This is a genomic window from Variovorax sp. Soil_C_26, assembly GCF_057657075.1.
In genome coordinates this window covers 1-111,003 of the sequence record NZ_JBDGJC010000011.1, presented here as the reverse complement: position 1 = coordinate 111,003, position 111,003 = coordinate 1, and the positions used below count along the sequence as shown (strand labels likewise).

Sequence of the window (111,003 nt, the reverse complement as noted above, 5' to 3'; positions counted from 1 at the left end):
CAAGGCGCCAAGCGCAAGCTGGACTGATGTCCAGCGAGCATTGGCAACGCCGCATGCGCCCTGTCTCGCGCAACCCTCCGGGCCGCTGCCTGGGACTGCCATGCTGCGTTGCGGGCTCGTTGTGTGGCTCGCCACACGGCCTCGCCCGCGCCTTGCCTGGCAGTCCCAGGCAGCGGCGCGGGGCCATGCCCAAGCCCGGCAGCCTCCTAGGTGAACCCCGCATTCTTGGTCGGGTGCGGGGCTTTGACAATTGCATAGTCCATTGACAGACTGTCAAAGAATTTTTGACAAAATCGGCGCCATGGACCTTCAATCGCTGTCCCTGCTGGTCGAAATCATCGACGCGGGCAACCTCAGCGCCGCGGCGCGGCGGCTCAAGATGAGCCGCGCCAACGTCAGCTACCACCTCAACCAGCTCGAGCGGTCGGTCGGCGCGCAGCTCGTGCGCCGCACCACGCGCCGGGCCGAGCCGACCGAGATCGGGCTGCGGCTCTACCAGCACGGCATCGTGATCCAGGGCGAGCTGCTGGCCGCGCGCGAATCGGTCACCACGCTCGGCCAGGGGCTGCAGGGTCGCGTGCGGCTCAGCGTGCCGAGCGGCTACGGCCAGCTCGTGATGGCCGGCTGGCTGATCGACTTCAAGCGGCAGTACCCGGGCATCGTGCTCGACGTGGTGTTCGAGAACCGCATCGAGGACCTGCTGCGCGACGAGGTCGACATCGCGATCCGCGTGGTGCCCGAGCCGCCGCAGAACCTGGTGGCGCGCGACCTGGGCGCGGTGCGCTACGTGGCCTGCGCCTCGCGCGGCTATGCGGCGGAACATGCGCTGCCGCAGCAGCTCGACGAATTGCAGAGCGCTCCCGTGGTGACGGCGGCCGTCGTCGGGCGGCAGCTGCGCGTGTCGGCCTACCAGAGCCAGGAGCTGGGCGAAGTGCGGCGCGAAGTGGTGCTCGAGCCGACGCTGATCTCGGAAAACTTCCTGTTCCTGCGCCAGGCCATCCTGGCGGGCCTCGGCATCGGGCTGGTTCCCGACTACGTGGTGGCCGACGACATGCGCCGGGGCGACGTGGTCACCACGCTCGACGACTGGCGCCTGTCGCTCTTCGGCACGCAGATGTTCATGCTCTACATGCCGAACCGGCAGCACACGCGCGCGATCCGGACCTTCATCGACTTCATCCTCGCGTGCGTGCGGGTGCCAGGCGAGGAGGCGCCGGCTCAGTCGCAGCGATAGGTCACCTCGGCGCCCGGCGCGCGGGCCGCCGCCTCGGGGTCGAGGTAGCGCATGGGCGCGCCGAAGTTGCGGCAATAGGCCTCGGCGTCCTGGGTGGAGGGCGACTTGAAAACGCCGTCGGCGAGGAAGACCACGCGCGGCGCGGTGCGCGGGGAGGCGCATCCCGCGGCAAGCAGCGCGGCAGCCAGTGCGAGCACGGAGAAGGAAGAGAGGCGGCGCATCGGACACGGCGCATCGCTGCGCATCGGGTGGAAAGAGCCCTGGACTGTAGCGGGCCGCGTGGCGAGCGACCCTGCGCGCAGCCGGTCTTTGTCAACGCCGGCGCCTCGATGCTGTATATTCATACAGTCTTTTGACGCCCCAAGCCGCCGTGGAACTTCAGCGCAAACTCGCCATCCTTGCCGATGCCGCCAAATACGACGCCTCCTGCGCGTCGAGCGGTTCGCAGCCGCGCGACTCGGTCGGCGGACGCGGCATCGGCTCGACAGAGGGCATGGGCATCTGCCACAGCTACGCGCCCGACGGCCGCTGCATCTCGCTGCTCAAGGTGCTGCTGACCAACCACTGCCAGTACGACTGCCTCTACTGCGTCAACCGCGCCTCGAGCAACGTGCCTCGCGCGCGCTTTCGCATCGACGAGGTGGTGCAGCTCACGCTCGACTTCTACCGGCGCAACTGCATCGAGGGCCTTTTTCTGTCGAGCGGCATCGTCAAGTCGCCCGACCACACGATGGAGCAGGTGGTCGAGGTGGCGCGGGCGCTGCGCGAGGACCACGACTTTCGCGGCTACATCCACCTGAAGACCATTCCCGACGCAAGCGACGAACTTATCGCGCGGGCCGGCCGCTATGCCGACCGGCTCAGCATCAACGTGGAAATGCCGACCACCGAGGGGCTTCAGGCGCTCGCACCCGAGAAGGACGAGAGCGCCATCCGCCGATCGATGGCGCGGCTGCGGCTTGCGATCGACCACACGCGCGAAGAAGCGCGCCGCGTGGTGCCGATCCGCGTGCTGCCCGGCGCCGCCCCCGTGGCCGCCAAGCCGCCCCCCTTCGCGCCCGCGGGGCAGAGCACCCAGATGATCGTGGGCGCCGATGCCACAGACGACCGCGGCATCCTCGCGACCAGCGCCACGCTGTACGGCGCCTACCGGCTGCGCCGCGTCTACTACTCGGCCTTCAGCCCCATTCCCGATGCGGCGCGCGCGCTGCCGCTCACCGCTCCACCGCTCTTGCGCGAGCACCGGCTCTACCAGGCCGACTGGCTGATGCGCTTCTACGGCTTCGGCCACGAGGAGATCGTGGCGGCGCCCGACGGCCTGCTGCGGCTCGACGTCGATCCCAAGATGGCCTGGGCGCTCGCGCATGCCGAGTGCTTCCCGGTCGACCTGAACCAGGCACCGCGCGAGATGCTGCTGCGCGTGCCCGGGCTCGGCGTCAAGGCCGTCGACCGATTGATGCAGGCACGTCGGGTGCGACGCGTGCGTGCCGAAGACCTGCGGCGGCTCCATGTGCCCGCGCGCAAGGTGCTGCCGTTCGTGGTGGCCGACGGGCATCGGCCGGCGCGCGGCGCTCTCGCGGCGCCGCCGCGCACCGCGGTGCAGGCATCGCTGTTCTAGGGGCCGTGCGATGCAGGCGCTGCTCGACGATCCGGTCGACCTCGACGCATTCCGCCGCAGCGCCCGGCAACTGCTGGCCGCTGGCGTGCCGCCGGGCGAAGTCGAATGGCGTGTGCGCGACGCGGCCGGCGGCGATGGCGGCGGCGGCGCAAGCCAAGGCCTGTTCGGCGAGGCAGACACCATGCTGCCCGCGCCGCCCGCCGTGCCTTCGCATCCCGTGCCGGCCGCCATCGTCGCACTCTGCGCCGACGTGGTCCTGCACCGCGACGACCAGCGCTTTGCCTTGCTCTACCGCCTGCTCTGGCGCCTCGCGCACGAACCCGCGCTGCGGCACGATCCACTCGACGCCGACATGATGCGAGCCCAGCGCATGGCCCGGTCGGTGCGGCGCGACATCCACAAGATGCGCGCCTTCGTGCGCTTCACGCGCGTGGCCGACGAGGCCGACGGGCTCGAGCGCCACGTGGCGTGGTTCGAGCCCGAGCACCGCATCGTCGAGGCCAATGCGCCGTTCTTCGCGCGCCGCTTCGCGCAGATGCGCTGGGCCATCCTCACGCCCGACCGCTGCGTGGCGTGGGACGGTGCCGCGCTGGCCTTCCGGCCCGGCGCCGACCGGCGCGAAAAGCCCGCGCCCGATGCCGGCGAGCAGCTCTGGCTCACCTACTACGCGCACATCTTCAACCCCGCGCGGCTCAAGCTCGCGGCCATGCGCAACGAGATGCCGCGCCGCTACTGGCACAACCTGCCCGAGGCCGCGCTGATCCAGCCGCTGGCCGACGCCGCCGCGGCGCGCAGCCAGGCCATGATCGATGCACCGGCCACGCCCGTGCGTCGCATCCGCGCGCCCATCGCGCTGCACCTGCGCCCCGCGGAAGGCGTGGCGCCCGCGAGCCTGGCCGAACTGCAGGCCGCCGCGCACGGCTGCCGCGCCTGTCCGATCGGCGCGCTCGCCACGCAGGCCGTGTGCGGTGAAGGCCCGCTCGCGCCGCACCACATGCTGGTCGGCGAGCAGCCCGGCGACCAGGAAGACTTGGCGGGCCGGCCGTTCGTCGGGCCGGCCGGGCAGCTGCTCGACCGCGCGATGGCGCAGATCGGCTGGCCGCGCGACAGCGTGTACCTGGCCAATGCGGTGAAGCACTTCAAGTACGAACTGCGCGGCAAGCGCCGCATCCACAAGACCGCCGGCCAGCGCGAGGCCGAAGCCTGCGCCCATTGGCTCGACCACGAGATCGCGCTGGTGAAGCCGCAGGCACTGGTCGCGCTCGGCGCCACCGCGGCGCGCGCGCTGCTCGGGCGCCCGGTGGCGGTGCAGGCCGAACGCGGCATGTGGCTGCACGAACGCGCCGACGGCCGACCGGTGTTCGTCACGCTGCATCCCTCGGCACTGCTGCGGCTCGCGGACGGCGAACGCGCCGCCGCCTATGCACGCTGGCGCGACGAATTGGCCGCCGCGCGCGGCACGGTTTCTGCTGCAATGGCGGCATGACGCCTGCCCATGCTTTGCTCGCCATCCGGCCGCTGACCGCCGACGCCTTCTCGCCCTTCGGCACGGTGATCGCCGCGCCGCCCGGCGAAGGCCGGCCCATCAACGGCGGCAGCGCGCAGCGCTTCGACCTCGTGGACGACCTGCAGCTCGACGCCGGCGGCGGCCGGCCGATGCTCGCGCTGTTCCGCGCGCAGGCACGGCGCTTTCCGCACGAGGTCGTTGAACTGGAGCGCCATGCGCTCGGCAGCCAGGCCTTCGTGCCGCTCGGCATGCGGCGCTTCGTGATCGTGGTCGCACGTGCAGGTGCGGCGCCCACGTCGGCGGCCGATCTTTCGGCCTTCGTGACCGATGGGCTGCAGGGCGTGCTGCTCGCACCCGGCACCTGGCACCACGCGCTGCTGGCGCTGGACGCGGGCGACTTCGTGGTGCTGGAGCGCGGCGCCGATGTGCCCGACTGCGACGTCTGCCGCCTGGCCGCGCCGGCGGTGGTTCAGCCGGACTGAGAAGCTGTGAACGAACCGGCCATGCCCGCTCAGCCCGCCCAGACACGCCCGCTCGTCGTTGCAAATGCTCGCCGTAGCCCGAGCTACGACTGCGCTTTGCGCCTCGATCGGACGCGCCTGGACGACCTGCTCGGGCACGTCCAGTTCATTCACAGCTTCTGAGACGCTGCCGCGAGGCGCTCGGCCAGCGCGACCAGCGAGCGGTCCGAGCCTGCGGGGCCGAGCAGCGAAAGGCCCAGCGGCGCGCCGTCGCGCTGCGCGAACGGCATCGACAGCTGCGGAAAGCCGCTGAGGCCCGCGATGCAGAGCATCCGGATCGAGCGGTCGCGGTAGTCCTCCAGGCCGGCCTCGGCCTCGCTGCGCAGTGGCGCGATGTCGGGCATCGTCGGCATCAGCAGCACGCCGTCATGGCCGAGCAGCTCGGCGAGGTGGCTGCGGAAGGCGCTGCGAAACGCACGGCCGGCGACGATCTGCGCATCGGTCACGCCGCGCGACCAGGCAAAGCGCTCCGCCACGCCGGGGCCGAGTGGCGGCGCATGGCGCTCGATCAGCGGCCCGTCGGTGAGCCAGGCCTCATGGCCCTGCACGTAGCGAAAGTTCCAGTACATCGCATCGAAGGAGTCGAGCGCCACGTCGACATGCCGCGCCTCGCCGAGCACGGCCTGCACGCGCGCGGCGGCATCGGCCAGCGCCGCGGCCGCGGCCGGCACCGCGAGCGACCAGACATCGTCGGGACGCAGCAGCCGCACGCGCGCCGGCAGGGCCACCGCATCGGCGCCCAGCAGCACGTCGGCCACGCGCGCGAAGGTGGCGGCGTCGCGCGCGAACCAGCCGCAGGTGTCCAGGCTCGGCGCGAGGTCCATCACCCCCTCGAGGCTCACGCGCCCGTGCGTCGGCCGCAGGCCGTAGAGGCCGCAGTGGTTGGCCGGCGCGCGCACCGAACCGCCGGTGTCGGTGCCCAGCGCGAAGTCGCACAGGCCCCACGACACCGCCGAGGCCGAGCCTGACGACGAGCCGCCCGTGATGCGGTCCTTCGCGGCGCCGTTGATCGGCGCACCGAAATGCGCGTTGTTGCCGTTCATCGAGAACGCGAGCTCGTCGGTCACGGTCTTGCCGACGAAGCGCGCGCCCGCGTCGAGCAGCTTTTGCACCGCGGGCGCGGTGCGTGTCTTGATGCCCGACATCGCGAGCACGATCGGGCTGCCGCCGCCGGTGGGATGGCCGGCCACGTCGAACAGGTCCTTGGCCGCGAAGCTCAGGTCGGCGAGCGCGCCGGTGGCCGCATGCGGCACCGGAACGTCGGGGTAGGGAACGAAGGCGTGGGCGGGGTCGTGCAATGGCATGGTGGTGCAGGTCGGCAGGGTCAGGCTACCAGGGTGGGGGCGATGGCGGCGGCAGCCTCGGTGCGGATGCAGCGCGCGCGGTGGTTCGGTGCCAGCTCGATGGCGGGCGGCTGTGCAATGCGGCAGGCCTCGGCGGCGAGGCTGCAGCGCGCGGCAAAGGCGCAGCCAGGCGGTAGCGCGGAAAGGTCGGGCGGGGCGCCGCCGATGGTCTCTAGCCGCGCGCCGCGCGCGAGCGCGCCATGGGCCCGGCTCTTGAGCAGCGCGATGGTGTACGGGTGGCGCGGCGTGCGGATCAACGCGCGCGCGCTGCCTTCCTCGACGATGCGGCCCGCATACATCACGGCGATGCGGTCGGCCACCTCGACCGCCGCGCCGATGTCGTGCGTGACGAAGATCACCGACAGGCCGAGGTCGCGCTGCAGCTCGCGCAGCAGCAGCAGGATCTGGATCTGCACCGTGGCGTCGAGCGCGGTGGTCGGCTCGTCGGCCAGCAGCAGCTGCGGGTTGCAGGCCAGGGCGAGCGCGATCATCGCGCGCTGGCGCATGCCGCCGGACATCTCGTGCGGATAGGCCGCGAGGCGGCGCTCGGGGCTCGGGATGCGCACGCGCTCGAACAGCGCGAGCGCGCGCCGCTGCGCTTCGGCCGCGGCGACGCCCTTCTCGTGGCGCCGGATCGATTCGACGATCTGCGCACCGACCGAGTACACCGGGTCGAGCGCGAGCAGCGGCTCCTGGAAGATCATCGACGCGACCTTGCCGCGGAAGCCGTCGAGCTCGCGCGTGGACATCGCGAGCACGTCGCGCCCGGCCACCTGCACCTGGCCGCCGATGCGCGTGCGGCGCTCGGGGTGCAGCCGCAGCAGCGTGCGCAGCGTCACGCTCTTGCCCGAGCCCGATTCGCCGATCAGCGCAACCACTTCGCCGCGGCCCACGTCCAGGCTCACGCCACTCGCGGCATGCACGGGCTTGCGCCCGCCGGTGAAGGTGACGCTCAGGTCGCGCAGGCGGACCATCGGTTCGGTGACGGGTGGCGCGGCGTGGTTCATGCGGCCTGCCTTTCTTCGTGTTGCTGCGCCGGCTGCGCCATGGGGTGCCCGCTGCCCGCTTCATGCACCAGGCAGCTCACCGCATGCCGCGCGCCGGTGGCGATGCGCTCGGGCACCACCTGGCTGCACACCGGCGCTGCGAGCGCGCAGCGCGGATGGAAGCGGCAGCCGCTCGGCGGATCGATAGGGTTCGGCGGGTCGCCCGCGAGCGCGGCGGCCTCGGTGCGGTGGTCGGGGTCCATCGACGGCATCGACGACAGCAGCGCGCGCGTGTAGGGGTGCGCCGGCGCATCGTAGAGCGTCTCGGACGGACCGATCTCGGCGACCTGGCCGAGGTACATCACCATCACGCGGTCGCTCACGTAGCGCACCACGTTCAGGTCGTGGCTGATGAAGACGTAAGTCAGGCCGAACTCGGCCTTCAGGTCGAGCAGCAGGTTGATGACCTGGGCTTCGACCGACTTGTCGAGCGCCGAGACCGCCTCGTCGAGGATCACCATGCGCGGCTGCAGCGCCAGCGCACGCGCGATGTTGACGCGCTGGCGCTGGCCGCCCGACAGCTCGTGCGGATAGCGCTCGGCAAAGCGCCGCGAATCGAGCCCGACGCGCGCGAGCAGGTCGCGTGCGCGCGCCACCGCTTCGCGCCGCGGCAGGCCGTGCACCTGCGGCCCGAAGGCGACGGAGTCCTCGATGGTGAGGCGCGGATTGAGCGAGGCGTAGCTGTCCTGGAACACCATCTGCACCTGGCGCCTGAATTCCTTCAGCGGCAGGTCGCGGCCGCCGACCTCGCGGCCGTCGAACACCACCTCGCCGCGCGTCGGCGCGATGAGCTGCATCAAGAGGCGCGCCGTGGTCGACTTGCCGCAGCCCGATTCGCCGACCACGCCCAGCGTCTCGCCCTTGTGCACCTCGAAGTCCACGCCGTCCACGGCGCGCACCACGCCGCCGCCGCGGCCGAGCGCGTCCTTCTTGAGCGGGAAGTGCTTGACCAGGCCCGAGATGCTGAGCAGCGGCTGCGCCGGGCCGCCGACGTCGTTCAATGGATTCATGCTCACCCCTTGTTGTCCATCGCCGAGCGCAATCCGTCGGACAGCAGGTTGAAGGAGATCGAGGTGACGAAGATCATCAGCCCGGGCAGGGCCGCCACCCACGGCTGCACGTAGATCGCGGTGCGCAGCGTGTTGAGCATCAGCCCCCACTCGGGCTCGGGCGGCTTCACGCCCAGGCCCAGGAACGACAGGCCCGAGGCCAGGATCATCGACACGGCGATCAGGCTCGTGGCGTAGACGAAGATCGGTCCGAGCACATTGCCGAGCACGTGCACCCGCACGATGGTGAAGGGGTTCGCGCCCGAGGCGCGCGCCGCCTCCACGTAGTCGCGCGTGCGCACCTGCGTCGTCACGCTCTCGGCCACGCGCGCGATCTGCGGAATGAACACCACCGTCAGCGAGATCAGCGAATTGACCACGCCCGCGCCCAGCGTGCCCGACAGCGCGATCGCGAGCAGCACCGACGGGAAGGCGTAGAACACGTCGATCGTGCGCATGATCAGCGTGTTGGTGAGACCGCCCGCGTAGCCCGCGACGATGCCGATCACCGTGCCGAGCACGAAGGCGCAGAACACCGGCGTGATGCCGATGAACAGCGACAGCCGGGCGCCCACGATCAGGCGCGAGAGCATGTCGCGCCCCTGTTCGTCGCTGCCGAGCAGCAGCCCCTCGGTGCCGATCGGCTTGAGCCGCTTGAGCATCGAGGAGGCATACGGGTCGGCCGGCGCGAGCCAGGGGCCGAACACCGCCAGCCCGATCAGCAGCAGCACCACCAGCGCGGCACCCATGGCGACCGGATCGCGCACGAAGCGCAGCACCACCGAAGTCCAATAGCCGCGCGAGCGCTGCGGCGGCAGGGGCTCGGCGGCGATGAGGGGAGCGAGAAGGGCGGACATGGCGATGGGTCTTCAGGCCCGCGCAATGCGCGGATCGAGCAGGGTCTGCAGCACGTCGACCAGCAGGTTGAGCACCACGAAGAACAGCGCGAGCACCAGGATGGTTCCCTGCAGCAGCGGCAGGTCGCGCTGGAAGATGGCGGAGTTCAGCAGAAAACCGGTGCCGGGCCAGGAGAACACCGTCTCGATGAGGATCGAGCCGCCGAGCAGGTAGCCGAGCTGCAGGCCCATCACCGCCAGCGCGGTAGGCGCGGCGTTCTTGACCATGTGGCGGAACACGCCGAAGTGCGTGAGGCCCTTGGCGCGCAGGCCGATGATGAACTCCTGGTCGAGGATCTCGGCCACCAGTGCGCGCACCGTGCGCGCGATGATGCCCATCGGGATCACCGACATCGTGAGCGCCGGCAGCACCAGAAACTGCAGGTGCGCCCAGTCCCAGGCCCAGTCGCTCGAGCCGCCCGGGCCGGCGCCCGTGGCGGGCAGCCACATGAGCTGCGACGAGAACACGATGACCATCACCATGCCGAGCCAGTAGTGCGGCACGCTCACGCCGAGCACCGAGAACATCGAGGCTGCGCGGTCGATCCACGAGCCGCGGAAGTAGCCCGCCACGAAGCCGAAGAGCGAACCCAGCACGAAGCCGATGAAGGTGGCCACCACCGCGAGGCGCAGCGTGTTGCCGACGGCGGTGAACACCTCGCCGGCCACCGCGCGGTTGCTTGCGATCGACATGCCCAGGTCGCCGTGCAGCGCGCGCCAGAGCCACATCGCGAACTGCTCGGGCAGCGAGCGGTTGAAGCCGTAGAGTTCGCGCAACTGCGCCTGCAGCTCGGCCGACGCGTCGGGCGGCAGGATCGACACCAGCGGGTCGCCCGGCGCGATGTGCACCAGCAGGAAGCACACCAGCGCCACGCCGACCATGATCGGCAGGGCGTAGACGATGCGGCGCAGCAGGTAGGCGAGCATCGCGCGCTCAGTCCATGGTCATCGTGGCGATGTCGATGAACCAGCTTTTCGGCTGCACCACGTTCCGGACCTTGGCCGACATGGCGCGCGGGCCCACGTCGTGCGCGATCCAGACGAAGGGCGCGTCGTCGACCACGTGCGCATGTAGCTTTGCCAGTGCCGCGTCGCGCGCCTTGTCGTCGAAGCTGGTGCGCGCATCGGCCACGAGCTTGTCGACTTCGGCATTGCCGTAGTAGCCCCAGTTGTTCGACACCGGCGGGAACGCCTTGGTGCTCACGAAGCGCACCATCGCGAAGAACGGGTCCATGGCGGCGAAGCTCACGTTGGTGGCATTGGCGCCGTTGGCCGACGGGTCCTTAGCGCCCTTGCGCCAGTTGGTGAAGAGCGTGTTCCATTCGATCACGTCGAATTCCACGTCGAAGAAGCATTGCTTGAGCGACTGCTGCGCGTACTCGTTCATCGGCAGCGGCTGCATCTGGCCCGAGCCCGAGGCCGAGATCTGCACCTTCACCTTGATCGGCTTGGCGGCCGAGTAGCCGGCCTGCGTCATCAGGGCCTGCGCGGCCTTCACGTCGTAGCGGATGTCGAACTTGGGGTTGCCCCACCACGGATGGCCGGGCGGCACGGTGCCCTTGGGCTCGGCCATCATGCCGCCGAGCAGTTGTTTCATGCCGCCGCGGTCGATGCACAGGTTGGCCGCCTGGCGCACGCGCTTGTCGAGCCAGGGCGAGCCTTCGGCGAACGACAGCTGCCAGGGCCACACGTGCGGCTGCGCATTCGAATAGATCTTGAAGCCGCGCTGCGTGATCTGCGGCATCGCGTCGGGCGCGGGCGCCTCGATCCAGTCGACCTGCCCGCCCAGCAGCGCGGCAGTGCGCGCGTTGGCCTCGGGCATCGGCAGCATGACGACCTTGTCGATCTTGGGCACGCGCTTCGCGTCCCAGTAGGACTTGTTGGCGGCCAGTTCGAGCCGCTCGCGCGCCACGAAGCGCGTGACCCGGAACGGGCCCGAGCCGGCGGGATCGGCGGCGAAGGCCGTCCACGCGGCCCTGGCCTTGTCGGCCGGCGCGGCGCCGCTGGCGGCGTCGAACTTCTTCTGCCAATGGGCCGGGGAGGCCATGAACAGGTTCGACAGGTTGATCGGCAGGAAGGCATCGGGTTCGCTGGTGGTCAGCTCGACAGTCATGTCGTCGATCTTGCGTGCGGTGCGCAGCGTCGGCATGCGAGAAGCGGTCACGCCGACCTGGCTCGCGTCGAACTGCGGCGCGTCCTTGTCGAGCACCTTCTGCACGTTCCAGACCACGGCATCGGCGTTGAAGGCCGAGCCGTCGTGGAACTTGACGCCGGGACGCAGCTTGAACACCCACCGCGTCTTGTCCTTCGCGTCGACGGCCCACGATGTGGCCAGGCCGGGGATCAGCACGCTCGGCGCATCGGCCTTCGACAGGTCCCAGTGCGTGAGCGCGTCGTAGATCGGGATGCCGGTGAAGCGGTTGCCCTCGAAGCCCTGGTCGGGCTGGCCCAGCGTGCGCGGAATGTCGGCCGCGGTCATCGCGATGCGCAAGGTCTTCTCCTGCGCCAGCGCCGGCGCGGCGGTGAGGGCCAAGACGGCGAGCGCCGCGCAGGCGACGAGGGACTTCGACGGGATGATCGGGGCGGGGGCGGCACGCTTCACATGGAACTCCGTGGGGTGGGGACGGACATCACAAGCACGACGTGTGCCAGCACGTGCCGCGGGCGGGCCGATGCGACAATCGCCCTCCCATGACCGACACCCTCACCATCACCCGTCCCGACGACTGGCATCTCCACGTGCGCGACGGCGCCGCCCTCGAAGCCGTGGTGCCGCACAGCGCGCGCCAAGTCGGCCGCGCGCTGATCATGCCGAACCTGCGCCCGCCCGTGACGACCGCCGCGCAGGCCGTGGCATACCGCGACCGCATCCGCGCGGCCGTGCCCGCGGGCGCCGCCTTCGAGCCCGTGATGTCGCTCTACCTGACCGACAAGCTGCCGCCCGAAGAGATCGCCCAGGCCGCCGCGGCCGGCGTGCGCGCGCTCAAGCTCTACCCGGCCGGCGCCACCACCAACAGCGATGCCGGCGTGACCGACATTCGCCACACCACCAAGACGCTCGAAGCGATGCAGAAGCACGGCCTGCTGCTGCTGGTGCACGGCGAAGTGACCGACCCGGCGGTCGACCTGTTCGACCGCGAAGCCGTCTTCATCGACCGCGTGATGATCCCGCTCAGGCGCGACTTTCCCGAGCTCAAGGTGGTGTTCGAGCACCTCACCACGAAGGAGGGCGCGCACTACGTGCGCGATGCGGGGCGCTTCACGGCGGCCACGATCACGGCGCACCACCTGCTCTACAACCGCAACGCGATCTTCACCGGCGGCATCCGCCCGCACTACTACTGCCTGCCGGTGCTCAAGCGCGAGACGCACCGCGTCGCGCTGGTCGAAGCCGCCACCAGCGGCAGCGACCGCTTCTTCCTCGGCACCGACAGCGCACCGCATCCGGCGCACCTGAAGGAGCATGCGCTCGGCTGCGCCGGCTGCTACACCGCGCTGACCGCCATCGAGCTCTATGCCGAGGCCTTCGACAACGCGGGCGCGCTCGACAAGCTCGAGGGGTTCGCGAGCTTCCACGGCGCCGACTTCTACGGCCTGCCGCGCAACAGCGACACCATCACGCTGAAGCGCGAAAGCTGGACCGTGCCCGAGACCGTGCCCTACGGCGAGGCCACGCTGAAGCCGCTGCGCGGCGGCGAGACCGTGGCTTGGAGGCTCGCATGACGCCCCCGCTGCGGGTGATGCTGCTGATCGATGCCGACAACGTCTCGGCAGACGTCATCGAGCAGGCCGTGCAGCGCACGCTGGCCGAGTACGGCGCGGTGCATGTGCGCCGCGCCTACTGCAATGCCGAGACGGCACTCAAGCAGCAGGCGCTCTTCAAGCGGCTGTCGGTGCGCCCGATGGTCAATCTCTCGGCCGGCAAGAACAGCACCGACATCGCACTCGCGGTCGACGCGATCGACCTTGCGATGGCCGAGCGGCCCGACGTGGCGGTGCTGGTGTCGTCCGATTCCGATTTCGCGCCGCTCGTGATCCGGCTGCGCGAGAAGGGCTGCCGCGTCTGCGGCCTCGGCCAGCAGGGCAAGACGGGCGACGAGACAGTGGCGGTCTACGACGACTTCACCGACCTGCGGCACCAGGGTGCACCGGTCGCGCCGCGCGCCGCACCGGCGCGCAAGGCGGCGGCGAAGCGTGCGCCCGCAGCCAAGTCCGCCGCCGCGCCGGCAGCAGCGAAGACCGCCGCGGCCAAGGCGCCGGCCAAGACAGCGGCGCGCAAGGTCGCCAAGGCCGCCGCCGCGAAGCCCGCTGCGAAGCAGTCCGCGCAGAAACAGTCCGCGCCGAGGCCGCCGGTGTCCGAAGCCGCCGAGTTCATCCTGCGGGCCGCGCCGGCGTTGCGCAGCGGCGCCGACGTGCCGCTCAACGACGTGGCCCAGGCGCTGCGCGCCGCCGGGTTGCTCGGCAAGCATGGCAGCTCGCTCAAGCTGTTCGACAAGCTGCCCGCGGAGTTTGCCGTTCTGCAGCACCCCGACCGCATCCGCTGGACCGGAGCCGCCGCGCCTTGATGAGCCTGGCGGCGATCGACTGGTCGCAGCCCTGGCTGGCGCCCTATCGCGCCATCGGCGAGGCAGCGGCGCAGACCGCCGCGGCCGGCGCACCGGTTGCTGACGCACTGCAGCAGTTCGCCAAGCCCGGCCGCACGCCCGCCTTCGTCGCGCAGTCGGCGCTGCCACCGGGCCAGGCCTACGAAGCCCACATCTTCGAGACCCGCACCGTTCCCACGCGCGACAACCTCCACGACTTCTTCAATGGGCTGGTCTGGCTGGCTTTTCCGGAGACCAAGCGCCGCCTCAACGAATTGCAGGCGACCGAGATCGCCCGCACCGGCATCGGCGCCACGCGCGGCCCGCTGCGCGATGCATTGACGCTGTTCGACGAGAACGGTGCGCTGCTCGACGCGCCCGCGCCCGCGCCGGTCTGGGATGCGCTGCTGTCGCGCGACTGGCAGGCGCTGTTCGTCGCGCGGCGCGCGCTGTGGTCCGAGGCGCGGCTCGTGGTGTTCGGCCATGCGCTGCTCGAGAAGCTCGTCGCGCCGCGCAAGGCGGCCACGGCGCATGTGCTGTGCGTGCCGCCGAGGCTGGCCGCGCGCGCCGGGCTGGTGCAGGACGCGGCGCTCGCGCACAGCCTCGATGCGCAGTGGCTGGCGCACAAGCCGTTCGCGCCGCTGCCGGTGCTGGGGGTGCCGGGCTGGTGTGCCGACAACGCGGCTGCCGATTTCTACGACGATCCGAAGGTCTTCCGGCAGGGTCCGTAGAACTTTTGCTCCTATCATCGCTCTACCCGCAGCCCGCGGTGCACGCCGTCCGCCAGAACAACCACAAGAATTCGACGGCCGATCCTGCATGGCTTGAAGAGGGCCGCGGGGCCCTCATCTAGGCGGTAGCGTTCCCCCACGGAGAATCCAACTTGAAACGTATTGTTCTGTTCGTCCTGACCAACGTGATGGTCGTTGCGGTGCTCGGCATCGTCGCGAGCCTGCTCGGCGTCAACCGCTATCTCACGGCCAACGGGCTCAATCTGACGGCGCTGCTCGGCTTCGCGCTGATCATGGGCTTTGGCGGCGCGATCATCTCGCTCCTGATCAGCAAGCCCATGGCCAAGTGGACGACCAAGCTGCACATGATCGACAACCCCCAGACCCCCGACGAGGCCTGGATCGTCGGCACGGTGCGCAAGTTCGCCGACAAGGCCGGCATCGGCATGCCCGAGGTCGGCATCTTCGAGGGCGAGCCCAACGCCTTCGCCACCGGCGCGTTCAAGAACTCGTCGCTGGTCGCGGTGTCCACCGGCCTGCTACAGGGCATGACGCGTGAAGAGGTCGAGGCCGTGATCGGCCACGAGGTGGCGCACATCGCCAACGGCGACATGGTCACGATGACGCTGATCCAGGGCGTGATGAACACCTTCGTGGTGTTCCTCTCGCGCGTGATCGGCTACGCGGTCGACAGCTTCCTGCGCCGCGGCGACGACCGTTCGTCGGGCCCCGGCATCGGCTACTACGTGAGCACCATCGTGCTCGACATCTTGCTGGGCTTCGCCGCCGCCATCGTGGTGGCCTGGTTCTCGCGCCAGCGCGAGTTCCGCGCCGACGCCGGCGCCGCCGCGCTCATGGGCAACCGCCAGCCGATGATGAATGCGCTCGCGCGCCTGGGCGGCCTGCCGGCCGGCGAACTGCCCAAGGCCGTCGAGGCCATGGGCATCACGGGCAGCATGGGCAAGCTGTTCGCCACGCACCCGCCAATCGAGGAGCGCATCGCGGCGCTGCAGAACGCGCGCTGAGCGTCCGAGCCTGCAGAAGCCAAAGAAAAGCCGCCACGGGCACACCGTGGCGGCTTTTTTTGCTTCTGCGCTGCCGCAGCAGCCTCGATCGAATGCGATCAGCTGGCGGCTGCAGGCGCCGCCGGCTGCCGCTCGGTGCGTGCGCGTGCGAGCGTGGCGGTCACTTCCTTGGCGTCCATGCCGTACATCTCGGCGAAGGCCTGCTCGCTGTCGCGTCCACTCGACTCGAAGGCGCGCAGCAGCGCCTCGCGCTTGGCGGCCTGGCGCGCCAGTTCGGCCAGCGCTTCGTCGAGCACGGCATTGGTGTCCTCGTCGCGCGAGCGCACCAGCACGGCATAGGCTTCGCGGTCGAGGCCCGAGGCTTCCACCGCGCGGGCGATGCGGGTCACCAGCTGCGGGCGCAGGTCTTCGCCGGGGTTGCGCTGCGCGCGGCGGCGGTGCAGCTCGAGGATGGCGTGGTGCACATGCTCGGGCGCGACCGGCTCCACCACGTTGCCGTCGAGGTCGTGGCGCGGATGGCCCGCGGCCACGGCCTCGAGGTAGCGCGTGGAGCGCGCATGCAGGCCGAGCCCGACCTTCAGCTCGTCCTTCTTGAACACGTCGGCATGCTTGTCGAGCAGGTCCTGGAACACGCCGAGCTTGAGCGGCAGGAAGCGCGCGCCGAACAGGTTCGGATAGAGCTCGAACAGCTTCTCGAGCGCCGGATGCACCTTGCGGCCGCGCGACGCTTGCTGCTGCTGCGGTGGCTGCTGCTTCTGCTGCTGGTTTTGCGGCTGCCCAGACTGCCCGGGGTTGCGTTTCTTTCTCTGCTGCTGGCGCGGCTGCTTCTGCGCCGCGCCGCCGTCGGCTTCCGCCGGCTGCTGGACTTCCTGGATCTGTTCTTCTTGGGGCGTGGCGGTGTCGGTCATCGGTCGGTGGTCAGGTTGTCGGCGGCACAAAAAATAGGGTTCCGCGCATTCAGCGCGGGCGGAACATCTTGAAGAGATTGTCGGCGCTGATCTCGAAATACTCGGCCGGCCCGCCGCCGCGCAGGATCGGCTGGGCCGCGGCGGTGTCGTAGATGCCGTTCTTCAGCAGGTGCCGTGCGATGTGCACGCCCACCACTTCGCCGAGGACGAGCCAGGTGGGCACCGGCACGCCGTCGGCGCCTTCGAGCTGCAGCAGCTGGGTGAGCCTGCATTCGAACGACACCGGGCTTTCGGCCACGCGCGGCACTGCGATGGTGCGCGATGCCGCGGGCGTGAGGCCGGCGAGTTCGAATTCGTCCACCTCGGGCGGCACGGCCGCGCAGGAGCGGTTCATCTGCTCGGCCAGCGGCCGCGTGGCCAGGTTCCAGCCGAACTCGCGCGTCTGGCGGATGTTGTGCAGGCTGTCCTTGGCGCCGATGCTCGCGAAGCCCACGATCGGCGGCGTGTAGTTGAAGGCGTTGAAGAAGCTGTAGGGCGCGAGGTTGAGCACGCCGTGCTCGTCCTGCGACGAGATCCATCCGATCGGCCGCGGACCGACCATGGCATTGAACGGGTCGTGCGGCAGGCCGTGGCCCTTGGCCGGCTCGTAGAAGTGGAAGTCGTCGCGCGTCATGGTGGCGGTGGTGCTCAGGTTCCGGTCGCGCTGCGCGCCACCGCTTCGGCCACCTTGATGCCGTCGACGCCGGCCGAGAGGATGCCGCCGGCGTAGCTCGCGCCTTCGCCGGCTGGGTAGAGGCCGCGCACGTTGAGGCTCTGGAAGTCGTCGCCGCGCGTGATGCGGATCGGAGACGAGGTGCGCGTCTCGACGCCCGTGAGCACCGCATCGTGCAGGTCGAAGCCCTTGATCTTGCGGCCGAAGGCGGGAAAGGCCTCGCGCATCGCCTCGATGGCATAGGGCGGCAGCGCCTGGTGCAGGTCGGTGGGCGTGACGCCGGGTTTGTACGACGGGGTCACGCTGCCGAGCGCGGTCGACGGCCGGCCGGCGATGAAGTCGCCCACCAGCTGGCCTGGTGCGCGGTAGTCGCCGCCGCCGAGCACGAAGGCATTCGATTCGAGTTCGCGCTGCAGTGCGATGCCGGCGAGCGCATCGCCGGGCGCCTCGGGCGTCCAGCCCGGGAAGTCGCGCGGCTCGATGCCGACCACGATGCCCGCGTTGGCATTGCGCTCGTTGCGCGAATACTGGCTCATGCCGTTGGTGACCACGCGGCCCGGCTCGCTCGTGGCGGCCACCACGGTGCCGCCGGGGCACATGCAGAAGCTATAGACCGAGCGGCCGTTGCTGGCGTGGTGCACCAGCTTGTAGTCGGCCGCGCCGAGCAGCGGATGTCCCGCATGGCGGCCCCAGCGCGCGCGGTCGATCAGGCCCTGCGGATGCTCGACGCGAAAGCCGATCGAGAACGGCTTGGCATCGATGTGCACGCCGCGCGCGTGCAGCATTTCGAAGGTGTCGCGCGAACTGTGGCCGAGCGCCATCACCACATGGTCGGCGCGCAGTTCGCTGCGCTGGCCGGTCGTCTGGTCGAGCACGGTCAGGCCGCGAAGCTGACCGCTCTCGATGTGCACGTCGGTCACGCGCTGTTCGAAGCGGATCTCGCCGCCGAGCGCCACGATCTGCTCGCGGATGTTCTCGACCACCTTCACGAGCTTGAAGGTGCCGATGTGCGGATGCGCGACGTAGAGGATCTCGGGCGGCGCACCGGCCTTCACGAACTCTTCCATCACCTTGCGCCCGAGGAAGCGCGGGTCCTTGATCTGGCTGTAGAGCTTGCCGTCCGAAAAGGTGCCGGCGCCGCCTTCGCCGAACTGCACGTTCGACTCGGGGTTCAGCACGCTCTTGCGCCACAGGCCCCAGGTGTCGCGGGTGCGCTGGCGCACCGTCTTGCCGCGCTCGAGCACGATCGGGCGAAAGCCCATCTTCGCGAGCATCAGCGCGGCAAAAATGCCGCAGGGGCCGAAGCCGATCACCACCGGCCGCGGGGCGCCCTCGGGCGCATGCACCGGCGGCGTGTAGCGCATGTCGGGCGCGCTCTGGATGTGCGGGTTGCCGGCGTGGCGCGCGAGCAGGGCGGCTTCGCCTGCCGGGTCGGCCAGCTGCACGTCGCAGATGTAGACCGTGCGCAGGTCGGCCTTGCGTGCATCGAAGCTGCGCTTGTAGACCGTGTGCGAGGCAATGGCTGCGGGTTCGACGCCGAGCGTGCTGGCGATCAGCGCGGGCAGTGCGTCGTCGGCATGGCCGAGCGGGAGTTTGAGTTCGGAGATTCTCAGCATGGCGTGGGGCTTGTGTTTATCAAGCAGACCGCGGATTTTAGAGGGTCGCGCCCCGGCGGGCGCCGACCGGGGGATTCAGGCCGGGAGGAAGCCTTCGACCGAGAGGTAGCGCTCGCCGGTGTCGTAGTTGAAGCCCAGCACCACCGCATCGGGTGCGAGCGAGGGCAGCTTCTGCGCGATGGCCGCGAGCGTCGCGCCCGAGGAGATGCCCACGAGCATGCCTTCCTCGACCGCGCAGCGGCGCGCCATTTCGCGCGCCGGCTCGGCATCGACCTGCAGCACGCCGTCGAGCACCGAGGTGTCGAGGTTGTTCGGGATGAAGCCCGCGCCGATGCCCTGGATCGGATGCGGCGAGGGCTGGCCGCCCGAGATCACCGGCGATGCCACGGGCTCGACCGCGAACACCTGCAGCTTCGGCCACTTCTTCTTGAGCACCTTTGCCACGCCGGTGATGTGGCCACCCGTGCCCACGCCGGTGATCAGCACGTCGATGCCCTCGGGGAAGTCGGCCGCGATCTCGTCGGCCGTGGTGCGCATGTGCACCTCGACATTGGCAGGATTGTTGAACTGCTGCGGCATCCAGGCGCCGGGCGTGCCGGCGACGATTTCCTCGGCCCGCGCGATCGAGGCCTTCATGCCGCCCGCGCGCGGCGTCAGGTCGAAGGTGGCGCCGTAGGCCAGCATCAGGCGGCGGCGCTCCAGCGACATGCTGTCGGGCATCACGAGCACCAGCTTGTAGCCCTTGACAGCCGCGACCATCGCAAGGCCGATGCCGGTGTTGCCCGAGGTCGGCTCCACGATCGTGCCGCCGGGCTTCAGCGCGCCGGATTTCTCGGCTTCTTCCACCATCGCGAGCGCGATGCGGTCCTTGATCGAGCCGCCGGGATTGGCGCGCTCGGACTTGATCCACACCTGCTGCTTCGCCTGGCCGAACAGGCGCTGGATGCGGATGTGCGGCGTGTTGCCGATGGTCTGGAGGATGTTCTGGGCCTTCATTGCTGGATCTCCTTGGAGTAGGACCTGGTGTCGGTTTGGGGACGGTCGACCGCCATTGTGGAACGGTCGGCGGGCGCTGCGAAGGCATGGAGCGATAATCCTTGTGTGAAGCACGCCAGACCGCCGCTGGTGCAAGTGCCGAAAGGCCGCACTGGAGGAACGTCCGGACTGCACAGGACAGCGCAGGAGTTAACGACTCTCCACCGTGAGGTGAGGATCAGAGCAACAGAGACGAGCCGATTCAGTTCGGGTGAAACGGGCAATCTCTGCGCGCAGCAACACCAAGTAGGCCAGTATCGAGGTGGTTCCGCTGAGCTGGCGGGTAGGTGGCATCGAGCCGTCTGGTGACAGGCGGCCCAGAGTAATGGCGGTCACGCCGAGGGCTTCGCAAGAGGCCTTCGGCGCACAGAATCCGGCTTATCGGCGGGCTTCACACTTTCTTTCGCACGGGCGCTCCGATACGGCGCCCGTGCCCCCTCAGCGGGTGAAGAGCCAGCCGCCCTTGGGCTGGCGCGCCAGTTCGTGGCGCCGCACGGCGCGCTCCTCGCCGTCGTCGCCCACGTAGACGACCTCGAAGCGCAGCCGCTTCGGCGACACCATCTTCCAGTTCTGCATCCGCTTGACGGTCACGCAGGCCGTCCTGTCGTGGTACTGCATGCCCGCCATCGGCCCGCCCTGGAAGCCGGTGCCGTCGAACAGCCGGCCGGGCGCAGCAAAGGGGTTGAGCACGGCGCCGTTGCGCGCGGTGATGCAGCCTTCGGTGCGCACGAACGATTCGATGGTCGGTGCGGCGCTGCGCACCACGCGGGCCACCGCCGGGCTCGGCGGGCTGGCGGCGATCACCTCGCGGATGCGTTCGACCTGCGCCTCGGTGATCGGCGCCAGGCCGCTGGGCGACACCACCGGCGGCGGTGCGGGCGACGGCGGATCGCTCGGCGGCAGCAGCGGTGCCAGCAGCGGGGCCAGGTAGCTGCAGCCCGCCAACGCCAACGCCAGCGGCACGGTGCAGGCAAGTGCGGCGCGTCCGGAACCGAACTTCATCCTTGTCTCCTTGGTTGAACGTGTCCTGTCGTCGATGGCGCGCGCGGCCCGCCTTCAGAAGCGCTCGTGCGGCGTGAGATAGCGCCACTGGCCCGGCAGCAGCCCCGCCAGCGGCACACGGCCGATGCGGATGCGCCGCATCGCGAGGATGCGCAGCCCGGCCTGGTCGCACAGGTGCGCGATCTGGCCGGGCCGCGGGCCCTTGATGGCAAAGCGCAGGCCGGTCTGGTCGGGCGCCTGGCGGCCGATGCTCACGCGCGCGGTCGAGCGCTCGAAGCGCGCGAGCTGCTCGGGCGAGACCGCGCCCGCCACGTCGACCATCACCTCGTGCTCGAGGATGCCGGCGTCCTCTTGCAGCTTGCGCTCGATGCGCCATTCCTGCGTGTAGACCACGAGCCCGCTCGCGCCGCTTTCGAGCGGCGTCATGCAGCGCTGCGCGCGCGCGTGCGCGGGCAGGAAGCGCAGGCCCGCGCGCTCGGGCTCGTGGTGGTTGGCCGCCACGAGCAACTGGTGTGCGTTGTCGGTCGGCATGCCCGCGGGCTTGTGCAGCAGCAGCGTGACCGCCACCACCGGCTCGGGCTTGGCGCCGGCTTCGATCTCGACCTGCTGGTGCGGCTGCACGCGCGACTGCGGCAGCAGCGCCGGCACGCCGTCGACGCGCACCGCGCCGTTCTCGATCAAGAGCTCGGCCTCGCGGCGCGAGCAGCCCGCGAGCGCGGCCACGCGCTTGGCAAGGCGGATGCCTTCGTCTTCGTTGCGAGCACCCTTCATGGTGCTGCCGCCGCCGTGCGTTGGCGGATGCGCGCCACATGCGCGGCCAGCGAGCGGGCCGCCACCGGCCACAGGCGTTCGGGCACGTCGTCGTAGGCCAGCGGCAGCCAGTCGTCGGGCGTGCCGTCGGGCAGCTTCTCCATGGCCTGCGCGATCTTGGCCTCGCGCTTCAGCCGGTGCGCCTTGAGCTGCGCGATGGCGCGGCGCGCGCTGCCGATCACGTAGCCGTGCGCGGGCAGGATGAAGTCGATGCCGCCGGCCTCGCAGGCTGCGTCGAGCCGGTCGAGCGAGTCGAGGTAGGCGTTCATGTCGCCGTCGGGCGGATCGACCACCGTGGTGCTGCCGTTGAGGATGTGGTCGCCCGAGAACAGCAGCCCGTCTTCTTCGAGCACCAGGCACAGGTGGTTCGCGGCATGGCCCGGCGTGTGGACCGCGCGCAGCGTATGGGTCACGGCCTCGCCCGTGGCCGAGCTGCCCGACAGCACCAGGCGTTCGCCGTCGGCCAGTTCGCGTTCGGCCACGAAACGCGCCGAGGCGCGCGCGGTGGCTGCCGACGACAGGCCGACGATCGGCGGCCGGGCCTGGCACAGCGCCTGCAGCGGCGCGGCGCCCGGCGAGTGGTCGGCATGCGAATGGGTGCAGACGATCATGCGCACGTCGCCGTGCGTGGCGCGCCACAGGCGCTCGATGTGCGCCGCATCGTTCGGGCCGGGGTCGATCACGATGTAGCCCGTGGCCGCGTTGCCGACGATGTAGCTGTTGGTGCCCGGCCCGGTCATCGCGCTCGGGTTGCCGGCGGTCAGGCGCTGCACGTTGGCGAGCAGCGGCACCGGTCGCTCGTTCTGCCAGTCGAGCGCGTGCAGCAGCTGGCCGTCGGGGCACACCAGCGCGAGTTCGCCGTAGGGCGATTCGTGTTCCATGTAGCGCGTGTCCAGCCCGCCGAGCAGGCCGGCGCGCGGGCAGCTGGTCCACAGCGGCCGCTCGGTGCCGCCCTGTGGACCGCAGGCTTCGAGCACCGCATCGACGCTCGCGTAGGCCGCCAGCCGCTGCAGCGTGCGCACGGTCGGAAAGATCATGAAGAAGCTGCCGGCGTCGTGCCGCGCGAGCGCGTCGGCCGGGCGCACCCAGCAGGGCTCGAACTGCTCGCTCTCGTCGGCAGAGGGCGTCTGGCCCTCGGGCATGCGGGCGACCAGGAAAGGCACATCGAAGCGCCGCGGCAGGTCGCGGTCGGTAACCCAGTGCGCCAACGTGAACACGTGGTCGCTCGCGAGCACCAGGCCCCGCTCGGCGCATTGTGCGACGAAGGAAATCGGAGAGGTGGTGCTGCGGTCCATGGCGGCGATGTCCGCGGCGTTTGCGGGCCGGCCGTCGGCATGGCGCGCGAGCAGCACGCCGAGCTCCTCGAAGCCTTCGCGGATGGCCGCGACGGCTTGGGTGAGCTGCAGGTCGGTCTGCGTCGGGCGCCGCGAGGCGATGAGCCCGGCGGCCGCGTCGGCCGGGTCGATCTGCCCGCCCGGGAACACATAGGCTCCCGGTGCGAAGCTGGCGGTGGCGGAGCGGCGTGTCATCAGCACTTCGATGCCGGCCTCGGAATCGCGCAGCAGCAGCACGGTGGCGGCGGCGCGCACGGGCGCGGGCTCGCGTGCGGGGTGGAGTTGTTGTGTGGGGCGAACCATGCGGCGATTATGGAGAGATGCCGCAGCGCGCGTGCGGAGTGCAGAAGCTCATGCCGCATCCGGCATGAGCCGCGCGCCACAATTCCGCTTTGCACCGCCCGCCTCGAGGAAAGACAGCCATGATCCATTTTCCCTTCTCGCGCCTGTTGTCCATCGCCCTGTTCGCCACCGCATCGGCCCCCGCGCTGGCCCAGGCCCCCACCGACTGGCCGCAGCAGCCGGTCACGCTGATCATGGGCTTCCCGGCCGGTTCGGGCGTTGACGTGGTGGCCCGCGCGATCCAGGAACCGCTGGCCAGGCAGCTGGGCAAGCAGGTCGTCATCGACTACAAGTCGGGCGCGGCCGGCAACATCGCGAGCGAGTACGTCGCCCATGCCAAGCCCGACGGCTACACGCTCTCGTTTGGCACCGCGGCCACGCACGGCAGCAATGCCGCGCTCTACAAGAAGCTGCCGTTCGACGTGGAAGCCGACTTCGTGCCGGTGGCGCCGGTGCTCGACGTGTCGAACGTGCTCACCATCAATGCCGACGTGATGAACGTGCGCACGTTGAAGGAGTTCGTCGAGCTCGTCAAGGCCAACCCCGGCAAGTACAACTATGCGTCCACCGGCAACGGCGCGGGTACGCACATGGCCTTTGCCGAGTTCAATTCGCGCCTCGGCCTGGACATGGTGCACGTGCCCTACAAGGGCGGGCCCGAGGCCATCACCTCGGTGGTGCGCGGCGAGACCTGCTGCATCATGAACCAGGTGCAGACGGTGCTGCCGCACTACAAGGCCGGCAAGGTGCGCCTCCTGGGCGTGACCACCGCCAAGCCGGTGACGGCAGTGAAAGAGGTGCCCACCATCGCTTCCAGCGGCCTTGCGGGCACCCGGGGCTTCGACAGCTCGATCTGGTTCGGCATCTTCGCACCCAAGGGCACCGAGGCGCGCATCGTCGACAAGCTCAATGCCGCGGTGAAGGCCGTGCTCGAGCAGCCCGAGATCCGCGAGCGCTTCGAGGCCCAGGGCAACACGGTGCGCATCGAGTCGCCCGCGCAGTTCAAGAAGACGGTGCACGACAACCGCGTGAAGTGGGCCGAGGTGGCCAAGGCGGCGAACATCAGCATCGATTGAGGCGGGGCTCGGCGGCGGGGCGGTTGCGCCGCGCGGGCAGCGTCATCGCCATGACGCCGGCCACGGTGCAGGCCAGCCCGAGCCATGCGGTGGGCGCGAGCCGCTCGCCCAGGAAGACGACACCGATCGCCACGCCGACCGGCACCCGCAGATAGGCCTGCGCGGCCGTGGCCATCGGCCCCAGCGTGCGGATGAGCCGGAAATAGATCGTGAAGGCCACGGCCGTCGACAGCACCGCCAGTGCGAGCACCGCGAGCACCGACGCGGCGGACGGCACCAGCGTCCAGGGGCGATCGATCGCCAGGCTGGCGGGCAGCAGCATCACCGAGCCGCACAGCAGCGAGCCCGCCGCGGGCACCATCGGGTCGAAGCCCTTGAACACGCGGCCGAACATGGCCGCGCCGCCGTAGCAGATGGCGGCCACCACCAATGCGACCTGCGCGAGCAGCGCGCGCCCGATCCCGCCCAGGGCCTCCGCACCCACGACCAAGCAGATGCCTGCGAGCCCGGCGCCCACGCCCAGCAGACGGCGCAGCGTCGGCGGTTCGGTGCCGCGCAGGCCGAGGCCCAGCAGGAAGATGAAGATCGGCGAGGTCGAGTTGAGGATGGTCGCAAGCCCCGCGTCGACGCTGCGCTCGGCCCAGGCGATGAGCGTGAAGGGCAGCACGCTGTTCAGCACGGCCTGCAGCATGAAGCGGCGCCAGATGGCGGCGTCGCGCGGCAGCCGCACCCCGCGCAGCCGCAGCACCGCGAGCAGCAGCAGCCCCGCCACCAGCGTGCGCGCGGCGATCAGCGTGATGGGCGGGATCGTGGCCACGCCGACCTTGATGAAGGTGTACGAGGCGCCCCAGAGCACGGCAAGCAGCGCGAGAAGCGCCCATTCGGTGGGCAGGTGGGTCAGTGTCTTTTTCATGGTGCACCGATGGTCGCCACCCGGCGCGGCGCACGCTTCGCTCCAGGCCGAAGCGTGGGCGCCGCATGCACCGGGTTGCGCGCAGGTATCCTCGAATTCCCTTCGATGCCGTGAAAGAACCGATCGCCATGCCCTCGCTCCTGCTGCGCCGCGTGCGTCCCGCCGGCCTTGCGCCCGATGTTCCCGTCGATGTGCTCGTGCAGGATGGCCGCATCGCGGCGGTGGGCCCAGCCCTGGCCGCGCCGGCCGGCACGCCCGTCGAGGACGGCGGCGGCGCCTTGCTGCTGCCCGGCCTCGTCGAAAGCCACACCCACCTCGACAAGACGCTCTGGGGCATGGACTGGTACCGCAACGAAGTGGGGCCCCAGCTCACCGACCGGATCGAGAACGAGCGCGCCTTCCGGCATGCGAGCGGGCACGACGCCGCCGTGCAGTCTATGGTGCTGGCCAAGGCCTTTCTCGCGCTCGGCACCACGCGGCTGCGCACGCACGTCGACATCGACACGCAGGCCGGCCTGCGCCACCTCGACGGCACGCTGCGCACGCGCGAGGCGATGCGCGCGGTGCAGCAGATCCAGGTGGTCGCGTTTCCGCAGTCGGGCCTGCTCGGGCGGCCGGGCACGGCCGAACTGCTCGACCAGGCGCTGGCGCGCGGTGCCGACGTGCTCGGCGGGCTCGACCCGTGCGCCATCGATGGCGACCCGGTGCGTTCGCTCGACTTGTTGTTCGGCCTGGCCGAGAAGCACCAGCGCCCGCTCGACATCCACCTGCACGAGCCCGGCGCCATGGGTGCGTTCTCGCTCGACCTGATCCTGCAGCGCACGGCCGCGCTCGGCATGCAGGGCAGGGTGGCGATCAGCCACGGCTTCTGCCTGGGCGACATCGCCGAGCGCGAGCGCGACGCGTTGCTCGCGCGCATGGCCGCGCTGGGCGTGGTGCTGATCACCAGCGCGTCGCCGTCGCGCACCGTGCCGCCGCTCATCGCCTGCCGGCAGGCCGGCGTGACGGTTTGTGGCGGCAACGACGGCATCCGCGACACCTGGTCGCCCTACGGCAGCCCCGACATGCTGGAGCGCGCGATGTTCATCGGCATGCGCTACAACCTGCGCCGCGACGACGAGATCGATGTCGCGCTCGACACCGTCACGCATGCCGGCGCGCGCGGCTGCGGCTTTGCGCACTACGGCCTCGAAGCCGGCTGCCGCGCCGACCTGGTGCTGGTCGATGCCCGGACCGCCGCGCACGCGGTGGTCGCGCGGCCGCTGCGCAGGCTCGTGGTGGCGGGCGGGCGCATCGTGGCGCGCGATGGCGTGCTCGAGGCCGGCGTGGCCGCGCTCTGACCCTCACGGCGGCATGCGCGACGGACTGACCGCCTTCCATTGGTGCGGCGATGCGATCCGCAGCCGCAGCGTGAGCGACGCCGTGCATGTCGGCACGCTCGACGTGCCCGCCCCGCCCGCGCGACTCGTGGCCGACTGGGAACGCGAGATCGCGACGCGCCTCTTTCTCGAGCCCGGCGACGTCGAGCCCCTGCCGCTGGCGCGCGCGCGCATGCGCTGGCCCGACCATGGCCGCTCGGTGCAGGCGATGGCCGACTGGCTCGCCGCGCTCGGCATGCCCGGCGTGCTCGACGGCAGCGCGCTGGCGCTCATGGCCTGCCGCGGCGCCCGGTACCACCACGACGCCGAGCAGTACGGCAGCGCCGTCTTCTGCAACCTCTTCATGAGCGACGACAAGGGGCTCGACGTGCACTTTCCCGACGTCGGCCTGCGCGTGCCGCTGGCCAGGGGCACCGCGCTGGCCTTCGACACCGCGCAGCCCCACGCCGTGGTCCGGCGCGGCAGCAGCGGCTTCGATGCTGCGCACTTCGCGGCGGGGAGTGACGTGACGCAGTGCTTTCTGAGCTGGGAGCTGCCCGTGGCGAACCCCGATGTCGCGCGCGCGCTGCGCATCGCGTTCGACACCGATCCTGCGGCCGCGGCGCAGTTCGACGAAGCGCAGGTCCGGCAGAACGGCGCCCGCGTTCGCGTGTGCCCGGCCACGGGCCGCTGGCTCACAGCAGCGGGCTGAACCACGCGTGCGGGCGCAGGCATTGACCCCTGCCGAGGCGGGTGAACTAAGGCATGCACTCGATGCGTTCGATGATGCTGTCGCGTGAGCACGGCGCGACGCGGACGACTACCTTTGTTGCAGATCTTGCGCGCCGCGCGGCACGGCCCAGTACATCGATGGATTGAACGGGATTCCACGCGTAGACGCTCCCAGGGCGCCGCCAGAGACTCCGCTTCCCTGAGTGGGGGAGCCATTTTCAAAGGAGTTGACACATGGAAAAAGACAAGCAGTTCACCATCCTCTCGTTCGTCGGCGGCGGCATACGAGGCTTGATGTCGGTCACGATTCTCGAGAAGCTCTACAAGCGATTTCCGGGTCTTATCGAGCACACCGACCTGATTGCCGGATGCTCGACCGGCTCGATCATCACGAGCGAGCTTCTCGCGGGAAAGAAGCCGCAGCACCTGATCGATTTCTTCACCGATCCCAAGGGGGAGCTCGGCTTCTACGACGCCATGAGCACCGATCCCAGGGCGCCCGCCTATTCGATCCAGAAGGTCTACGACTCGCAGTTCCTGCTGCACGGCCCGCTGAAAGTGAGCGAGCTGAAGCGCAAGAAGGCATTGTTCGTGACCTTCAATGTCGGCAAGCTCGAAACCTCCTCCGAGGGCGTCATGACGCCCGTTCCCTGGCAGCCCGTGATGTACACCAACATGATCCCGGGCCACGGCGACGTGGAGATCGCCAAGGCCGCGACCTCGAGCGGCGCCATGCCGGGGCAGCTCGGCTCGTACGAGGGCAACGTCGACGGCGCCTTCTTCAACCACGATCCGACGGTCGCGGCCATCTCGCTGGCCGTGCGCGCCGGGCACAAGCTCGAGAACATCGTGGCGATCACCATCGGCACCGGGCTGATGTACGACTGGATCGCAAGCGACACCGGCGACTGGGGCGCCGACCAGTGGATGAACGGCGTCGCCGATCCGTTCAACAGCACGCCACCCTTTCTCATGAACCAGTCCAAGCCCGGGCCGATCCTCGACATGTGCCTCAACGGCACCTCGACCGAGCTCATGCCGATGCTGGCCGGCATGCTGCTTGGCGACCGCTATGTGAACATCAACCCGCGGCTGCCGTTCTTCATTCCCGAGAACACGACCTACCAGCAGGCCATCGACCTGCTGCAGGAAAAGGGCCGAACCGCCGACACGGCGCGCGCCGAGGCATTGATCGAAGCGTACTGGTGGGACCACCTGCCCGACGGCCCCGTCGAGCAGGTGGCCAGCTCCGGCACCGGGAAGAAGGGCGCTGCTGCTGCAGCAGCAACGGCTGTGCCCCGGGCGGCGTCGGCCGGCAGCTCGGCGAGCACGCTGAACCTCGGGCCGTACTGCATCCAGCACATGAGCGGCAACCAGTACGTACTCGACGTCGACAATGGCAGCACCGACAAGGGCACGCCAGTGATCGGCTTCGGCGCCAAGCCCACGGGAACCGAGAACCAGCAATGGCGCTTCGTTCCGGCAGGGCCCGAGGCACCGGGCTGGTGGTACCTGCAGACGATGATGGGCACCGACTACGTCATGACGCTGCAGCCGCACGCCACGAGCGGGTCGGGGCCCATCGTGATGCAGCCCATCTCGGCGGCCGACGCCGACACGCAGCTGTGGAGCCTGCAGCCGACCGAAGAGCTGGGCTACTGGTACATCCAGAGCAAGTACGGCGCGAGCAACAAGCAGGCGTCCGCGGTCATTGAGCTCGATGGCGATGCCTCGGCCGCGCCGGCGCTCGCCAATCCGATCAGCTTCACCGGATTCGAGACGCAGGCCTGGGGCTTCAAGCCGGTCTAGCGGCAGCCGTCAGGCGGCACAGCGCCGGCGCGCGCCCCTTCAATCCCACGCCGGCGACAGCCCGGCCGGATCGGTCAGGCGCTCGCCGCGCTCGAGCGCCGCGATCTGCGCCATCTCCGGGTCCGTCAGGCGAAGCTGCCGCGCCGCGAGGTTGCTTTCGAGGTTCGCGCGCTTCGTCGAAGACGGGATCACCGCATGGCCGAGCTGCATTGCCCACGCCAGCACCACCTGCGCGGTGGTGGCATTGCAGTGCGCCTTCGCGATGGCCTCGATCACCGGGTCGCCGAGCACCTTGCCGTAGGCCAGCGTCATGTACGAGGTGATGTGGATGCCCTGGCTCTGGGCGAAAGCGGCCACCCTGCGGTTCTGCAGGTAGGGATGCAGTTCGATCTGGTTGGTGGCGATCTCCTTGGCGCCCACGGCCGCAATGGCTTCCTTCATGAGCGCGATGTTGAAGTTCGACACGCCGATCAGCCGCGTGAGTCCCTGCGCCTTGGCCTCGGCCAGCGCGCCCATGAACTCGGCCACGGGCACCGCATGGCCCGGAGAGGGCCAGTGGATCAGCGTGAGGTCGACCTGCTCGGTGCGCAGCTTCGCGAGGCTCTGCTTCAGGCTCGGGATCAGCTTGTCGTTGGCGTAGTTGTCGGTCCAGATCTTGGTGGTGATGAAGAGCTCGCCGCGCGGCACGCCGCTTTCCGCGATGGCCTGTCCCACCTCGGCTTCGTTGCCGTAGATCTGCGCGGTGTCGATCGCGCGGTAGCCCAGGTCGAGCCCGTTCTTCACCGAGTCGATCACCACCTGTCCCTTGAGGCGGAAGGTGCCGAGGCCGAAGGCGGGAACCGCCGTGCTGTCGGCGGGGTTGGAGGTCTTGGGGTTGGTGGTCGTCATGGTCGCGTTCCTTTGTGCGTTGGAATCAATCAAGAAAGAAAAAAGAAGAAAAGGAATCAGTGGCCCACCGCCACCGGGCCTGCTGCTGCGCGCACCGGAATGCCGGCACGGCGGTCGAGCGTTCCGCTCCATTGCGTGAGCGCCAGCGACACCAGCACCACCAGTGCGCCGATCCATGGCGTGTGCATCAGCCCCAGGTGGGTCACGATCAGCCCGCCGGCCCAGGCCGCACCCGCAATGCCCAGGTTGAAGGCCGCGATGTTCAGGCCCGAGGCCACGTCCACCGCCTGCGGCGTGAAGCGTTCGGCCTGCTTCACCACGTACACCTGCAGCCCCGGCACGTTGCCGAACGCGACCGCGCCCCACATCAGCACCGCGGCCAGCGCGAGCCACTTGTGCGGCGCCGCGAAGTTGAAGACCAGCAGCACTGCGGCGAGCAGCGCGAAGATGATCTTCAGCGCCGGGATCGGCCCCATGCGGTCGGCCAGCCGGCCGCCCCAGATGTTGCCCAGCGCCACCGACACACCGTACACCAGCATCACCCAGCCGACCGCGCCGGCGCTGAATCCCGACACCTCGGTAAGGATCGGCGCGAGGAACGTGAACGGAATGAACGAGCCGCCATAGCCGATCGCCGTCTTGGCATACACCAGCAGCAGCCGCGGCTCCGCCAGCACCCTGGCCTGCTGCGCCAGCGAAGCCGGTGGCGTGTGGCGGATGTTGCCGGGCACGAAGATCCAGCTGCCCACGAAGGCGAGCACGCCGAGCGCCGAGACCGCCAGGAAGGTTTCGCGCCAGCCGAAGTGCTGCCCGATGAAGGTGCCCAGCGGCACGCCCGTGACCAGCGCCACCGTGAGGCCCGTGAACATGACGGCGATCGCGCTCGCGGCCTTGTCCTTCGGTACCAGGCCGGTCGCGATGGTCGAGCCGATCGAGAAGAAGACCCCATGCGCCAGGCCCGTGAGCACGCGCGCAGCGATCAGCGATTCATACCCCGGCGCCTGCCACGCAAGCAGGTTGCCCACGGTGAACAGCGCCATCAGCCCGAGCAGCAGCGCCTTGCGCGGCAGCCGGCCCGTGAGCGCGGTGAGCACCGGCGCGCCGATGGCCACGCCCAGTGCATAGAGGCTGACCAGCAGGCCGGCCGACGGAAGGCCGATGCCGAGGTCGGCAGCGACGGTGGGGAGCAGGCCGACGATGACGAACTCGGTCGTCCCGATGGCGAAGGCGCTCAGGGTGAGCGCGAAAAGGGCAATGGGCATGAGGCACTCCTTCTGTGACAAGGAGGAGTGTGTGACGTTTGTCTTTGCAGAATAAGCAGGTTCCAGGCAGAAGATACTTGCCTGAAACTCAAGAATCGCGTCGCGCTACGATGCCGTTGCACTTGCAGACACGAAAGAACGGCAGGCCGATGCAGAACACCCGACAGCAACCCCCCACTGGTTTCCATTCCGCGAGCGGGCGCCGCACGGCGAAGTCCCTGACCGGCGCGGCGCTCCTTGTTGCAACCGTGTTCCTCGCGGCTTGCCAGACCCAACCCGAATTCCGACCGCTCACCTCCGAAGTCCCGCCGCCGCCGACCTTCGTGACCGTGCCCGCCGACCCTGGATGCCAGGCCACCCAGGCGAGCTACGCGCTCGGCCGTCCAGTCGCGCAGCCGCTGCTCGAGGAACTGCTCTCGCGCACCGGATCGAGCACCGTGCGAACGTCCGCCCCCGGCGAGCCACTGCCGGCGCCGACCGATCCGAAGCGGCTCAATGTCGACGTCGATGCGCAGGGCCGCATCGCCGGCGCGCGCTGCGGCTGAATCGGATAATGCCGCGATGACCTCCATCGCGCTCGACTGCTACTACAGCCTCTCGTCCCCGTGGGCCTACCTCGGCGGGCCCCAATTGCACGACATCGTGCGCCGCCACCACGTGCGGCTCGCGCTCAAGCCCTACGACTTCCAGGCGGTGGTGCCGCAGACCGGCGGCATTCCGCTGAAGACGCGGCCCGAGCCGCGCCGCACGTACCACGCGCTCGAACTGGCGCGCTGGCGCGACTTCCTCGGCATGCCGCTCAATCTCGAGCCGGCCTACTACCCGAAGGGCGCGGCGGTCGACCCGAACTGGAACAAGTACCCGGGCTGGATGGTGATCGCCGCTCAAATGCAGGGGCTCGATGCGCAGCCGCTCTCGCATGCGCTGCTGCGCGCGCTGTGGGCCGAGGAGCGCGACACCTCGCAGGCCGAGGTTCGCATTGCGGTGGCGAACGAAAACGGCTACGACGGTGCCTCGCTACAGGCGCAGGAGCAGTCGGCCGAAGTGCTCGCGGTGTACCGCGCGAACAGCGCCGAAGCCGTCGAGGCGGGCGTGTTCGGCGCGCCGACCTTCATCCTGAACGGCGAGCGCTTCTGGGGCCAGGACCGCCTGGCATTCCTCGACCGGGCGCTCGACCGCCTGCGCGCGCAGCAGCGGGGCTGATCAGCCCGCCAGCACCGACCGCGGCAGCAACGCAGGCACGAGCGTGCGGTTCAGCCGCTCGCGCCACCAGCGCAGCGCCTGCCCTTCGGCGCCGGTCTTCCATGCGAGCCAGAACGCCTCGGGTGCGCGCGGTTCCTCGGCCGGCAGCTCGACCAGCGTGCCGCGCGCCAGTTCGCCCGCGATGCAGGCGCGTGGAAGGAAGCCGTGGCCCAGGCCGGCGGCCTGGCAGGCAATCTTCGCGGCCATGGAGGGCACGGTGATGCGCGGCTGCCCGGCGAGCAGGCCGACGGTGCGGTCCGACAGCGTGCGCGCGCTGTCGCCCACGACGATCGCATTGCACTCGATCAGGTCGCCGCGCTGCAGCGGGCGCTTGAGCCGCGTGAGCGGATGACTCGGTGCCACGCAGAACGCAAACTCGAGGCTTCCCACCATCGCCGCCTGGTAGCCACCGCCCGCGGGGCCCTCGCCCGCGGCGATGACGAGGTCGGCGCGGCCTTCGCGCAGCGCCTCCCAGGTGCCGGTCAGGGCCTCGCAACCCACGCGCAGCCGCGTGCCGCAGCGCAGCGCCTCGAAGGCGTGGATGTCGCCGATGAGCGATGGCGTGGGAATGATCGAATCGTGCACCAGCCGCAGCTCCGACTCGAAGCCGGTGGCGATCTGCCGCATGCGCGATTCGAGATCGCTCGCGGCATTCAGCAGCCAGCGGCCCTCCTTGAGCATCTCTTCGCCCGCGGCCGTGAGATGGACGCGCGGGCCGTGGCGCTCGAACAGCCGCATGCCGAGCTGCTCTTCGAGCCTGCCCACGGCGTACGAGATGGTGGACGGCACCTTGTTGAGCCGCGCGGCGGCGGCGGCGAAGGAGCCATGGCGCGCAATGGCGTCGACGACTTCGATGGCTTCGAGGCTGAGCTTGAGCACGCGGGGTCCTCCGAAAATCAACGTTCGAAAAATTCGAACAATGACGCTGAAAAGTTTCGCCAATCGCCGGCAAAAAGGCATCGATGATCGAACCTAAGCCAAGGGAAATGTTCCCGAAGCGCATTGTGAATCGAATCGAACCTTTGTCCAACTTCTGGAGTATTTGCATGCCGTCCATCCAAGCCACCCCCACCGCCGGCGCCACGCTGCTGACCCCCGACGACCACACGCTGGTGATGATCGACTTCCAGTCGCAGATGGCCTTTGCCACGCATTCGATCGATGCGGTGACGCTGCGCAACAACGCGGCGCTGGTGGCGCAGGCGGCGGCCGGCTTCAAGGTGCCGACCATCCTCACGACGGTGGCCGAGAAGAGCTTCTCGGGCCCGATGTTCGGCGAGATCGGCGCGGCCTTTCCGGGCCAGAAGATGCTCGACCGCACCTCGATGAACACCTGGGAAGACGCGGCCGTGATCGCTCGCGTGAACGAGATCGGCAAGCCGCGCATCGTGCTGGCGGGCCTGTGGACCAGCGTGTGCATCGTGGGTCCGGCGCTTTCGGCGCTTGACCAGGGCTTCGAGGTGTACGTGATCGCCGACGCCTGCGGCGACGTTTCGGCCGAGGCGCACAACCGCGCGATGGACCGCATGGTGCAGGCCGGTGCACGGCCGATGACCTCGCTGCAATACCTGCTCGAACTACAGCGCGACTGGGCACGCGGCGAGACCTACGAACTCACGACCGGCATCGCCAAAAAGGTGGGCGGCGCCTACGGCATCGGCATCGACTACGCCAAGGCCATGTTCGGCGCCCACGAAGGCTAATGCGGCGAAGCACGTCAAAACGAAAGCACCGGCCATGAAGCCCTACATCGTCTCCCTTGCGCTGGGCCTCCTGGTCGGCGTGATCTACGCGCTGTTCCAGGTGCGCTCGCCGGCGCCGCCGGTGATCGCGCTGGTCGGCCTGCTCGGCATCCTCGTGGGCGAGCAGCTGCCGCCGCTGGTGCGCAGCCTGATGGCCCCGCCGACCGCGGCCAGTTCGTGGCTGCACCACCAGGTCAAGCCGCACGTGTTCGGCGAGCTGCCCCAGTGCCTGCCGACCGACCCCGCACAGAAAGCGAAGGACACCCGCCATGGCTGATGAGAACGCCGCGCCCGACCTGATCCTGCACAACGGCCGCTTCACCACGCTCGACCGTTCCAACCCGGGCGCCGACGCGGTGGCCATCCAGGACGGCCGCTTCGTCCGCGTGGGCCGCGCCGAAGACGTGCTGCCGCTCGCGGCGAGCCGCACCCGCGTGATCGACCTGCAGGGCCGGCGCGTGCTGCCGGGCCTGATCGACAACCACCTGCACATCATCCGTGGTGGCCTCAACTACAACATGGAGCTGCGCTGGGACGGCGTGAAGAGCCTGGCCGATGCGATGGGCATGCTGCGGCGGCAGGTGGCAGTCACGCCGGCGCCGCAATGGGTGCGCGTGGTGGGCGGCTTCACCGAGCACCAGTTCGCCGAGAAGCGGCTGCCGACCATCGCCGAACTGAATGCGGTGGCGCCCGACACGCCGGTGTTCATCCTGCACCTGTACGAGCGCGCGCTGCTCAATGCGGCCGCGCTGCGCGCCGTGGGCTACACCCGGGACACGCCCGCGCCGCCCGGTGGCGAGATCGTGCGCGACGGCCACGGCAACCCGACGGGCCTTCTGCTGGCCAAGCCGAACGCGGCCATCCTCTATGCCACGCTTGCCAAGGGGCCGAAGCTGCCCTTCGACTACCAGCTCAATTCCACGCGCCACTTCATGCGCGAACTCAACCGCCTGGGCGTGACCGGCGCGATCGACGCGGGCGGCGGCAACCAGAACTATCCCGACGACTACGCGGTGATCCAGAAGCTGGCCGACGACGGGCAGCTCACCATCCGCCTGGCCTACAACCTGTTCACGCAGAAGGCCAAGGCAGAGAAGCAGGACTTCCTGAACTGGACCGCGAAGGCCACGTACAAGCAGGGCGACGACTACTTCCGCCACAACGGCGCGGGCGAGATGCTGGTGTTCTCGGCGGCCGACTTCGAGGACTTCCGCGAGCCGCGCCCCGAGCTGGCGCCCGAGATGGAAGGCGAACTCGAAGGCGTGGTCCGCATCCTCGCGCAGAACCGCTGGCCGTGGCGCATGCACGCCACTTACGACGAGACGATCGAGCGCGCGCTCGACGTGTTCGAGAAGGTCGACAAGGACACGCCGCTCGCGGGCCTGAACTGGTTCTTCGACCATGCCGAGACCATCTCCGAGAAGTCGATGGACCGCATCGCCGCGCTCGGCGGCGGCGTGGCGGTGCAGCACCGCATGGCCTACCAGGGCGAATACTTCGTCGAGCGCTACGGCGCCGGCGCGGCCGAGGCGACGCCACCGGTCAAGAAGATGCTCGAGCGCGGCCTCAAGGTCTCGGCCGGCACCGATGCCACGCGCGTCGCCTCGTACAACCCGTGGGTGTCGCTGTCGTGGCTGGTCACGGGCAAGACCGTGGGCGGCATGCAGCTGTACCCGCAGCGCAACTGTCTCGACCGCGAGCAGGCGCTGCGCATGTGGACCGAGAACGTCACCTGGTTCTCCAACGAGGAGGGCAAAAAGGGCCGCATCGAGGCCGGCCAGCTCGCCGACCTCGTGGTGCCCGACCGCGATTTCTTCGCCTGCGCCGAATCGGACATTGCCGACACCACGGCGCTGCTCACGATGGTGGGCGGCAAGGTGGTCTATGGCGCGGGGCCCTTCGCCGCGCTCGACGAAGGCGCGCCACCGCCCGCCATGCCCGACTGGTCGCCCGCGCGGACCTTCGGCGGCTATGCGGGCTGGGCCGATGCGGCCGAGGGCGCGCCGCTGCAGAACGCACTGCACAGGGCGGCAATGGCTTGCGCCTGCGCCAACGACTGCAACGTGCACGGCCACCAGCATGCGACGGCCTGGAGCAGCAAGCTGCCGATCGCCGACCTCAAGAGCTTCTGGGGCGCGCTCGGCTGCGCCTGCTGGGCGGTGTGATGGCCGAAACTCAAAAAGGCGCCTTCGCGCCACTGCGCCAATCCGTCTTCGCAGTGCTCTGGGCCGCCACGGTTCTCGGCAACATCGGCAGCTTCATGCGCGACGTGGCGAGTTCGTGGCTCGTCACCGACCTGTCGGCGAGCCCGACGGCGGTGGCGCTGATCCAGACGGCGGCGACGCTGCCGGTGTTCCTGCTCGCGATCCCGGCGGGCGTGCTCTCGGACATCCTTGACCGCCGGCGCTTCCTGATCTTTGTGCAGCTCGTGCTCGCGGCGGTCAGCGGCACCTTGCTGGTGCTGTCGCACACCGGCGCGCTCACGGTCGAATACCTGATCGCGCTCACGTTCGTGGGCGGCATCGGCGCCGCGCTGATGGGGCCGACCTGGCAGTCGATCGTGCCCGAGCTGGTGCCGCGCGCCGACCTCAAGGGCGCGGTGGCGCTGAACTCGCTGGGCATCAACATCGCGCGCTCGATCGGGCCGGCCGCGGGCGGGCTGATCCTCGCAAGCTTCGGCGCAGCCGCGACCTACGGGCTCGACGTGCTGAGCTATGTGTTCGTGATCGCGGCGCTTCTCTGGTGGAAGCGGCCGGCGGCGGTGGACAGCGGACTGTCCGAGAACTTCCTCGGCGCCTTCCGCGCCGGCCTGCGCTACACGCGCGCCAGCAAGGAACTGCACGTGGTGCTGCTGCGCGCGGCGGTGTTCTTCGTCTTCGCGAGCTCGGTGTGGGCGCTGCTGCCGCTGGTGGCGCGCCAGATGCTCGGCGGCAGCGCGGGCTTCTATGGCGTGCTGCTCGGCGCCGTGGGCGCGGGCGCGATCGGCGGTGCGCTCGTGATGCCGCGGCTGCGGGCCCGGCTCGATGCCGACGGCATGCTGCTGCTGGCCGCACTGCTCGCCGCCGCGGTGATGGGCAGCCTGGTGTTCGCGCCGCCGAAGTGGCTCGCGGTGCTGCTCCTGCTGCTGCTGGGCCTGGGCTGGATCATCGCGCTCACCACCCTCAATGGCGTGGCGCAGTCGATCCTGCCGAACTGGGTGCGCGGGCGCGGGCTCGCGGTGTACCTCACGGTGTTCAATGGGGCGATGGCCGCGGGCAGCCTGGGCTGGGGCCTGGTGGCGCAGCAGGTCGGCGTGCCCGCCACGCTGGTGGCGGGGGCGGTCGGGCTGGTGATCGCAGGGCTGGTGTTCCACCGCGTGAAGCTGCCCACCGGCGAGGCGGACCTGCAGGCGTCGAACCACTGGCCCGAGCCGCTCCTGGCCGAGCCCGTGGCGCATGACCGCGGGCCGGTGATGGTGCAGGTCGAGTACCGCATCCGCAAGGACGACCGCGCGGCGTTCATGGCCGCCATGAAGCGCCTGTCGCTCGAACGCCGCCGCGACGGCGCCTATGCCTGGGGGCTGCACGAACACACGGGCGATCCCGAGCGGATCATGGAATGGTTCCTCGTGGAGTCGTGGGCCGAGCACCTGCGCCAGCACCACCGCGTGTCGCAGGCCGATGCCGACCTGCAGGCCGAGGCGCTGCGCTTCCACATCGGACCGGGGCGGCCCGAGGTGCATCACTTCCTGGCGCTCTGAAAAAACGACGCGCTTCCCGCTTCACCTTTCTTTCATTCTTCTCTCGTATCTTTCATCCACTCCCAAAGAAAAAACCATGACAACACTGACCCTTCGCGACGGCACCGAGCTCTACTACAAGGACTGGGGCACCGGCCAGCCGATCGTCTTCAGCCACGGCTGGCCGCTGAGCGCCGACATGTGGGACGCGCAGATGCTGTTCTTCGCCGAGCGCGGCTACCGCGTCATCGCGTTCGACCGCCGCGGTTTCGGCCGTTCGAGCCAGCCCTGGACCGGCTACGACTACGACACCTTCGCCGACGACATCGCCGAACTGATCGAGAAGCTCGACCTGAACGACGTGATCCTCGCGGGCTTCTCGATGGGCGGCGGCGACGTCACGCGCTACATCGCGCGCAAGGGCAGCGCGCGCGTGGCGAAGCTCGCGCTGATCAGCGCGGTGACGCCGCTCTTCATGAAGACCGCCGACCATCCGGTGGGCCCCGATGCCTCGCTGTTCGCGGGCATCCGCGCCGGGCTGGCCGCCGACCGGCCGCAGTTCCTCGATGACTTCAGCACGCTGTTCTATGGCACCAACCGTCCCGGCGCAACGGTGTCGCAGGGCGTGTCCAAGCAGACGCTGCAGATCGCGCTGCAGGCGTCGATCAAGGCCACGATCGACTGCGTGACGGCCTTCTCCGAGACCGACTTTCGCCCCGACATGGCGAAGATCGACGTGCCCACGCTCGTGATCCACGGCGACGACGACCAGGTGGTGCCGTTCGAGGCCACCGGCAAGCTGGCGGCTGAGATGATCGCGGGCAGCCAGCTCAAGGTGTATGCCGGCGCGCCGCACGCCACCTGCACCACGCATGCGGCGCAGGTCAACGCCGACCTGCTGGCCTTCATCAAGGGCTGAGCCCGCTCCGCTCGGCCCTTGCGGCGCGAGGGGCGGCGCCGATGGCGATAATCCGCCCATGCGAATCCGCTTTACCAAGATGCAGGGGGCCGGCAACGATTTCGTCGTGCTCGACGAGACGCGCGGCACGCTGGGCCTCAGCGCCGCGCAGTACCGCTTTCTGGCCGACCGCCATTTCGGCGTGGGCGCCGACCAGATCCTGACGGTACGCCCGCCGCCGCAGGGCGCCGAGGGCATCGACTTCCAGTACGTGATCCACAACGCCGACGGCGGCGAGGTGGAGCAGTGCGGCAATGGCGCGCGCTGCTTCATGCGCTTCGTGCGCGAACACCAGCTCACCGACAAGGACGAGGTCCGCGTGCAGACGCTGGCCGGCGTGATTGCGCCGCGCATGGGTGCCGACGGCCGCGTCACGGTCGACATGGGCGCGCCGGTGTTCGAGCCCGAGCGCGTGCCCTTCGATATCGCCGGCCTCGATGCGCAGCCCGACGGCGGCTGGCATACCTGGCACCTGGCGCTCGGCACCCATGCCGACAGCGCCATTGTCCCGGTCGCGGTGCTGTCGATGGGCAACCCGCATGCGGTGCAACTGGTCGACGACGTCGACACCGCACCCGTCGCCGTGCAAGGGCCGCAGATCGAGCACCATCCGCGCTTTCCGCAGCGCGTGAATGCCGGCTTCATGCAGGTGCTCGACCGCACGCACATCAGGCTGCGCGTGTTCGAGCGCGGCGCCGGCGAGACGCTGGCCTGCGGCACCGGGGCCTGCGCGGCCGTGGTGGCGGGCATCAGGCTCGGACGGCTCGACGCCCGCGTCGACGTGCAGACGCACGGCGGCATCCTCACCATCGAATGGCACGGCGAGGGCCAGCCGGTCCTCATGACCGGGCCGGCCACCACCGTCTTCGAGGGCGACATCGACGTGCCCGACCTCTCATGACACCTCCCCCGAACAACAACATCGACGCCATGAACCCGATCACCGAAGACGACATCGCGAACTACCTGGCGAACACGCCCGACTTCTTCGAGCGGCATGCGCAGCTGCTGGCGCAGGTGCAACTCACCAGCCCGCACGGCAACCGCGCGGTGAGCCTGCAGGAACGCCAGGCCGAGATGCTGCGCGAGAAGATCAAGGCGCTCGAGCATCGGCTGATGGACATGGTGCGCCACGGCACCGAGAACGTGGTGATCGCCGACCGGCTGCAGCGCTGGACCACCGGCCTCCTGACCACGCGAGAGCCGCGCAGCCTGCCCTACCGCATCGCAGTCGACCTGCAGTCGCTGTTCCTGGTGCCGCAGACCGCCATCAAGATGTGGGACTGCGGTGCCGACTACCTCAACGAAGCCTATGCGCAGTGGGTGAGCGACGACGTGAAGGCGCTCGCCACCTCGCTCACCTCGCCCTATTGCGGGCTCAACTCGGGTTTCGAGGCCGCCAACTGGCTGCCCGAGCCGGCCGGGGCGGCCTCGATCGCGCTGATCCCGCTGCGGGCGGACGCCGAGTCGCCGGCCTTCGGGCTGCTGGTGCTGGCCTCGCCCGACGCCCAGCGCTTCAATGCCGAGATGGGCACCGACTTCCTCGAGCGCATCGCCCAGCTGGCCTCGGGCGCGCTGTCGCGGCTGCGGCCTTGAGCGGCCGGCGGCGGTCCTGGCGGGCCGCACGGGCGGTGCTGGCCGCCGCGCTGCTTGCCGGATTGCTGGCCTACCTGGCGATCGCGGGCGCCATCTGGCGGCGCGCCGCCGTGGCGCTCGACCATCCGCCCGCGCAAACGGCCGATGCCGCGCTCGTGCTCGGCAACCGCGCCTACCTGCGCGGCAAGCCCAATCCCTGCCTCACCGGCCGCGTCGATGCCGCCGTCGCGCTCGCGCGCGAGGGCCGGGTGCGGCAACTGGTGTTCTCGGGCGGCATCGACAAGGAAGACGGGCGCGTCGAGGCCGAAGTGATGGCGCAGCATGCCCAGGCCCAGGGCCATGCCGGGCCGGTGCTGCTGGAGCCGGCCTCGACCTCGACGCGGCTGAACCTTGCGCTCTCTCGTCCGCTGCTGCGGGACGCGGGCGTGCGCAGCGTGATCGTGGTGTCGGAGCCGTACCACCTCTGGCGCGCCGAGCGGCTGGTGCGCGCGAGCGGCTTCGACCGCGAATTCGACGTGCAGTACGCGGCGGCGCGCACGCGCTGCTGGCAGCGCTGGGGCATGCTTTTCAAGGGCGCGTTGCGCGAGCCGCTGGCGGTCGTGAACAATGCACTCCATGGCTACCTCCACTGACCTTGCCGACGTACCCGAAAGCGCCGCAACGCGCTGGATCGAGAAGTACCTCGAACATGTGCGCGTGGAGCGCCGGCTGGCGGCGCGCACCGTCGAGCTGTACGCCATTCACCTGCAGGCGCTGAAGGCCAACGCCGCCGAAGCCGGCCTCGCCCTCGACCGGGTGCAGACCGCGCACGTGCGGCGCTGGATGGCGCAGCTGCACGGATCGGGGCGCGAGCCGCGCGGCATCGCGCTGGTGCTCTCGTGCTGGCGCAGCTTCTACCGCTGGCTCGGCAACGAAGGGCTGGTGGGTTTCAACCCGGTCAAGGACGTGCATGCACCCAAGGCCGCGCGGCCGCTGCCCAAGGCGCTGGGGGTCGACGATGCGGTGCAGCTCGCCGAGCTCTACGACGCCGAGGCTGATCCGTGGACCGAGGCGCGCGACAGCGCCATCGTCGAGGTGCTCTACGGCTGCGGCCTGCGCGTGAGCGAGCTGACGGGCCTCGACGCACGGGCGAGTGCCACCGCGCGTGGCTGGATCGATCTCGAATCGCGCGAAGCCAATGTGCTCGGCAAGGGCGGCAAGCGGCGGCTGGTGCCGATCGGCGCCAAGGCGGCCGAGGCGGTCGGCGAATGGCTCGCGGTGCGCGGCGACTGCCCGGCGCTCGGGGCTTCGGCGCAGCGCGATCCGGACAGTGCCGCGGCGCTCTTCATCAACAGCCGTGGGGCGCGCATGTCCTCGCAGGCCGTGTGGAAGCTGCTGCGCCAGCGCAGCCTGAAGGCGGGGCTCGCGGCGCCGGTGCATCCGCACATGCTGCGGCATTCGTTCGCAAGCCATGTGCTCCAGTCGAGCAGCGACCTGCGCGCCGTGCAGGAACTGCTGGGCCACGCCAACATCTCGACCACCCAGATCTACACGCGGCTGGATTTCCAGCACCTGGCCAAGGCCTACGACGCGGCGCATCCGCGGGCCCGGGCCAGGGACGACAAAGGCGACAACAAGAAAAAACCATGAAAACCCTGCGCCTCAAACCCGGCAAGGAACGCTCGCTGCAGCGCCGCCATCCCTGGATCTTCGAATCGGCGATTGCGCGCGGCGGTGCCGACGCGGGCGAGACGGTGCGCGTCGAATCGCACGAGGGCGCCTTCCTGGCGTGGGCAGCGTTCAGCCCGGTGTCGAAGATCCGCGCGCGGGCCTGGAGCTTCGTGGAAACGCAGCGCATCGATGCGGCCTTCCTGGCGTCGGTGTGCGCACGCGCGGTGGCCGCACGCGGGCTCTTCGACCTGCAGAGCGACGGCGTGCGGCTGGTGCACGGCGAGGCAGATGGCCTGCCGGGCCTGATCGTCGACCGCTACGGCGACACGCTGGTCGCGCAGTTCCTCTCGGCCGGGGTCGAGCGCTGGAAAGCGGCACTGGCCGACGCGCTGCTCGCGGCGACCGGCCTCTCGAAGCTCTACGAACGCTCCGACGCCAGCGGCCGCGAACGCGAGGGCCTGAAGCCCGTCACGGGCTGGCTGCGCGGGGAGGGCGGCACCGAACTCACGATCCGTGAGCATGGCTGGACGCTGTCGCTCGACATCGCAACCGGCCACAAGACCGGCTTCTACCTCGACCAGCGCGACAGCCGGCAGCGTTTTGCCGAACTCGCGCAGCAGCGGCGCTTCCGGCGCGTGCTCAACTGCTTTTGCTACACCGGCGGCTTCACGGTGGCGGCGCTCGCGGGGCTGCGCGCGGCCGGCGCGCTCGACGGTGCCGAACTGGTGTCGGTCGACTCGTCGCTGCCGGCGCTCGAGCGCGCGCGGGCGCACCTGGCACTCAACGGCTTCGGCGACGATGGCGAAGCGCCGGGGCTGAAGGCCGAGTTCCTCGACGCCGACGTGAACAAGGCGCTGCGCGAGTTCATCGAACAGGGGCGCAGCTTCGACGCCATCGTGCTCGATCCGCCCAAGTTCGCACCCACGGTCGCCCATGCCGAACGCGCAGCGCGCGCCTACAAGGACATCAACCGGCTCGCGCTCAAGCTGCTCGAACCGGGCGGCGTGCTGCTCACGTTTTCTTGTTCGGGCGGCATCAGTGCCGATCTGTTCCACAAGATCGTGGCTTCCGCCGGCATCGATGCGCAAGTCGATGGCTACATCAGCGAGCGGCTCGGCGCGGCGCCCGACCACCCGATGACCATCGAATTCCCTGAAGGCGAGTACCTCAAGGGGCTGGTGGTGGTGAGAAAGCGCAACTGAGTGGCATTGGCTAAACTGCCGGCCAGTCCTTCCTTCCCCGTTTTTTCCCGCTTTCGGAGCACACCATGGCCCTCATTCCCGCCACCATCCTCACCGGCTTCCTCGGCTCGGGCAAGACCACGCTGCTCAAGCGCATCCTGACCGAAGCCCACGGCCAGAAGATCGCGGTCATCGAGAACGAGTTCGGCGAGGAGAACATCGACAGCGACATCCTGGTGACCGAATCGAAAGAGCAGATCATTCAGATGAGCAACGGCTGCGTCTGCTGCACGATCCGCGAAGACCTGCGCGAGGCGCTGCAGCTGCTGGCCGCCAAGAAGCGCAAGGGCCTGCTCGACTTCGACCGCGTGGTGATCGAGACCACGGGCCTTGCCGACCCCGGACCGGTGGCGCAGACCTTCTTCATGGACGACGAGATCGCCGAGAGCTACCTGCTCGACTCGATTCTGACGCTGGTCGATGCCAAGCATGCGCCGCAGCAGCTCAACGACCGCCAGGAAGCGCGGCGCCAGGTCGGCTTTGCCGACCAGATCTTCATCAGCAAGAGCGACCTCGTGAGCGCCGAGGAAACCGATGCGCTGATCCACCGCCTGAAGCACATGAACCCGCGCGCGCCGCAGAAGAAGGTGCATTTCGGCGAGGTGCCGCTGGCCGACGTGTTCGACCTGCGCGGCTTCAACCTGAACGCCAAGCTCGACATCGACCCCGATTTCCTCAGCGCCGACGAGCACGACCACGACCACCACGATCACGACCACGCCCATGGCGAGCACTGCGACCATCCCTCGCACAAGCACGAGGGGCACGGCCATCACCACCATGTGGACGACGACGTGAAGAGCTTCGTCTACAGGTCCGACCGGGCCTTCGATCCGGCCCGGCTCGAGGACTTCCTGGGCGCCATCGTCAACATCTACGGCCCGCGCATGCTGCGCTACAAGGGCGTGCTGCACATGAAGGGCACCGAGCGCAAGGTGATCTTCCAGGGCGTGCACCAGCTGATGGGCAGCGATCTCGGCCCCGAATGGGGCAAGGACGAGGCGCGCCAGAGCCGCATGGTGTTCATCGGCATCGAGCTGCCGCGCGAGATCCTCGAGCAGGGTCTCGAGCAGTGCCTCGTGTGACGGGGCTCAGTTCCCCGGGCGGGTGCCCATCGGCTTGCCGTTGAGCTTCAGGCTGCCTTCGCTGAACTCGATGCGGCCCGTGACGTCGGCGCCGTCGCGCTGAACGAAGCCCTTTTCCTCGCCCTGTGCGACCAGCCCGGCCACCAGCTCGGGCGGCGGCATCTGGCCGCTTCCGGCGCCGGTGGCGGCCACCTGCTCGATCCACTGCATGGGCAGCCGCGCACTGGCCTTGAGCACGCCGCGCTTCATCAGCAGCATCTGGCCTGGTGCCGCAAGGTCTTCGTCGGTGACGCCGGCGAGGCCCACCGAATAGCTGAGTTCGCCGCGCTGGCCGTCGATCTCGACGCGCAGTGTGTCGAGCCCGAATTCGGGCCCGTGCCGGGCCATGGCCTTGAGGTCCGGGCCCAGCTGGTCGACGAGCGCCTTCATCGCAGCCTGCGAAGCCTTGGCGCCGCCCTTGCCGCAGCCGTTGACGGCGGCCGACTGCATCCAGGCGTCGGCCAGTTTCCTGTAGCCCGCGGCGTGGATGCGGCGCGCGCCGCTCGCCATCTCGAAGCCGGTGATCTTCGTGTCGCCGACCTGGCCGGTGCCCTTGAGGCTGCCGTTCGAGGCGTAGAGGCCGTCCTGGAGGGTGGCTTCGCCGGCGAGCGCGATGTCCTGCAGCAACACGGCCGGCAGCGCCTTGCCGGCCGCGCCGAGGCCCTTGGGCGCGGCGAACTCGAGGCGTTCGAGGCGGCCCTCGGTCTTGCCGGTGGCGAGCATCCAGCCCGCGCTCGGGTCCATGTCGGCCTTGCCGGTCAGCCTGCCCATCTTGAGGGTCGCGCCGGTGCGGGCATCGACCACGTCCATGCCCGGCATCGCGAGTTCGTAGCGCACATGGGTGCGCGCGCCGTTCACCTCGATGCGCGCTTGCGCGCCCTGCCAGGCGACGCTGGCCTTGCCTTGCTCGTTCAGCGTGACGGGCGCCACGGTCAGGTCGCTGGTGTAGGCGCCATCGAACGCGACGCGGGTGTGCGCCGTCAGCGGCTTGGCCTTGCCGAAGATCTTCTCGGCCTGGGCCTGGCCCTTCACATCGAACACCAGTTCGCTGTCGATGGTCGCGGCCGCCAGCGTGCCACCGGCCAGCGGGCCATGGCGGATGGTGTCGCGAAAGGTGATGCGCATCGCCTTGAGGGGCATCGGGCCGGCATCTTCTGCGGCCTCCTCGTCGGCCGGCTCGGCAGCGGCCACCGCGGGCACTTGCGCCGCGGCATCGGCGGCGCAGCCGATCTCGAGCGTGACGGTGCTCACGGCGCCCAGGAAACCGCGCTCGTAGCTGCGATCGACCACGCGGAACAGCGCGGTCTGCTTCGGCAGTTCGTCCAGGGCGGCGTCGTAGCGCGACCTGATCGTCGAACCGGCCCACCAGGTGGTTCCTCCGTAGGCGAGGGCGATGGCGGCAGCCAGCATGCCCAGAACTGCTTTTTTGCTCAAGATGGCTTCTCTTTTGTAGGAATGACGGGTCGACCGCCCCGACCTTTTTTGTGGTTGGCGGTCTTTGTTGCCCCTCCGGCAACGCCGCGGATGCTACCGGAGCGAGCGGACGTGCATATCCCACTTCCGTTCTAGTTCTCTATACAATCGCGCGCCTGCTCCGGGAGCCGCCTTCGTCCGATCGACGAATCGTGGCGGCCGGTACGGGGCGCCGCAGGTTGACGGCGGGCTTTAGGGGGTATAACCCCGGGGTTCGTCACTGCGGGCACTCCGACGACGGAGCCCACGCGGCCTGAATGAAAGGCCGCAGCCGCTCCCCTCGGGAGAGCACCCAGTGAAAGCGCGTTCCAGTTCGTTCAAGGAGCCAGTCACCGTGAAGAATCCCGCCGCCAAGGCCACGCCAGCAACCAAGCCCGCCGTCAAGAAAGCGGTGGCTGCCAAGGCGGCTGTACCTGCGGCAAAGAAGGTTTCTTCCGCTGCGAAAGCTCCAGCCACCAAACCGGAAAGCGCTCCCAAGAAGCGAGCAACGCCAGCGGCCGAAGCCGCCACCGTTGCAAAGAAGTCTGCCAAGTCCGCGAGTCCCGCCCCCGCCAAGAGCGCGGCAAAGACCCGGGCCGCGGAACCATCGCCATCCAAAACCGTCGGCCGCTCTGCTGCCGCTCCTTCTGCCTCTTCGATCCCCATGAAAAAAACGGCCGCCGCCTCCGCTTCCTCGTCCGCCACGGCGACTCCTTCGATGCCCACCCAGGCCGCAGCACCCGCACCCGCCAAGGGTGGCCGCGTGTCCCGGCTGTCGCAGCTCACCGTGCCCTCCATGCCGCAATCGGTGGCTTCCACCGCGGCCAAGTCCTCTTTCTCCCAGGCGCCATCGACCGCGCTGGTGCCGCCGCCGCCCGTGTCCGTCAAGAAAGACCCGAAGCTCGCGAACAACTGGAAGACCAAGACGGCCGCCGAACTGACCGACGCCGAAGTGATCGCGATGCCCGACGCCGAGTACATGAACGACAAGCAGATGGCGTTCTTCCGCCTGAAGCTGGTCGAGCTCAAGCGCGGCATCCTCGAGAACGCAGGCGAGACCACCGAGCACCTGCGTGAAGACACGGTGGTTGTGCCCGACCCGGCCGACCGCGCGACGATCGAGGAAGAGCATGCGCTCGAACTGCGCACGCGCGACCGCGAGCGCAAGCTGCTCAAGAAGATCGAGCAGTCGATCCAGCGCATCGACGCCGGCGACTACGGCTATTGCGACGAGACCGGCGAGCCCATCGGCGTCGGTCGGCTGCTGGCGCGGCCGACGGCCACGCTGTCTCTCGAGGCGCAGCAGCGCCGCGAACTCAAGCAGAAGATGTTCGGGGACTGAGCAGCAAGCTGCTCGCCCCGGAACGCCCGCCGATGCCAAAGGAAGAGTCGGGCCGCCTTTTCTCGAAGGTGGCGAAGTTCGTCCGCAACCCGCTCAAGGACTGGTCGGAACTGGACTCGACCGCCGCGGCCGATTCCACGCTGCCCGATGCGGCCTACAGCCGCGAAATGCTCAAGGAGATGATCGAGCGGCGCCAGCGCAACGACTTCGTGCGCCGGCGCGAGTTCGACATGCTGCGCAAGCTGCGCCAGCGCGAAGCGGCCGCCCATGCCTTCGAAGGCACGGTCACGCCGTCGTCCTTCAACATCAACAGCACCACCACGGAGAAGTCCGAGGGGCGCGCGCTCACGCTCAAGAAGATCGACGAGATCGAAGAGCAGATGTCGCAGCAGTGGTGGAAGGGCCGCGGCCCCAATGGCGAGGTGCTGGTCAATCCGCCGCCCGACGGCGGCGCCGAGACCCTGCCGCCGCCGCAGGATCCGGCCGAGCTGGCGAGGCTGCTCGCGCCCACGGTGCCTGCGCCGCCGCCCGAGGCTGCGCCTGTTGCCTTGCCCCCGGTCGTGGCACCGCCGCCGTCCGCGCTGCCGGCGCACGACGACGCGCTCGAGGAGGCCGTGATTCGCTTCTCGCACGGCGACGACGCGGGCGCCGAAGCCATCCTGCTGCAGGCGCTGTCCGCCGACAGCGCCGCGGGCGACGGCAGCCATGCCCAGGCGGCATTCGAGCGCGACGATGCGCGCTGGCGGGCGCTGTTCGACCTGTACCGTGCCACCGGCGAGGCCGCGCGCTTTGCCGCGGCCCGCATGCGCTACGCGCAGCGCATGAAGCGCATGGGCCCCGACTGGGTGCCGCTCGACGAACTGGCGCGCAACGTCAGGGCCGTGGCCGCGAGCGAGTTTGCCGAACTGGCGCCCGCGGGCGCCGACTGGGTCTGCCCGGCGCGCCTGGCGCGTGAAGGGCTGATGCAGCTCACGCGGGCCTTGTCGCAGGCCGGTGCGGTCTGGACGCTCGACTGGCGGGCGTTGAGCGCCATCGAGGCCGATGCCGCCGCGCCACTGCGCGTGCTGTTCAATCACTGGGCCGATTCGCCGGTGCAGCTGCGTTTCGTCGGTGCGGCGAAGCTGCAGGCCGTGCTCGCCGAGGCCGCACCCGGCAACGAGCGCCGGACGTCTGACCTCTGGTGGCAACTGCACATGGCCGCGCTGCGCATGATGAACATGCCCGACGACTTCGAGCTGGTGGCGCTCAACTACTGCATCACCTATGAAGTCTCGCCACCGGCGTGGCAAGACCCGAAGGGCACCTGCGTGCTGCTGGCCCCGCCGGCCGTGACGTCGCCGAGTTCGGTGTGGTCGCTGCTTTCCAGCGGCGAATCCGAGAGCTTTCCGTCGACCGACAGCGGCTTTGCGGCGCTGGCCGGCGACCTGCGCGGCGAGGCGCATTCGAGCCTCCAGCGGCTCGATGCGGAACTGCACGGCAGCACCGCGCCCACGATCTCGTGCGCCGCCCTGCTGCGCATGGACCTGAGCGCGGCCGGCACGCTGCTGGCCTGGGTGCGGGCGCGCGATGCACGCGGCGAGCGGGTCCAGTTCGTGGACGCCCACCGGCTCGTCGCGGGCCTGTTCGACCTGGTCGGGATCGCCGACCACGCCACCGTCGCCATCCGCAAAAACTGAGTTCCGGGCCTGAAGCGGTGCGGGGCTTGCATTGGTCGGCCGCGTCCCCAGATGGCTTCGATGGAACAGTTTCACGGCACCACCATCGTGAGCGTGCGCCGCAAGACTCCCCAGGGCGACCAGGTCGCCATTGGCGGGGACGGGCAGGTCACACTCGGCAACATCGTCATCAAGGGCACCGCGCGCAAAGTGCGGCGGCTCTACCACGGCAAGGTGCTCGCGGGCTTTGCCGGCGCCACGGCCGACGCCTTCACGCTCTTCGAGCGCTTCGAGGCCAAGCTCGAGAAGCACCAGGGACACCTGACGCGCGCCGCGGTCGAGCTCACCAAAGACTGGCGCACCGACCGCGTGCTGCGCAAGCTCGAGGCCATGCTGGCCGTCGCCGACGCCACCACCTCGCTGATCATCACCGGCAACGGCGACGTGCTGGAGCCGCAGGACGGCGTGATCGCCATCGGCTCAGGCGGCGCGTTCGCGCAGTCGGCCGCCAAGGCGCTGATCGAGAACACCGAGCTCACGGCAGAGCAAATTGTTAAGAAATCGCTGGAGATCGCCGGCGAAATCTGCATTTACACGAACATGAACCACACGGTGGAAGCGCTCTGACCATGTCCATGACGCCCCAGGAAATCGTCTCCGAGCTCGACAACCACATCGTCGGCCAGCCGGCGGCCAAGCGCGCCGTCGCGATTGCGCTGCGCAACCGCTGGCGCCGCCAGCAGGTCGAGGAGAAGCTGCGCGTGGAGATCACGCCCAAGAACATCCTCATGATCGGCCCCACCGGCGTGGGCAAGACCGAGATCGCACGCCGCCTCGCGCGTCTCGCGGATGCGCCCTTCATCAAGGTGGAGGCCACCAAGTTCACCGAGGTGGGCTATGTCGGCAAGGACGTCGACTCGATCATCCGCGACCTGGCCGAGATCGCAGTAAAACAGACGCGCGAAGCCGAGAGCGCCAAGGTGCGCGCGCGCGCCGAGGACGCGGCCGAGGAGCGCATCCTCGACGTGCTGCTGCCGCCCGCGCGCGGCGCCGACGGTGCCACGCCGCAGCTGGAGGGCCCGAACCCCACGCGCCAGGCCTTCCGCAAGAAGCTGCGCGAGCACCAGCTCGACGACAAGGAGATCGAGATCGACCTGGCCGAGGCGCGCGCGCCGCTCGAGATCATGGGCCCGGCGGGCATGGAGGAAATGACCGAGCAGCTGCGCGGCATGTTCGGCCAGCTCGGGGGCGGCAAGCGCAAGACGCGCAAGCTCAAGATCGCCGAGGCGATGCGCCTGCTGATCGACGAGGAGGCCGCCAAGCTCGTCAACGAGGACGAGATCCGCGCGCAGGCCATCACCAACGCCGAGCAGAACGGCATTGTCTTCATCGACGAGATCGACAAGGTCGCCACGCGCAGCGAGGCGCAGGGCTCCGACGTGTCGCGCCAGGGCGTGCAGCGCGACCTGCTGCCGCTGGTCGAAGGCACGGCCGTAACCACCAAGTACGGCGTGGTGCGCACCGATCACATGCTGTTCATCGCGAGCGGCGCGTTCCACCTGAGCAAGCCGAGCGACCTGATCCCCGAACTGCAGGGGCGCTTCCCGATCCGCGTGGAACTGCAGTCGCTTTCGGTGGCCGATTTCGAGAGCATCCTCACGCAGACCCGCGCCTCGCTCGTGAAGCAGTACCAGGCGCTGCTCGCGACCGAAGGCGTGACGCTCGACTTCACGACCGAAGGCGTGACCCGGCTCGCGACCATCGCTTTCGAGGTCAACGAGCGCACCGAGAACATCGGCGCGCGCCGCCTTTCGACCGTGATGGAGCGGCTGCTGGATGAGGTAAGCTTCGACGCGGCCCGCATCGAAGGTCAGACGATCCACATCGATGCCGCCTATGTCGACCAGCGCCTGGCTGCGCTGAGCCAAGACGAAGATCTTTCCCGCTTCATTCTCTGAAGCCGCCTCGCGGCCCCTGTAACGGGGCCGCGCTTCACGCATCACATTCACTGCGTGAGCTAAGTGCTTAATTTTCAACGAAATTCACCGGTTTCCCTGTTTGGAAAACGGTGCTAAGTCGTTGATTCCATTACAAAAAAAGCCTCGGCCGCCCGTTGCGCCTGAAGTGTTTCCTGCTACAGTGCAAAAAAGTGCAGTTAAGTGGGAAAAAGTGCGGGTGGTGCCTCTTCCAGGTGCCACGGTGCTCCCAAACAGGGGTTCTCGGTCGTGTTTCAAGGCGCTTCATCGCTCAGTCTGGATGCCAAGGGGCGGCTCTCCGTGCCGACCCGGCATCGTGACGTCCTGAGCGCCACGGCGAACGGCCAGCTCACGATCACCAAGCACCCGCACGGCTGCCTCATGGTGTTCCCCCGTCCCGAATGGGAGAATTTCCGCGAGCGCATCGCCGCGCTGCCGATGTCGGCGCAGTGGTGGAAGCGCGTCTTCCTCGGCAACGCGATGGACGTCGAGATGGACGGCACCGGCCGCATCCTCGTCTCGCCTGAACTGCGCGCGGCCACCGGCATCACGCGCGAGACGCTGCTGCTGGGCATGGGCAACCACTTCGAGCTCTGGGACAAGGCCACGTACGAGGCCAAGGAGGCCGAGGCCACCCAGGGCGATATGCCCGATGTGTTCCAGGACTTCGCGTTCTGAGGGCTCCCGTGAACACGCCATGGACCCATACGACCGTCTTGCTGGACGAAGCGGTGCAAGCCCTTCTTTCAGGGGCCGCTGCGGCCACAGGCACCTACGTGGATGCGACCTTCGGGCGCGGAGGGCATGCGCGCGCGATCCTCGCGCGGCTCGCGCCGGAAGGCAGGCTGATCGCATTCGACAAGGATGCAGAAGCGGTGGCCGAAGCAGCGCGCATCTCCGATGCGCGTTTTTCCATCCGCCACCAGGGATTCCGCGCGCTGGGCGAATTGCCCGAGGCCAGCATCGCGGGTGTGCTGATGGACCTGGGCGTGAGTTCGCCGCAAATCGACAACCCGGTGCGCGGCTTCAGTTTTCGTTTCGACGGCCCGCTCGACATGCGCATGGACACCACGCGCGGCGAGAGCGTGGCCGAATGGCTGGCAACGGCCGAACTTCAGCAGATTGCAGAGGTGATCCGTGACTATGGCGAAGAACGGTTTGCTGTTCAGATTGCAAAGGCGATTGTTGCTCGCCGACAAGAACGGGGCGCAATTTCAACCACCACCGAACTGGCCGAGCTCGTGGCTGGCACGGTCAAAACCCGCGAGCAGGGCCAGAACCCTGCAACGCGCACATTTCAGGCTTTTCGGATTTTCATCAACGCCGAGCTTGAAGAGCTGCAACAGGCGCTAGAGGCGAGCCTCTCGGTGCTGCAGCCCGGTGGCCGGCTCGCGGTGATCAGCTTCCATTCGCTCGAAGACCGCATCGTGAAGCAGTTCATCGCGCGGCATTCGAAGGAGGTCTACGACCGCCGTGCGCCGTTTGCCGCACCCCGGGCGATGAAGCTGCGCGCGCTCGAGCGCATCAAGCCCTCGGCCGAAGAGGTGAGCGGCAACCCGCGCTCGCGCAGCGCGATCCTGCGCGTGGCCGAACGCACCGAGCTCCCATGACGCGCCCCCACGCTCATCGCTTCGCGTATCGCTGCCCCCCAAGGGGGCGCTCAGTGCCCTTCGGGCGGCCGGGCGGGCACTGACATGGCCCGCCTCAACCTGCTCCTGCTGCTCGCCGTGGTCGCCTCGGCGCTGTTCCTCGTGCACACGCAGTACCAGTCGCGCCAGCTCTACACCGAGCTCCACCGGGCCCAGCAGGAGGCGCGGCGGCTCGAGCTCGACCATGACCGCCTGCAGGTGGAGAAGCGTGCGCAGGCCACGCCGCTGCGCGTGGAGAAGCTCGCCAAGGAGCAGCTCCAGATGCGCACCACCACGCCGGCCATCACGCAGTACGTGCGGCCCGACGGCACGGTGATCCCGGCCGTGGTGGCGCCGCCGCCCGAGCCCCGCCCGGGCGCGAGGAACGGCCGATGAGCCGCCGCAGCGTCCGCTACACCACCAGCCCCTTGCTCGCGAGCAAGACGCCGGTCTGGCGCAGCAAGTTCATCGTCGCGAGCATCGCGTTCGGCTTCCTCGTGCTCGCGGGCCGGGCCGCGTACGTGCAGGTGTTCAACAACAGCTTCTTCCAGCGCCAGGGCGAGGTCCGCTTCGTCCGCACGCTCGAGCTGCCGGCCAACCGCGGCCGCATCCTCGACCGCAATGGCCTGATCCTCGCGTCGAGCGTGGTGGCGCCGAGCGTCTGGGCCATTCCGGAAGACATCGAACGCGACGACCCCGAAGTGCGTGCCAAGCTCCGCCAGGTGGCCAAGCTGCTCGAGATGTCGCAGAAGGACTTCGACAAGAAGCTCGAGGACGAGGACAAGACCTTCGTCTGGGTCAAGCGCCAGGTCGACGAGCCGATCGCCAAGCAGATCGCCGCGCTCGACATCAAGGGGCTCTACCAGCGCAAGGAGTACAAGCGCGAATATCCCGAGGGCGAGGCCGCGGCACACGTGGTGGGCTTCACCAACGTGGAAGACAACGGCCAGGAAGGCATCGAGCTGGCCTTCAACAAGGAGCTCGGCGGCAAGGCCGGCTCGCGCCGCGTCATCAAGGACCGCCTGGGCCGCGTGGTCGAGGGCGTGGGCGAGCAGGTGCCGCCGGTCGACGGCAAGGACATCCAGCTCAGCGTGGACAGCAAGGTCCAGTTCTTCGCCTACCAGAAGCTGCGCGACGCGGTGACCGCGCGCAAGGCCAAGGCCGGCAGCGTGGTGGTGCTGGACGCCGTCACGGGCGAAGTGCTGGCCCTGGCCAACTATCCGAGCTACGTGCCCGACAAGCGCCAGAACCTTTCGGGCGAGCAGCTGCGCAACCGCGCGCTCACCGACACCTTCGAGCCCGGCTCGACGATGAAGCCGATCACGGTCGCCATGGCGCTGGAGGCGGGCCGCGTCAAGCCTTCGACGTTGATCGATACCGGCCCCGGCCGCTACCAGCTCGGTGGTTTCACCATCAGGGACACGCACAACTACGGCACGCTCACCGTCGAGGGCGTGATCCAGAAATCGAGCAACGTGGGCGCGCTCAAGATCGCGCAGAAGATGACACCCCACGAGATGTGGGACACCTACACCGCACTCGGCTACGGGCAGAAACCGCAGATTCGGTTCCCGGGCGCGGTGAGCGGGCGGCTGCGGCCCTGGAAGACCTGGAAGCCGGTCGAGCAGGCGACCATGGCTTATGGCTACGGCCTGTCGGCGTCGCTGTTTCAAATGACGCATTCGTACACCGCGTTCGCGCACGACGGCGCCATCATCCCGGTCACCATCCTGAAGAATTCCGAGCCGCCCGTCGGCGTGCGGGTGTTCTCGGCGGCGAATGCGCAGGCGGTTCGCAAGATGCTGCAGATGGCCACCGGCCCGGGCGGCACCGGCACGCGCGCGCAGACCGTCGGCTATTCGGTCGGCGGCAAGTCGGGCACCGCGCACAAGCAGGTCGGCAAGGGCTATGCGAGCAACAAGTACCGGGCGTGGTTCACCGGCATGGCGCCGATCGACAAGCCGCGCATCATCGTCGGCGTGATGATCGACGAGCCGAGCGACGGCCAGTACTACGGCGGCCTGGCTGCCGCGCCCGTCTTCAGCGAAGTCGTGCAGCAGACGCTGCGCATGATGAACGTTCCGCCCGACCTCGCGGTCAAACCGCTGGTGGTGACCGAAGGCGTCGCCGAGAGCTTCTGAGCATGCTGACATTCACATCCCCCCTCATCGCCGCGCAATGGCTCAAGCAGCGCGTGCAGGGTGCGCTGCATGCCGACAGCCGACCGGTGGGCGCAGGCGACGGTTTCATCGCCTGGCCCGGTGCGGCCACCGATGGGCGCAGGCACGTGGCGGCAGCGCTTGCACAGGGCGCGGTGGCCTGCCTCGTCGAGCACGAGGGCGTGGAAGCCTTCGGTTTCGACGAAGGCGGGTTCGGCGACCGCATCGCGAGCTACCCGGGGCTCAAGGCGGCCACCGGCCCGATTGCCGCGGCCTTCCACGACAACCCCTCGGCCGCACTCGAGGTGCTGGCGGTGACCGGCACCAACGGCAAGACCTCGACCGCATGGTGGCTGGCCGAAGCGCTGGGCACGCTGGGCGTGCCCGGCGGCGTGCGCGCACCGCGGCTCGACGGCACGCTCGAGCGCGCGGTGCCGTCGCCCTGCGCGGTCATGGGCACGCTCGGCATCGGCGTGCCGCCGGCTGTCGTCTACACCGGGCTCACCACGCCCGATCCGGTGATGCTGCAGCGCGAACTCCGCGCGCTGGTCGACCGCGGTTTCGGCGCCTGCGCCATCGAGGCCTCGTCGATCGGCATTGCCGAGCGGCGCCTCGACGGCCTGCGCATTGCGGTGGCGGTGTTCACCAATTTCACCCAGGACCATCTCGACTACCACGGCAGCATGGAAGCCTACTGGGAGGCCAAGGCCGAGTTGTTCCGTTGGCCGGGCCTGCGTGCCGCGGTCGTCAACATCGACGACGTGCACGGCGCAAGCCTGTGCGCGAACCTGATCGACGGCGGCATCGGCGCGCTCGACGTGTGGACCGTCTCGGCCGCGGGCAAGCCGGCACGGCTGATGGCGCGCGACGTCGCGCACGGCGCACAGGGCCTCGAGTTCTCGGTGGTCGAGCAGGGCAGCGACGGCGTCGAACACCTGGCGACCGGCCTGATCGGCCAGTACAACGTAGCCAACCTGCTGGGCGTGCTCGGCACGCTGCGCGCGCTGGGCCTCTCGCTCGCGCAGGCGGTGGCTGCCTGCGCCGGCCTCACGAGCGTGCCGGGCCGCATGGAGCGCGTGCGCTTCGACGGCGGCCATGCACCGCTCGCGGTGGTCGACTACGCCCACACGCCCGACGCCCTCGACAAGGCGCTCGCCGGCCTGCGCCCGCTCGCACAGCAGCGCGGCGGCGCGCTCTGGTGCGTGTTCGGCTGCGGCGGCGACCGCGATGCCGTCAAGCGGCCGATGATGGCGGCCGTGGCCGAGCGCCAGGCCGACCACGTCGTCGTGACCAGCGACAACCCGCGCAGCGAAAGCCCCGACGCGATCATCAGCCAGGTGCTGCTCGGCCTGTCGCGCCCCGAGGCGGTCCGGGTGCAGCCCGACCGCGCGGCCGCGATCGCCGATGCCATCGCCGAGGCCGCGCCGCACGACGTGGTGCTGCTCGCCGGCAAGGGCCACGAGGCCTGGCAGGAGATCGCCGGCCAGCGCATTCCGTTCTCCGACCGCAGCCACGCGCTCGACGCGCTCGCACAGCGAGGAGCCGCACGATGAGCGCCGCACCAGTGAGCGCAACCACGCCCCTGATGCTCACGCTGGCGCAGGCACAGCAATGGATGCCCGGTGCGCGCCTCGTCGGCGACGGCGCCACCACGGTGGCGCGCGTGCACACCGACACCCGCACCCTCGCCGCGGGCGACCTGTTCGTGGCGCTCAAGGGCGAGCGCTTCGACGCCAACGACTTTCTTGCCGACGCCAAGGCCGGCGGCGCCGTGGCCGCCATCGCGCACCACGGCCTCGAAGCCGCGGGCCTCGCCGGCCTCGAAGTGCCCGACACGCTCGCTGCACTGGGCGCCCTGGCGGCGCGCTGGCGGGCGCAGTTCGAACTGCCGCTCATCGCCGTGACCGGCAGCAACGGCAAGACCACGGTCACGCAGATGATCGCCGCGATCCTGGTCGCGTTCCGCGGCGAGCGCGCGCTCGCGACGGCGGGCAACTTCAACAACGAGATCGGGGTTCCCCTGACGTTGCTGCGCCTGCGCGCATCGCACCAGCATGCGGTGGTCGAACTCGGCATGAACCATCCGGGCGAGATCGCGCGCCTCGCGGCCATGGCGCGCCCGACGATCGCGCTGGTCAACAACGCGCAGCGCGAGCACCTCGAATTCATGGCCACGGTCGAGGCCGTGGCGCGCGAGAACGGTGCCGTGTTCGCGGCGCTGCCCGCCGACGGCACCGCGGTGTTCCCGCATGCCGATCCCTTCTCGGGTCTCTGGACCGACATGGCGCACGACGGTGCGGCACGCCGCTGCATGTGTTTCGGCGAAGCGCCGGAGGCCGACGTCTCGCTCGCGGCCGCCGAATGGCGCCAGGGCGCCTGGCAGGTCCGCGTCCGCACGCCGCTCGGCGAACTTGACGCACGCTTGCGGATCGCCGGCCGGCACAACGTGGTCAATGCGCTCGCGGCCACCGCCTGTGCGCTCGCGGGCGGCGTGCCGCTCGACGCCATCGCCGCGGGCCTGTCGGCCTTCGATCCCGTGAAAGGCCGCTCGCGCGCCTGCGCGGTCGTGCTGGCCGACGGGCATTCGCTCACGCTGGTGGACGACAGCTACAACGCCAACCCCGACTCGGTGCGCGCCGCGATCGACGTGCTCGCGGCGCTGCCCGGCCCGCGCCTGCTGGTGCTCGGCGACATGGGCGAGGTCGGCGACCGCGCGGCCGAGTTCCATGCCGAGGTGGGCGACTGGGCGCGCCAGCGCGGCATCGAGGCCGTCTATGCGCTCGGCGCCGACAGCGCGCACAGCATCGCGGCGTTCGGTGGCAACGGCGATGCCGGCCGGCACTTCGCCGACGCCGTTGCGCTCGACGCCGCGGTGCGCGCACGCCTGCCACAGGTGGCGAGCGTGCTCGTGAAAGGCTCGCGCTTCATGAAGATGGAGCGCGTGGTCCGCACCATTGAACAAGCGGCTGCGCTGGCGCCCGCAACGACAACAACAACGACACAAGGAGGCCGGTCATGACGCATGCACCTGGCGACACCCCATGCTGATGAGCCTGGCCCAATGGCTGCAGACGATCTCGCCCGAGTTCGGGTTCCTGCGCATCTTCCAGTACCTGACGTTCCGCGCGCTCATGGCGGCGCTGACCGCGTTGGTGGTCGGCCTGGTGGCCGGCCCCTTCGTGATCCGGCGCCTCACCGCGCTCAAGATCGGCCAGCCGGTGCGCGGCTACGGCATGGAGACGCACCTCACCAAGAGCGGCACGCCCACCATGGGCGGCGTGCTGGTGCTGTTCGCGATTGCCTTCGCCACGCTGCTGTGGTTCGACCTCTCGAACCGCTTCGTCTGGATCGTGCTGTGGGTCACGATGGGCTTCGGCGCCATTGGCTGGGTCGACGACTGGCGCAAGGTGGTGCGCAAGGACCCCGAGGGCATGCGCTCGCGCGAGAAGTACTTCTGGCAGTCGGTGGTCGGCCTGTTCGCGGGCATCTACCTGCTGTTCAGCATTTCGGAAAGCTCCAACTGGCGCGTGCTGCAGCTGTTCTTCGCCTGGGTGCAGTCGGGCTTCGCGCTCGACTTTCCGCCCAAGATCAACCTGCTCGTGCCCTTCTTCAAGGAAGTGAGCTACCCCCTCGGCGGCATCGGTTTCGTGATCCTCACCTACCTGGTGATCGTGGGCGCGAGCAATGCGGTCAACCTGACCGACGGCCTCGACGGGCTCGCAATCATGCCGGTGGTGATGGTCGGCTCGGCCTTGGGCGTGTTCGCCTATGTCACCGGCAGCGCGGTCTATTCGAAGTACCTGCTGTTTCCGAGCATCCCGGGCTCGGGCGAGCTGCTGGTGTTCTGCTCGGCCATGGCGGGCGCGGGCCTCGCGTTCCTCTGGTTCAACACCCATCCGGCGCAGGTCTTCATGGGCGACGTGGGCGCGCTGGCACTCGGCGGCGCGCTCGGCACCATCGCGGTCATCGTGCGCCAGGAGATCGTGTTCTTCGTGATGGGCGGCATCTTCGTGGTCGAGGCGATCTCGGTGATGGCGCAGGTCGCCTACTTCAAATACACCAAGAAGCGCTTCGGCGAAGGCCGCCGCGTGCTCAAGATGGCGCCGCTGCACCATCACTTCGAGAAGAGCGGATGGCGCGAGACGCAGGTGGTGGTGCGGTTCTGGATCATCACGATGCTGCTGTGCCTCGTGGGCCTTTCCACGCTGAAGCTGCGCTGAGCATAGACATAGACAGATGCGGCACCTGAAAGACCTCCCCGTCCTGATCCTCGGCCTCGGCGCGTCCGGGCTGGCGATGGCGCGCTGGTGCGCGCGCCACGGCGGCGTCGTGACCGTGGCCGATACGCGCGAGGCGCCGCCGGCGCTCGCTGCGCTGAAGGCCGAACTGCCCGATGTGGCTTTCGTCGGCGGGCCGTTCTCGGCTGCACTGATCGACGGCACGCCGATCCGCGCGGTGTACCGCTCGCCGGGCCTGGCGCCCGCGACCATCGCGCCGGTGCTCGGTGCCGCAAGGGCCGTGGGCCTCGCCGTCGGCGGCGAGCTCGACCTGTTCGCGCGCGCGCTGCAGGACCTGCGCACGATCGAGCTGGCCGTGCCCGAGGTGGAGCCGCAAGCCGATGGCGCGCCGCCGATCGAGGTGCCGCCCGAAGTGGCCGCGGCGCAGATCGAGATCGCACTCGAGGCCGCAGCGCCGGAAGCCGCGCCCGAGCAGCCCGAGGCTGCCGCGCTGACCGAAGCCGAACCCGACGCCGAACCGCCCGCCGAGGTACAGCCCGAGACGGCGGTTCCCGCGCTCGCCGAGACGATGCCGCGCGATCCCTCGCTGAGCATTCCCGCTGAACCGCCCGAACAACCGGCGGCCGAGATGCCCGAGGCGCCTCCTGCTGCCACTGCGCCGCCGCCGGCCACCGGCAAGGCCTACGTGCCAACAGCCGCCAAGGAAGCCGCCGAATTCGTCGCGAAGCTCGCCGAATTCGCCGCCGCCAACCCGGCATCGGCCGCGGTCGAGGAAGAGCCGACGCCGCAGTTGCCGCTGGTGCCCATCGAGGAGCCGCCTGCGCCCAAGGGCTACACGCCCGCGGTGCTCGCGGTCACCGGCACCAACGGCAAGACCACCGTCACAGCGCTCACTGGGCAACTGGTCGAGCGCGCGGGCCGGACCGTGGCCGTGGCCGGCAACATCGGCCCGACGCTGCTCGACACGCTGAGCGCGCACATCGATGCCGAGACGCTGCCCGACGTGTGGGTGCTCGAGCTCTCGAGCTTCCAGCTCGACGGCGTGCAGGATTTCGAGCCCACGGCGGCGACGGTGCTCAACCTCACGCAGGACCACCTCGACTGGCATGGCGACATGAAGGCCTATGCCGGCGCCAAGGCGCGCATCTTCGGCGCGAAGGGCCTGATGATCCTCAACCGCGACGACGAAGGCGTGATGGCGATGCTGCCCGCGCCCGTGAAGGCGAAGCTGCAGCGCCCGCAGGTGCGCACGCACGTGACCTTCGGCGCGGGAATGCCGCAGCGCCCCGGCGACTACGGCATCGAGCGGCTCAACGGGATGACCTGGTTGGTGCGTGCGCTCGAGGCCGACGAGACGCAGAAGCGCAAGCGCGGCGCGGTGGTCGAGGAAGAAATCTTCGTGCAGCGCCTGATGCCGGCCGACGCGCTGCGCATCCGCGGTCGCCACAACGCACTGAATGCGCTCGCCGCGCTCGCGCTCGCGAGTGCGGCGGGTTGCCCGCTCGGACCGATGCTCTACGGCCTGCGCGAGTACCGCGGCGAGCCGCACCGGGTCGAGCCGATCGCGCTGGTCGACGACGTCGAGTACTTCGACGACAGCAAGGGCACCAACGTTGGCGCCACCGTGGCTGCGCTGAGCGGCCTCGGCGAAGAGCGGCGCGTGGTGGCCATTCTCGGCGGCGAGGGCAAGGGGCAGGACTTCGAGCCGCTCGCAGCCCCGGTCGCCCGGTACGCGCGCGCCGTGGTGCTCATCGGCCGCGATGCGCCGCTGATCGCCGAGGCACTGGCGTCGACCGGCGTGTCGCTGATGCAGGCCGGCTCGATGCAAGAGGCCGTGAAGCTCGCCGCCGCGCGCGCCAACCCCGGCGACGCCGTGCTGCTGTCACCGGCCTGTGCGAGCTTCGACATGTTCCGCGACTACGCGCACCGTGCCGAGGTGTTCCGTGAGGCCGTCGAGGCACTCGCCGACGGCGCCCCGGCCAACGACGACGACGCCGGCTTTCCGGCTGGAGACCCCGCATGACCGCCCCCGCCGCCGGCGCCACGCCCAACGCAGGCACCAGCCGTTTCGGCGGCTGGTTCCGCCGCGCGCGCACCGGCATCGATTCGCTGCCGGTGCACCTGCCGGTGCGCCTCGGCGGCGCGGGCATCGCGCAGACCAAGGCGGTGCCGGTGCGCGTGATGGGCTTCGACCAGGCGCTGGTCTGGGTCATCGTGGCGCTGCTCACCTGGGGCCTGGTGATGGTCTATTCGGCGTCCATCGCGCTGCCCGACAACCCGCGCTTCGTGCGCGCGGGCTATGGCCCGGCGTATTTCCTCACGCGCCATGCGGCCTCGGTTGCATTGGCGTGCATCGCGGCGCTGCTGGCCTTCCAGGTGCCGATGAAGACCTGGGAGCGCGCTGCGCCCTGGCTCTTCGTGGCCTCGCTGCTGCTGCTGGTGGCGGTGCTCATTCCGCACATCGGGATCAACGTGAACGGCGCGCGGCGCTGGCTGCCGCTGGGCTTCATGCGTTTCCAGCCTTCCGAACTCGCCAAGCTCGCCATGGTGCTCTATGCCGCCAGCTACATGGTGCGCAAGATGGAGATCAAGGAGCGCTTCTTCCGCGCCGTGCTGCCGATGGGCATCGCCGTGGTGGTAGTCGGCATGCTCGTGATGGCCGAACCGGACATGGGCGCCTTCATGGTGATCGCGGTGATCGCGATGGGCATCCTGTTCCTGGGCGGCGTGAATGCGCGCATGTTCTTCCTGATCGCGGCGCTCGTGGTCGTGGCTTTCGGCACTATCGTCGCGTCGAGCCCGTGGCGCCGCGAACGGATCTTCGCCTACCTCGATCCATGGAGCGAAGAGCACGCGCTGGGCAAGGGCTACCAGCTCTCGCATTCGCTGATCGCCATCGGGCGCGGCGAGATCTTCGGCGTGGGCCTGGGCGGCAGCGTCGAGAAGCTGCACTGGCTGCCCGAGGCGCACACCGACTTCCTGCTCGCCGTGATCGGCGAGGAGTTCGGCCTGGTCGGCGTGCTGCTGATCATCGGCCTGTTCCTCTGGCTCACGCGCCGCATCATGCACATCGGCCGCCAATCGATCGCGCTCGACCGCGTGTTCTCGGGCCTCGTGGCACAGGGCGTGGGCGTGTGGATCGGCTTCCAGGCCTTCATCAACATGGGCGTGAACCTCGGCGCGCTGCCGACCAAGGGCCTGACCCTGCCGCTGATGAGCTTCGGTGGCTCGGCGATCCTGATGAACATGGCGGCGCTGGCGATCGTCTTGCGGATCGACTATGAAAACCGCGTTCTCATGCGCGGAGGCCGCGTATGAGAACGCGGTTTCGCCAAAACCGCGTCAGCGCGAAGCGCTGCGGCGCGGCAGCGCCGTTGATGCGCGGAGGCCGCGTATGACGCGCACCGCACTCGTCATGGCCGGCGGTACCGGCGGCCACATCTTCCCGGGGCTGGCGGTGGCCGAGGCGCTGCGCGAGCGCGGCTGGCGCGTGCACTGGCTCGGCGCGCCGGGCAGCATGGAAGAACGGCTGGTGCCGCCGCGCGGCTTCGTCTTCGAGCCGGTGCAGTTCGGCGGTGTGCGCGGCAAGGGTCCGCTCACGCTGTTCCTGCTGCCGCTCAAGCTGCTGCGTGCGTTCTGGCAGAGCTTCGGCGTGGTGCGCCGCGTGAAGCCCGACGTGGTGGTGGGCCTGGGCGGCTACATCACCTTTCCGGGCGGCATGATGGGCGTGCTGCTCAACAAGCCGCTGGTGCTGCACGAGCAGAACTCGGTCGCGGGTCTTGCCAACAAGGTGCTGGCGGGCGTGGCCGACCGGGTGTTCACGGCCTTTCCCGACGTGCTCAAGAAGGCGCAGTGGATCGGCAACCCGCTGCGCGGGGCCTTCACCTCGCAGCCCGAGCCGGCCGCGCGCTTCGCAGGCCGCAGCGGCCCGCTGAAGTTGCTGGTGGTCGGCGGCAGCCTCGGCGCCAAGGCGCTGAATGCGGTCGTGCCGAAGGCGCTCGCGCGCATCGAGCCCGGCACGCGACCGCGCGTGTTGCACCAGAGCGGCGCCAAGCAGATCGACGAACTGCGCGCCAACTACGCCGCGGCCGGCGTCGAAGGCGAACTCACGCCGTTCATCGAAGACACCGCACAGGCCTATGCCGACGCCGACATCATCGTCGCGCGCGCCGGGGCCAGCACGGTCACCGAAATCGCGGCCGTCGGCGCAGCAGCGCTGTTCGTGCCTTTCCCCTCGGCGGTCGACGACCACCAGACCACCAACGCGCGTTTCCTCGTCGACGCGGGCGGCGGCTGGCTGGTGCAGCAGACCGACCTCACACCTGAATTGCTGGCTGACTTGCTACAGAAGACACAACGAACCGAACTGATCGATCGCGCCCAGAAAGCCAAGAGCATGCGAAAGACCGAGGCCGTCGAAGCGATGGTCCGCGCCTGCGAGGAGCTCGCGAAATGAAGCACGCCATTCGCCACATCCACTTCGTCGGCATCGGCGGCTCGGGCATGAGCGGCATCGCCGAGGTGCTGCTGAACCTGGGCTACACGATCACGGGTTCCGACCTCGCCGACAGCGCCACGCTGCGCCGGCTCGCGGGGCTGGGCATCGGCACCTTCGTTGGCCACGCGGCCGCGCACATCGACGGCGCTGATGCGGTGGTGACCTCGACCGCGGTGCAGTCCGACAACCCCGAGGTGCTGGCCGCGCGCGAGAAGCGCATTCCGGTGGTGCCGCGCGCGCTCATGCTCGCCGAGCTGATGCGCCTGAAGCAGGGCATCGCGATCGCCGGCACGCACGGCAAGACGACCACGACCAGCCTGGTGGCGAGCGTGCTCGAGGCCGCGGGGCTCGACCCGACTTTCGTGATCGGCGGTCGGCTCAACAGCGCCGGTGCCAACGCACAGCTCGGCAGCGGCGACTACATCGTGGTGGAAGCCGACGAGTCGGACGCCTCGTTCCTGAACCTGCTGCCGGTGATGGCAGTGGTCACGAACATCGACGCCGACCACATGGAGACCTACGGGCACGATTTCGCGAACCTCAAGAAGGCCTTCGTCGACTTCCTGCACCGCATGCCGTTCTACGGCGTGGCGATCCTGTGCACCGACGATCCCGCGGTGCGCGACATCGTGGCCGAAGTGACCTGCCCGGTCACCAGCTACGGCTTCGGCGAGGATGCGCAGGTGCGCGCGGTCGACGTACGCGCGGTCGGGGGCCAGATGCACTTCACGGCCCAGCGGCGCAACGGCGTCACGCTGCCCGACCTGCCCATCGTGCTGAACCTGCCGGGCGAGCACAACGTGCGCAATGCACTCTCGGTGATCGCGGTGGCGGTCGAGCTCGGCATTCCCGACGAAGCGGTGCAGCGAGGCCTCTCGGGCTTCAAGGGCGTGGGGCGCCGCTTCCAGAGCTATGGCGACCTGGCCGTGCAGGGGCCATCGGCCGGCAGCTTCACGCTGATCGACGACTACGGCCACCATCCGGTCGAGATGGCCGCCACGCTGGCGGCCGCGCGCGGCGCATTCCCGGGGCGCCGGCTGGTGCTGGCGTTCCAGCCGCACCGCTACACCCGAACGCGCGACTGCTTCGAGGATTTCGTCAAGGTCATCGGCAATGCCGACGCGGTCCTGCTCGGCGAGGTGTACGCCGCGGGCGAGGCGCCGATCGTGGCCGCCGACGGCCGCTCGCTGGCGCGCGCGCTGCGCGTGGCCGGCAAGGTGGAGCCGGTGTTCGTCGACGACATCGTGGCCATGCCCCAGGCCATTCTCGACAACGCCCGTGCCGGCGACGTGGTGCTGTGCATGGGCGCGGGTTCGATCGGCGCCGTGCCAGGCAAGGTGGCCGAGATGGCAACTGCGGCCGGGGCGCCGCCAACAGCGCGCACCGCGCGCGAGGGAGAGGCATCGTGAGCCTTCAGGATCCAGCGCAATTCGGCAAGGTGGCCGTGCTGTTCGGCGGCAGTTCTGCCGAGCGCGAAATCTCGCTGCTGTCGGGCCAGGGCGTGCTCGAGGCGCTGCGCGCACGCGGCGTCGATGCGCAGGCGTTCGACCCCGCCGAGCGCGATCTGGTCGAACTCCGGCGCGAGAACTTCGCGCGCTGCTTCATCGCGCTGCATGGCCGCCACGGCGAGGACGGCACGGTGCAGGGCGCGCTCGAGCTGCTCGGCATTCCCTACACCGGCTCCGGCGTGATGGCCTCGAGCGTGGCGATGGACAAGGTCATGACCAAGCGCATCTGGCAGGCCGACGGACTGCCGACGCCGAAGTACGTGCGCCTCGCATTCGACCAGCAGGGCCGCGAGCAGATTCGCGCGGTGCCCGACGTGCTGGGGTTGCCGCTCATCGTGAAGCCGCCCCGCGAGGGCTCGTCGATCGGCGTGACCAAGGTCGAGGGCTATTCCCAGATGCAGGACGCCGTGGCGCTGTCGGCCCGCTACGACGCCGACGTGCTGTGCGAGGAATTCATCGAGGGCGAGGAAGTGACCTGCGCCGTGCTCGGCAGCGGGCTCGATGCGCATGCACTGCCGGTGGTGCGCATCGCCGCACCCGAAGGCGCCTACGACTACCAGAACAAGTACTTCACCGACGACGTGAAGTACCACTGCCCGAGCGGGCTGCCCGAAGCCGAAGAGCGCGAGATCCAGCGCATCACGCTGGCAGCCTACCGCACGCTCGGCTGCCGCGGCTGGGGCCGCGCCGACGTGATGATCCGCGCGAGCGACCGCAAGCCCTTCCTGCTCGAGATGAACACCTCGCCCGGCATGACCAGCCATTCGCTGGTGCCGATGTCGGCGCGTGCGTCGGGCATCGCCTACGAAGACCTGTGCGTGCGCGTGCTGGCTTCGGCCACGCTCGATGCGAGCGGGGGGAACCCGTAGCCATGGCAGACAGCATCCAGGCGCCCTTTGACGTCAAGCTCATGAACATCGTCTCGACCATTGCGTTCGCGGCGGTGGGTCTCATGCTGCTTGCCGCCGGCGCCTGGTGGGTGCTGCGCCAGCCGTTCTTCCCGATCGGCGGCATCAAGGTCGACGGCGACGTGACGCACAACAACGCGGTGACGTTGCGCGCCAACGTCGCGCCGCAGCTCTCGGGCAACTTCTTTACCGTCGACCTGTCGCGCGCGCGCACGGCCTTCGAGACGGTGCCGTGGGTCCGCAAGGCCGTGGTGCGGCGCGAGTTCCCCGACCGCCTGCGCGTGACCCTGACCGAGCAGGTGCCGGTGGGCACCTGGGGCGACGAGGCCGGATCGAAGCTGATCAATGGCTTTGGCGAGGTGTTCGACGCCAACGTGGCCGAGGTCGACGAACGGCTGCCGCGGCTCGATGGACCGATCGAGCAGGCGGGGCAGGTGCTGGGCATGTACCGCGTGATCGCACCGCTGTTCGCGCCCTATGACGTCGGCGTGGCGGAACTCAGGCTGTCGAGCCGGGGCAGCTGGAAGGCGGTGCTCGACACCGGCGCGCAGATCGAGTTGGGGCGTGGCAATGCCGAGGAGGTCACGACCCGCGCGCAGCGCTTCCTGACGACCGTGACGCAGGTCGCGGCCCAATACCAGCGCACGCCGGCCGACGTCGAGGCGGCCGACCTGCGCCACAACGACGCGTATGCGCTGCGTCTGCGCGGAGTCACCACCGTCGTGGCCGACCCCAAGACGAAGAAGAAATAGACAGAGCGAATACCGAGGACATCATTCAATGCCCAAAGAATACAAAGACCTGGTTGTCGGACTCGACATCGGAACCGCCAAAGTGATGGTGGTCGTGGCCGAGGTGCTGGCCGGCGGCGAGCTCAAGCTCGCGGGGCTGGGCATTGCGCCCAGCAACGGGCTGAAGCGCGGCGTGGTGGTGAACATCGACGCCACGGTGCAGAGCATCCAGCAGGCGCTGAAGGAGGCCGAGTTCATGGCCGACTGCAAGATCAGCCGCGTCTACACCGGCATCACCGGCAGCCACATCCGCGGCATCAATTCGAGCGGCATGGTCGCGGTGAAGGACAAGGAGGTCACGCCGGCCGATGTGGCCCGCGTGGTCGAGACCGCGCGCGCCATCAACATCTCGAGCGACCAGCGCCTCCTGCTCGTGGAGCCGCAGGAGTTCGTGATCGACGGCCAGGACGTGAAGGAGCCGATCGGCATGAGCGGCATGCGGCTCGAAGCCAAGGTCCACATCGTGACCGGCGCGCAGAGCGCGGCCGAGAACATCATCAAGTGCGTGCGCCGCTGCGGCCTCGAGGTCGACCAGCTGATGCTGAACCCGTTGGCCTCGAGCCAGGCGGTGCTGACCGAAGACGAGCGCGAGCTCGGCGTGGTGCTGGTCGACATCGGCGCGGGCACCACCGACGTCGCGATCTTCACCAACGGCGCGATCCGCCACACGGCCGTGATCCCGATCGCGGGCGACCTGATCACGAGCGACATCGCGATGGCTCTGCGCACGCCGACCAAGGACGCGGAAGACATCAAGGTCGAGCACGGCTATGCCAAGCAGCTGCTTGCCGATCCCGACACGCAGGTCGAGGTGCCTGGCCTGGGCGACCGCGGACCGCGCATGCTGAGCAAGCAAGCGCTGGCCGGCGTGATCGAGCCGCGCATCGAGGAGATCTTCTCGCTCGTGCAGCAGGTGGTGCGCGAGTCGGGCTACGAAGAGGTGCTGTCCTCGGGCGTGGTGCTCACGGGCGGCAGCGCGGTGATGCCGGGCATGGTCGAACTCGGCGAGGACATCTTCCTGAAACCCGTGCGACGCGGCATCCCGAAGTACTCGAGCGCGCTGTCGGACATGGTCGCGCAGCCCCGCGCCGCCACCGTGATGGGCCTGCTCGAAGAAGCGCGCTTCGCACGCATGCGCGGCTTCAAGGTCGCGCAGAAGAACGGATCCGTAAAGACTGCGTTCGGACGTTTCAAGGACTTCATCGTGGGGAACTTCTGACCATGAACCACTCCCCACTCTGGCTCGCACGCGGAAGTCCGCCGTTGCATTTCAACGAGCGATGGCGGCGCACCGGTCCACCACCTCGACGACGGTCGCGTTGATCTCGTCAGGACACCAGAAAAAATTCACAGATACACAACGGCAACTGCAAATTCAAGGAGTTAGAAATGGCCATCGAAATGATCGAAGTCGAAGAATTCAACCAAGGCACTCAGATCAAGGTGATCGGTGTGGGCGGCGGCGGCGGCAATGCGGTCGCGCACATGATGGAGCGTGGCGTGCAGGGCGTTCAGTTCGTCTGCGCTAACACCGACGCGCAGGCGCTCCAGCGCAGCAACGCGCACAAGATCATCCAGCTCGGCGTCAGCGGCCTGGGTGCGGGCAGCAAGCCCGAGAAGGGCCGTGATGCGGCCGAGGCTGCGGTGGACGACATCCGCGCAGCCATCGACGGTGCGCACATGCTCTTCATCACGGCCGGCATGGGCGGCGGCACCGGCACCGGCGCGGCTCCCGTGATCGCGCGCGTCGCGAAGGAAATGGGCATCCTGACCGTCGGCGTCGTGACCAAGCCCTTCGACTGGGAGGGCGGGCGCCGCATGACCAACGCCGACACCGGCCTGGCCGAGCTCGAAGCGAACGTCGATTCGCTGATCGTGGTGCTCAACGAGAAGCTGCTCGACGTGCTGGGCGAGGACATCACGCAGGAAGAGGCCTTCGCGCATGCCAACGACGTGCTCAAGAACGCGGTCGGCGGCATCTCGGAAATCATCAACGAGTACGGCGGCGTGAACGTCGACTTCGAAGACGTTCGCACCGTGATGGGCGAACCGGGCAAGGCGATGATGGGCACGGCCGCCGCGGCCGGCCCGGACCGCGCGCGCATCGCTGCCGAGCAGGCCGTGGCCTGCCCGCTGCTCGAAGGCATCGACCTGTCGGGTGCCAAGGGCGTGCTGGTGCTGGTGACCGCATCGAAGGGTTCGCTCAAGCTCAACGAGTCCAAGCTCGCGATGAACACCATCCGCGCCTATGCCTCGCCGGACGCGCACGTCATCTACGGCGCCGCCTACGACGAAAGCCTGGGCGACCAGATGCGCGTGACCGTGGTGGCCACCGGCCTGTCGCGCGCCGACGCACGCCGCCAGGCACCGACGCTCGAAGTCATCCGCACCGGCACCGACAACATCCCGTTCAACGTGCCCACCGTGGGCGGCACGGGCCACGCCGGCATGGGCCAGCCGAACTACGACGGCATGGCCGTGCCGAGCGTCTGGCGCACCAACCGCACCATGGCCGCGGCCAAGGTGGACGCGCTCTCGTCGGGCGGCATGGACGATTTCGAGATCCCGGCCTTCCTGCGTCGCCAGGCCGACTGACAATGCCTCGCCCCTTCGGGGGCGAGCGCATACAACCTATGTCTATCGGTGCCATAGCGAAGGGCATGGCCCGCCCTCGCCGTGGCGCGCCTAAAATCCTGGGCGTGCTGCAACAACGAACCCTCAAGTCGATCAGCCGCGCCGTGGGCGTGGGGCTTCACAGCGGCCAGCGCGTGGAGCTGACGCTGCGGCCGGCGCCGGCCGACACCGGCATCGTCTTCAGGCGCGTCGACCTGCCCGAGCCGGTCGATATCCGCATGACCGCCGAGGCGGTGACCGACACGCGGCTCGCCTCCACCGTGTCGACCGGCGGCGCGAAGGTGCAGACCGTCGAGCACCTGATGTCGGCCTGCGCGGGCCTGGGCATCGACAACCTCTACATCGACATCACGGCCGACGAAGTGCCGATCCTCGACGGGTCGGCCTCGTCGTTCGTGTTCCTGCTGCAGAGCGCGGGCATCGAGTTGCAGAAGGCGCCGCGCCATTTCATCCGCGTGACCCGCAAGGTCGAGGTGCGCGAAGGCGAGGGCGCCAACGAGAAGTGGGCGAGCCTGGAGCCGTACCACGGCTACAAGCTGAGCTTCGAGATCGACTTCGACCACCGCGTGGTCAACTCGACCGGCCAGCGCGTCGAGTTCGATCTCGGCACCGGTTCCTACAGCCGCGACATCGCGCGCGCGCGCACCTTCGGCTTCACCAAGGAAGTCGAGTACATGCGCAGCAAGGGCCTTGCGCTCGGTGGCGGGCTCGACAACGCCATCGTCATGGACGACACCAAGGTGCTCAATGCGGGCGGGCTGCGCTACGACGACGAGTTCGTGAAGCACAAGATCCTCGATGCCATGGGCGACCTGTACATCATCGGCAAGCCGCTGCTCGCGGCCTACAAGGCGTTCCGCTCGGGCCATGCGCTCAACAACAAGCTGCTGCGCGAGCTGCTCGCCAACGAGGACGCCTACGAGGTCGTGACCTTCGAGGACGAGAAGCGCGCACCGCGCGGCTTCGGCGAAGTGGCGCGGGCCTGGTAAGCCGGCCGCGTTCAACCCATGCTTCTGTTTCGCTGGGCCATCCTGTTTCTGCTGCTGGTGGCGGGCGTGAGCTTTGCCTTCTATGCGGGCACCGGGCAGGTCAAGTACCGGCGCTTCGGGTGGATCGTCCTGAAGTGGACGCTGCTTGCCGCGCTGGGCTTCTTCGCGGTGCTGATCGCCGAGCGCGTCGCCTGATCGATTATCTCGAGCGTCCTTGTCGGTAGGCGCTCGCGTGCGTCGTCGACAGCTGCGCGGCCTCGGCCAGCCGTGCCATCGAGCGCCCCACCTGTGCATGCGTGATCGCGATGCCCAGCGCATCGGCGGCATCGGCGCCGGGCAGCCCCGGCAGTTCGAGCAGGCGCTTGACCATTTCCTGCACCTGCGCCTTGGCCGCCTGGCCATGGCCGGCCACGGCCTTCTTCATCTGCAGCGCCGTGTATTCGGCCACCGAGAGGTTGCTGTTCACGAGCGAAGTCACGCAGGCGCCGCGTGCCTGACCGAGCAGCAGCGTCGATTGCGGGTTGACGTTGACGAAGATGATCTCGACCGCCGAGGCGTCGGGCTGGTAGCGCGCCGCGATCTCCGCCACGCCGTCGAACAGCACCTTGAGCCGTGCCGGCAGGTTGCCGCTGCCGAGATGGCGCGTGCTGATGGTGCCGCTCGCCACGTAGCGCAGCGCATGGCCGTCCGCATCGACCACGCCGAAGCCGGTGGTGAGGAGGCCGGGGTCGATGCCGAGGATGCGCATGTCAATGGCGCCCTTTCAGGCGTTGAAGTACCAGCGAATGGAGTGGAAGAAGATCGGCGCGGCGAAGCACAGCGCGTCGACACGGTCCAGCAGGCCGTTCGCGCCCGTCACGCCGACGCCCTTTTTGCCCCAGTTGGGAATGCCGCGGTCGCGCTTGAGCGCCTTCATCACGAGGTGGCCCATCGATCCCGCGATGCAGGCGATGACGGACACCGCGAGCGCCTGTCCGAACTTGAACGGCGTGATGAAGGAGAACAACGCGCCCGCGAGGCTTGCCACCGCGATGCCGATGCCCCAGCTGGTCCAGTTGAAGCTGCGGCTCACGTTGGGCGCAAAGGGCTGGCGCTGCGTGCGGCGCGAGATCACGTGCTGCACCAGCACCGAGGTCTGCACCACGAACACCAGGAAGAACACGAGGAAGGCGCTCTTGCCCTCGTAGCCCGGAAAGCTCAGCAGCAGCAAGGCCGGAACATGGCTCATGCCGTAGACGCAGACCATGATGCCCCACTGCAGCTTGGCATTGCGCTCGAGGAAATGGCTCGGGTCGTCGGCCAGCGCGCTCGCGACAGGAATAGCGAAGAAGACGTACACCGGGATGAAGACCGTGAACAGGTCGAAGCGCGCAGTGGCGACGAGCCAGAACTGGATCGGCAGCACCACGAAGAAGGCCAGGATGAGGCTGCGGTGGTCGCCGCGCCGGGTGGGCGAGAGCGTGATGAACTCACGCAGCGCAAAGAAGGCGATGAGCGCGAACAGCACCGTGGCGACCGTCTCGCCGAGCGCCCAGCCGATCCAGAACACCACCGCCATGAACCAGGTGGTGCCGAGCAGCTTGCGGTAGTGCGCAAGCCCGGCCTGCCAGGCGGCGTCGTGCACCGGATTGCGGCGCTCTTTGAAGCTCAGAAGGAAGGTCGCGGTGCTCACCACCACGAGCAACCCGAAGACGATGAGGAAGAGAGCGGCGACCTGCTGGGTCGGGTCGAGGCTGCGCAGGAACTGATTCATGGCGGGCTGCTGATGCTCAAACGTCGCGCAGCGCGATCACCGCGGCGCGCGCGCGGTCGAGGAAGGGGCGGCGCTCTTCGCCGGGCTCCACGTGCAGCGGCGCGCCGAAGGTGACCGAGCAGAGGATCGGTACCGGCACGATCTCGCCCTTGGGCATGACGCGCTGCACGTTGTCGATCCAGGCGGGCACGAGCACCACCTCGGGAAACATCGTCGCGAGGGTGTAGAGGCCCGATTTGAACTTTTGCGGCTCGCCCGTGTGCCCGCGCGTTCCCTCGGGAAAGATGATGATCGAGTCGCCGCTCTTGAGTGCCTCGATGAGTGGCGAGAGCGGGGCGAGCGGATCGGGTGCGGGCACCGCATCGCCCGGCGCATCGCCCGCCGCGGTGGCCACGGGTTCGGCCAGCAGAGCCCCGGCCGGCGCGCTGGCAGCGCGCTCCACGTAGACCGCGTTGAAGACCTCGGTCGTGATCCAGCGCTTGACCGGCGTGTTGGCCCAGTAGTCGCGCGCCGCGATTGGCCGCGTGATGCTGCGCAGCTCTTCGGGCAGCGCGGCCCAGATCATCACGAGATCGGCGTGGCTCTGGTGATTGGCGAAATAGATGCGCTGCTCGGCCTTGGGCGGGCAGCCGTACCAGCGCGCCTGGGCCCCGGTGAGCAAGCGCACCACGCCCAACAGCAACCATCCCACGAGCTTCGCCAGCATCACGCGATGATACGGGCCATGCGATGGCGTTTCGATCCTGTTTCACTGGCCGGGGCCGCAGCCCGGCTCGTCGTGCTTTTGTTGCTCGCCACGGTGGGTGCGCGCTGGGGCTGGGTGCGCAGCTTCCTGGGCGACGTGCTCGCGGTGGCCTGGGTGTACCTGCTGCTCAAGGCCTTCGTCGGTGCGCGGGTGCTGCCGCTCGCGTTCGCTGCGTTCGGCGTGGGACTGCTGGTCGAGCTGGGCCAGTATCTGGCTGCGGCATGGCAGCTGCAGATTCCCAACCGCGCGCTGCGCATCGTGCTCGGTGCCACGGCCGACATGTGGGACGTGCTGGCGTATGCGATCGGCTTCGCCGCGGTGCTCGCGGCGGAGCGCCTGGCCGGCGCGTTCAGGGCAGCTCGGCCGCCGGCATCCGCGCCATGATGGTCGAGGCGCGGCTGCTCAGGTAGCCCGATCCGAGCCGGCGCTCGAAGAACTTGGGGCTCGGCAGCATCACGGCGAGGCGGGCCGATTCGGCCGCACTCAGGCGCGCTGCGGGCTTCTTGAAGTAGTACTGCGCCGCGGCCTCGGCACCGAACAGGCCTTCACCCCATTCGACGTTGTTGAGGTAGATCTCGAGGATGCGCTCCTTGTCGAGCAGCGCCTCGAGCGTCATCGCGAGGACCAGTTCCTGGCCCTTGCGCAGCAGCGTGCGCTCGCCCGAGAGCAGCAGGTTCTTGGCCAGCTGCTGCGTGATGGTCGAGCCGCCACGCAGTTGCACCGGCCGCACCGGCTTGCCGCGCGCACGGGCCCGCGCGGCCCGCTTGGCGGCGAGTTCCTCGGCCTTGGCATTGCGCTGCCGCGCGCGCTCGATGGCTTCCCATTCGACGCCGTTGTGGTCGATGAAGTCGGCATCCTCGCTCGCGATCACCGCGCGCTTGAGGTTGTCGCTGATCTCCGCATAGGGCACCCACTCCTGGCGCCAGGCGCCCTTGCTGCCCTGTGCGAGCGCGAGCTGCCAGGCCTCGGAGCGCTGGAACGTGGTGCTCTGCGGATCGACGACCACCATCGCCGCGATGCGCAGCACGAAGAAAACCTCGAGCGCCACGCCCGCGACCACGAGACACGCGAGCAAGCGGAAGAAGGCTTTCATCCGAGCTCTGCGCGCAGGTCGGCGAGAACCTGCGCGGCCGGCGGGTGCACCCCGCGCCACAACGCGAAAGCCTCGGCCGCCTGTTCGACCAGCATGCCGAGCCCGTCGCGACCGACGGCGCCGTGCGCTTCGGCCCAGGCCATGAAGCCCGCGGCCGCCGGCCCATACATCAGGTCGACGGCCAGCGCCCCGGGGCGCAGCACTTCGGCGCGCACCGGCACCGCATCGCCCGCAAGGCTCGAGGCGGTGGCATTGACCACGACGTCGAAGTCGCCCGGCACCGCGTCGAGCGGCCAGGCTTCGAGCGCCGCGCCGTGGCCGAGCGCGAGCGCCGCATGGCGCTGCACCAGCGCCATGGCGCGGCCCACGGTGCGGTTGGCGACCACCAGGCGCGACACGCCGGCGTCGAGCAGCGGTCCGAGCACGCCCGCGGCCGCGCCGCCCGCGCCGATCAGGAGCACCGCCCGCCCTGCGAGCGGCACCGCCGCGTTCTGCACGATGTCGTTGACCAGGCCGATGCCGTCGGTGTTGTCGGCATGGATGCTGCCGTCTTCGTCGAAGCGCAGCGTGTTCACCGCCTGCGCGAGCACCGCTCGCTCGCTCGTGTGCTGCGCCAGCGCGGCGGCATCGAACTTGAACGGCACGGTGACGTTGCAGCCGCGCGCCACGTCGCCGCGCTCGGCGGCCTCGCGCCGGAAGGCGGCAACGCCCTCGGCGAAGGCGCCGACCGGCACCAGCCGGCGACCATAGTCGAGCTGCTGTGCGCAGAGTTCGGCAAAGCGGGCGTGGATGCGGGGCGAGCGGCTGTGCTCGACGGGATTGCCCATGACGCAGTACAGGTCCATGGCGTGGCGCTTCGTTGTGGCTGTTGGGGTTGCTGCTATTGCGACGAGAGCTCGATCGTCTCGTCGCGCGTGAACTTGAAGCGTGACTGCAGCACGATCTGGTCGGTCTGCCGGCGCATTGCATCGGTGAACTTGCCGAAGTTGCCGATGCTGTGCACGATGGCCTTCGCGCGGCGGTCGAGCGTGGTGTCGCCCGAGCTTTCGTCGACCACGGTGTCGAGCAGCTTGCCGTCGTGGTTGATGGTGATGGTCATCTTGAGCTCGCCGTAGAGCTTCTTGCCGGCGGCCGTGGGAAAGTTCTCGGTGCCCCGCACCTCGATGCGGCGGCGCAGCGTGTCGACATAGGTTGCGTACGCTACCTCGCGGGTCGAGGGGCTCAGGTAGCGCTTCTTGGGCCGCGCGTTCTCTTCGTTCACCCGCCGCTCGATCTCGGCCAGCAGCGCCACGAGCTGGCGGCGCTTTTCCTCTTGCGCGACCGATTCCTTCGGGTTGCCCGAGGCGCGCGGGTCGGGCGCGGGCATGGCGGCCAGGTCGCGCTTGAGCTGGGTGAGCAGCTGCATCTGCTGCGCCTGCATGGCCTCCATCTGGCGGCGCGCCTCTTCCATCGAATCGCCCACGGCGGTGAAGCTCGAGGGCGGCAGCGGGCTGGTGGCGCGCCCGCGTTCGAGGTCGCCACCGCCCGCGAGCGTGGCCTGCGCCATCACACGTGCAGAGGGGTCGGGCTTGTCGTTGGTCTTGCTGTTGACGAGGATCACCTCGAGCGGCGTCTCGCTGAAGGCCCGGTTGAACGCCTCGGGATCGACGAAGCGCACCGCCAACAGCGCTGCATGCGCGATGACCGATACGCCGAGCGCGATCTGCAGCGTACTCAGGTCCTTCAGGTTCATCGACGCTCCTCCACGCTCATTGGCGCACCCTTGGCGCTGCGCGCCTTTCCGCCAAGCGGGAGCGAGCTTGCTTGGGGCGGCCCGGCGCGGCGCTCATGCAGGCGTGTTCTCGGGCGGGGCCTGCTCGCCGTCGGCCAGGTCGACCGCGATGGCGATCGGGCCGGCCACCTCTTGCGCATCGTCGTCGCTGGCTTCTTCTTCCGTTGCCGCGGCATCGCCCTCCGGGGCATCGAGGCGCTCGAGCACCGTGCCGTGCACGTCGAGCGCGATCTCATCGATCTCGCCGAGCTTCACACGCACTCGCGCGCCGCGCTCCTGCTGGCCCGCGACGGGAAACACCAGCGGCAGCGTGTCGGCGCGCACCAGCGCACCGTTCGGAATGTCCTTGATGACGGTCGCCACGACCTCGGTGATGCCCTGCTGCTCGATGTACTTGAGCGTCCAGAAGCGCTCCATGCCGCCCTGGTAGGCGTTGTAGGTCGCATAGGCCGCGTCGAAGCCCGACAAGATCGAGAACAGGTCGGCATCCTTGGGCTTGAACGGCGCCGCGAGCGCGGCAGTGTTGCCGTGGCGCGCGGCCGCGATGATCTGCCACTGGTTCACCAGGTCGGTGTAGCGGCGCAGCGGTGAGGTGCTCCAGGCGTAGCTCTTCACGCCCAGCCCCGCATGCGGGAGGGCCCGCGTGCCCATGCGCACCTTGATGCCCGGCGCCAGGCTGGCCTGGCTGCGGTAGAGCCCGGGCACGCCGAGCTCGCCGAGCCAGCCGCCCCATGTGCTGTTGGCCAAGATCATGGCCTCGGACACGATCAGGTCGAGCGGCGCGCCGCGCTGGCGCGTGGTGATCTGCACCTGTTCGCTGCCGTCCGGCTCGCCGTCGTTGCCCACGAGGCGGAAGTTGTAGTCGGGCCGGTTGAAGTTCTCGGGCTTGCCGCGCACCACTTCGCGCTGCGCCTTGAGCTGCTTGGCAAGGCGGAACAGGAACGAGAGCGGCCCGCGCAGCCGGGTCGCGGCCTCGGCCTCGGGCACATCGCCGGGCACGAAGGACGGGTCCTCCAGCCAGGGCTGCGTGACCACGCCGTCGAGCTGGTCGTGCCGCAGGTTGGCCACGATGGCGACGCGCTCGAGCCGGGTCTCGGTCGATTGCAGTTCGAGCGTGGCTTCGTCGAACCTCGCGTAGAGCGACACCGCGGGCCGCTCGCCGCCTTCGAGCAGCGTGTAGGCATTGACCACCTCGTCCGGCAGCATGGTGATCTTGTAGCCCGGCATGTAGACGGTGGACATGCGCGTGCGCGCCACCTGGTCGATGGCGCCGCCCGGCGCGAGCGCGAGCCCGGGCGCAGCGATGTGGATGCCGACCGTGACGGTGCCGCTGCCGAGGCCCTGCACCGAGAGTGCATCGTCGATCTCGGTGGTCTGCGAATCGTCGATCGAGAACGCCTGCACGCCGTCGGCCAGCGGCAGGTCGTCGGCGATGGCCGGTGCGGCCAGCGGCGGGAAGCCGGTGCCCTTGGGAAAATTCTCGAACAGGAAGCGGCGCCAGTGGAACTGGTAGGGCGAGTCGATCGCGCCGGCGCTTGCCAGCAGCTCGAGCGGCGGGCGCTGCGTGGCGCGCGCAGCGTCGACGACGGCCTTGTATTCGGGCGCGTTCTTGTCGGGCTTGAAGAGGATCTTGTAGAGCTGCTCGCGGATCGGCGGCGGGCAGACGCCCTCGGCCAGCTGGCCGGCCCATTCGACGATCTGCGCCTGCACGACCTTCTTCTTCTCGATGGCGGCGAGCGCCTGCTGCAATATCTCGGCCGGCGCCTTCTTGAAGCGGCCCTTGCCCGCGCGGCGGAAGTAGTGCGGCGCCTCGAACAGCGCGAACAGCGCCGCGGCCTGCTGCGCGAGCGTGGGCTTGTCGCTGAAGTACTCGGACGCGAGCTCCGCGAAAGCGAACTCGCCCTCGGGCGCGAACTCCCAGGCCAGGTCGAGGTCCATCGCGGCGGCCAGCGCGCGGGCTTCGGCGATCAGCTCGGCCGGTGCCGGCTTCTCGAAACGAAGCACGATGTTGGCGCCCTTGACCTTGACGCGCTTGCCGGTGTCGAGCTCGACCTGCGCCGATGCTTCGGCCTCCGCGAGCACGCGGCCGCCGAGGTACTTGCCGGCTTCTTCAAACAATACGAACATCCGGCGATTGTCCCATGCGCAGGGGCGCGATCCTGGCTGCACAGGCCGTGGCGGCGCCCCGCAGGCGCCGGCGCGGCTACACCGGATTGATGAAGGCCATCACCTCGTCGAGGTGGCTCGCCGCGAAATCCGACAGCGCATGGTCGCCGCCCTCGATCAGCTTGATGTTGCTGTCGGGATAGCGCGCCGAGCTCTCGTGCCAGTCGAGTGCCTCGTCGCCCTTGGCGATGATCGCGAGCACGCGCTCGGGGCGGGTCAGTGCGCCGACCTCCATGGTGCGCAGTTCCTGGATGTACTCGGGCTTGAAATAGAAGTGCTCCGCCGGATCGTGCCAGTGGGTCTGGTCGCCGATGTAGCGTTCGAGGTCGCGCGCAGGATGCACGGCCGGGTTGAGCAGCACGGCGCGGCAGCGCGTCATGCCCGCGACGTAGGTGGCATAGAAGCCGCCCAGCGACGAGCCCACCACCGCCATCGACTTTCGCGGCCAGTCCGCGATGCCCTTCATCACCAGGTCGATGGCCTCGCGCGGGGACGGCGGCAACTGAGGGCACCACCACTGCAGGTTGGGGTGCGCCTGCGCCACGCGCTGCGCCATCAGCCGCGCCTTGGTGGAACGCGGCGAGGAACGGAAGCCGTGCAGGTACAGGAGGTGGGTGGTTTGCGGGTCCATGCGAGGCAGGGCTGAAGTTGGAACGTTCGACGCGGATCGGGTTGAAGGCGCAGATTGATTTTGCATGAGGTGCGTTGTTCCGAAACGGCTGTCTCGCGTGCAAAGTGCACGAAGCTGCGGGTGAATGGCAGTGGTTGTCCGAGCAGCTTGTACGCCCGATCGGCGTGTCCGGATTCGGAATCGGCTACGGTCGAATTCGAAAGTATTCAGTCTTGCGATGAAAGGGCCGTGGATGAGGCGCCAGGGCTGGTCGCGGGGCGAGTGTCGTGGCCTCGAAGTGGCCCCCACATCCCATGAAAACGGGAGGCCGCCGTGACATTCTGCTCAGTTCAGCGGCTTATGCTCGGGGCCATGAACATTGAGGCCATGCATGCCGGAAAGACGCACCGCTGGGGTGTGTTCGTCGTCGAGGACGACAGCCGCGCGCGTGCCTTCTTCGAGGCCAGCGTGCAGCGCAGCGCCAGCCTGTTCTGGCTCGGGAGCGCTGGCACGGTGCGCGAGGCCCTGGCCTGGCTGGCCGACACGGACACCATTCCCGACGTGCTGCTGGTCGACCTGGGCATGCCCGACGGCAGCGGGCTGGATGTGATCCGCCACGCGGTGGCGCGCTTCCCCGGCTGCGAGCCGCTGGTGATTTCGGTCTTCGGCGACGAAGAGAACGTGCTTTCGAGCATCGAGGCCGGCGCCGTCGGCTACATCCACAAGGATGCCGCACCGGAGGACATCGCGCAGACCATCGTCGAGATGAAGGCCGGCGCGTCGCCGATCTCGCCGATGATCGCGCGCCGGGTGCTGGCCAAGTACCGCAGCCTCCAGGCGGCCGGCGCGGCGCCCGTCGTGGTGCCCGAGGCGGCGGCCGAGCAGGGCGCACCCGGCCTTCTCTCCGTCCGCGAGCATGAGGTGCTGACGCTGATCTCCCGCGGTTTCTCCTACGCCGAGATCGCGCGGCTCAAGGGGCTCAGCGTCCACACGGTGCAGACGCACATAAAGAACCTGTACGGCAAGCTGGCGGTGCACTCGAAGAGCGAAGCCGTGTTCGAAGCCACGCGCCTCGGCCTGCTGTCCCACCCGGGGTGACACGCGTGCGTTGGCGCATGTTCGGAAAGCCGGACCGCGCATGGCTGGCGCTGTGGCTCTGGTGCGCGGTCGCGCTGATGATGGCCCCGCACGCCATGTCGTCGACCGCGGCGGCGGAGGGCGTGATCGAACTTCGCCGCGGCAGCGTCGAGACGACCGTCGACGGCCTCACCCGCAGCGCGCCGCTGGAGTTGCCCTACAACTGGGACCGGCAGCACGCCGGGCGTCCGGGCCATGCCACTTTCGACTTGCCGCTCACGCTGGCGGCCGAGCCGCAGTCGTCCTGGGGCATCTTCATTCCGCGCGTGGGCAATGTCTTCGAGGTCCGGCTCAACGGCATGCTGTTGCAGGCCCAGGGCGACCTCGCCCGCGGCAATGGGCCCGACCACGGAAGGGCGCCGGTCTACGTGCCCGTGGCCAGGCGCCTGCTGAAGGCCGGCGACAACCACCTGCAGGTGCGCATCCGCGCGGACAGCGCGCGCAGCGCGGGGCTTTCGCGCGTGGCCATCGGACCTGCGGCGGCGGTTCAGGGCGGCCTCTACGAGCCGGCCTTCGCCTGGCGCTTCACCGGGACTGTGCTGCTCTGTGCGTTTGCCGCACTGGTCGGCCTCGTCGCACTGGCCCTGTGGCTCACGCAAGCCGAAACGGGCGCCGGCGACGGAAGCGGAAAGCGCCGCGACGGGGTCTATTTCTGGGCGGCGGCGGCCGAATTCTGCTGGGCCCTGCAGGTGGCGGGCGGCCTGGTCGCCGAGCCGCCACTTTCCTGGCCGGCCTGGGGTGTGCTGATGGCAACGTGCCGTGCGGTGTGGGTGGCCTGCGCGCTGATGTTCTGCGGGCATTTCGCGGGCTGGTATGGCCGGCCGCGCCTGCGCTGGGTGGCCTGGGGTGCGGCGGGCGTGGTGGCCGGAACGTTCGCGGTGAGCAGCCTCTCGCTCTCCCGGGAGGAGCCATCTTGGCTGACCGGCTGGGTCGGGCTGGTCATCGGATGCGTGGGGCTGTTCGTCTGCGCCTTTGCGGTCTCGCTGGCAAAGCGGCCGAACCTGGAGCGGCTGCTGATGGCAGGCGGCGCCCTGGCCGCCCTGGGCTTCGCCCTGCGCGACTGGCTCGTGCTGCGCCTGGGCGGCGGCTATGGCGAGATCCCCTGGGTGCGTTATTCGACCGTGTTCATCGGCCTGGCGCTGCTGATGATCGTGCTGCGGCGCTTTCACGTGGCCAGCGCCCAGGCCCGGGTTTCGGTCGCCAGGCTGGGCGAGCAGGTGGCGCAGCGCGAGCGCGAGCTCGCCGCCACCTACGCCGCGCTGGAGCAGGTGGCGCGCGCCCAGGCACGCACCCAGGAGCGCGAGCTGATCCTGCGCGACATGCATGACGGCGTCGGCTCGCGCATCAGCCTGGCCATCCGGCAGCTCCAGTCCGGCCAGACGAATTCGGCCGAGCTGCTGCGCACGCTGCGCGATTCGCTCGACCAGCTCAAGCTGTCGATCGACTCCATCCACATGCCGCCGGGCGACATCGGCGCCCTGCTGGCGGCGCTGCGCTACCGGCTGGAACCGCGCCTGGCTTCCGCCGGCCTCGGCTTCGAATGGGCGGTGGACGACCTGCCCGTGCTCGAGCGGCTGGACGTTCACGCGATGCGGCAGCTGCAGTTCCTGCTGTTCGAGGCCATCTCGAACGTGATGCAGCACGCCCAGGCGACGACGCTGCGCCTCGAGGCCGAATCGGCGGCCGGCGCCGTGCGGCTGCGCGTGATCGACGACGGGCAGGGTTTCGATGCTGCCGTGGTGCCGCGAGCACTGGACGAACGCGCCGCCGGCGTTGGCGCCTCCCTGGGGGTCGAAAGCCGACCGGGGCGCACGGTCGTTCAGGTCCAAATCCACTGAGCCGCCGTGTCTGGCGCGGATAATCCGCCCCCATGTCTGCCGTGTTCAACCAGCCCTCCCTGGCGCGCCGCGTCGCGCCCATCTTCCAGGGCTTCGACGGCTTCCTGGCCTTCGCCGTGCTGCTGCTGGCCTTCGCCGGGCTGCTGACCATGTACTCCTCGGGCTTCGACCATGGCTCGCGTTTTGCCGACCACGGCCGCAACATGCTGCTGGCGGGCTTCATCATGTTCGTCGTGGCCCAGGTGCCGCCGCAGCGGCTCATGTGGTTTGCGGTGCCGCTCTATGCCGCCGGCGTGGCGCTGCTGATCGCGGTGGCGCTCTTCGGCATCACCAAGAAAGGGGCCACGCGCTGGATCAACGTCGGGGTGGTGATCCAGCCCAGCGAGATCCTCAAGATCGCGATGCCGCTGATGCTGGCCTGGTGGTTCCAGCGCCGCGAAGGGCAGTTGCGGCCACTCGACTTCGTCGTGGCCACGGTGCTGCTCGCGGTGCCGGTGGGGCTGATCATGAAGCAGCCCGACCTCGGCACCTCGCTGCTGGTGCTCGCGGCCGGGCTCGCAGTGATCTTCTTCGCGGGCCTGCCGTGGAAGCTGATCGTGCCGCCGGTCGCGGTGGGTGTGGTGGCGGTGACCCTGCTCGTGGGCTTCGAGTCGCAGCTGTGCGCCGAGGGGGTGGACTGGCACGTGCTGCACAACTACCAGAAGCAGCGCGTGTGCACGCTGCTCGACCCCACCAAGGATCCGCTCGGCAAGGGCTTCCACATCATCCAGGGCATGATCGCGATCGGCTCGGGCGGGCTCGGCGGCAAGGGTTTCATGCAGGGCACCCAGACGCACCTGGAGTTCATTCCCGAGCGCACCACCGACTTCATCTTCGCGGCCTACTCCGAGGAGTTCGGCCTGTTCGGCAACCTCGCGCTGATAGCGGCGTTCATCCTGCTGATCTTCCGCGGGCTTGCGATCGCGGCCAGTGCCACCACCCTGTTCTCGCGGCTGCTCGCGGGCGCGGTCACGATGATCTTCTTCACTTACGCCTTCGTGAACATGGGCATGGTGAGCGGCATCCTGCCGGTGGTGGGCGTGCCGCTGCCGTTCATCAGCTATGGCGGCACGGCCATGGTCACGCTCGGGCTGGGGCTCGGCATCCTGATGTCGATCGCGCGGGCCAGGAAACCGGCCCAGGGCTAGGCGCCGCCCGGCATCATTCAGCCGCCAGGAAGCGCTCGGCCAGCAGCACCCAGTACGCACCGCCGAGCGCGACGTTGTCGTCGTTGAAGTCGTAGCCCGGGTTGTGGACCATGCAGGCCCCGGCGCTGTCGCCGTCGCCGTTGCCGATCAGCAGGTAGCTGCCCGGCACCTGCTCGAGCATGAACGCGAAGTCCTCGCTGCCGGTGAGCGGCGGGCCCTGCAGCGTCACGCGCTCGGCGCCCACCAGTTCGAGCGCCACCTGGCGCGCAAACTCGGTCTCGGCCGGCGTGTTGACCAACACCGCGTAGCCCTTGCGCCATTCGATCGCGGCCTTGCAGCCGAAGCTCTCGGCCTGCGCGGCCATGACCGCCTTGACGCGCTTTTCGAGCAGCGCGCGCACCTCGCGGTCGAGCGCACGCACGCTGATCTCGAGCGTCGCACTGGCCGGGATCACGTTGTTGGCCTTGCCGGCGTGGATGGCGCCTACCGTCACCACGCCCATCTCCAGCGGGGCGACGTTGCGCGACACCACGCTCTGCAGCGCCATGACGATGCTGGCGGCCGCCACCACCGGGTCGGCCGTGCGGTGCGGCATGGCGCCGTGTCCGCCCACGCCTTCGATCACCACCGTGGCGTAGTCGGACGACGCCATGGCGGCGCCTTCGCGCAGCGAGAAGCGGCCTTGCGGCAGGCCCGGCATGTTGTGCATGGCAAACACGGCGTCGCACGGGAATTGGTCGAACAGGCCGTCGTCGATCATGCGGACCGCGCCGCCGCCGCCTTCCTCGGCCGGCTGGAAGATCACGTGCAGCGTGCCCGAGAAGCGCCCGCGCGTGGCCAGGTGGTGCGCCGCGGCCAGCAGCATCGCTGTGTGGCCGTCGTGGCCGCAGGCATGCATCACGCCATGGTGGCAACTGGCGTACGGCAGGCCCGTGGCCTCGTCGATCGGCAGCGCGTCCATGTCGGCCCGGATGCCCAGGCGCCGCGTTCCGTTGCCGCGCACCAGGCGCCCCACCAGGCCGGTGCCGCCCAGCCCCTGGGTCACCTCGTAGCCCCAGGCCTGCAGCTTTTCGGCGACCAGCGCGGCCGTGCGGTGTTCGCCGAAGGCCAGTTCGGGGTGGCGGTGGATGTCGCGGCGGATGCCGATGAATTCACCGGCGTGTTGCTGCAGGTCCTCGAGCAGGGTGCTCATGCGTTCTACCTCTTGTGTATCGATCATTGGGGCTGCAGGTTGATCGATTTTGCGATCTCCCTGTAGCGGGCGGTCTCGCTCTCGAAGAACTTCTGCGCTTCGGCCAGCGACATGGGCGCCGAGGCCAGCTGCGTCTGCGCCGCGAGCTGCGAACGTACGCCGGCATTGGCCAGCGTGGCGCCGATGGCCTTGTGCAGGCGCTGCACCACCTCTTCGGGCGTCTTGCGGGGCACCATGAAGCCGCTCCAGGTCTTGTAGTCGAAGTCCTTGAGCTCCTTGCTCTCGCTCGTCGCGGGCACGTTCTTCAGCAGTTCCGAGCGCTGCGCGCCCAGTTGCCCGATCACTTTGAGCCGGCCTTGCTCGGCCAAGGCCCCCATGGCGGCGCTGTAGACCAGCACCGCGAAGTCGACCTGGCCGCCGCCGATGTCCTGCAGCAGCGGCGCGTTGCCCTTGTAGGGCGCGTGGTTGAGCTTGATGCCGGTCTGCAGCTGCGCCTTCTCGAGCAGCAGGTGGTAGAGCGAGCCGATGCCCACGCTGCCGTAGCTCAGCGGCTGCTGCGGCGACTTGCGCGCCAGCGAGATGAGCTCGTCGACGCTGTTGGCCGGCAGGTCCTTGCGTGCCACGAACACCATCACCGCATCGGCCACCGGCGCCACCAAGCGGAAGTCCTCGGCCCGGAGCTTCACGGCCGCGTTGGCCAGCGGCGAGAGGATCACCTCGTTGGGCGAGCCCTGGAAGACATAGTAGCCGTCCGCCGGCGCGGAAAGCACCTTCTGCGCCGCGATCGCGCCGCTGGCGCCGCCGAGGTTCTCGACCATCACCTGCTGCCCGAGCGCCTGGCCGAGTGGCACGGTGAAGATGCGCGCCGTGGCATCGGACGGCCCGCCTGCAGGGTACGGAACCATCAGGCTGACCGGTTTGGCGGGATAGGGCTGCTGCGCGAGCGCCGCAGCGCCCGTGGCCGTCAGCACGCCGCAGGCAAGCAGGTCTCGCCGGCGAAGGAACAAGGACGTCGTCATGTGTCGCTTTCCGTGGGTTGGGATGCGCGCGATGGCGCAGGAGAAGAAGGGCGCCGGCGCATCGTAGGCACGGGAAAGTGCGCAGTCCAATGCATTGTTCTATGTACTAGCATGAGTTGAACTCATTACTAAACGTCCATGACCCTGGTGCAGCTTCGCCACCTGATCTCGCTGGCCGCCACCGGCTCCTTCAGCGCCTCGGCCGAGGCGCTGCACCTCACGCAGCCCGCGCTCAGCCGCAGCATCCGTGCGCTCGAGGACGAACTGGGCCTGCCGCTGTTCGATCGGCTGGGGCGACGCAACGAGCTCACGCCCTTCGGCAAGCAGGTGCTCGAGCGGGCGCGGCAACTGGTGTTCGATGCCGACGAGCTGCACGGCAGCGGCCGCCTCGTCGGCGGGGCCGAAGGCGGCGAACTGCGCGTGGGCATGGGGTCGGGCCCCGGCGCGATGCTCATGACACCCTTGCTGATGCGCATGGCCGAGCGCCATCCGAAGGTCCGCGTGGTCGTGGCCCGCGGCCACACCGACCTGCTGCTGCAGGCGCTGCGCGCGCGCACACTCGACGCGCTGGTGGTGGATGCGCTGTCGCTCAGGCCGGCGCCCGACCTGAAGCTCGACACCGTGCGCGAGATGCGCGGCGTGTTCCTGTGTCGGCCCGGCCACCCGCTCGTGCGCAGGCGCCAGGGCGTCCGCTTCGCCGACGTGCAGCGCTATCCCATCGCCTCGACGCCGCTGAGCGACCAGGTAGCGGCGGCCCTGGTCGAGGCCTACGGGCCCGAGGCGCATCCGTCGTCCTGCGTCACCCTGCAGTGCGAGGAACTCCACAGCCTGGTCGAGGTGGCACGCAACAGCGACGCCGTGCTGCTCGCCATCCGCGCCGCAGCGCCCGAACTGCGCGAGCTCGACATGCGCCCCGCGCTCGCGCGCGTGGCGCGCTTCGCCGTGGTGACGCTCGCGCGGCGCACCGAGGCGCCGGCCCTGCCGATCCTGCGCGCGCTGGCCGACGAGCTGCTGCGCGACTGAGCCGGGACGCACACCCCGGCCCTTGGCCGCGTGCGGACACCGTGTGCGAGCAATAATCAGACAATGATTTCCCGCGAACCCACCATCGAGCGCCTCGCCACGGCGCAGCAGCTCCTCCTCACGCCGTTCGGCCTCGACGAATCGCACCTGGGCAAGGCCCTGGCGGAGATCAAGGCGCACCGCGTGGACGATGCCGACCTGTACTTCCAGTACACGCGCAGTGAGGGCTGGAGCCTCGAGGAGGGCATCGTCAAGACCGGCAGCTTCAGCATCGACCAGGGTGTCGGCGTGCGTGCGGTCAGCGGCGAGAAGACGGCGTTCGCCTATTCGGACGACATCTCGGAGGCGTCGCTGCTCGATGCGGCGCGCACCGTCCGGTCCATTTCGTCGGCGGGCCGCAGCGCCCGCGTGAAGACGGCGGCCCGCAAGATCGCCCCGAGCCGATCGCTCTATGGCGGCATTGATCCCATCGCCACGCTCGACAGCACGGCCAAGGTCCAGTTGCTCGAGAAGGCCGAGAAGCTCGCGCGCTCGCGCGATCCGCGCGTGGCCCAGGTCATGGCCGGCCTCGCGAGCGAATACGACGTGGTGCTCGTGGCGCGCGCCGACGGCACGCTCGCGGCCGACGTGCGGCCCCTCGTGCGCCTGTCGGTCACGGTGATCGCCGAGCAGAACGGCCGCCGCGAAATGGGTTCCGGCGGCGGCGGCGGGCGCTTCGGCCTGGCGTATTTCGACGACGAGAAGATTGCCGAATATGTCGACCAGGCCGTGAAGGCTGCGCTGACCAACCTCGACGCCCGCCCGGCGCCCGCCGGCGAGTTGACCGTGGTGCTCGGCGCGGGCTGGCCCGGCATCCTGCTGCACGAAGCCATCGGCCACGGGCTGGAGGGCGACTTCAATCGCAAGGGCTCGAGCGCGTTCGCGGGCCGCATCGGCCAACGCGTTGCGGCCAAGGGCGTGACGGTGCTCGACGACGGCACCATCGCCGACCGCCGCGGTTCGCTCAACGTCGACGATGAAGGCAATGCCAGCCAGCGCAACGTGCTCATCGAGGACGGCATCCTCAAGGGCTACATCCAGGATTCGCTCAATGCGCGCCTCATGAAGGTCAAGCCCACGGGCAACGGCCGCCGCGAGAGCTACGCGCACGTGCCGATGCCGCGCATGACCAACACCTACATGCTCGGCGGCGACAAGGACCCGAAGGAAATCGTCGCCAGCATCAAGAAAGGTCTCTACGCCACCAACTTCGGCGGCGGCCAGGTCGACATCACCAGCGGCAAGTTCGTCTTCTCGGCCAGCGAGGCCTACTGGGTCGAGAACGGCAAGATCCAGTATCCGGTCAAGGGCGCGACCATCGTGGGCAACGGCCCCGACGCACTCACCCGGGTGACCATGATCGGCAACGACATGGCGCTCGATTCGGGCGTGGGCACCTGCGGCAAGGAAGGCCAGAGCGTGCCCGTCGGCGTCGGCCAGCCGACGCTGCGCATCGATGGCCTGACCGTCGGCGGAACGGCGTAGAACTTTCGACTTCTGATAATTTTTGCTTGCAATTGTTAAGCTCCAGCACTTTTGCTGACTGAAGGAGCTTTTCGATGAGGATCAGGATCAATTCGTCCGCGGCGCTGTGGGCCGCGGCTGCTGCAGTGGTGATGGCGACGGCGGGTTGCGCCTCGCGCGGCGGTTCGGCCGAGAGCCAGGCGGCGGCACCTGCGGCCGCTCCCGCGGCGGCCCGTGGCGGTGCCAAGGCCGGCATGGATGCCCGCGGCAACGTGGTCGACTCTTCGAAGGTCGAGGCCGGCAGTGGACGCACGGTCAAGGGCCTGAACGGCTACGAAGGCGAGATCACCGGCAATCCGGCACGCAACAGCAGGTTCGCGCGCCTGCAGATCGGCATGAGCGCCAAGCAAGTCACCGACATCGCCGGCCAGCCGACTGACCAGGGCGCCTACATGACGGGCAAGGCCTGGATTCCGTTCTATTTCGGCGGCGATCGGCATCGTTTCGAGATGACCTACAAGGGCCAGGGCCGCCTGATCTTCGCGGGCGGCGGCATGGGCGATTTCAGCAGCGGCAACCTGATCTGGATCATCCACAACGCCAACGAATCGGGCTACCGGTAAAACAACACCGACCCGGCCACGCGGCCGGGTGTCTATTTTCCGTGCTACATTCGGCCCACATGTCCGCCCTCCGCGCTTATTTCTTTGCCTACTTTTGGTTCCCGGTTTCCGGCGGACGAGAGGCGAGCGCGTAAAACGCAAACGAACACCCTCCGAAACCGCCGGTGCCTTCCAAGGCCCCGGCGGTTTTTTTATGCCCTGAAGATATTCACAACAAGGAACCAACATGAGCACGAACACTGCCCCGGCCAGCGACAGCTGGTATGCGAACGTCGAAAAGACCAGCAAGACCGACGACGAACGCATCAAGGACATCAACGTGCTGCCCCCTCCCGAACACCTGATCCGCTTCTTCCCGATTCGCGGGACGCCGGTCGAAACGCTGATCGACGGCACGCGCCGCAACATCCACAACATCATGGCGGGCAAGGACGACCGGCTGCTGGTCATCATGGGGCCCTGCTCGATTCACGATCCGGCCGCCGCGCTCGACTACGCGCGCCGCCTCAAGCAGGAGCGCGAGAAGTACGCCGACTCGCTCGAGATCGTGATGCGTGTGTACTTCGAGAAGCCGCGCACCACCGTCGGCTGGAAGGGCCTGATCAACGACCCGTACCTCGACGAAAGCTACCGCATCGACGAGGGCCTGCGCATCGCGCGCCAGCTGCTCATCGACATCAACCGGCTCGGCCTGCCCGCGGGCAGCGAGTTCCTCGACGTGATCTCGCCGCAATACATCGGCGACCTGATCGCCTGGGGCGCCATCGGCGCACGCACCACCGAAAGCCAGGTGCACCGCGAGCTCGCCTCGGGCCTGTCGGCGCCGATCGGCTTCAAGAACGGCACCGACGGCAACATCCGCATCGCCACCGACGCGATCCAGGCGGCCGCCCGCGGCCATCACTTCCTCTCGGTGCACAAGAACGGCCAGGTGGCGATCGTGCAGACCAACGGGAACCGCGACTGCCACGTGATCCTGCGCGGCGGCAAGGCGCCGAACTACGACGCGGCGAGCGTCGCGGCCGCCTGCAAGGACCTCGAGGCCGCCAAGCTGCCGCCGACGCTGATGGTCGACTGCAGCCATGCCAACAGTTCCAAGCAGCACCAGAAGCAGATCGACGTGGCGAAGGACATCGCGGCGCAGATCGCCAGTGGTTCGAAGTGCGTCTTCGGCGTGATGGTCGAGAGCCATCTGCAGCCCGGCGCGCAGAAGTTCACGCCCGGCAAGGACCAGATCGCCGGCCTCGAATACGGCCAGAGCATCACCGATGCCTGCCTCGGCTGGGACGATTCGGTACAGGTGCTCGACACGCTGTCGCGCGCCGTGAAGCAGCGCCGCGGCTAGGGCCTGTTCACCTATTTACGGCGACCCCGTAAATAGGGTGAACAGGCCCTAGTGTCCTGTCCCGTTAATTCGCCCGCATAGGCGGGTGAGTTTTTCGAGGATCGAATTGGCTGTTGCTGTCCACGTGAACGGCTTGCAGTTCTCGTTGTAGTGACTGACGAACGCGTTGATTTTGTTCGTCAATTCCTTGACGCTTTTGAACGAACCGCGCCGTATGGCCTTGTCCGTGATGATCCCGAAGAAGCGCTCGACCTGATTGAGCCAGCTTGAATAGGTTGGCACGAAGTGCATATGCCAGCGCGGCCGTTGTGCAAGCCAGGCGCGCACCTTCGGGTGCTTGTGGCTGGCATAGTTGTCCACGATACAGTGCACGTCCAGCTCCAGCGGCACGGACTTGTCGATCTCGCGCAGGAATGCCAGAAACTCCTGGTGCCGATGACGTGGCTTGCAACTGGCCAGCACCGTGCCATTGAGCACGTTCAGCGCAGCAAACAAGGTGGTCGTGCCATGACGGACGTAGTCATGCGTGACGCCTTCGACATAGCCCAATCCCATTGGCAGCATCGGCTGTGTGCGCTCCAGTGCCTGGCACTGGCTCTTCTCGTCAACGCACAGGACCAGCGCGTTCTCAGGGGGATTCAGGTACAGCCCGACGACGTCTCGCAGCTTCTCGATGAACAGCGGATCGGTCGAGAGCTTGAAGCTCTCCACACGGTGCGGCTTGAGTTGGAACGCCTTCAGATAGCGCGCCACCGTCGTCTTGCTGATCCCGGTTTCTCCCGCCAGGCCGCGCGTGCTCCAATGCGTCGCGCCGCCAGCCGGCTTGGTGTGCAATGTCTTGTTGATCAATTCGGCCACGCGCTCATCGTCAACAGTGCGCGGCCGCCCGGGGCGCAGCTCGTCATATAGCCCTGTGATGCGCTCGCGCGAATAGCGCGTTCGCCACTTCGTGACCGTGCTGCGATTGATCCCCAGTGCGTGCGACACGTCGGTGCTGCTCTTGTCTACGCCCTCGCATGCCAGCACCACCCGCGCCCTCAATGCCAATGCAGCAGGCAGCGAACGAGAGCGCGCCATCGAGGTCAACTCGGCGCGCTCTTCATCCGTCAATGTGATCTCAGTGCGTACGTGGGCGTTGGGCATGGCAGCATCTCCAAGGATGCCTCACCACAAGCAATTCTCGTGCCTACGAATTAACGGGACAGAACACTAGTCGCTCAGATCAGCGCCGCGAGCTCGGTCCAGTGATGGCGGATGGCGGCGGCCTCGTCGCCGTCGGGCGCCATCAACGAGAAGTCGGCGAAATCGAAGCCCGGGCCGACCATGCAGGCGACCAACGCGTAGTCGCCTGACGAATGGCTTTCGATCGGCCGCGCGGCCTGCCATTGGCCCGCGGGCACCACGTGCTGTGGCCGCGTGCCGTGCACGTCGACCGGCCCGAGCCGCACATGGGCCGGCGCGGTGCGCAGTGCGGCGTCGCAGGTCCACAGCGCCAGCGGCACGCCCTCGAGATGCACCCACACTTCGTCGGACAGTACGCGGTGCCAGCGCGAATGCTGGCCGGCCTCGAGCAGGAAATAAATGCTGGTGAGCGCGCCGCGGGCCGCGCGGCCATCGGCGGGGCTCACCTGCGCGGCCGAACGGAACACCTCCCGGTACCAGCCGCCTTCGGGATGGGGCTGCAGGCCCAGCGTGTCGATCAGTTGTTTGGCGCGCGCGGTCATGGTGAATCCTCAGCCGGCGCTGCCGCGCAGGGCCTGCAGCAGCTTGTCGTGCACGCCGCCGAAGCCGCCGTTGCTCATGCAGACAATGTGGTCGCCTGGCCGCGCAGCGGCAACCAGTTGGGCCACCAGCGTGCCGACGTCGCCGGCCACGCGGGCGCTCTCGCCCATGGGGGCCAGCGCGGCGGCCGCGTCCCAGTCGAGCCCGGCGGTGTGGCAGAACGACAGGTCGGCCGACGCGAGGCTCCACGGCAGCTGCGCCGCCATCACACCGAGCTTCATCGTGTTGCTGCGCGGCTCGAAGGCCGCGAGGATGCGCTCGTTGTTCCGGCCGGCGTCGTCGAGCTTCTTGCGCAGCCCGTCGAGCGTGGTGCGGATCGCGGTGGGGTGGTGGGCAAAATCGTCGTAGACCGCGATCGCGCCGCCCGCGCGTTCGACCGTGCCGCGCAGCTCCATGCGCCGGCGCACGTTGCGGAAGCTTCCGAGCGCGCGGGCCGCGTCGGCCGGCGCCACGCCGACGTGCTCGGCGGCCACGATCGCTGCGAGTGCGTTCATCTGGTTGTGCAGGCCCGACAACGCCCATTCGACGCGGGCGACTTTCTCGCCCCGGTGCAGCACGTCGAAGGCGTCGTGCGTGCCGCGCGCCTGCCATTGCGCTTTGGCGCCTTCGCCGCCGAAGCGCGCGAGTTCGCTCCAGCAGCCCTGTGCGAGCACGCGCTCCAGGCTGTCCTCGGTGGCGTTCACCACCAGCCGGCCGGTCGCGGGGACCGTGCGCACCAGGTGATGGAACTGGCGCTCGATGGCCGCGAGGTCGTCGAAGATGTCGGCGTGGTCGAACTCGAGATTGTTGAGGATCGCAGTGCGCGGGCGGTAATGGACGAACTTGCTGCGCTTGTCGAAGAAGGCGGTGTCGTACTCGTCGGCCTCGATCACGAAGGCCGGTCCCTCGCCCAGCCGGGCTGACACGCCGAAGTCGAGCGGAACCCCGCCGACCAGGAAGCCCGGCGCCTTGCCGCCCTGTTCGAGCACCCAGGCCAGCATCGAGGTCGTGGTGGTCTTGCCGTGGGTGCCGGCCACCGCGAGCACATGCCGCCCCAGCAGCACATGCTCCGCCAGCCACTGCGGCCCGCTGGTGTAGGCCTTGCCGGCATCGAGGATGGCTTCCATCAGCGGAAACTTGGGCGAGCCGTCGGCGAGCCGCGCGCGCGACACCACGTTGCCGACCACGAACATGTCGGGTGCCAGCGCCAGCTGGTCGGCACCGAAGCCTTCGATCAGGTCGATGCCCAGCGCGCGAAGCTGGTCGCTCATCGGCGGGTACACGCCGGCATCGCAGCCCGTGACCCGGTGGCCCGCCTCGCGCGCCAACGCGGCCAATCCGCCCATGAACGTGCCGCAAATGCCAAGAATGTGAATGTGCATCGACCGATTCTAGGAGGGTGCACCGGGCCATCCTTTGCGGGCAAAATGCCCCGATGGACACGTCCAAGCGTGAGATCGCCGCGGCAGCCGCCCGCCTCGTCGTCGAGGAGGGGCTCGAATACGGGCCCGCGAAGCGTCGCGCCGTGCGCGTGCTGGGCCTGCCGTCGCGCACGGCGCTGCCCAACAACGACGAGGTCGAGGCGGAAGTCCGCGACTACATCGCGCTGTACTGCGCCGACACCCAGCCGCAGGAACTGCAGGCGCTGCGCCAGCTCGCGCTCGAATGGATGGAGCGCATGGCCGTATTCCGCCCGCACCTGGGTGGCGCGGTGTGGCACGGCACGGCCACGCGGCTGTCAGACATTTATATTCAGTTGTTCTGCGATGATTCGAAGTCGGCCGAGATCGCGCTGATCGATCACCATGTGGACTACGAACCCCGCATGGTGACCGGCTTCCATGGCGAGCAGGTCGAGGCCTTGAGCGTGCATGCCGCGAGCCGCACGCTCGGCGAGGAGATCGGCGTGCACCTGCTGGTCTACGACCTCGACGACCTGCGCGGCGCGCTGCGGCCCGACGCACAGGGCCGCACGCCGCGCGGCGACCTGGCCGCACTGCGCCGGCTGATTGAAAAAGAAAAGGACACATGAATGACTTCTTCGCCCACACGGCGCGGCCTGCTCTACGGCGGCGTGGCGGTTGCGGCCGCTGCGGCGGGCCTGGGCGGCGCATGGTGGCGCGAGCAGCGCAACGCGCCGCGCGGTGAGACGCTCGCGCCGGACTTCTGGGCCCAGCGCTTCGAGCAACCTGGCGGCGGCGAACTGCCGTTTTCGAGCCTTCGCGGCAAGCCGCTGCTGCTCAATTTTTGGGCCACATGGTGTCCCCCGTGCGTTGAAGAAATGCCGATGATCGACGGCTTTTTTCAAGATCATGCCGCTAATGGATGGCAAGTTGTCGGTTTGGCGATCGATCAGCCGAGTTCCGTACGCAAGTTCCTGCAGAAGACGCCTGTCTCATATCCGATTGGGCTGGCGGGCCTCCAAGGCACCGAACTCGTCAAAAGCTTGGGCAACACGGCGGGCGGACTGCCCTTCACGCTGGTCCTCGGCGGCGACGGCACCGTGGCCGCCCGTAAAATGGGCCAGCTCGAGGCGGCCGACCTGGACGCTTGGCGACGTGAACTCGTTCACGGTTAGAATCAGATACACACTCCCGGCATTCGCCGCTGTTCGCTGAAAATCAACGATTTTTGGCAAAGTTACTTCCGAATCCCGACAAAGTCGGCACTGGAGCCTCATGGATCTGCGCAAACTCAAGACACTGATCGACCTGGTGTCTGAATCCAATATTTCCGAGCTGGAAATTACCGAAACCGAAGGCAAGGTTCGCATCGTCAAGGGCGGCGGCGCCGCGCCGGTGCAGTACGTGCAGACCCTGGCGGCTGCGCCCGCCGCCGCACCGGCGGCCGGTGGCGTTCCCGCCATCACCCCCGCGCCGGCGCCTGCCGTCGAGGCCGCGCCCGCCGGGCACGTCGTCAAGTCGCCGATGGTCGGCACCTTCTACCGCGCGTCGAGCCCGGGCGCACCGGCCTTCGTCGAAGTCGGCAGCAAGGTCAACGAGGGTGACACGGTCTGCATCATCGAAGCGATGAAGATCCTCAACGAAATCGAGGCGGACAAGTCCGGCACGATCACCCAGATCCTCGGCGAAAACGGCCAGGCGGTCGAATACGGTCAGCCGCTGTTCATCATCGAGTGACCATGTTCAAGAAGATCCTGGTCGCCAACCGCGGCGAGATCGCGCTGCGCATCCAGCGCGCGTGCAGCGAAATGGGCATCAAGGCCGTGATGGTCTATTCCGAGGCCGACCGCGACGCCAAGTACGTCAAGCTTGCGCAGGAGGCCGTGTGCATCGGCCCGGCGCCCTCGGGACAGAGCTACCTCAACATGCCGGCCATCATCTCGGCCGCCGAGGTGACCGATGCCGAAGCCATCCACCCCGGCTACGGCTTCCTTAGCGAGAACGCCAATTTCGCCGAGCGCGTGGAGCAGAGCGGATTCCAGTTCATCGGCCCGACGCCCGACAACATCCGCACGATGGGCGACAAGGTCTCGGCCAAGCAGACCATGATCAAGGCCGGCGTGCCTTGCGTGCCCGGCTCCGAAGGCGAGCTGTCCGACGACGCGGCCACCAACAAGCGCATCGCGCGGGCCATCGGCTACCCGGTGATCATCAAGGCGGCAGGCGGCGGCGGTGGCCGTGGCATGCGCGTGGTGCACACCGAGGCGGCGCTGGTCAATGCGATCCAGATGACCAAGGCCGAGGCGGGCGCCGCGTTCAGCAATCCGGCCGTCTACATGGAGAAGTTTCTCCAGAACCCGCGCCACATCGAGATCCAGGTGCTGGCTGACAAGCACAAGAACGCGGTCTACCTCGGCGAACGCGACTGCTCCATGCAGCGGCGCCACCAGAAGGTGATCGAGGAGTCGCCCGCGCCGGGCATTCCGCGCAAGCTGATCGAGAAGATCGGCGAGCGTTGCGCGGCAGCCTGCAAGAAGATCGGCTACCGTGGCGCCGGCACCTTCGAGTTCCTCTACGAGAACGGCGAGTTCTACTTCATCGAGATGAACACCCGCGTGCAGGTGGAGCATCCGGTGACCGAGGCCACGACCGGCATCGACATCGTGAAGACGCAGATCATGGTGGCGGCGGGCGAGAAGCTGCCGTTCACGCAGCGCCAGATCGAGATGCGCGGCCATGCCATCGAATGCCGCATCAATGCCGAGGACGCCTGGAAGTTCACGCCCTCGCCGGGTCGCATCACGATGTGGCATCCGCCCGGCGGTCCTGGTGTGCGCGTCGATTCGCATGCGTACACCAACTACTTCGTGCCGCCGAACTACGATTCGATGATCGGCAAGATCATCGTCTACGGCGACACGCGCGAGCAGGCCATGGCGCGCATGCGCACCGCGCTCAATGAAACCGTGATCGAAGGCATCCAGACCAACATCCCGCTGCACCGCGAGCTGATGGTCGATGCCAAGTTCATGAGCGGCGGCACCAACATCCACTACCTCGAAGAGTGGCTCGCAGCGCACAAGCGCTGAGCCACCACTGCCCGACGCCATGTTCGAACTTCGCCTGATGGCGCCGGAAGACAAGGTCGAGTTGCTTGGCGATGCGCTCGAGGCGCTCGATGCGCTGAGCGTCTCGGTCGAAGACGCCGACGCGCAGACCGATGCCGAGCAGGCGCTGTTCGGCGAGCCCGGCATGCCGCCGCCCAAGGAAGGCTGGCTGCGCTCGCGCGTGATTGCGCTGTTCCCCGACGAGGCCGCCGCCAAGGAAGCCGCGTCGGTGCTCGCGCTGCAGGACTTCTTCGAAGGCTGCGCCATGCTCGGCGTGGCGCCGGTGCCCGAGCAGGATTGGGTGCGGCTGACGCAGTCGCAGTTCGCGCCGGTCGAGATCACGCCCGAGTTCTGGATCGTGCCGACCTGGCACGAGCCGCCCGCGCAGGCGCGGCAGGTGATCCGGCTCGATCCGGGGCTTGCATTCGGCACCGGCACCCATCCCACCACGCGCATGTGCCTGCGCTGGATCGCGGGGCAGGGCTCCTTCGCGGGTCGGCGCGTGCTCGACTACGGCTGCGGTTCGGGCATCCTCGCGATCGGCACCGCGAAGTTCGGCGCGCGCGACATCGTTGCCGTCGACATCGACGAAGCCGCGGTGTCGTCGACGCTGCTCAATGCCGAGGCCAACCGCGTGCAACTCAAGGCCGGCCTGCCCGATGCGGCCAAGGGCCTGTACGACGTGGTGCTCGCGAACATCCTCGCCACGCCGCTCAAGCTGCTCGCGCCGCTGCTGCGCGGCCATGTGGCGGCGGGCGGATCGCTGGTGTTGGCCGGCATCCTCGAGCGCCAGGCCGACGAGCTCAAGGAGGCCTACGCGCCCTACGCCGGGCTCGAGGTCAGCGACAGCGAGGACGGCTGGATCCTCATGACGGCGCGCTGCTGACAGCGCGTCCGCGGCGAAGGGGCAACCCTACAATCGCCCCGTCATGAGCCTTGCCACGCGCTGCCCTTCCTGCACCACCACCTTCAAGGTGGTGCGCGACCAGCTTCGCATCTCCGATGGCTGGGTGCGCTGTGGCCGCTGCAGCCATGTGTTCGACGCCACGCTCGAACTGCACGAGATGGCGGACGGGCCAGCGGCCGTCGCACCGTCGCCCGCGGCGGTAGCGGCCGCACCCATGCCGACAGCGCCTTCGCATGCCGAGCGGGAGGAGCCCGAGTTCGTCGACGACGAAGCGGAGGGCCGCGAGACGCCGCCAGCGGCGACGCCCGAAGCCGATGACGAAGTTGAAACCGATGACGAAGCCGAGGTGACCGCGCCCGCGGTTTCACTTCCAGCGCACGGTATCGCCCCCGACGCGCTGTGGTCGGACTTCGAAGTCAACACACCCGAATCCGAATGGCGGCCGCCGCCGAGTTCGCTACCGCCCTTTCCGAACATCGACCTGGACCTCGCGGCGGCGCCGGCGACATCTCCAGCACCGCCGCCGCCGCTGCCCTTGCCCGCGCTGCGCCTCGAGGCGCGCGAGCTCGCCGAGTCGGCCCGCGGCGACGAGGAAGAAGCGCATGAGCCTTCCGCCGACCGTGACCGGGCTCAGCTGGACAAGGTCTTGCGGCGGACGCGCATCAAGTCGGACGGGATCGCGCATGCCCGGGAGCGCGAAGAAGAACGCTCGGCCGACAAACTGGCGACGACTTCGTCGATGGTGCGCCAGGCGAGCGAACCCGAGCTTGATGCATCCGCACCGCGGCCGTTTCGCACCGACGATGCACCCGATTCCGAACCGCTCGCGCTCTTCGAGAACGAGCGCACCAAGCGCCAGCCCTCGCCGATCTGGCAGCGCCCGGCCGTGCGGCGGTCGTTCTGGCTGCTGGTGGTGCTGGCCGTGCTGCTGCTCGCCGCGCAGGTGCTGCGCCACGAGCGCGATGCGATCGTCGCGCGCCAGCCGGGCCTGCGGCCGGCGCTCGCCGCGCTGTGCCGCTGGAGCGGTTGCGAACTCACGGCGCTGCGCCGGATCGGCGACATCGTGATCGAAGGCGCCGCGTTCACGCGCGAGAAGTCCGGCGGCGGCGACTACCGGCTCAGCTTCACCTTGCGCAATGGCGCCGCCGTGCCGCTCGCCATGCCGGCCATCGAACTTTCGCTGCTCGACACGCAGGAGCGCGCCGTGGTGCGCCGCGTGCTCACTGCGGCCGACTACGGCGCGCCCGCGGTGCTTGCGGCGCGCACCGACCATGCGGCATCGCTGCCGCTGAGCCTGTCGGCGCCCGAAGGCACGACGTTGCCGCCGATCGCGGGCTACCGCGTGGAAGCGTTCTACCCTTGAGCAGGTCCGCACGCGCGTTTTATTCTTCTTCTTCGATCCACCTTCCTTCTTCTCTCTCATTCAACGGGCTCACCCATGGCAGCAGTGATTTGCGGTTCCCTCGCGTTCGACACCATCATGACCTTCGAGGGCCGGTTCGCCGACCAGATCCTTCCGGACCAGTTGCACATCCTCAATGTGTCGTTCCTGGTGCCCGGCCTCCGGCGCGACTTCGGCGGCTGCGCCGGCAACATCGCCTACAGCCTCAATGCGCTCGGCGGCACGGCGCTGCCCATGGCCACGCTCGGCAGCGATGGCGCCGACTACCTCGAGCGCATGCGCTCGCTGGGCATCAGCACCGAGTTCGTACGTCAGCTCGACGACACCTTCACCGCGCAGGCGATGATCATGAACGACGTCGACAACAACCAGATCACGGCCTTCCATCCCGGCGCGATGCAGCAGGCGCACCTCACGAAGGTCAGCGCGCGCGAGGACATCCGGGTCGGCATCATCGCGCCCGATGGCCGCGAGGCGATGCTGCAGCATGCGGAGCAGTTTGCTGCGGCCGGCATTCCGTTCGTATTCGATCCGGGCCAGGGCCTGCCCATGTTCGACGGCGAGGCGCTCCGGCGCTTCATTGCGCTGGCGAGCTGGGTCGTGGTCAACGACTACGAAGGCAAGATGCTGTCGCAGCGCACCGGCTGGAGCCTGGCCGATATCTCGAAGCATGTGCGTGGCCTTGTCGTCACGCTGGCCGCCGAAGGCTGCGAGGTCTGGACCGATGGCGAGCGCGAGCATGTGCCGGGCGTGACGCCGACGGCCGTGGTCGAGCCCACGGGCTGCGGCGATGCATGGCGCGGCGCGCTGCTGTTCGGGCTCGAGAAGGAATGGCCGCTCGCGCAGTGTGCGGCGCTCGGCAACCGCGTCGGCGCGCTCAAGATCGCCCAGCGCGGACCGCAGAACTACCAGGTCGACCGCAAGGCGCTGGGCCTCTGATCCGGTCCTTTCCCGGCGCACCATGAAAAAAGCCCGACACCGTGAGGTGCCGGGCTTTTGCCTTCAAGGCCGCTGAAAGAACTCAGGGCTTGCTGGCCGTCGGAAACGGCCAGGCTGCCTGCGGGTTCAGCGTGGTCTGCGCAGCAGGCGCAGGCGCCGCAGCGGGCGCTGCCTTGGCGGCCTTCTTTGCAGCCGGCTTCTTGGCCGCAGCGGCAGGCTTGGCAGCGGGCTTTTTCGCGGCTTTCTTGGCCGCAGCCTTTTTCGCAGGCGCCTTCTTGGCGGCGGCCTTCTTCGCAGGGGCCTTCTTGGCAGCGGCCTTCTTCGCCGGCGCCTTCTTTGCAGCCGCCTTCTTGGCAGGCGCCTTCTTCGCAGCGGCCTTCTTGGCCGGTGCTGCCTTCTTGGCTGCGGCCTTCTTCGCCGGTGCTGCCTTCTTGGCTGCTACCTTCTTCGCAGGCGCCTTCTTGGCGGCGACCTTCTTGGCAGCGACCTTCTTGGCCGGAGCCTTCTTCGCCGCTACTTTCTTCGCCGCTACCTTCTTGGCCGGAGCCTTCTTCGCTGCGACCTTCTTGGCCGGAGCCTTCTTTGCTGCGGCTTTCTTAGCCGGCGCTTTTTTTGCAGTTGCCATTTCTGTTTTCTCCTTGATCAAGTTGAAAAAATCAACCTATTGAAGCACTCCGCGCACGTTGGTAGCGCAAAGTGATCCATGGGGTTGGAGTCTGAGCTCCAGCACCATGAACACCTGAGCCCTCGTCCATGCCGCGCTCTTTGGCGCGGTCGGTGGCATGGGCAATTCTTGAATTCATCGATTCTTGTTGTCGGAAAGCTTCAATCCCACGAGAGCGCGCCGCCCGACTGGTATTCGATGACGCGGGTCTCGAAGAAATTGCGTTCTTTCTTCAGGTCAATCATTTCGCTCATCCAGGGGAACGGGTTTTCCTCGTTCGGGAAGAGCGTTTCGAGGCCGATCTGCTGTGCACGCCGGTTGGCGATGTACCGCAGGTAGCCCTTGAACATGGAGGCATTCATGCCGAGCACACCGCGCGGCATGGTGTCTTCGGCGTATTTGTATTCGAGCTCGACGGCCTTGAGGAACAGCGCCTTGATCTCGGCCTTGAACTCGGCGGTCCAGAGGCCGGGGTTCTCGAGCTTGAGCTGGTTGATCAGGTCGATGCCGAAATTGCAGTGCATCGATTCGTCGCGCAGGATGTACTGGTACTGCTCGGCGGCGCCGGTCATCTTGTTCTGGCGGCCCAGCGCAAGGATCTGCGTGAAGCCGACGTAGAAGAAGAGGCCTTCCATCAGGCAGGCGAACACGATCAGCGACTTGAGCAGCGTCTGGTCGGTTTCGTGCGTGCCGGTCTTGAAGTGCGGGTCGCTGATGGCTTCGATGAACGGGAGCAGGAACTGGTCCTTCTCGCGGATCGACTGCACTTCGTTGTAGGCGTTGAAGATCTCGCTCTCGTCGAGGCCGAGCGACTCGACGATGTACTGGTACGCGTGCGTGTGGATCGCTTCCTCGAAGGCCTGGCGCAGCAGGAACTGGCGGCATTCGGGGGCCGTGATGTGGCGGTAGGTGCCCAGCACAATGTTGTTCGCGGCCAGCGAGTCGGCGGTCACGAAGAAGCCGAGGTTGCGCTTGACGATGCGACGCTCGTCTTCGGTCAGGCCGTTCGGGTCTTTCCACAACGCGATGTCGCGCGTCATGTTCACTTCCTGCGGCATCCAGTGGTTGGCGCAGGTGGCGAGGTATTTTTCCCAGGCCCACTTGTACTTGAACGGCACCAGCTGGTTGACGTCGGTCTGGCCGTTGATGATGCGCTTGTCGGAAGCCTTGACGCGCTGCGTGGCAACGGGTGCTGCAGGCTGCAGGGCAGAAGACGAAGTCGGAGCATCCACCGCTCGGCCCGCGGACACGCCGCTGGTCGATGGTTGGTACTGCTGCAATCCTTGTTGCATATCCTTTGGCAAGGAGGGCTTGACTTCTTCGTCCCAGGTCAACATAGAAAAATCCAATGCTCAATTATCGGAGCAACGATGTGAGTTGCAAAGTGCTCGCCCACGTCGCGCTCCATTTATGTGGTTGTTATGTTGCTCCCATGCATCGTGCGATGTCAGTCGATGCCGTGATCGACTGAGGGTTCGCAACGCGCTGCATGGGCCTCGCTGATTTCAACGACGCGTCACTGGCACGCTTCGCACGTCGGATCATCGACGCCGCAGAACGCAATGTCGGTGGCCGGCATCGCACTCATCTGCGCCTTCGCTGCAGCGGCCGCGGCTTCGAGTGCGCTCATGCCCGAGCCTGCATCGCTGCTGCCCGACGACACTGCGTTGAGTCGGCCCGATTGCACGGTGGACTTCTCGGCATGCGTCGCGCTCTGCGTGCGCAGGTAGTAGGTGGTCTTGAGGCCACGCAGCCATGCGAGCTTGTAGGTGTCGTCGAGCTTCTTGCCCGATGCGCCGGCCATGTAGATGTTGAGCGACTGCGCCTGGTCGATCCATTTCTGGCGGCGCGCAGCGGCCTCGACGAGCCACGTGGTCTCGACTTCGAACGCGGTGGCGTAGAGCGCCTTCACGTCCTGCGGCACGCGGTCGATGGGACGCAGCGAGCCGTCGAAGTGCTTCAGGTCCATGACCATCACGTCGTCCCACAGGCCCAGGCGCTTGAGGTCGCGCACCAGGTAGTGGTTGATCACGGTGAACTCGCCCGACAGGTTCGACTTGACCGACAGATTGCCGAAGCAGGGTTCGATCGAGGCGTCGACGCCGATGATGTTCGAGATCGTCGCGGTCGGGGCGATCGCCACGCAGTTGGAGTTGCGCATGCCGTCGGCCTTGATCTTGGCGCGCAGCGCGTCCCAGTCGAGGGTGGACGAGCGGTCGACCTCGACGTAGCCGCCGCGGGCCTGCTCCAGCAGGTCGAGCGAGTCGATCGGCAGGATGCCCTTGTCCCACAGCGAGCCCTTGTAGCTCGAGTACTTGCCGCGCTCGCGGGCCAGATCGGTCGAGGCCCAGTAGGCGTGGTAGCAGATCGCTTCCATCGATTCGTCGGCGAACTGCACGGCTTCCTGCGAGGCGTAGGGGATGCGCAGTTCGTACAGCGCGTCCTGGAATCCCATCAGGCCGAGGCCGACCGGACGGTGGCGCAGGTTCGAGTCGCGCGCCTTCTTCACGGCGTAGTAGTTGATGTCGATCACGTTGTCGAGCATGCGCATCGCGGTCGAGATCGTCTTCTTGAGCTTTTCCTGGTCGACCTTGCCGTCCTTCAGGTGCTGCAGCAGGTTCACCGAACCCAGGTTGCAGACGGCCGTTTCGGTGTCGCTGGTGTTCAGCGTGATCTCGGTGCACAGGTTCGACGAGTGCACCACGCCGGCGTGCTGCTGCGGCGAGCGAACATTGCAGGCGTCCTTGAACGTGATCCAGGGATGGCCGGTCTCGAACAGCATCGTGAGCATCTTGCGCCACAGGTCGGAGGCCTGGATGGTGCGCGAGGGCTTGATCTCGCCGCGCGCGGCTTTTTCTTCGTAGGCGACATACGCCTTCTCGAAAGCGGCACCGAACAGGTCGTGCAGGTCGGGTACGTTGGAAGGCGAGAACAGCGTCCAGGTGCCCTTTTCCATCACGCGGCGCATGAACAGGTCGGGAATCCAGTTGGCGGTGTTCATGTCGTGCGTGCGGCGGCGGTCGTCGCCGGTGTTCTTGCGCAGCTCCAGGAACTCCTCGATGTCGAGGTGCCAGGTTTCGAGGTACGTGCAGACGGCGCCCTTGCGCTTGCCGCCCTGGTTCACGGCCACGGCCGTGTCGTTCACCACCTTGAGGAAGGGAACCACGCCCTGCGATTCGCCGTTGGTGCCCTTGATGTGGCTGCCGAGCGCGCGCACGCGGGTCCAGTCGTTGCCCAGGCCGCCCGCGAACTTCGAGAGCAGGGCGTTTTCCTTGATCGACTCGTAGATGCCGTCGAGGTCGTCGGGCACGGTCGTCAGGTAGCAGCTCGACAGCTGCGAGCGCAGCGTGCCGGCATTGAAGAGGGTGGGCGTGCTCGACATGAAGTCGAACGACGACAGCACTTCGTAGAACTCGATGGCGCGGGCTTCGCGGTCGATTTCGCCGAGCGAGAGGCCCATGGCCACGCGCATGAAGAAGGCCTGCGGCAGCTCGATGCGGCTCTTGCGCACGTGCAGGAAGTAGCGGTCGTACAGGGTCTGCAGGCCGAGGTAGTCGAACTGGTTGTCGCGCTCGGCCTTGAGCGCCGCGCCCAGGCGGGGCAGGTCGTACTGGAGCAGCTTCTCGTCGAGCAGTTCGTTCTCGACGCCCTTCTTGATGAACTGCGGGAAGTAGTCGGCGTAGGTCTGCGCGCGCTCGGCGGGCATGACTTCGCGGCCGATGATTTCCTTGAAGATCGTGTGCAGCAGCAGGCGGGCGGTCGCGAAGGTGTAGTCGGGGTCCTTCTCGATCAGCGTGCGGGCGGCCAGGATCGAGGCCTTGTAGACCTCGTCGAGCGGCACGCCGTCGTACAGGTTGCGCATCGTCTCGGCGACGATCGGCTGGGCCGTGATGCTGTCGCCCAGGTTTTCGCAGGCCGATTCGATCAGGCCCTTGAGCTCGTTCAGGTCGAGCGCAACGCGCTCGCCGTTGTCCAGCACGTGCAGCGTCGGTGCGGCGGGGGCTTCCTGTTCGCCTTGCTTGGAGCGCTCTTGCGTGCGGCGCTCGCGGTAGAGCACGTAGGCCCGCGCGATCTCGTGGTGGCCGCCGCGCATCAGGCCGAGCTCGACCTGGTCCTGCACGTCCTCGATGTGGAAGGTGCCGCCGCCCGGGCGCGAGCGCACCATGGCGCGGATCACGCCCTGCGTGAGCGTGTCCACCGTTTCGCGCACGCTCGCCGAGGCCGCGCCCTGGGTGCCGTGCACCGCCAGGAAGGCCTTCATCATCGCGATCGCGATCTTGTTCGGCTCGAAGGGCACCACGGCGCCGTTGCGGCGAATGATCTGGTAGTGCGCGAGGCTCTGGCTCGTCGGCGAGCCGGCCGTGTCTTGCGGCTGCTGCGACGGCGTGGAAGGAACGGCGCGCGGAGTCGATGGGGTGTTCAGGGATGTTTGCATTCGCTTCCTCTCGGTTGGCAATTCTTGTTGGGTGGCAGCGTCTGGGCCGGGCATTGCGCCGGGGCAGGTGGCTGGACGGAACACACTATATCTGGGGTGTGAGGGGGCTACAACCCACTAGATGTAGCGTTTTCCATCGGATACATGCGGGTCGTTTCTTGGCTCGCACGGTGACACGGCCATTTGTGCCCCATGAACATTGGTTCATGGTGTCGCAACCCGCGTGGAACGGGGCCTGCAGGCCGATTTGGGCTTGCAGGGCGCATGGTTGCTGCATGCGGCGTTTGCAATATCGTCCCAGTCCGGCGGCGCGCGGGGCGCATCGCGTTGCGCGACGTGATTGAAAAAATTAGCGGCCCATCACCTGCGCGGGGAACATTTTTGCAGGCCAGCCGAGCCAACCGCGCAACAACGGCCAGTCGAAGCCCGCGCCCGGGTCGTGTTTGCGGCCAGGCGCGATGTGCTCGTGGCCGGCGATGTGCGCGATCGGAAACTGCTGTGCGATCGCGGCGCAGAGGCCGGCCAGCGTTTCGTACTGGGCTTCTTCGAACGCTTGGCCCTCGAGGCCTTCGAGCTCGATGCCGATCGAGTCGTCGTTGCAGTTGGCGCGCCCGCGCCAGGTCGACACGCCGGCGTGCCAGGCGCGGTCGTCGCAGCTCACGAACTGCCAGAGCTCGCCGTTGCGCCGCACATAGAAATGCGACGACACCTCGAGCCCGCGGATCGACTGGAAATACGGGTGCGCGTCCCAGTCGAGCTGGTTCGCAAAGAGCTGCTGCACGGCCTCGCCGCCGTACTCGCCCGGCGGCAGGCTGATCGAATGCAGCACGACGAGGTCGGTCTGCGCGCCCGCGGGCCGCGGCCCGAAGTTCGGCGAGCGCAGCATCCGCGCGAAGCGGTACCAGCCGGCCTCCCAGAGGCGCTGCTGCGCGGCGGCGCCGTCCTGCGTTTCAGTCGTCGACATGGTTCGCGGCGCTTTCGTCGCCGCTCGGCGTGGTGATGCCGAGCCGCGCGATGCGGTAGCGGATCTGGCGCAGGCTCATGCCGAGCCGTGCGGCCGCCGCGGTGCGGTTGAAGCCGCTCTCGTGCAGCGCACGCACGAGGATTTCGCGCTCCTGCTGGTCGAGGTAGGCCTGCAGGTCGGAGGGCAGGGGCGGCGGCGCCGGCCGGGGCTGGGCGATTGGCGCCGGCGCAGGGCGCGTCTGCTCGTCGGGTTGTTCGGGCGCCGCCACGGAAGGCGTGGCAGGTGTGGCCGCGACTGCCTCCGCCGGCGCATGGCCCGGCCCCATCAGGTCGAGATGCAGCTCGTCGCCGTCGTTGAGCGCCACCGCCCGGTGCAGCAGGTTCTCGAGTTCGCGCACGTTGCCCGCAAGCGGATGCTGCGCGAGCCGGCGCAGCAGTTCGTCCGAGAGGTGCGGCACCGGCAGCCCGCCGTCGTGCGCGATGCGCGCGAGCAGCGCCTTGCACAGCGCCGGCAGGTCTTCGCGCCGTTCGCGCAGCGCGGGCACGGCGATCTCGATGACATTGAGCCGGTAGAACAGGTCCTGGCGGAAGCGCCCGGCCTGCACCTCGGCATGCAGATCCTTGTGCGTGGCGCTGACGATGCGGACGTCGACCGCATCTTCCTGCGTGGAGCCGATCGAGCGCACGCTGCGCTCCTGGATCGCGCGCAGCAGCTTGGACTGCATTGCGAGCGGCAGGTCGCCGATCTCGTCGAGGAACAGCGTGCCGCCGCGGGCGGCCTGGAAGTAGCCGTCGCGGTCCTGCGACGAGCCGGTGTACGAGCCCTTGCGGGCGCCGAAGAATTCGGCCTCGAGCAGGTTCTCGGGAATGGCGCCGCAATTGACCGCGACGAAGGGCCCGTCGCTGCGCTGGCTGCAGGCGTGCACCGCGCGCGCCACGAGCTCCTTGCCGGTGCCCGATTCGCCGCGCACCAGCACCGGCGCCATGCCGCGCGCGACCTTGGCGATGCGAGACTTCACGCGCCGCATCGGCTCGGAGTCGCCGACCAGCCGATCGAGCGCCGCGGCGCCGTTCACCGGAATGGCTGGCACGTCGGCCCGCTCGCCGAAGCCTGCGGGCGCAATCGGCGCCGCCCTGGCCGGCGTGGCCTGCTGCGCCTGCACGGCGGAGGCGACCACCGCTCGGAACTGCTTGAGGTCGACCGGCTTGGTCAGGTAGTCGAAGGCGCCGGCCTTGAGCGCCTCGACAGCGTTCTCTGCCGAGCCATAGGCCGTCATCACCACGCAGCGCTCGCTGCGGTGGTTCTTCTGGATGCGCTGAATGATCTCCATGCCCTGCCCGTCGGGCAGCCGCATGTCGGTGATCACCGCGTCGAACTGCGCGGCCTCGAGGTGCTGCCAGGCTTCGGAGACGCTGCCGGCCGCCTCGACGCGGTAGCCCTCGCGCAGCAAGGTCAGTTCATAGAGCGTGCGCAGGTCGGGCTCGTCGTCGATGACCAGGATGTTGCCCGGACGCTGCGCGGAAGAAGGGGTCGTGCTCACGGCGCTATTGTGTCAGCCGGTTTTCGCTCGGCGCGAAACGCACGAAGAATTCGTTGCCCTCGGGGCCGCCCGCGACGAGCGAGCGGCGCTCGTAGCCGATGGTCGCGCCGTGGCGCCGGCACAGCTCGCGGCACAGAAAGAGGCCAAGCCCGCTCGAGCGGCTCTCGGAAGAAAAGAAGGGCTCGAACAGGTGGCGCTGCACCGCGGGCTCGAGCGGCGCGCCGTCGCTCCACACCAGCAGGGTCGGCTGTCCGGCGCCGCCGCGCTGCAGGGTGGTGACCACCTGGATCGAGCCGTCGCTGCTGCCGGCGTAGCGCGCGGCATTGTCGAGCAGGTTCACGAGCAGGCGGCGCAGGTGCTCGACGTCGAAGCGCACTTCGCTCTCGCCGGCGTCGAGCGCGATCTGCACGCCCTGGCGCTGCGTCTGGCGCACCCATTCCTCGGCCAGCGCGCGCACCGCGGGATCGAGCACCACCTGCTCGCCGAGCGAAAGCACGCGCTGCTGGCGCGCCCGTGATACGTCGAGCACGTCGTCCACGATGCGCGCGAGCCGCTGCGCGTTGTGCTGCACCATGCTCGTCAGCTTGCGGTGGGCGGGATCGGTCAGGTCTTCGTTGAGCAGCGCGCTGGCCTGGGTGATTGCGGCCAGCGGATTGCGGATCTCGTGGGCCACGGCCGCCGACATGCGGCCCATCGCAGCCAGCTTCTCGGTGCGAATGCGTGCCTCGAGTTCGCGCAGGTCCTGCAGGAACATCACGCAGAGGCTTTCGACGCGCCGGTCGCTCGTCGGCGTGAGCCGCGTGCGCACGCGCACCTCGCGCGCGGCGCCGCGCGCCTGCGCCACCGGGATCTCTTCGCTCTGCGGTGCGCGCCGCGCGAAGGTTTGGCGTGCGAGCGCCGCGAGCGCATGCCAGGCGGGCTGCGCGTGCAGCGCGAACGGCAGCCCGAGCTTGGCCAGGCCCTGGCCGAGGATCGCGTCGGCCGCCGGGTTGGCCGCATGCACCAGGCCTTCGGCGTCGATCACCAGCACGCCCTCGCTGAGCGTCTCGATCACGAGGTCGTTGACCTGCGCCTGCATCTGCGCACTGCTGCGGTTGCGCTGGGCCGTCGCTTCTTCGCGCGCCAGGCGGCGCGCCAGCTCGTGGGCGAGCAGCGCCACCACGAACAGGCCGGTGCCGGTGAGCGCCGCCTGCACGAAGCGGTTCGATGGGTCGCCGGGCTGCTGCAGCCAGTGCCAGCCCGCGTCGGCCAGCAGCAGCAGCGTGACGGCGGAGGTGGTGCCCAGGCCCACGGTGACGGTTCCGAGCACGGCGCTCATGAGCACCGGCAGCGCGAACAGCGGCGTGTAGTTGATGTTGCCGCCCTGCAGAACCTGGAGCGCGGTGAAGGTGCCGAGGTCGATGCCGATCGTGAGGAACCACACCGCCGCGAAGGCGCGGATCGGCGGGGTGAAGCGGACGTAGCGTGCGCTGACCCAGGTGACGACGAGGTAGCCCGCCGACAGGGCCACGGCCAGCGGCTGCATCGCCTGGCCGAGCGCGAGAGCCACCCCCTGCAGCAGCACCAGCACCACCGCCACGAAGCAGCGCGCCGCCATGAAGCCGCGCCAGAGCCGCAGCAGCGCGGCGCTCTGGCTATGCTGTATTTCGAGCCCGCCCCAATCGGTGACGGGCTCGCCTCGCGGCCTCGGCGCTGCGGTCACTGGTGCACCCTTCGCGCTGCGCGCTTTCCCGCCAGGCGGGAGCGAGCTTGCTTGGGGCGGCCCGGCGCTGCGCTCATGGGCGCACCTTCAGCCGCGCTCGGCGGCCTGGCGGTGCGCGGCGCTGCAGTAGGCCGCCTCGCCCGTGCCGCCGATGGCGTCCGCGGCCGGCAGGTGCAGGCCGCAGTGGGCGCAGCGCAGCATGGCTTTCGGGGTGGCCGGCGCGGCGCCGGGCCGTTTGGCGCGCGCCGCCTGCTCGCGCCGGGTGTCGCGCATTTCCTCGCGGCGGTTCTTGCGCCAGAGCCAGATCGCCACCGCGATCACCGCGAAAACGAGCAGGTACTTCATGCCGTGCCGCGCGCCAGAACCACTTCGAGCACGAAGCGCGAACCCACGTAGGCCAGCAGCAGCAGCGCCGTGCCCGCATACAGCACGCGCCGCGCGGTTCGCCCGCGCCAGCCGAAGCGTGCGCGCCCGCCGAGCAGCACCGCGAAGCTGAGCCAGGCGAGCACCGAGAACACGGTCTTGTGGTCCCATTTCCAGCCGCGCACGGCGGCGCCGTAGAGCGTTTCGCTGAACAGCAGGCCCGCGAGCAGCGTCGCCGACAGCAGCACGAAGCCGGCCGCGACGAAGCGGAAGGTCAGCCGTTCGAGCGTGAGCAGCGGCACCCCGCCCTGTGGCTCGGCGGCCAGCCGAATCTGCTTTTCGGCGCGCGTGATCAGCCACGCATGGACCACGGCGGCGCCGAACAGGCCGTACGAGGCGATGCCGAGCGCGAGGTGCAGCGGCAGCCACGGCGAAGCGGCGACATGCAGCGGCGTGCCCGGGAACAGCACCGCCAGGAGCACGGCGGCCGCGCCCAGCCAGGCCAGCGCGCGCCGCACCTTGAGCTGCGGGTACATGCTGCTTTCGACCGCATAGACGGTGAGCACCAGCCAGGCGGTGACGGAGAGCGCCGGCGCGAAGCCGAAGCGCGGCTCGCTGCCGACCAGTCCGTAGCCCAGCACGGCGGCGTGCAGCAGCCAGGCGAGGCCGAGCGCCCATTGCGTGCCGCGGCGGCTCAGCCGGGCACCCGCGGCGGCGGCAGAACCATAGGCCGCCGCAGTGGCGATGCCCAGCGCCACGGCGAGTGGGGAGGGGATCGCTAAAATCATGGCTGGAGTTTATCTCCCCCCGGCTTGCACGCTGCGTACCGCAGCGCCAACGCGGCCGATCCAGTTCACGACTTCCCAATGCCCGCCGCAGCGGGCAACAAGGCATCCCGCTCATGGCCACCGCCCTCACCGAAAAATTCTCCCGCCTCGTCAAGACGATGAGCGGCCAGGCGCGCATCACCGAAAGCAACGTGCAGGACATGCTGCGCGAGGTGCGCATGGCGCTGCTCGAAGCCGACGTGGCGCTGCCGGTGGTGCGGGATTTCGTCGCCCGCGTGAAGGACAAGGCGCTCGGCCAGGAGGTGCTGGGCTCGCTCAAGCCCGGCCAGGCCCTGGTCGGCATCGTCAACCGCGAACTCGCCGCCACCATGGGCGAGGGCATCTCCGACATCAACCTCGTGGCCCAGCCGCCCGCGGTGATCCTCATGGCGGGCCTGCAGGGCGCCGGCAAGACCACCACCACCGCCAAGCTCGCGAAGCACCTGATCGAGAAGCGCAAGAAGAAGGTGCTCACCGTCTCGGGCGACGTCTACCGGCCGGCCGCCATCGAGCAGCTCAAGATGGTGACGAAGCAGGCGGGCGCCGAATGGTTCCCAAGCACGCCCGAGCAGAAGGCGCTCGACATCGCGCGCGCGGCGCTCGACCATGCCAGGCGGCACTTCTTCGACGTGCTGCTGGTCGACACGGCCGGCCGCCTTGCGATCGACGAAGTGCTGATGAACGAGATCCAGCAGCTGCACGGCGCGCTCGACCCGGTTGAGACGCTCTTCGTGGTCGACGCCATGCAGGGCCAGGACGCGATCAACACCGCCAAGGCCTTCAAGGAGGCGCTGCCGCTCACCGGCATCATCCTGACCAAGACCGACGGTGATTCCCGCGGTGGCGCGGCGCTGTCGGTGCGCCAGGTCACGGGCGTGCCGATCAAGTTTGCCGGCACCAGCGAGAAGATCGACGGCCTCGAGGTGTTCGACGCCGAGCGCCATGCGGGGCGCATCCTCGGCATGGGCGACATCGTGGCGCTGGTCGAGCAGGTCACGGCCGGCGTCGACGTGGCTGCGGCGCAGAAGCTCGCGGCCAAGGTCAAGAGCGGCGCGGGCTTCGACCTGAACGACTTTCTGGGCCAGCTCCAGCAGATGAAGCAGATGGGCGGCCTCTCCAGCCTGATGGACAAGCTGCCGCAGCAGATGGCCGCCAAGGCCAGCGAGGCCGACATGACCCGCGCCGAGCGCGACATCCGCCGCAAGGAAGGCATCATCCAGAGCATGACGCCGCTGGAGCGCCGCAAGCCCGAGCTGCTCAAGGCCACGCGCAAGCGCCGCATCGCAGCCGGCGCGGGCGTGCAGGTTCAGGAAGTGAACCGCCTGCTCAACGAGTTCGAGCAGATGCAGGGCATGATGAAGAAAATGAAGGGCGGCGGCCTCATGAAGATGATGAAGAAGATGGGCGGCATGAAGGGCATGGGCGGGATGGGTGGACCCGGCGGCCCGAAGCTGCCGTTCTGAGCCCGGGCAGATCGGATCTGCGCCCATGAAAAAAGCCCGGATCTGCAGTCTGTGTAAATAGTCTGCCGCCCGCTTAGATCGAGATGCCCCGCGAGAGCGGGGCATTTTTCATTAGGCGAGCG

102 protein-coding genes and 1 other RNA gene are annotated in these 111,003 nt (G+C 68.7%); 63 read left to right on the top strand and 40 right to left on the bottom strand.

Annotated elements, in window-relative coordinates; genetic code table 11:
• The first annotated feature begins 301 nt into the window (after positions 1–301).
• Positions 302–1,234 carry a LysR family transcriptional regulator gene (locus tag AC3A6G_RS24015; RefSeq protein WP_487865767.1) on the top strand — a complete coding sequence of 311 codons (933 nt, stop codon included), beginning with the start codon at positions 302–304 and terminating at the stop codon, positions 1,232–1,234.
• Here the strand turns inward: AC3A6G_RS24015 and AC3A6G_RS24010 are convergent.
• Positions 1,219–1,431 (bottom strand): hypothetical protein, encoded by a 213-nt coding sequence (locus AC3A6G_RS24010; protein ID WP_487861756.1) that lies wholly within the window; start codon positions 1,429–1,431, stop codon positions 1,219–1,221. The genes AC3A6G_RS24015 and AC3A6G_RS24010 overlap by 16 nt on opposite strands.
• Before the next feature lie 173 nt (positions 1,432–1,604).
• Here AC3A6G_RS24010 and AC3A6G_RS24005 point away from each other — a divergent pair, with 173 nt between their 5' ends.
• Genes AC3A6G_RS24005 through AC3A6G_RS23995 form a run of 3 tightly spaced genes read left to right on the top strand, consistent with a single transcriptional unit; the run spans position 1,605 to position 4,841 of the window.
• Positions 1,605–2,852, top strand: coding sequence for a putative DNA modification/repair radical SAM protein (locus AC3A6G_RS24005; RefSeq protein ID WP_487865765.1), 1,248 nt, complete (start codon positions 1,605–1,607; stop codon positions 2,850–2,852).
• A gap of 10 nt (positions 2,853–2,862) precedes the next feature.
• Complete coding sequence (locus AC3A6G_RS24000; protein ID WP_487874778.1) at positions 2,863–4,338, top strand: UdgX family uracil-DNA binding protein; 1,476 nt, start codon at positions 2,863–2,865, stop codon at positions 4,336–4,338.
• On the top strand, positions 4,335–4,841 hold the full coding sequence (locus tag AC3A6G_RS23995) for an ureidoglycolate lyase (RefSeq protein ID WP_487874777.1): 507 nt from the start codon (positions 4,335–4,337) through the stop codon (positions 4,839–4,841). Before AC3A6G_RS24000 ends, AC3A6G_RS23995 begins: the two co-directional genes overlap by 4 nt.
• Positions 4,842–4,990: 149 nt before the next feature.
• Here AC3A6G_RS23995 and AC3A6G_RS23990 read toward each other — a convergent pair whose 3' ends face one another.
• From AC3A6G_RS23990 to AC3A6G_RS23965, 6 genes are read right to left on the bottom strand one after another with little or no spacing between them, the layout of a single operon-like run.
• Positions 4,991–6,184: an amidase gene (locus tag AC3A6G_RS23990; protein ID WP_487874776.1), complete on the bottom strand. Its 1,194-nt coding sequence runs from the start codon at positions 6,182–6,184 to the stop codon at positions 4,991–4,993.
• A gap of 20 nt (positions 6,185–6,204) precedes the next feature.
• Positions 6,205–7,197 (bottom strand): ABC transporter ATP-binding protein, encoded by a 993-nt coding sequence (locus AC3A6G_RS23985; protein WP_487874781.1) that lies wholly within the window; start codon positions 7,195–7,197, stop codon positions 6,205–6,207.
• A 29-nt stretch (positions 7,198–7,226) separates the two neighbouring features.
• Positions 7,227–8,279 carry an ABC transporter ATP-binding protein gene (locus AC3A6G_RS23980; RefSeq protein WP_487874775.1) on the bottom strand — a complete coding sequence of 351 codons (1,053 nt, stop codon included), beginning with the start codon at positions 8,277–8,279 and terminating at the stop codon, positions 7,227–7,229.
• Between the two features lie 2 nt (positions 8,280–8,281).
• Entirely contained in the window at positions 8,282–9,175 is an 894-nt protein-coding gene (locus AC3A6G_RS23975; RefSeq protein ID WP_487861751.1) for an ABC transporter permease, read from the bottom strand.
• Between the two features lie 12 nt (positions 9,176–9,187).
• The gene (locus AC3A6G_RS23970) at positions 9,188–10,141 is read right to left on the bottom strand and encodes an ABC transporter permease (protein WP_487861750.1); all 954 of its coding nucleotides are present in this window, start codon (positions 10,139–10,141) and stop codon (positions 9,188–9,190) included.
• A gap of 7 nt (positions 10,142–10,148) precedes the next feature.
• Positions 10,149–11,816: an ABC transporter substrate-binding protein gene (locus tag AC3A6G_RS23965; RefSeq protein WP_487874774.1), complete on the bottom strand. Its 1,668-nt coding sequence runs from the start codon at positions 11,814–11,816 to the stop codon at positions 10,149–10,151.
• Between the two features lie 89 nt (positions 11,817–11,905).
• Between AC3A6G_RS23965 and pyrC the strand changes: the two genes are divergently transcribed.
• The 4 genes from pyrC (at position 11,906) to htpX (ending at position 15,553) form a co-directional block, all read left to right on the top strand.
• A complete protein-coding gene (gene pyrC / locus AC3A6G_RS23960) occupies positions 11,906–12,937 on the top strand; it encodes a dihydroorotase (RefSeq protein ID WP_487865759.1) in 1,032 nt (343 codons plus the stop codon).
• Complete coding sequence (locus tag AC3A6G_RS23955) at positions 12,934–13,779, top strand: NYN domain-containing protein (protein WP_487865758.1); 846 nt, start codon at positions 12,934–12,936, stop codon at positions 13,777–13,779. The genes pyrC and AC3A6G_RS23955 overlap by 4 nt, the downstream gene beginning before the upstream one ends.
• Positions 13,779–14,528 carry a DUF3025 domain-containing protein gene (locus AC3A6G_RS23950; protein WP_487874780.1) on the top strand — a complete coding sequence of 250 codons (750 nt, stop codon included), beginning with the start codon at positions 13,779–13,781 and terminating at the stop codon, positions 14,526–14,528. The genes AC3A6G_RS23955 and AC3A6G_RS23950 overlap by 1 nt, the downstream gene beginning before the upstream one ends.
• A 152-nt stretch (positions 14,529–14,680) precedes the next feature.
• Complete coding sequence (gene htpX, locus AC3A6G_RS23945) at positions 14,681–15,553, top strand: protease HtpX (protein WP_487865757.1); 873 nt, start codon at positions 14,681–14,683, stop codon at positions 15,551–15,553.
• A 98-nt stretch (positions 15,554–15,651) separates the two neighbouring features.
• Here htpX and AC3A6G_RS23940 read toward each other — a convergent pair whose 3' ends face one another.
• The 4 genes from AC3A6G_RS23940 to cysK form a co-directional block, all read right to left on the bottom strand.
• Positions 15,652–16,461, bottom strand: a complete 810-nt coding sequence (locus AC3A6G_RS23940; protein ID WP_487874773.1) for a ProQ/FINO family protein — start codon at positions 16,459–16,461, stop codon at positions 15,652–15,654.
• 49 nt (positions 16,462–16,510) lie between these two features.
• Positions 16,511–17,134, bottom strand: a complete 624-nt coding sequence (locus AC3A6G_RS23935) for a flavin reductase family protein (RefSeq protein WP_487874772.1) — start codon at positions 17,132–17,134, stop codon at positions 16,511–16,513.
• Positions 17,135–17,148: 14 nt separating this feature from the next.
• Positions 17,149–18,789, bottom strand: coding sequence for an NAD(P)/FAD-dependent oxidoreductase (locus AC3A6G_RS23930; RefSeq protein ID WP_487874771.1), 1,641 nt, complete (start codon positions 18,787–18,789; stop codon positions 17,149–17,151).
• A 75-nt stretch (positions 18,790–18,864) separates the two neighbouring features.
• The gene (cysK, locus tag AC3A6G_RS23925) at positions 18,865–19,785 is read right to left on the bottom strand and encodes a cysteine synthase A (protein WP_487874770.1); all 921 of its coding nucleotides are present in this window, start codon (positions 19,783–19,785) and stop codon (positions 18,865–18,867) included.
• Between the two features lie 107 nt (positions 19,786–19,892).
• Between cysK and rnpB the strand changes: the two genes are divergently transcribed.
• Positions 19,893–20,221: RNase P RNA component class A (rnpB, locus tag AC3A6G_RS23920), an RNA gene on the top strand.
• A gap of 41 nt (positions 20,222–20,262) precedes the next feature.
• Here the strand turns inward: rnpB and AC3A6G_RS23915 are convergent.
• The 3 genes from AC3A6G_RS23915 to AC3A6G_RS23905 are packed head-to-tail and all read right to left on the bottom strand — an operon-like array spanning position 20,263 to position 23,273.
• Entirely contained in the window at positions 20,263–20,826 is a 564-nt protein-coding gene (locus tag AC3A6G_RS23915) for a hypothetical protein (protein ID WP_487874769.1), read from the bottom strand.
• Positions 20,827–20,880: 54 nt separating this feature from the next.
• Complete coding sequence (locus AC3A6G_RS23910) at positions 20,881–21,597, bottom strand: RNA pseudouridine synthase (protein WP_487861738.1); 717 nt, start codon at positions 21,595–21,597, stop codon at positions 20,881–20,883.
• Positions 21,594–23,273 (bottom strand): MBL fold metallo-hydrolase, encoded by a 1,680-nt coding sequence (locus AC3A6G_RS23905; RefSeq protein WP_487874768.1) that lies wholly within the window; start codon positions 23,271–23,273, stop codon positions 21,594–21,596. Before AC3A6G_RS23905 ends, AC3A6G_RS23910 begins: the two co-directional genes overlap by 4 nt.
• 119 nt (positions 23,274–23,392) lie before the next feature.
• Here AC3A6G_RS23905 and AC3A6G_RS23900 point away from each other — a divergent pair, with 119 nt between their 5' ends.
• Entirely contained in the window at positions 23,393–24,388 is a 996-nt protein-coding gene (locus tag AC3A6G_RS23900; RefSeq protein ID WP_487861736.1) for a Bug family tripartite tricarboxylate transporter substrate binding protein, read from the top strand.
• On the opposite strand, the gene AC3A6G_RS23895 is transcribed toward AC3A6G_RS23900, so the two are convergent.
• Positions 24,375–25,301: a DMT family transporter gene (locus tag AC3A6G_RS23895; protein WP_487865748.1), complete on the bottom strand. Its 927-nt coding sequence runs from the start codon at positions 25,299–25,301 to the stop codon at positions 24,375–24,377. The two genes, AC3A6G_RS23900 and AC3A6G_RS23895, sit on opposite strands and share 14 nt — an antisense overlap.
• A gap of 128 nt (positions 25,302–25,429) precedes the next feature.
• On the opposite strand from AC3A6G_RS23895, the gene AC3A6G_RS23890 reads away from it, so the two are divergent.
• The 3 genes from AC3A6G_RS23890 to AC3A6G_RS23880 all read left to right on the top strand — a co-directional run bounded on the left by AC3A6G_RS23890 (position 25,430) and on the right by AC3A6G_RS23880 (position 29,200).
• The gene (locus tag AC3A6G_RS23890) at positions 25,430–26,641 is read left to right on the top strand and encodes an amidohydrolase family protein (protein ID WP_487874779.1); all 1,212 of its coding nucleotides are present in this window, start codon (positions 25,430–25,432) and stop codon (positions 26,639–26,641) included.
• A 13-nt stretch (positions 26,642–26,654) separates the two neighbouring features.
• Positions 26,655–27,371: a hypothetical protein gene (locus AC3A6G_RS23885; RefSeq protein ID WP_487874767.1), complete on the top strand. Its 717-nt coding sequence runs from the start codon at positions 26,655–26,657 to the stop codon at positions 27,369–27,371.
• A gap of 254 nt (positions 27,372–27,625) precedes the next feature.
• Positions 27,626–29,200 carry a patatin-like phospholipase family protein gene (locus AC3A6G_RS23880; RefSeq protein WP_487874766.1) on the top strand — a complete coding sequence of 525 codons (1,575 nt, stop codon included), beginning with the start codon at positions 27,626–27,628 and terminating at the stop codon, positions 29,198–29,200.
• Positions 29,201–29,239: 39 nt separating this feature from the next.
• On the opposite strand, the gene dkgB is transcribed toward AC3A6G_RS23880, so the two are convergent.
• Positions 29,240–30,088 (bottom strand): 2,5-didehydrogluconate reductase DkgB, encoded by an 849-nt coding sequence (dkgB, locus tag AC3A6G_RS23875; protein WP_487874765.1) that lies wholly within the window; start codon positions 30,086–30,088, stop codon positions 29,240–29,242.
• Between the two features lie 56 nt (positions 30,089–30,144).
• A complete protein-coding gene (locus AC3A6G_RS23870) occupies positions 30,145–31,350 on the bottom strand; it encodes an MFS transporter (protein ID WP_487861731.1) in 1,206 nt (401 codons plus the stop codon).
• Positions 31,351–31,499: 149 nt separating this feature from the next.
• Here AC3A6G_RS23870 and AC3A6G_RS23865 point away from each other — a divergent pair, with 149 nt between their 5' ends.
• The gene (locus tag AC3A6G_RS23865; protein WP_487874764.1) at positions 31,500–31,895 is read left to right on the top strand and encodes an I78 family peptidase inhibitor; all 396 of its coding nucleotides are present in this window, start codon (positions 31,500–31,502) and stop codon (positions 31,893–31,895) included.
• 16 nt (positions 31,896–31,911) lie between these two features.
• Positions 31,912–32,553 carry a DsbA family protein gene (locus tag AC3A6G_RS23860; protein WP_487874763.1) on the top strand — a complete coding sequence of 214 codons (642 nt, stop codon included), beginning with the start codon at positions 31,912–31,914 and terminating at the stop codon, positions 32,551–32,553.
• Here AC3A6G_RS23860 and AC3A6G_RS23855 read toward each other — a convergent pair whose 3' ends face one another.
• On the bottom strand, positions 32,554–33,471 hold the full coding sequence (locus AC3A6G_RS23855; RefSeq protein WP_487874762.1) for a LysR family transcriptional regulator: 918 nt from the start codon (positions 33,469–33,471) through the stop codon (positions 32,554–32,556). It abuts the gene before it with no gap.
• Between the two features lie 167 nt (positions 33,472–33,638).
• Between AC3A6G_RS23855 and AC3A6G_RS23850 the strand changes: the two genes are divergently transcribed.
• The 11 genes from AC3A6G_RS23850 to AC3A6G_RS23800 all read left to right on the top strand — a co-directional run bounded on the left by AC3A6G_RS23850 (position 33,639) and on the right by AC3A6G_RS23800 (position 44,582).
• Complete coding sequence (locus AC3A6G_RS23850; RefSeq protein WP_487861727.1) at positions 33,639–34,295, top strand: hydrolase; 657 nt, start codon at positions 33,639–33,641, stop codon at positions 34,293–34,295.
• Between the two features lie 34 nt (positions 34,296–34,329).
• Positions 34,330–34,611: a XapX domain-containing protein gene (locus AC3A6G_RS23845; RefSeq protein ID WP_487861726.1), complete on the top strand. Its 282-nt coding sequence runs from the start codon at positions 34,330–34,332 to the stop codon at positions 34,609–34,611.
• Positions 34,604–36,499 (top strand): amidohydrolase, encoded by a 1,896-nt coding sequence (locus AC3A6G_RS23840; RefSeq protein ID WP_487874761.1) that lies wholly within the window; start codon positions 34,604–34,606, stop codon positions 36,497–36,499. Before AC3A6G_RS23845 ends, AC3A6G_RS23840 begins: the two co-directional genes overlap by 8 nt.
• The gene (locus AC3A6G_RS23835; RefSeq protein WP_487874760.1) at positions 36,499–38,073 is read left to right on the top strand and encodes an MFS transporter; all 1,575 of its coding nucleotides are present in this window, start codon (positions 36,499–36,501) and stop codon (positions 38,071–38,073) included. The genes AC3A6G_RS23840 and AC3A6G_RS23835 overlap by 1 nt, the downstream gene beginning before the upstream one ends.
• 76 nt (positions 38,074–38,149) lie before the next feature.
• Complete coding sequence (locus AC3A6G_RS23830) at positions 38,150–38,971, top strand: alpha/beta fold hydrolase (RefSeq protein ID WP_487874759.1); 822 nt, start codon at positions 38,150–38,152, stop codon at positions 38,969–38,971.
• A gap of 58 nt (positions 38,972–39,029) precedes the next feature.
• Positions 39,030–39,911, top strand: a complete 882-nt coding sequence (dapF, locus tag AC3A6G_RS23825; protein WP_487874758.1) for a diaminopimelate epimerase — start codon at positions 39,030–39,032, stop codon at positions 39,909–39,911.
• Positions 39,908–40,606: a DUF484 family protein gene (locus AC3A6G_RS23820; protein WP_487874757.1), complete on the top strand. Its 699-nt coding sequence runs from the start codon at positions 39,908–39,910 to the stop codon at positions 40,604–40,606. The genes dapF and AC3A6G_RS23820 overlap by 4 nt, the downstream gene beginning before the upstream one ends.
• 35 nt (positions 40,607–40,641) lie before the next feature.
• A complete protein-coding gene (locus AC3A6G_RS23815; protein ID WP_487874756.1) occupies positions 40,642–41,238 on the top strand; it encodes a YdcF family protein in 597 nt (198 codons plus the stop codon).
• Entirely contained in the window at positions 41,222–42,235 is a 1,014-nt protein-coding gene (locus AC3A6G_RS23810; RefSeq protein ID WP_487874755.1) for a tyrosine recombinase XerC, read from the top strand. The genes AC3A6G_RS23815 and AC3A6G_RS23810 overlap by 17 nt, the downstream gene beginning before the upstream one ends.
• Positions 42,232–43,458: a class I SAM-dependent rRNA methyltransferase gene (locus AC3A6G_RS23805; protein WP_487874754.1), complete on the top strand. Its 1,227-nt coding sequence runs from the start codon at positions 42,232–42,234 to the stop codon at positions 43,456–43,458. Before AC3A6G_RS23810 ends, AC3A6G_RS23805 begins: the two co-directional genes overlap by 4 nt.
• Positions 43,459–43,523: 65 nt before the next feature.
• Positions 43,524–44,582, top strand: coding sequence for a CobW family GTP-binding protein (locus AC3A6G_RS23800; RefSeq protein ID WP_487861717.1), 1,059 nt, complete (start codon positions 43,524–43,526; stop codon positions 44,580–44,582).
• A gap of 6 nt (positions 44,583–44,588) precedes the next feature.
• On the opposite strand, the gene AC3A6G_RS23795 is transcribed toward AC3A6G_RS23800, so the two are convergent.
• Entirely contained in the window at positions 44,589–46,055 is a 1,467-nt protein-coding gene (locus AC3A6G_RS23795; protein WP_487874753.1) for a YdgA family protein, read from the bottom strand.
• A 430-nt stretch (positions 46,056–46,485) separates the two neighbouring features.
• On the opposite strand from AC3A6G_RS23795, the gene dksA reads away from it, so the two are divergent.
• From dksA to AC3A6G_RS23690, 21 genes are all read left to right on the top strand, one after another.
• Complete coding sequence (gene dksA / locus AC3A6G_RS23790) at positions 46,486–47,415, top strand: RNA polymerase-binding protein DksA (RefSeq protein ID WP_487861890.1); 930 nt, start codon at positions 46,486–46,488, stop codon at positions 47,413–47,415.
• A 32-nt stretch (positions 47,416–47,447) separates the two neighbouring features.
• Positions 47,448–49,091, top strand: a complete 1,644-nt coding sequence (locus AC3A6G_RS23785) for an STAS domain-containing protein (protein ID WP_487861715.1) — start codon at positions 47,448–47,450, stop codon at positions 49,089–49,091.
• Between the two features lie 60 nt (positions 49,092–49,151).
• On the top strand, positions 49,152–49,697 hold the full coding sequence (hslV, locus tag AC3A6G_RS23780; RefSeq protein ID WP_487861714.1) for an ATP-dependent protease subunit HslV: 546 nt from the start codon (positions 49,152–49,154) through the stop codon (positions 49,695–49,697).
• Between the two features lie 2 nt (positions 49,698–49,699).
• On the top strand, positions 49,700–51,028 hold the full coding sequence (hslU, locus tag AC3A6G_RS23775) for an ATP-dependent protease ATPase subunit HslU (protein WP_487861713.1): 1,329 nt from the start codon (positions 49,700–49,702) through the stop codon (positions 51,026–51,028).
• A gap of 267 nt (positions 51,029–51,295) precedes the next feature.
• Entirely contained in the window at positions 51,296–51,724 is a 429-nt protein-coding gene (gene mraZ, locus AC3A6G_RS23770) for a division/cell wall cluster transcriptional repressor MraZ (protein ID WP_487874752.1), read from the top strand.
• A gap of 8 nt (positions 51,725–51,732) precedes the next feature.
• Entirely contained in the window at positions 51,733–52,656 is a 924-nt protein-coding gene (rsmH, locus tag AC3A6G_RS23765; RefSeq protein WP_487865730.1) for a 16S rRNA (cytosine(1402)-N(4))-methyltransferase RsmH, read from the top strand.
• An 84-nt stretch (positions 52,657–52,740) separates the two neighbouring features.
• Positions 52,741–53,070 carry a cell division protein FtsL gene (gene ftsL, locus AC3A6G_RS23760; protein ID WP_487874751.1) on the top strand — a complete coding sequence of 110 codons (330 nt, stop codon included), beginning with the start codon at positions 52,741–52,743 and terminating at the stop codon, positions 53,068–53,070.
• Positions 53,067–54,815: a peptidoglycan D,D-transpeptidase FtsI family protein gene (locus AC3A6G_RS23755; RefSeq protein WP_487874750.1), complete on the top strand. Its 1,749-nt coding sequence runs from the start codon at positions 53,067–53,069 to the stop codon at positions 54,813–54,815. Before ftsL ends, AC3A6G_RS23755 begins: the two co-directional genes overlap by 4 nt.
• 2 nt (positions 54,816–54,817) lie before the next feature.
• On the top strand, positions 54,818–56,386 hold the full coding sequence (locus AC3A6G_RS23750) for a UDP-N-acetylmuramoyl-L-alanyl-D-glutamate--2,6-diaminopimelate ligase (protein WP_487874749.1): 1,569 nt from the start codon (positions 54,818–54,820) through the stop codon (positions 56,384–56,386).
• Entirely contained in the window at positions 56,383–57,852 is a 1,470-nt protein-coding gene (locus AC3A6G_RS23745; RefSeq protein ID WP_487874748.1) for a UDP-N-acetylmuramoyl-tripeptide--D-alanyl-D-alanine ligase, read from the top strand. The genes AC3A6G_RS23750 and AC3A6G_RS23745 overlap by 4 nt, the downstream gene beginning before the upstream one ends.
• Before the next feature lie 22 nt (positions 57,853–57,874).
• Positions 57,875–59,053 carry a phospho-N-acetylmuramoyl-pentapeptide-transferase gene (gene mraY / locus AC3A6G_RS23740; RefSeq protein ID WP_487861707.1) on the top strand — a complete coding sequence of 393 codons (1,179 nt, stop codon included), beginning with the start codon at positions 57,875–57,877 and terminating at the stop codon, positions 59,051–59,053.
• 16 nt (positions 59,054–59,069) lie between these two features.
• The gene (murD, locus tag AC3A6G_RS23735) at positions 59,070–61,094 is read left to right on the top strand and encodes a UDP-N-acetylmuramoyl-L-alanine--D-glutamate ligase (protein ID WP_487874747.1); all 2,025 of its coding nucleotides are present in this window, start codon (positions 59,070–59,072) and stop codon (positions 61,092–61,094) included.
• Positions 61,091–62,389, top strand: a complete 1,299-nt coding sequence (gene ftsW / locus AC3A6G_RS23730; RefSeq protein WP_487865726.1) for a putative lipid II flippase FtsW — start codon at positions 61,091–61,093, stop codon at positions 62,387–62,389. Before murD ends, ftsW begins: the two co-directional genes overlap by 4 nt.
• Before the next feature lie 76 nt (positions 62,390–62,465).
• Positions 62,466–63,527, top strand: a complete 1,062-nt coding sequence (gene murG / locus AC3A6G_RS23725) for an undecaprenyldiphospho-muramoylpentapeptide beta-N-acetylglucosaminyltransferase (protein WP_487861704.1) — start codon at positions 62,466–62,468, stop codon at positions 63,525–63,527.
• Positions 63,524–64,978, top strand: coding sequence for a UDP-N-acetylmuramate--L-alanine ligase (gene murC / locus AC3A6G_RS23720; RefSeq protein ID WP_487874746.1), 1,455 nt, complete (start codon positions 63,524–63,526; stop codon positions 64,976–64,978). Before murG ends, murC begins: the two co-directional genes overlap by 4 nt.
• On the top strand, positions 64,975–65,946 hold the full coding sequence (locus tag AC3A6G_RS23715; RefSeq protein WP_487861702.1) for a D-alanine--D-alanine ligase: 972 nt from the start codon (positions 64,975–64,977) through the stop codon (positions 65,944–65,946). The genes murC and AC3A6G_RS23715 overlap by 4 nt, the downstream gene beginning before the upstream one ends.
• A gap of 2 nt (positions 65,947–65,948) precedes the next feature.
• Entirely contained in the window at positions 65,949–66,737 is a 789-nt protein-coding gene (locus AC3A6G_RS23710; protein WP_487861701.1) for a cell division protein FtsQ/DivIB, read from the top strand.
• A gap of 28 nt (positions 66,738–66,765) precedes the next feature.
• Positions 66,766–67,995 carry a cell division protein FtsA gene (ftsA, locus tag AC3A6G_RS23705; RefSeq protein ID WP_487861700.1) on the top strand — a complete coding sequence of 410 codons (1,230 nt, stop codon included), beginning with the start codon at positions 66,766–66,768 and terminating at the stop codon, positions 67,993–67,995.
• 170 nt (positions 67,996–68,165) lie between these two features.
• On the top strand, positions 68,166–69,371 hold the full coding sequence (ftsZ, locus tag AC3A6G_RS23700; RefSeq protein WP_487861699.1) for a cell division protein FtsZ: 1,206 nt from the start codon (positions 68,166–68,168) through the stop codon (positions 69,369–69,371).
• Between the two features lie 104 nt (positions 69,372–69,475).
• Positions 69,476–70,399 carry a UDP-3-O-acyl-N-acetylglucosamine deacetylase gene (gene lpxC, locus AC3A6G_RS23695; protein WP_487861698.1) on the top strand — a complete coding sequence of 308 codons (924 nt, stop codon included), beginning with the start codon at positions 69,476–69,478 and terminating at the stop codon, positions 70,397–70,399.
• A gap of 18 nt (positions 70,400–70,417) precedes the next feature.
• On the top strand, positions 70,418–70,594 hold the full coding sequence (locus tag AC3A6G_RS23690; protein WP_487861697.1) for a hypothetical protein: 177 nt from the start codon (positions 70,418–70,420) through the stop codon (positions 70,592–70,594).
• Positions 70,595–70,598: 4 nt separating this feature from the next.
• Here the strand turns inward: AC3A6G_RS23690 and ruvC are convergent, their stop codons facing one another.
• From ruvC to AC3A6G_RS23675, 3 genes are read right to left on the bottom strand one after another with little or no spacing between them, the layout of a single operon-like run.
• A complete protein-coding gene (gene ruvC / locus AC3A6G_RS23685) occupies positions 70,599–71,147 on the bottom strand; it encodes a crossover junction endodeoxyribonuclease RuvC (RefSeq protein ID WP_487861696.1) in 549 nt (182 codons plus the stop codon).
• 15 nt (positions 71,148–71,162) lie between these two features.
• On the bottom strand, positions 71,163–72,152 hold the full coding sequence (locus tag AC3A6G_RS23680) for a phosphatidate cytidylyltransferase (protein WP_487874745.1): 990 nt from the start codon (positions 72,150–72,152) through the stop codon (positions 71,163–71,165).
• Between the two features lie 16 nt (positions 72,153–72,168).
• Positions 72,169–72,858: a lysophospholipid acyltransferase family protein gene (locus tag AC3A6G_RS23675; protein WP_487865721.1), complete on the bottom strand. Its 690-nt coding sequence runs from the start codon at positions 72,856–72,858 to the stop codon at positions 72,169–72,171.
• Between the two features lie 6 nt (positions 72,859–72,864).
• Here AC3A6G_RS23675 and AC3A6G_RS23670 point away from each other — a divergent pair, with 6 nt between their 5' ends.
• Entirely contained in the window at positions 72,865–73,281 is a 417-nt protein-coding gene (locus AC3A6G_RS23670) for a ribosomal maturation YjgA family protein (protein ID WP_487874744.1), read from the top strand.
• Here AC3A6G_RS23670 and mtgA read toward each other — a convergent pair.
• The 5 genes from mtgA to AC3A6G_RS23645 form a co-directional block, all read right to left on the bottom strand.
• The gene (mtgA, locus tag AC3A6G_RS23665; protein WP_487874743.1) at positions 73,247–73,990 is read right to left on the bottom strand and encodes a monofunctional biosynthetic peptidoglycan transglycosylase; all 744 of its coding nucleotides are present in this window, start codon (positions 73,988–73,990) and stop codon (positions 73,247–73,249) included. The two genes, AC3A6G_RS23670 and mtgA, sit on opposite strands and share 35 nt — an antisense overlap.
• Complete coding sequence (gene aroE, locus AC3A6G_RS23660) at positions 73,987–74,835, bottom strand: shikimate dehydrogenase (protein ID WP_487874742.1); 849 nt, start codon at positions 74,833–74,835, stop codon at positions 73,987–73,989. The genes mtgA and aroE overlap by 4 nt, the downstream gene beginning before the upstream one ends.
• A 35-nt stretch (positions 74,836–74,870) precedes the next feature.
• Positions 74,871–75,722: an energy transducer TonB gene (locus AC3A6G_RS23655; RefSeq protein ID WP_487861690.1), complete on the bottom strand. Its 852-nt coding sequence runs from the start codon at positions 75,720–75,722 to the stop codon at positions 74,871–74,873.
• A gap of 93 nt (positions 75,723–75,815) precedes the next feature.
• A complete protein-coding gene (locus AC3A6G_RS23650; RefSeq protein ID WP_487874741.1) occupies positions 75,816–77,888 on the bottom strand; it encodes a ribonuclease catalytic domain-containing protein in 2,073 nt (690 codons plus the stop codon).
• Between the two features lie 76 nt (positions 77,889–77,964).
• Complete coding sequence (locus AC3A6G_RS23645) at positions 77,965–78,558, bottom strand: YqiA/YcfP family alpha/beta fold hydrolase (protein ID WP_487861688.1); 594 nt, start codon at positions 78,556–78,558, stop codon at positions 77,965–77,967.
• Positions 78,559–78,897: 339 nt separating this feature from the next.
• Here AC3A6G_RS23645 and AC3A6G_RS23640 point away from each other — a divergent pair, with 339 nt between their 5' ends.
• Genes AC3A6G_RS23640 through rodA form a run of 3 tightly spaced genes read left to right on the top strand, consistent with a single transcriptional unit; the run spans position 78,898 to position 82,699 of the window.
• Positions 78,898–79,635, top strand: coding sequence for a response regulator (locus AC3A6G_RS23640; RefSeq protein ID WP_487861889.1), 738 nt, complete (start codon positions 78,898–78,900; stop codon positions 79,633–79,635).
• 17 nt (positions 79,636–79,652) lie between these two features.
• Entirely contained in the window at positions 79,653–81,512 is a 1,860-nt protein-coding gene (locus AC3A6G_RS23635) for a sensor histidine kinase (protein WP_487874740.1), read from the top strand.
• 32 nt (positions 81,513–81,544) lie between these two features.
• Positions 81,545–82,699, top strand: coding sequence for a rod shape-determining protein RodA (gene rodA / locus AC3A6G_RS23630; protein WP_487874739.1), 1,155 nt, complete (start codon positions 81,545–81,547; stop codon positions 82,697–82,699).
• A gap of 13 nt (positions 82,700–82,712) precedes the next feature.
• On the opposite strand, the gene AC3A6G_RS23625 is transcribed toward rodA, so the two are convergent.
• Positions 82,713–83,891 (bottom strand): M20 aminoacylase family protein, encoded by a 1,179-nt coding sequence (locus AC3A6G_RS23625; protein ID WP_487874738.1) that lies wholly within the window; start codon positions 83,889–83,891, stop codon positions 82,713–82,715.
• Positions 83,892–83,914: 23 nt separating this feature from the next.
• Positions 83,915–84,910 (bottom strand): tripartite tricarboxylate transporter substrate binding protein, encoded by a 996-nt coding sequence (locus AC3A6G_RS23620; RefSeq protein WP_487865715.1) that lies wholly within the window; start codon positions 84,908–84,910, stop codon positions 83,915–83,917.
• 138 nt (positions 84,911–85,048) lie between these two features.
• On the opposite strand from AC3A6G_RS23620, the gene AC3A6G_RS23615 reads away from it, so the two are divergent.
• The 4 genes from AC3A6G_RS23615 (at position 85,049) to AC3A6G_RS23600 (ending at position 89,404) form a co-directional block, all read left to right on the top strand.
• Positions 85,049–85,933: a LysR family transcriptional regulator gene (locus AC3A6G_RS23615; protein WP_487861683.1), complete on the top strand. Its 885-nt coding sequence runs from the start codon at positions 85,049–85,051 to the stop codon at positions 85,931–85,933.
• A 63-nt stretch (positions 85,934–85,996) separates the two neighbouring features.
• Positions 85,997–87,457, top strand: coding sequence for a metalloprotease TldD (tldD, locus tag AC3A6G_RS23610; RefSeq protein WP_487861682.1), 1,461 nt, complete (start codon positions 85,997–85,999; stop codon positions 87,455–87,457).
• A 74-nt stretch (positions 87,458–87,531) separates the two neighbouring features.
• Positions 87,532–88,059 (top strand): PH domain-containing protein, encoded by a 528-nt coding sequence (locus AC3A6G_RS23605; protein WP_487861681.1) that lies wholly within the window; start codon positions 87,532–87,534, stop codon positions 88,057–88,059.
• A gap of 226 nt (positions 88,060–88,285) precedes the next feature.
• Complete coding sequence (locus AC3A6G_RS23600; protein ID WP_487861680.1) at positions 88,286–89,404, top strand: 3-deoxy-7-phosphoheptulonate synthase; 1,119 nt, start codon at positions 88,286–88,288, stop codon at positions 89,402–89,404.
• Positions 89,405–89,452: 48 nt separating this feature from the next.
• On the opposite strand, the gene AC3A6G_RS23595 is transcribed toward AC3A6G_RS23600, so the two are convergent.
• The 3 genes from AC3A6G_RS23595 to mpl form a co-directional block, all read right to left on the bottom strand.
• Positions 89,453–90,547: an IS630 family transposase gene (locus AC3A6G_RS23595; protein ID WP_487874737.1), complete on the bottom strand. Its 1,095-nt coding sequence runs from the start codon at positions 90,545–90,547 to the stop codon at positions 89,453–89,455.
• Positions 90,548–90,621: 74 nt separating this feature from the next.
• Complete coding sequence (locus AC3A6G_RS23590) at positions 90,622–91,128, bottom strand: cupin domain-containing protein (protein WP_487865714.1); 507 nt, start codon at positions 91,126–91,128, stop codon at positions 90,622–90,624.
• Between the two features lie 9 nt (positions 91,129–91,137).
• A complete protein-coding gene (gene mpl / locus AC3A6G_RS23585; protein ID WP_487874736.1) occupies positions 91,138–92,547 on the bottom strand; it encodes a UDP-N-acetylmuramate:L-alanyl-gamma-D-glutamyl-meso-diaminopimelate ligase in 1,410 nt (469 codons plus the stop codon).
• Between the two features lie 53 nt (positions 92,548–92,600).
• Here mpl and AC3A6G_RS23580 point away from each other — a divergent pair, with 53 nt between their 5' ends.
• The 7 genes from AC3A6G_RS23580 to AC3A6G_RS23550 all read left to right on the top strand — a co-directional run bounded on the left by AC3A6G_RS23580 (position 92,601) and on the right by AC3A6G_RS23550 (position 98,923).
• Positions 92,601–93,197, top strand: a complete 597-nt coding sequence (locus AC3A6G_RS23580) for a hypothetical protein (RefSeq protein WP_487861677.1) — start codon at positions 92,601–92,603, stop codon at positions 93,195–93,197.
• Entirely contained in the window at positions 93,198–93,743 is a 546-nt protein-coding gene (locus tag AC3A6G_RS23575) for a TlpA family protein disulfide reductase (RefSeq protein ID WP_487874735.1), read from the top strand.
• Positions 93,744–93,843: 100 nt separating this feature from the next.
• A complete protein-coding gene (gene accB, locus AC3A6G_RS23570; RefSeq protein WP_487874734.1) occupies positions 93,844–94,305 on the top strand; it encodes an acetyl-CoA carboxylase biotin carboxyl carrier protein in 462 nt (153 codons plus the stop codon).
• A 2-nt stretch (positions 94,306–94,307) separates the two neighbouring features.
• The gene (accC, locus tag AC3A6G_RS23565) at positions 94,308–95,657 is read left to right on the top strand and encodes an acetyl-CoA carboxylase biotin carboxylase subunit (RefSeq protein ID WP_487861674.1); all 1,350 of its coding nucleotides are present in this window, start codon (positions 94,308–94,310) and stop codon (positions 95,655–95,657) included.
• A 19-nt stretch (positions 95,658–95,676) separates the two neighbouring features.
• The gene (prmA, locus tag AC3A6G_RS23560) at positions 95,677–96,561 is read left to right on the top strand and encodes a 50S ribosomal protein L11 methyltransferase (RefSeq protein ID WP_487874733.1); all 885 of its coding nucleotides are present in this window, start codon (positions 95,677–95,679) and stop codon (positions 96,559–96,561) included.
• A gap of 43 nt (positions 96,562–96,604) precedes the next feature.
• Complete coding sequence (locus AC3A6G_RS23555; protein ID WP_487874732.1) at positions 96,605–97,945, top strand: zinc-ribbon and DUF3426 domain-containing protein; 1,341 nt, start codon at positions 96,605–96,607, stop codon at positions 97,943–97,945.
• Positions 97,946–98,020: 75 nt separating this feature from the next.
• A complete protein-coding gene (locus AC3A6G_RS23550; protein WP_487874731.1) occupies positions 98,021–98,923 on the top strand; it encodes a carbohydrate kinase family protein in 903 nt (300 codons plus the stop codon).
• An 82-nt stretch (positions 98,924–99,005) separates the two neighbouring features.
• Here AC3A6G_RS23550 and AC3A6G_RS23545 read toward each other — a convergent pair whose 3' ends face one another.
• The 8 genes from AC3A6G_RS23545 to AC3A6G_RS23510 form a co-directional block, all read right to left on the bottom strand.
• Positions 99,006–99,548: a histone H1-like DNA-binding protein gene (locus AC3A6G_RS23545; RefSeq protein ID WP_487861670.1), complete on the bottom strand. Its 543-nt coding sequence runs from the start codon at positions 99,546–99,548 to the stop codon at positions 99,006–99,008.
• Positions 99,549–99,748: 200 nt separating this feature from the next.
• Complete coding sequence (locus AC3A6G_RS23540; protein WP_487861669.1) at positions 99,749–100,924, bottom strand: ribonucleotide-diphosphate reductase subunit beta; 1,176 nt, start codon at positions 100,922–100,924, stop codon at positions 99,749–99,751.
• Between the two features lie 179 nt (positions 100,925–101,103).
• Positions 101,104–104,022, bottom strand: a complete 2,919-nt coding sequence (locus AC3A6G_RS23535) for a ribonucleoside-diphosphate reductase subunit alpha (RefSeq protein ID WP_487865707.1) — start codon at positions 104,020–104,022, stop codon at positions 101,104–101,106.
• A gap of 349 nt (positions 104,023–104,371) precedes the next feature.
• Positions 104,372–104,986, bottom strand: a complete 615-nt coding sequence (ampD, locus tag AC3A6G_RS23530; protein WP_487865706.1) for a 1,6-anhydro-N-acetylmuramyl-L-alanine amidase AmpD — start codon at positions 104,984–104,986, stop codon at positions 104,372–104,374.
• Complete coding sequence (locus AC3A6G_RS23525) at positions 104,973–106,526, bottom strand: sigma-54-dependent transcriptional regulator (RefSeq protein ID WP_487861666.1); 1,554 nt, start codon at positions 106,524–106,526, stop codon at positions 104,973–104,975. The genes ampD and AC3A6G_RS23525 overlap by 14 nt, the downstream gene beginning before the upstream one ends.
• Before the next feature lie 4 nt (positions 106,527–106,530).
• Positions 106,531–108,228, bottom strand: coding sequence for a two-component system sensor histidine kinase NtrB (locus tag AC3A6G_RS23520; protein ID WP_487874730.1), 1,698 nt, complete (start codon positions 108,226–108,228; stop codon positions 106,531–106,533).
• Between the two features lie 87 nt (positions 108,229–108,315).
• A complete protein-coding gene (locus AC3A6G_RS23515) occupies positions 108,316–108,573 on the bottom strand; it encodes a PP0621 family protein (RefSeq protein ID WP_487861664.1) in 258 nt (85 codons plus the stop codon).
• Positions 108,570–109,379 (bottom strand): cytochrome C assembly family protein, encoded by an 810-nt coding sequence (locus tag AC3A6G_RS23510; RefSeq protein WP_487861663.1) that lies wholly within the window; start codon positions 109,377–109,379, stop codon positions 108,570–108,572. The genes AC3A6G_RS23515 and AC3A6G_RS23510 overlap by 4 nt, the downstream gene beginning before the upstream one ends.
• Before the next feature lie 113 nt (positions 109,380–109,492).
• Between AC3A6G_RS23510 and ffh the strand changes: the two genes are divergently transcribed.
• The gene (gene ffh, locus AC3A6G_RS23505) at positions 109,493–110,881 is read left to right on the top strand and encodes a signal recognition particle protein (RefSeq protein ID WP_487874729.1); all 1,389 of its coding nucleotides are present in this window, start codon (positions 109,493–109,495) and stop codon (positions 110,879–110,881) included.
• Positions 110,882–111,003 lie beyond the last annotated feature (122 nt).

Bases quoted from the DNA above. Each gene is read 5' to 3' on its own strand.
- AC3A6G_RS24015 (WP_487865767.1), top strand. From the start codon at position 302: ATGGACCTTCAATCGCTGTCCCTGCTGGTCGAAATCATCGACGCGGGC.
- AC3A6G_RS24000 (WP_487874778.1), top strand. From the start codon at position 2,863: ATGCAGGCGCTGCTCGACGATCCGGTCGACCTCGACGCATTCCGCCGC.
- AC3A6G_RS23995 (WP_487874777.1), top strand. From the start codon at position 4,335: ATGACGCCTGCCCATGCTTTGCTCGCCATCCGGCCGCTGACCGCCGAC.
- AC3A6G_RS23990 (WP_487874776.1), bottom strand. From the start codon at position 6,184: ATGCCATTGCACGACCCCGCCCACGCCTTCGTTCCCTACCCCGACGTT.
- AC3A6G_RS23985 (WP_487874781.1), bottom strand. From the start codon at position 7,197: ATGGTCCGCCTGCGCGACCTGAGCGTCACCTTCACCGGCGGGCGCAAG.
- AC3A6G_RS23980 (WP_487874775.1), bottom strand. From the start codon at position 8,279: ATGAATCCATTGAACGACGTCGGCGGCCCGGCGCAGCCGCTGCTCAGC.
- AC3A6G_RS23975 (WP_487861751.1), bottom strand. From the start codon at position 9,175: ATGTCCGCCCTTCTCGCTCCCCTCATCGCCGCCGAGCCCCTGCCGCCG.
- AC3A6G_RS23970 (WP_487861750.1), bottom strand. From the start codon at position 10,141: ATGCTCGCCTACCTGCTGCGCCGCATCGTCTACGCCCTGCCGATCATG.
- pyrC (WP_487865759.1), top strand. From the start codon at position 11,906: ATGACCGACACCCTCACCATCACCCGTCCCGACGACTGGCATCTCCAC.
- AC3A6G_RS23955 (WP_487865758.1), top strand. From the start codon at position 12,934: ATGACGCCCCCGCTGCGGGTGATGCTGCTGATCGATGCCGACAACGTC.
- AC3A6G_RS23950 (WP_487874780.1), top strand. From the start codon at position 13,779: ATGAGCCTGGCGGCGATCGACTGGTCGCAGCCCTGGCTGGCGCCCTAT.
- AC3A6G_RS23940 (WP_487874773.1), bottom strand. From the start codon at position 16,461: ATGACCGACACCGCCACGCCCCAAGAAGAACAGATCCAGGAAGTCCAG.
- AC3A6G_RS23935 (WP_487874772.1), bottom strand. From the start codon at position 17,134: ATGACGCGCGACGACTTCCACTTCTACGAGCCGGCCAAGGGCCACGGC.
- AC3A6G_RS23930 (WP_487874771.1), bottom strand. From the start codon at position 18,789: ATGCTGAGAATCTCCGAACTCAAACTCCCGCTCGGCCATGCCGACGAC.
- cysK (WP_487874770.1), bottom strand. From the start codon at position 19,785: ATGAAGGCCCAGAACATCCTCCAGACCATCGGCAACACGCCGCACATC.
- AC3A6G_RS23915 (WP_487874769.1), bottom strand. From the start codon at position 20,826: ATGAAGTTCGGTTCCGGACGCGCCGCACTTGCCTGCACCGTGCCGCTG.
- AC3A6G_RS23910 (WP_487861738.1), bottom strand. From the start codon at position 21,597: ATGAAGGGTGCTCGCAACGAAGACGAAGGCATCCGCCTTGCCAAGCGC.
- AC3A6G_RS23905 (WP_487874768.1), bottom strand. From the start codon at position 23,273: ATGGTTCGCCCCACACAACAACTCCACCCCGCACGCGAGCCCGCGCCC.
- AC3A6G_RS23900 (WP_487861736.1), top strand. From the start codon at position 23,393: ATGATCCATTTTCCCTTCTCGCGCCTGTTGTCCATCGCCCTGTTCGCC.
- AC3A6G_RS23895 (WP_487865748.1), bottom strand. From the start codon at position 25,301: ATGAAAAAGACACTGACCCACCTGCCCACCGAATGGGCGCTTCTCGCG.
- AC3A6G_RS23890 (WP_487874779.1), top strand. From the start codon at position 25,430: ATGCCCTCGCTCCTGCTGCGCCGCGTGCGTCCCGCCGGCCTTGCGCCC.
- AC3A6G_RS23885 (WP_487874767.1), top strand. From the start codon at position 26,655: ATGCGCGACGGACTGACCGCCTTCCATTGGTGCGGCGATGCGATCCGC.
- AC3A6G_RS23880 (WP_487874766.1), top strand. From the start codon at position 27,626: ATGGAAAAAGACAAGCAGTTCACCATCCTCTCGTTCGTCGGCGGCGGC.
- dkgB (WP_487874765.1), bottom strand. From the start codon at position 30,088: ATGACGACCACCAACCCCAAGACCTCCAACCCCGCCGACAGCACGGCG.
- AC3A6G_RS23870 (WP_487861731.1), bottom strand. From the start codon at position 31,350: ATGCCCATTGCCCTTTTCGCGCTCACCCTGAGCGCCTTCGCCATCGGG.
- AC3A6G_RS23865 (WP_487874764.1), top strand. From the start codon at position 31,500: ATGCAGAACACCCGACAGCAACCCCCCACTGGTTTCCATTCCGCGAGC.
- AC3A6G_RS23860 (WP_487874763.1), top strand. From the start codon at position 31,912: ATGACCTCCATCGCGCTCGACTGCTACTACAGCCTCTCGTCCCCGTGG.
- AC3A6G_RS23850 (WP_487861727.1), top strand. From the start codon at position 33,639: ATGCCGTCCATCCAAGCCACCCCCACCGCCGGCGCCACGCTGCTGACC.
- AC3A6G_RS23845 (WP_487861726.1), top strand. From the start codon at position 34,330: ATGAAGCCCTACATCGTCTCCCTTGCGCTGGGCCTCCTGGTCGGCGTG.
- AC3A6G_RS23840 (WP_487874761.1), top strand. From the start codon at position 34,604: ATGGCTGATGAGAACGCCGCGCCCGACCTGATCCTGCACAACGGCCGC.
- AC3A6G_RS23835 (WP_487874760.1), top strand. From the start codon at position 36,499: ATGGCCGAAACTCAAAAAGGCGCCTTCGCGCCACTGCGCCAATCCGTC.
- AC3A6G_RS23830 (WP_487874759.1), top strand. From the start codon at position 38,150: ATGACAACACTGACCCTTCGCGACGGCACCGAGCTCTACTACAAGGAC.
- dapF (WP_487874758.1), top strand. From the start codon at position 39,030: ATGCGAATCCGCTTTACCAAGATGCAGGGGGCCGGCAACGATTTCGTC.
- AC3A6G_RS23820 (WP_487874757.1), top strand. From the start codon at position 39,908: ATGACACCTCCCCCGAACAACAACATCGACGCCATGAACCCGATCACC.
- AC3A6G_RS23810 (WP_487874755.1), top strand. From the start codon at position 41,222: ATGGCTACCTCCACTGACCTTGCCGACGTACCCGAAAGCGCCGCAACG.
- AC3A6G_RS23805 (WP_487874754.1), top strand. From the start codon at position 42,232: ATGAAAACCCTGCGCCTCAAACCCGGCAAGGAACGCTCGCTGCAGCGC.
- AC3A6G_RS23800 (WP_487861717.1), top strand. From the start codon at position 43,524: ATGGCCCTCATTCCCGCCACCATCCTCACCGGCTTCCTCGGCTCGGGC.
- AC3A6G_RS23785 (WP_487861715.1), top strand. From the start codon at position 47,448: ATGCCAAAGGAAGAGTCGGGCCGCCTTTTCTCGAAGGTGGCGAAGTTC.
- hslV (WP_487861714.1), top strand. From the start codon at position 49,152: ATGGAACAGTTTCACGGCACCACCATCGTGAGCGTGCGCCGCAAGACT.
- hslU (WP_487861713.1), top strand. From the start codon at position 49,700: ATGTCCATGACGCCCCAGGAAATCGTCTCCGAGCTCGACAACCACATC.
- ftsL (WP_487874751.1), top strand. From the start codon at position 52,741: ATGGCCCGCCTCAACCTGCTCCTGCTGCTCGCCGTGGTCGCCTCGGCG.
- AC3A6G_RS23755 (WP_487874750.1), top strand. From the start codon at position 53,067: ATGAGCCGCCGCAGCGTCCGCTACACCACCAGCCCCTTGCTCGCGAGC.
- AC3A6G_RS23750 (WP_487874749.1), top strand. From the start codon at position 54,818: ATGCTGACATTCACATCCCCCCTCATCGCCGCGCAATGGCTCAAGCAG.
- AC3A6G_RS23745 (WP_487874748.1), top strand. From the start codon at position 56,383: ATGAGCGCCGCACCAGTGAGCGCAACCACGCCCCTGATGCTCACGCTG.
- mraY (WP_487861707.1), top strand. From the start codon at position 57,875: ATGCTGATGAGCCTGGCCCAATGGCTGCAGACGATCTCGCCCGAGTTC.
- murD (WP_487874747.1), top strand. From the start codon at position 59,070: ATGCGGCACCTGAAAGACCTCCCCGTCCTGATCCTCGGCCTCGGCGCG.
- ftsW (WP_487865726.1), top strand. From the start codon at position 61,091: ATGACCGCCCCCGCCGCCGGCGCCACGCCCAACGCAGGCACCAGCCGT.
- murG (WP_487861704.1), top strand. From the start codon at position 62,466: ATGACGCGCACCGCACTCGTCATGGCCGGCGGTACCGGCGGCCACATC.
- murC (WP_487874746.1), top strand. From the start codon at position 63,524: ATGAAGCACGCCATTCGCCACATCCACTTCGTCGGCATCGGCGGCTCG.
- AC3A6G_RS23710 (WP_487861701.1), top strand. From the start codon at position 65,949: ATGGCAGACAGCATCCAGGCGCCCTTTGACGTCAAGCTCATGAACATC.
- ftsA (WP_487861700.1), top strand. From the start codon at position 66,766: ATGCCCAAAGAATACAAAGACCTGGTTGTCGGACTCGACATCGGAACC.
- ftsZ (WP_487861699.1), top strand. From the start codon at position 68,166: ATGGCCATCGAAATGATCGAAGTCGAAGAATTCAACCAAGGCACTCAG.
- AC3A6G_RS23690 (WP_487861697.1), top strand. From the start codon at position 70,418: ATGCTTCTGTTTCGCTGGGCCATCCTGTTTCTGCTGCTGGTGGCGGGC.
- ruvC (WP_487861696.1), bottom strand. From the start codon at position 71,147: ATGCGCATCCTCGGCATCGACCCCGGCCTCCTCACCACCGGCTTCGGC.
- AC3A6G_RS23680 (WP_487874745.1), bottom strand. From the start codon at position 72,152: ATGAATCAGTTCCTGCGCAGCCTCGACCCGACCCAGCAGGTCGCCGCT.
- AC3A6G_RS23675 (WP_487865721.1), bottom strand. From the start codon at position 72,858: ATGCTGGCGAAGCTCGTGGGATGGTTGCTGTTGGGCGTGGTGCGCTTG.
- AC3A6G_RS23670 (WP_487874744.1), top strand. From the start codon at position 72,865: ATGATACGGGCCATGCGATGGCGTTTCGATCCTGTTTCACTGGCCGGG.
- mtgA (WP_487874743.1), bottom strand. From the start codon at position 73,990: ATGAAAGCCTTCTTCCGCTTGCTCGCGTGTCTCGTGGTCGCGGGCGTG.
- aroE (WP_487874742.1), bottom strand. From the start codon at position 74,835: ATGGACCTGTACTGCGTCATGGGCAATCCCGTCGAGCACAGCCGCTCG.
- AC3A6G_RS23655 (WP_487861690.1), bottom strand. From the start codon at position 75,722: ATGAACCTGAAGGACCTGAGTACGCTGCAGATCGCGCTCGGCGTATCG.
- AC3A6G_RS23650 (WP_487874741.1), bottom strand. From the start codon at position 77,888: ATGTTCGTATTGTTTGAAGAAGCCGGCAAGTACCTCGGCGGCCGCGTG.
- AC3A6G_RS23645 (WP_487861688.1), bottom strand. From the start codon at position 78,558: ATGGACCCGCAAACCACCCACCTCCTGTACCTGCACGGCTTCCGTTCC.
- AC3A6G_RS23640 (WP_487861889.1), top strand. From the start codon at position 78,898: ATGCTCGGGGCCATGAACATTGAGGCCATGCATGCCGGAAAGACGCAC.
- AC3A6G_RS23635 (WP_487874740.1), top strand. From the start codon at position 79,653: ATGTTCGGAAAGCCGGACCGCGCATGGCTGGCGCTGTGGCTCTGGTGC.
- rodA (WP_487874739.1), top strand. From the start codon at position 81,545: ATGTCTGCCGTGTTCAACCAGCCCTCCCTGGCGCGCCGCGTCGCGCCC.
- AC3A6G_RS23625 (WP_487874738.1), bottom strand. From the start codon at position 83,891: ATGAGCACCCTGCTCGAGGACCTGCAGCAACACGCCGGTGAATTCATC.
- AC3A6G_RS23620 (WP_487865715.1), bottom strand. From the start codon at position 84,910: ATGACGACGTCCTTGTTCCTTCGCCGGCGAGACCTGCTTGCCTGCGGC.
- AC3A6G_RS23615 (WP_487861683.1), top strand. From the start codon at position 85,049: ATGACCCTGGTGCAGCTTCGCCACCTGATCTCGCTGGCCGCCACCGGC.
- tldD (WP_487861682.1), top strand. From the start codon at position 85,997: ATGATTTCCCGCGAACCCACCATCGAGCGCCTCGCCACGGCGCAGCAG.
- AC3A6G_RS23605 (WP_487861681.1), top strand. From the start codon at position 87,532: ATGAGGATCAGGATCAATTCGTCCGCGGCGCTGTGGGCCGCGGCTGCT.
- AC3A6G_RS23600 (WP_487861680.1), top strand. From the start codon at position 88,286: ATGAGCACGAACACTGCCCCGGCCAGCGACAGCTGGTATGCGAACGTC.
- AC3A6G_RS23595 (WP_487874737.1), bottom strand. From the start codon at position 90,547: ATGCCCAACGCCCACGTACGCACTGAGATCACATTGACGGATGAAGAG.
- AC3A6G_RS23590 (WP_487865714.1), bottom strand. From the start codon at position 91,128: ATGACCGCGCGCGCCAAACAACTGATCGACACGCTGGGCCTGCAGCCC.
- mpl (WP_487874736.1), bottom strand. From the start codon at position 92,547: ATGCACATTCACATTCTTGGCATTTGCGGCACGTTCATGGGCGGATTG.
- AC3A6G_RS23580 (WP_487861677.1), top strand. From the start codon at position 92,601: ATGGACACGTCCAAGCGTGAGATCGCCGCGGCAGCCGCCCGCCTCGTC.
- AC3A6G_RS23575 (WP_487874735.1), top strand. From the start codon at position 93,198: ATGACTTCTTCGCCCACACGGCGCGGCCTGCTCTACGGCGGCGTGGCG.
- accB (WP_487874734.1), top strand. From the start codon at position 93,844: ATGGATCTGCGCAAACTCAAGACACTGATCGACCTGGTGTCTGAATCC.
- accC (WP_487861674.1), top strand. From the start codon at position 94,308: ATGTTCAAGAAGATCCTGGTCGCCAACCGCGGCGAGATCGCGCTGCGC.
- prmA (WP_487874733.1), top strand. From the start codon at position 95,677: ATGTTCGAACTTCGCCTGATGGCGCCGGAAGACAAGGTCGAGTTGCTT.
- AC3A6G_RS23555 (WP_487874732.1), top strand. From the start codon at position 96,605: ATGAGCCTTGCCACGCGCTGCCCTTCCTGCACCACCACCTTCAAGGTG.
- AC3A6G_RS23550 (WP_487874731.1), top strand. From the start codon at position 98,021: ATGGCAGCAGTGATTTGCGGTTCCCTCGCGTTCGACACCATCATGACC.
- AC3A6G_RS23545 (WP_487861670.1), bottom strand. From the start codon at position 99,548: ATGGCAACTGCAAAAAAAGCGCCGGCTAAGAAAGCCGCAGCAAAGAAG.
- AC3A6G_RS23540 (WP_487861669.1), bottom strand. From the start codon at position 100,924: ATGTTGACCTGGGACGAAGAAGTCAAGCCCTCCTTGCCAAAGGATATG.
- AC3A6G_RS23535 (WP_487865707.1), bottom strand. From the start codon at position 104,022: ATGCAAACATCCCTGAACACCCCATCGACTCCGCGCGCCGTTCCTTCC.
- ampD (WP_487865706.1), bottom strand. From the start codon at position 104,986: ATGTCGACGACTGAAACGCAGGACGGCGCCGCCGCGCAGCAGCGCCTC.
- AC3A6G_RS23515 (WP_487861664.1), bottom strand. From the start codon at position 108,573: ATGAAGTACCTGCTCGTTTTCGCGGTGATCGCGGTGGCGATCTGGCTC.
- AC3A6G_RS23510 (WP_487861663.1), bottom strand. From the start codon at position 109,379: ATGATTTTAGCGATCCCCTCCCCACTCGCCGTGGCGCTGGGCATCGCC.
- ffh (WP_487874729.1), top strand. From the start codon at position 109,493: ATGGCCACCGCCCTCACCGAAAAATTCTCCCGCCTCGTCAAGACGATG.